Annotated in this window: 107 protein-coding genes, 2 tRNA genes and 2 pseudogenes (2 of these 111 running past the window's edge); 57 read left to right on the forward strand and 54 right to left on the reverse strand. The window is 67.6% G+C overall.

Annotated elements, in window-relative coordinates; all coding sequences use genetic code 11:
- Positions 1-22: the end of a 2-amino-4-hydroxy-6-hydroxymethyldihydropteridine diphosphokinase gene (gene folK, locus B9A95_RS16770; protein ID WP_084048346.1), read on the forward strand. It extends 470 nt beyond the left edge of the window; 22 of the gene's 492 nt are visible here — the last part of the coding sequence; the start codon falls outside the window, past its left edge; the stop codon is at positions 20-22.
- Between the two features lie 85 nt (positions 23-107).
- Positions 108-602 carry a hypothetical protein gene (locus tag B9A95_RS16775; protein ID WP_084048347.1) on the forward strand — a complete coding sequence of 165 codons (495 nt, stop codon included), beginning with the start codon at positions 108-110 and terminating at the stop codon, positions 600-602.
- Between the two features lie 61 nt (positions 603-663).
- Here the strand turns inward: B9A95_RS16775 and B9A95_RS16780 are convergent, their stop codons facing one another.
- Both B9A95_RS16780 and pnp read right to left on the reverse strand, forming a co-directional pair.
- Positions 664-978: a hypothetical protein gene (locus B9A95_RS16780; protein WP_084048348.1), complete on the reverse strand. Its 315-nt coding sequence runs from the start codon at positions 976-978 to the stop codon at positions 664-666.
- A gap of 104 nt (positions 979-1,082) precedes the next feature.
- Positions 1,083-3,239, reverse strand: coding sequence for a polyribonucleotide nucleotidyltransferase (gene pnp, locus B9A95_RS16785; protein ID WP_084050783.1), 2,157 nt, complete (start codon positions 3,237-3,239; stop codon positions 1,083-1,085).
- A 148-nt stretch (positions 3,240-3,387) separates the two neighbouring features.
- Between pnp and B9A95_RS16790 the strand changes: the two genes are divergently transcribed.
- Together B9A95_RS16790 and B9A95_RS16800 are read left to right on the forward strand one after the other, a co-directional pair.
- Positions 3,388-3,666 carry a hypothetical protein gene (locus B9A95_RS16790; RefSeq protein WP_084048349.1) on the forward strand — a complete coding sequence of 93 codons (279 nt, stop codon included), beginning with the start codon at positions 3,388-3,390 and terminating at the stop codon, positions 3,664-3,666.
- Between the two features lie 658 nt (positions 3,667-4,324).
- Positions 4,325-4,732 carry a hypothetical protein gene (locus tag B9A95_RS16800; RefSeq protein ID WP_084048351.1) on the forward strand — a complete coding sequence of 136 codons (408 nt, stop codon included), beginning with the start codon at positions 4,325-4,327 and terminating at the stop codon, positions 4,730-4,732.
- A 159-nt stretch (positions 4,733-4,891) separates the two neighbouring features.
- On the opposite strand, the gene B9A95_RS16805 is transcribed toward B9A95_RS16800, so the two are convergent.
- The gene (locus B9A95_RS16805) at positions 4,892-5,863 is read right to left on the reverse strand and encodes an iron-siderophore ABC transporter substrate-binding protein (RefSeq protein ID WP_084048352.1); all 972 of its coding nucleotides are present in this window, start codon (positions 5,861-5,863) and stop codon (positions 4,892-4,894) included.
- Between the two features lie 40 nt (positions 5,864-5,903).
- Positions 5,904-6,638 (reverse strand): hypothetical protein, encoded by a 735-nt coding sequence (locus B9A95_RS16810; RefSeq protein ID WP_084048353.1) that lies wholly within the window; start codon positions 6,636-6,638, stop codon positions 5,904-5,906.
- Positions 6,639-7,180: 542 nt separating this feature from the next.
- Between B9A95_RS16810 and B9A95_RS16815 the strand changes: the two genes are divergently transcribed.
- Genes B9A95_RS16815 through B9A95_RS16830 form a run of 4 tightly spaced genes read left to right on the forward strand, consistent with a single transcriptional unit; the run spans position 7,181 to position 12,296 of the window.
- Positions 7,181-9,259, forward strand: coding sequence for a molybdopterin oxidoreductase family protein (locus tag B9A95_RS16815; protein ID WP_084048354.1), 2,079 nt, complete (start codon positions 7,181-7,183; stop codon positions 9,257-9,259).
- 60 nt (positions 9,260-9,319) lie between these two features.
- The gene (locus B9A95_RS16820) at positions 9,320-10,423 is read left to right on the forward strand and encodes an acyltransferase (RefSeq protein WP_084048355.1); all 1,104 of its coding nucleotides are present in this window, start codon (positions 9,320-9,322) and stop codon (positions 10,421-10,423) included.
- Between the two features lie 47 nt (positions 10,424-10,470).
- Entirely contained in the window at positions 10,471-11,523 is a 1,053-nt protein-coding gene (locus B9A95_RS16825) for an alpha/beta hydrolase family protein (protein ID WP_084048356.1), read from the forward strand.
- Between the two features lie 26 nt (positions 11,524-11,549).
- Positions 11,550-12,296 carry an SDR family oxidoreductase gene (locus B9A95_RS16830; RefSeq protein WP_084048357.1) on the forward strand — a complete coding sequence of 249 codons (747 nt, stop codon included), beginning with the start codon at positions 11,550-11,552 and terminating at the stop codon, positions 12,294-12,296.
- Between the two features lie 62 nt (positions 12,297-12,358).
- On the opposite strand, the gene B9A95_RS16835 is transcribed toward B9A95_RS16830, so the two are convergent.
- The 4 genes from B9A95_RS16835 to ruvB all read right to left on the reverse strand — a co-directional run bounded on the left by B9A95_RS16835 (position 12,359) and on the right by ruvB (position 15,501).
- A complete protein-coding gene (locus tag B9A95_RS16835; RefSeq protein ID WP_084048358.1) occupies positions 12,359-12,805 on the reverse strand; it encodes a hypothetical protein in 447 nt (148 codons plus the stop codon).
- 82 nt (positions 12,806-12,887) lie between these two features.
- On the reverse strand, positions 12,888-13,256 hold the full coding sequence (locus tag B9A95_RS16840; RefSeq protein ID WP_084048359.1) for a transposase: 369 nt from the start codon (positions 13,254-13,256) through the stop codon (positions 12,888-12,890).
- Positions 13,253-13,609, reverse strand: a complete 357-nt coding sequence (locus B9A95_RS16845; RefSeq protein ID WP_170928680.1) for an ArsC/Spx/MgsR family protein — start codon at positions 13,607-13,609, stop codon at positions 13,253-13,255. Before B9A95_RS16845 ends, B9A95_RS16840 begins: the two co-directional genes overlap by 4 nt.
- An 896-nt stretch (positions 13,610-14,505) precedes the next feature.
- On the reverse strand, positions 14,506-15,501 hold the full coding sequence (gene ruvB, locus B9A95_RS16850; protein ID WP_084048360.1) for a Holliday junction branch migration DNA helicase RuvB: 996 nt from the start codon (positions 15,499-15,501) through the stop codon (positions 14,506-14,508).
- A gap of 826 nt (positions 15,502-16,327) precedes the next feature.
- Here ruvB and B9A95_RS32405 point away from each other — a divergent pair.
- Positions 16,328-16,546 carry a VOC family protein gene (locus tag B9A95_RS32405; RefSeq protein WP_139806837.1) on the forward strand — a complete coding sequence of 73 codons (219 nt, stop codon included), beginning with the start codon at positions 16,328-16,330 and terminating at the stop codon, positions 16,544-16,546.
- 178 nt (positions 16,547-16,724) lie between these two features.
- Here the strand turns inward: B9A95_RS32405 and B9A95_RS16860 are convergent, their stop codons facing one another.
- The 6 genes from B9A95_RS16860 to B9A95_RS16885 form a co-directional block, all read right to left on the reverse strand.
- On the reverse strand, positions 16,725-17,381 hold the full coding sequence (locus B9A95_RS16860; protein ID WP_084048362.1) for an SCO family protein: 657 nt from the start codon (positions 17,379-17,381) through the stop codon (positions 16,725-16,727).
- A 152-nt stretch (positions 17,382-17,533) separates the two neighbouring features.
- Positions 17,534-19,990: a cbb3-type cytochrome c oxidase subunit I gene (locus B9A95_RS16865; protein ID WP_084048363.1), complete on the reverse strand. Its 2,457-nt coding sequence runs from the start codon at positions 19,988-19,990 to the stop codon at positions 17,534-17,536.
- Complete coding sequence (gene coxB, locus B9A95_RS16870) at positions 19,987-21,261, reverse strand: cytochrome c oxidase subunit II (protein ID WP_425429954.1); 1,275 nt, start codon at positions 21,259-21,261, stop codon at positions 19,987-19,989. The genes B9A95_RS16865 and coxB overlap by 4 nt, the downstream gene beginning before the upstream one ends.
- A gap of 257 nt (positions 21,262-21,518) precedes the next feature.
- Positions 21,519-22,451 carry a heme o synthase gene (locus B9A95_RS16875; protein ID WP_170928681.1) on the reverse strand — a complete coding sequence of 311 codons (933 nt, stop codon included), beginning with the start codon at positions 22,449-22,451 and terminating at the stop codon, positions 21,519-21,521.
- A complete protein-coding gene (locus B9A95_RS16880; RefSeq protein ID WP_425429955.1) occupies positions 22,448-23,419 on the reverse strand; it encodes a COX15/CtaA family protein in 972 nt (323 codons plus the stop codon). The genes B9A95_RS16875 and B9A95_RS16880 overlap by 4 nt, the downstream gene beginning before the upstream one ends.
- A 70-nt stretch (positions 23,420-23,489) precedes the next feature.
- Complete coding sequence (locus tag B9A95_RS16885) at positions 23,490-24,221, reverse strand: YqjF family protein (RefSeq protein WP_084048365.1); 732 nt, start codon at positions 24,219-24,221, stop codon at positions 23,490-23,492.
- 65 nt (positions 24,222-24,286) lie between these two features.
- On the opposite strand from B9A95_RS16885, the gene B9A95_RS16890 reads away from it, so the two are divergent.
- The 3 genes from B9A95_RS16890 to B9A95_RS16900 all read left to right on the forward strand — a co-directional run bounded on the left by B9A95_RS16890 (position 24,287) and on the right by B9A95_RS16900 (position 26,853).
- Positions 24,287-24,766 (forward strand): DUF420 domain-containing protein, encoded by a 480-nt coding sequence (locus B9A95_RS16890; RefSeq protein WP_084050787.1) that lies wholly within the window; start codon positions 24,287-24,289, stop codon positions 24,764-24,766.
- Between the two features lie 76 nt (positions 24,767-24,842).
- Positions 24,843-25,664, forward strand: a complete 822-nt coding sequence (gene panB / locus B9A95_RS16895) for a 3-methyl-2-oxobutanoate hydroxymethyltransferase (RefSeq protein ID WP_084048366.1) — start codon at positions 24,843-24,845, stop codon at positions 25,662-25,664.
- Between the two features lie 142 nt (positions 25,665-25,806).
- The gene (locus tag B9A95_RS16900; RefSeq protein WP_084048367.1) at positions 25,807-26,853 is read left to right on the forward strand and encodes a GGDEF domain-containing protein; all 1,047 of its coding nucleotides are present in this window, start codon (positions 25,807-25,809) and stop codon (positions 26,851-26,853) included.
- A 225-nt stretch (positions 26,854-27,078) separates the two neighbouring features.
- Here the strand turns inward: B9A95_RS16900 and B9A95_RS16910 are convergent, their stop codons facing one another.
- The 5 genes from B9A95_RS16910 to B9A95_RS16930 all read right to left on the reverse strand — a co-directional run bounded on the left by B9A95_RS16910 (position 27,079) and on the right by B9A95_RS16930 (position 30,959).
- Positions 27,079-28,530, reverse strand: a complete 1,452-nt coding sequence (locus tag B9A95_RS16910; protein WP_084048369.1) for a sigma 54-interacting transcriptional regulator — start codon at positions 28,528-28,530, stop codon at positions 27,079-27,081.
- Between the two features lie 258 nt (positions 28,531-28,788).
- Positions 28,789-29,280: a hypothetical protein gene (locus tag B9A95_RS16915; protein WP_084048370.1), complete on the reverse strand. Its 492-nt coding sequence runs from the start codon at positions 29,278-29,280 to the stop codon at positions 28,789-28,791.
- A 20-nt stretch (positions 29,281-29,300) separates the two neighbouring features.
- Positions 29,301-29,807 carry a hypothetical protein gene (locus B9A95_RS16920; protein ID WP_084048371.1) on the reverse strand — a complete coding sequence of 169 codons (507 nt, stop codon included), beginning with the start codon at positions 29,805-29,807 and terminating at the stop codon, positions 29,301-29,303.
- Between the two features lie 70 nt (positions 29,808-29,877).
- Entirely contained in the window at positions 29,878-30,288 is a 411-nt protein-coding gene (locus B9A95_RS16925) for a VOC family protein (protein ID WP_084048372.1), read from the reverse strand.
- The gene (locus B9A95_RS16930; RefSeq protein WP_139806839.1) at positions 30,285-30,959 is read right to left on the reverse strand and encodes a VOC family protein; all 675 of its coding nucleotides are present in this window, start codon (positions 30,957-30,959) and stop codon (positions 30,285-30,287) included. Before B9A95_RS16930 ends, B9A95_RS16925 begins: the two co-directional genes overlap by 4 nt.
- Positions 30,960-31,100: 141 nt before the next feature.
- Between B9A95_RS16930 and soxR the strand changes: the two genes are divergently transcribed.
- Positions 31,101-31,565, forward strand: coding sequence for a redox-sensitive transcriptional activator SoxR (soxR, locus tag B9A95_RS16935; RefSeq protein WP_084048373.1), 465 nt, complete (start codon positions 31,101-31,103; stop codon positions 31,563-31,565).
- 239 nt (positions 31,566-31,804) lie between these two features.
- Positions 31,805-31,939 (forward strand): hypothetical protein, encoded by a 135-nt coding sequence (locus B9A95_RS36340; RefSeq protein ID WP_281255877.1) that lies wholly within the window; start codon positions 31,805-31,807, stop codon positions 31,937-31,939.
- 157 nt (positions 31,940-32,096) lie between these two features.
- Here the strand turns inward: B9A95_RS36340 and B9A95_RS16940 are convergent, their stop codons facing one another.
- Both B9A95_RS16940 and B9A95_RS16945 read right to left on the reverse strand, forming a co-directional pair.
- Positions 32,097-32,390 (reverse strand): hypothetical protein, encoded by a 294-nt coding sequence (locus tag B9A95_RS16940; protein ID WP_084048374.1) that lies wholly within the window; start codon positions 32,388-32,390, stop codon positions 32,097-32,099.
- Positions 32,391-32,514: 124 nt separating this feature from the next.
- Positions 32,515-33,009, reverse strand: coding sequence for a MarR family winged helix-turn-helix transcriptional regulator (locus B9A95_RS16945; RefSeq protein WP_084048375.1), 495 nt, complete (start codon positions 33,007-33,009; stop codon positions 32,515-32,517).
- Positions 33,010-33,063: 54 nt separating this feature from the next.
- Here B9A95_RS16945 and B9A95_RS16950 point away from each other — a divergent pair, with 54 nt between their 5' ends.
- The 6 genes from B9A95_RS16950 to B9A95_RS16975 all read left to right on the forward strand — a co-directional run bounded on the left by B9A95_RS16950 (position 33,064) and on the right by B9A95_RS16975 (position 38,448).
- Complete coding sequence (locus B9A95_RS16950) at positions 33,064-33,969, forward strand: EamA family transporter (protein ID WP_084048376.1); 906 nt, start codon at positions 33,064-33,066, stop codon at positions 33,967-33,969.
- Positions 33,970-33,979: 10 nt separating this feature from the next.
- Positions 33,980-35,410 (forward strand): Asp-tRNA(Asn)/Glu-tRNA(Gln) amidotransferase subunit GatB, encoded by a 1,431-nt coding sequence (gene gatB, locus B9A95_RS16955; RefSeq protein WP_084048377.1) that lies wholly within the window; start codon positions 33,980-33,982, stop codon positions 35,408-35,410.
- Positions 35,411-35,495: 85 nt separating this feature from the next.
- A complete protein-coding gene (locus tag B9A95_RS16960) occupies positions 35,496-36,137 on the forward strand; it encodes a hypothetical protein (RefSeq protein WP_084048378.1) in 642 nt (213 codons plus the stop codon).
- A gap of 69 nt (positions 36,138-36,206) precedes the next feature.
- Complete coding sequence (locus tag B9A95_RS16965) at positions 36,207-37,169, forward strand: carbohydrate kinase family protein (RefSeq protein WP_084048379.1); 963 nt, start codon at positions 36,207-36,209, stop codon at positions 37,167-37,169.
- Positions 37,166-38,197: an endolytic transglycosylase MltG gene (gene mltG, locus B9A95_RS16970; protein ID WP_084048380.1), complete on the forward strand. Its 1,032-nt coding sequence runs from the start codon at positions 37,166-37,168 to the stop codon at positions 38,195-38,197. The genes B9A95_RS16965 and mltG overlap by 4 nt, the downstream gene beginning before the upstream one ends.
- Positions 38,198-38,256: 59 nt before the next feature.
- The gene (locus tag B9A95_RS16975; protein WP_084050788.1) at positions 38,257-38,448 is read left to right on the forward strand and encodes a hypothetical protein; all 192 of its coding nucleotides are present in this window, start codon (positions 38,257-38,259) and stop codon (positions 38,446-38,448) included.
- 111 nt (positions 38,449-38,559) lie between these two features.
- On the opposite strand, the gene B9A95_RS16980 is transcribed toward B9A95_RS16975, so the two are convergent.
- From B9A95_RS16980 to ruvX, 11 genes are all read right to left on the reverse strand, one after another.
- A complete protein-coding gene (locus tag B9A95_RS16980) occupies positions 38,560-38,937 on the reverse strand; it encodes a 2Fe-2S iron-sulfur cluster-binding protein (RefSeq protein ID WP_084050789.1) in 378 nt (125 codons plus the stop codon).
- A 28-nt stretch (positions 38,938-38,965) separates the two neighbouring features.
- The gene (locus B9A95_RS16985) at positions 38,966-39,826 is read right to left on the reverse strand and encodes an alpha/beta fold hydrolase (protein WP_084048381.1); all 861 of its coding nucleotides are present in this window, start codon (positions 39,824-39,826) and stop codon (positions 38,966-38,968) included.
- Entirely contained in the window at positions 39,823-41,499 is a 1,677-nt protein-coding gene (locus B9A95_RS16990) for an adenine deaminase (protein ID WP_084048382.1), read from the reverse strand. The genes B9A95_RS16985 and B9A95_RS16990 overlap by 4 nt, the downstream gene beginning before the upstream one ends.
- 80 nt (positions 41,500-41,579) lie before the next feature.
- Positions 41,580-42,653: a M36 family metallopeptidase gene (locus tag B9A95_RS16995; protein ID WP_084048383.1), complete on the reverse strand. Its 1,074-nt coding sequence runs from the start codon at positions 42,651-42,653 to the stop codon at positions 41,580-41,582.
- 161 nt (positions 42,654-42,814) lie between these two features.
- On the reverse strand, positions 42,815-43,606 hold the full coding sequence (locus B9A95_RS17000; protein WP_084048384.1) for a hypothetical protein: 792 nt from the start codon (positions 43,604-43,606) through the stop codon (positions 42,815-42,817).
- A gap of 416 nt (positions 43,607-44,022) precedes the next feature.
- Positions 44,023-44,259 (reverse strand): hypothetical protein, encoded by a 237-nt coding sequence (locus tag B9A95_RS17005; RefSeq protein WP_139806840.1) that lies wholly within the window; start codon positions 44,257-44,259, stop codon positions 44,023-44,025.
- Positions 44,260-44,447: 188 nt separating this feature from the next.
- The gene (locus B9A95_RS17010; protein ID WP_084048386.1) at positions 44,448-45,536 is read right to left on the reverse strand and encodes a peptidase C39 family protein; all 1,089 of its coding nucleotides are present in this window, start codon (positions 45,534-45,536) and stop codon (positions 44,448-44,450) included.
- A 55-nt stretch (positions 45,537-45,591) separates the two neighbouring features.
- Positions 45,592-46,602, reverse strand: a complete 1,011-nt coding sequence (locus B9A95_RS17015) for an alpha/beta hydrolase (protein ID WP_084048387.1) — start codon at positions 46,600-46,602, stop codon at positions 45,592-45,594.
- Positions 46,603-46,642: 40 nt separating this feature from the next.
- Positions 46,643-48,316 carry a long-chain fatty acid--CoA ligase gene (locus B9A95_RS17020; RefSeq protein WP_084048388.1) on the reverse strand — a complete coding sequence of 558 codons (1,674 nt, stop codon included), beginning with the start codon at positions 48,314-48,316 and terminating at the stop codon, positions 46,643-46,645.
- 175 nt (positions 48,317-48,491) lie between these two features.
- Positions 48,492-51,611, reverse strand: coding sequence for a hypothetical protein (locus tag B9A95_RS33850; protein ID WP_170928682.1), 3,120 nt, complete (start codon positions 51,609-51,611; stop codon positions 48,492-48,494).
- Between the two features lie 433 nt (positions 51,612-52,044).
- Positions 52,045-52,449, reverse strand: a complete 405-nt coding sequence (gene ruvX, locus B9A95_RS17030) for a Holliday junction resolvase RuvX (RefSeq protein ID WP_084048390.1) — start codon at positions 52,447-52,449, stop codon at positions 52,045-52,047.
- A 53-nt stretch (positions 52,450-52,502) separates the two neighbouring features.
- On the opposite strand from ruvX, the gene B9A95_RS17035 reads away from it, so the two are divergent.
- Positions 52,503-53,324, forward strand: coding sequence for an enoyl-CoA hydratase-related protein (locus tag B9A95_RS17035; RefSeq protein ID WP_084048391.1), 822 nt, complete (start codon positions 52,503-52,505; stop codon positions 53,322-53,324).
- 14 nt (positions 53,325-53,338) lie between these two features.
- Here B9A95_RS17035 and ilvA read toward each other — a convergent pair whose 3' ends face one another.
- The gene (gene ilvA / locus B9A95_RS17040; protein WP_084048392.1) at positions 53,339-54,889 is read right to left on the reverse strand and encodes a threonine ammonia-lyase, biosynthetic; all 1,551 of its coding nucleotides are present in this window, start codon (positions 54,887-54,889) and stop codon (positions 53,339-53,341) included.
- A 177-nt stretch (positions 54,890-55,066) separates the two neighbouring features.
- A complete protein-coding gene (locus B9A95_RS17045) occupies positions 55,067-56,218 on the reverse strand; it encodes an FAD-dependent oxidoreductase (RefSeq protein WP_245808346.1) in 1,152 nt (383 codons plus the stop codon).
- 80 nt (positions 56,219-56,298) lie between these two features.
- On the opposite strand from B9A95_RS17045, the gene B9A95_RS17050 reads away from it, so the two are divergent.
- The 3 genes from B9A95_RS17050 to B9A95_RS17060 are packed head-to-tail and all read left to right on the forward strand — an operon-like array spanning position 56,299 to position 61,543.
- Positions 56,299-57,552: a SpoIID/LytB domain-containing protein gene (locus B9A95_RS17050; RefSeq protein WP_084048394.1), complete on the forward strand. Its 1,254-nt coding sequence runs from the start codon at positions 56,299-56,301 to the stop codon at positions 57,550-57,552.
- Positions 57,542-60,385, forward strand: coding sequence for an LPS-assembly protein LptD (locus tag B9A95_RS17055; RefSeq protein WP_139806842.1), 2,844 nt, complete (start codon positions 57,542-57,544; stop codon positions 60,383-60,385). The genes B9A95_RS17050 and B9A95_RS17055 overlap by 11 nt, the downstream gene beginning before the upstream one ends.
- A gap of 36 nt (positions 60,386-60,421) precedes the next feature.
- Complete coding sequence (locus B9A95_RS17060; protein ID WP_245808347.1) at positions 60,422-61,543, forward strand: hypothetical protein; 1,122 nt, start codon at positions 60,422-60,424, stop codon at positions 61,541-61,543.
- A 6-nt stretch (positions 61,544-61,549) separates the two neighbouring features.
- Here B9A95_RS17060 and B9A95_RS17065 read toward each other — a convergent pair whose 3' ends face one another.
- The gene (locus B9A95_RS17065) at positions 61,550-62,566 is read right to left on the reverse strand and encodes a serine hydrolase domain-containing protein (protein ID WP_084048396.1); all 1,017 of its coding nucleotides are present in this window, start codon (positions 62,564-62,566) and stop codon (positions 61,550-61,552) included.
- An 85-nt stretch (positions 62,567-62,651) separates the two neighbouring features.
- Between B9A95_RS17065 and B9A95_RS17070 the strand changes: the two genes are divergently transcribed.
- Complete coding sequence (locus B9A95_RS17070; protein ID WP_084048397.1) at positions 62,652-64,733, forward strand: S9 family peptidase; 2,082 nt, start codon at positions 62,652-62,654, stop codon at positions 64,731-64,733.
- 105 nt (positions 64,734-64,838) lie between these two features.
- Here the strand turns inward: B9A95_RS17070 and B9A95_RS17075 are convergent, their stop codons facing one another.
- The 3 genes and pseudogenes from B9A95_RS17075 to B9A95_RS36595 form a co-directional block, all read right to left on the reverse strand.
- Positions 64,839-65,357, reverse strand: a complete 519-nt coding sequence (locus B9A95_RS17075; RefSeq protein ID WP_084048398.1) for a GNAT family N-acetyltransferase — start codon at positions 65,355-65,357, stop codon at positions 64,839-64,841.
- Positions 65,358-65,360: 3 nt separating this feature from the next.
- Positions 65,361-65,927: a helix-turn-helix domain-containing protein gene (locus B9A95_RS17080; RefSeq protein ID WP_084048399.1), complete on the reverse strand. Its 567-nt coding sequence runs from the start codon at positions 65,925-65,927 to the stop codon at positions 65,361-65,363.
- A gap of 4 nt (positions 65,928-65,931) precedes the next feature.
- Positions 65,932-66,932 (reverse strand): annotated as a pseudogene (locus B9A95_RS36595) (asparaginase).
- A 57-nt stretch (positions 66,933-66,989) separates the two neighbouring features.
- Here B9A95_RS36595 and B9A95_RS17090 point away from each other — a divergent pair.
- From B9A95_RS17090 to B9A95_RS17100, 3 genes are all read left to right on the forward strand, one after another.
- A tRNA-Asp gene (locus B9A95_RS17090) sits at positions 66,990-67,065 on the forward strand.
- A gap of 233 nt (positions 67,066-67,298) precedes the next feature.
- Positions 67,299-69,209 carry a biosynthetic arginine decarboxylase gene (speA, locus tag B9A95_RS17095; protein WP_084048400.1) on the forward strand — a complete coding sequence of 637 codons (1,911 nt, stop codon included), beginning with the start codon at positions 67,299-67,301 and terminating at the stop codon, positions 69,207-69,209.
- A gap of 19 nt (positions 69,210-69,228) precedes the next feature.
- A complete protein-coding gene (locus tag B9A95_RS17100) occupies positions 69,229-69,936 on the forward strand; it encodes an alpha/beta hydrolase family protein (RefSeq protein WP_084048401.1) in 708 nt (235 codons plus the stop codon).
- Here the strand turns inward: B9A95_RS17100 and B9A95_RS17105 are convergent.
- Entirely contained in the window at positions 69,905-71,068 is a 1,164-nt protein-coding gene (locus tag B9A95_RS17105; RefSeq protein WP_084048402.1) for an AI-2E family transporter, read from the reverse strand. The genes B9A95_RS17100 and B9A95_RS17105 overlap by 32 nt on opposite strands.
- Before the next feature lie 58 nt (positions 71,069-71,126).
- Between B9A95_RS17105 and B9A95_RS17110 the strand changes: the two genes are divergently transcribed.
- The 6 genes from B9A95_RS17110 (at position 71,127) to B9A95_RS17130 (ending at position 77,829) form a co-directional block, all read left to right on the forward strand.
- Entirely contained in the window at positions 71,127-72,359 is a 1,233-nt protein-coding gene (locus tag B9A95_RS17110) for a class I SAM-dependent RNA methyltransferase (protein ID WP_084048403.1), read from the forward strand.
- A 284-nt stretch (positions 72,360-72,643) separates the two neighbouring features.
- Complete coding sequence (locus B9A95_RS33855) at positions 72,644-72,787, forward strand: hypothetical protein (RefSeq protein WP_170928683.1); 144 nt, start codon at positions 72,644-72,646, stop codon at positions 72,785-72,787.
- A 157-nt stretch (positions 72,788-72,944) separates the two neighbouring features.
- Positions 72,945-74,213 carry an NAD(P)/FAD-dependent oxidoreductase gene (locus B9A95_RS17115; RefSeq protein ID WP_084048404.1) on the forward strand — a complete coding sequence of 423 codons (1,269 nt, stop codon included), beginning with the start codon at positions 72,945-72,947 and terminating at the stop codon, positions 74,211-74,213.
- Between the two features lie 4 nt (positions 74,214-74,217).
- Positions 74,218-74,844 (forward strand): VOC family protein, encoded by a 627-nt coding sequence (locus B9A95_RS17120; RefSeq protein ID WP_084048405.1) that lies wholly within the window; start codon positions 74,218-74,220, stop codon positions 74,842-74,844.
- Between the two features lie 940 nt (positions 74,845-75,784).
- Positions 75,785-77,305, forward strand: coding sequence for a S10 family peptidase (locus tag B9A95_RS17125; protein WP_084050791.1), 1,521 nt, complete (start codon positions 75,785-75,787; stop codon positions 77,303-77,305).
- Positions 77,306-77,490: 185 nt separating this feature from the next.
- On the forward strand, positions 77,491-77,829 hold the full coding sequence (locus tag B9A95_RS17130; RefSeq protein WP_084048406.1) for a hypothetical protein: 339 nt from the start codon (positions 77,491-77,493) through the stop codon (positions 77,827-77,829).
- 105 nt (positions 77,830-77,934) lie between these two features.
- Here the strand turns inward: B9A95_RS17130 and B9A95_RS17135 are convergent, their stop codons facing one another.
- The gene (locus B9A95_RS17135; RefSeq protein ID WP_084048407.1) at positions 77,935-79,899 is read right to left on the reverse strand and encodes a DNA topoisomerase subunit B; all 1,965 of its coding nucleotides are present in this window, start codon (positions 79,897-79,899) and stop codon (positions 77,935-77,937) included.
- 237 nt (positions 79,900-80,136) lie between these two features.
- Between B9A95_RS17135 and B9A95_RS17140 the strand changes: the two genes are divergently transcribed.
- From B9A95_RS17140 to kynU, 4 genes are all read left to right on the forward strand, one after another.
- On the forward strand, positions 80,137-82,137 hold the full coding sequence (locus tag B9A95_RS17140) for a vWA domain-containing protein (protein ID WP_084048408.1): 2,001 nt from the start codon (positions 80,137-80,139) through the stop codon (positions 82,135-82,137).
- 59 nt (positions 82,138-82,196) lie between these two features.
- On the forward strand, positions 82,197-82,679 hold the full coding sequence (locus B9A95_RS17145) for a hypothetical protein (protein ID WP_084048409.1): 483 nt from the start codon (positions 82,197-82,199) through the stop codon (positions 82,677-82,679).
- Between the two features lie 69 nt (positions 82,680-82,748).
- Positions 82,749-83,390, forward strand: coding sequence for a cyclase family protein (locus B9A95_RS17150; protein WP_084050792.1), 642 nt, complete (start codon positions 82,749-82,751; stop codon positions 83,388-83,390).
- An 8-nt stretch (positions 83,391-83,398) separates the two neighbouring features.
- Positions 83,399-84,583, forward strand: coding sequence for a kynureninase (gene kynU, locus B9A95_RS17155; protein ID WP_245808350.1), 1,185 nt, complete (start codon positions 83,399-83,401; stop codon positions 84,581-84,583).
- A gap of 515 nt (positions 84,584-85,098) precedes the next feature.
- Here kynU and B9A95_RS17160 read toward each other — a convergent pair.
- Together B9A95_RS17160 and B9A95_RS17165 are read right to left on the reverse strand one after the other, a co-directional pair.
- A complete protein-coding gene (locus tag B9A95_RS17160; RefSeq protein WP_084048411.1) occupies positions 85,099-85,563 on the reverse strand; it encodes an acyl-CoA thioesterase in 465 nt (154 codons plus the stop codon).
- Complete coding sequence (locus tag B9A95_RS17165) at positions 85,560-85,901, reverse strand: 4a-hydroxytetrahydrobiopterin dehydratase (protein WP_084050793.1); 342 nt, start codon at positions 85,899-85,901, stop codon at positions 85,560-85,562. The genes B9A95_RS17160 and B9A95_RS17165 overlap by 4 nt, the downstream gene beginning before the upstream one ends.
- A gap of 128 nt (positions 85,902-86,029) precedes the next feature.
- On the opposite strand from B9A95_RS17165, the gene B9A95_RS17170 reads away from it, so the two are divergent.
- Positions 86,030-87,070 (forward strand): Ig-like domain-containing protein, encoded by a 1,041-nt coding sequence (locus B9A95_RS17170; protein WP_084048412.1) that lies wholly within the window; start codon positions 86,030-86,032, stop codon positions 87,068-87,070.
- 84 nt (positions 87,071-87,154) lie between these two features.
- Here the strand turns inward: B9A95_RS17170 and B9A95_RS17175 are convergent, their stop codons facing one another.
- Entirely contained in the window at positions 87,155-87,463 is a 309-nt protein-coding gene (locus B9A95_RS17175; RefSeq protein WP_139806844.1) for a hypothetical protein, read from the reverse strand.
- Positions 87,464-87,663: 200 nt separating this feature from the next.
- Between B9A95_RS17175 and B9A95_RS17180 the strand changes: the two genes are divergently transcribed.
- Positions 87,664-88,740, forward strand: a complete 1,077-nt coding sequence (locus B9A95_RS17180) for a TIGR02452 family protein (RefSeq protein WP_170928684.1) — start codon at positions 87,664-87,666, stop codon at positions 88,738-88,740.
- 467 nt (positions 88,741-89,207) lie between these two features.
- Here the strand turns inward: B9A95_RS17180 and B9A95_RS17185 are convergent, their stop codons facing one another.
- A complete protein-coding gene (locus B9A95_RS17185) occupies positions 89,208-89,453 on the reverse strand; it encodes a hypothetical protein (protein WP_084048415.1) in 246 nt (81 codons plus the stop codon).
- A gap of 88 nt (positions 89,454-89,541) precedes the next feature.
- On the opposite strand from B9A95_RS17185, the gene B9A95_RS17190 reads away from it, so the two are divergent.
- The gene (locus tag B9A95_RS17190; RefSeq protein WP_084048416.1) at positions 89,542-90,051 is read left to right on the forward strand and encodes a hypothetical protein; all 510 of its coding nucleotides are present in this window, start codon (positions 89,542-89,544) and stop codon (positions 90,049-90,051) included.
- A 197-nt stretch (positions 90,052-90,248) separates the two neighbouring features.
- On the opposite strand, the gene B9A95_RS17195 is transcribed toward B9A95_RS17190, so the two are convergent.
- Positions 90,249-90,707 (reverse strand): GNAT family N-acetyltransferase, encoded by a 459-nt coding sequence (locus B9A95_RS17195; RefSeq protein ID WP_139806846.1) that lies wholly within the window; start codon positions 90,705-90,707, stop codon positions 90,249-90,251.
- A 277-nt stretch (positions 90,708-90,984) separates the two neighbouring features.
- Between B9A95_RS17195 and B9A95_RS35525 the strand changes: the two genes are divergently transcribed.
- The 9 genes from B9A95_RS35525 (at position 90,985) to mutL (ending at position 101,769) form a co-directional block, all read left to right on the forward strand.
- The gene (locus B9A95_RS35525; protein WP_245808351.1) at positions 90,985-91,428 is read left to right on the forward strand and encodes a hypothetical protein; all 444 of its coding nucleotides are present in this window, start codon (positions 90,985-90,987) and stop codon (positions 91,426-91,428) included.
- A gap of 2 nt (positions 91,429-91,430) precedes the next feature.
- Positions 91,431-92,369, forward strand: a complete 939-nt coding sequence (locus tag B9A95_RS17200; RefSeq protein WP_245808352.1) for an RNA-guided endonuclease InsQ/TnpB family protein — start codon at positions 91,431-91,433, stop codon at positions 92,367-92,369.
- 306 nt (positions 92,370-92,675) lie between these two features.
- Complete coding sequence (locus B9A95_RS17205) at positions 92,676-92,933, forward strand: hypothetical protein (protein WP_084048418.1); 258 nt, start codon at positions 92,676-92,678, stop codon at positions 92,931-92,933.
- Entirely contained in the window at positions 92,924-93,241 is a 318-nt protein-coding gene (locus B9A95_RS17210; protein ID WP_084048419.1) for a hypothetical protein, read from the forward strand. Before B9A95_RS17205 ends, B9A95_RS17210 begins: the two co-directional genes overlap by 10 nt.
- 1,117 nt (positions 93,242-94,358) lie before the next feature.
- On the forward strand, positions 94,359-94,820 hold the full coding sequence (locus B9A95_RS17215) for a hypothetical protein (protein ID WP_084048420.1): 462 nt from the start codon (positions 94,359-94,361) through the stop codon (positions 94,818-94,820).
- A gap of 262 nt (positions 94,821-95,082) precedes the next feature.
- Positions 95,083-95,727, forward strand: coding sequence for a glycoside hydrolase family 19 protein (locus B9A95_RS17220; RefSeq protein ID WP_170928685.1), 645 nt, complete (start codon positions 95,083-95,085; stop codon positions 95,725-95,727).
- A gap of 123 nt (positions 95,728-95,850) precedes the next feature.
- Positions 95,851-96,171 (forward strand): hypothetical protein, encoded by a 321-nt coding sequence (locus B9A95_RS17225; protein WP_084048421.1) that lies wholly within the window; start codon positions 95,851-95,853, stop codon positions 96,169-96,171.
- A 1,400-nt stretch (positions 96,172-97,571) separates the two neighbouring features.
- Positions 97,572-100,049, forward strand: coding sequence for a DNA mismatch repair protein MutS (mutS, locus tag B9A95_RS17230; protein WP_084048422.1), 2,478 nt, complete (start codon positions 97,572-97,574; stop codon positions 100,047-100,049).
- Between the two features lie 73 nt (positions 100,050-100,122).
- Positions 100,123-101,769, forward strand: a complete 1,647-nt coding sequence (gene mutL, locus B9A95_RS17235; RefSeq protein ID WP_084048423.1) for a DNA mismatch repair endonuclease MutL — start codon at positions 100,123-100,125, stop codon at positions 101,767-101,769.
- A 568-nt stretch (positions 101,770-102,337) separates the two neighbouring features.
- Here the strand turns inward: mutL and B9A95_RS37215 are convergent.
- Positions 102,338-102,463 (reverse strand): annotated as a pseudogene (locus tag B9A95_RS37215) (winged helix-turn-helix transcriptional regulator); the annotation flags it as partial.
- Between the two features lie 366 nt (positions 102,464-102,829).
- Here B9A95_RS37215 and B9A95_RS17240 point away from each other — a divergent pair.
- On the forward strand, positions 102,830-103,066 hold the full coding sequence (locus B9A95_RS17240; RefSeq protein WP_084048424.1) for a YybH family protein: 237 nt from the start codon (positions 102,830-102,832) through the stop codon (positions 103,064-103,066).
- A 445-nt stretch (positions 103,067-103,511) separates the two neighbouring features.
- Here the strand turns inward: B9A95_RS17240 and B9A95_RS17245 are convergent, their stop codons facing one another.
- Both B9A95_RS17245 and B9A95_RS17250 read right to left on the reverse strand, forming a co-directional pair.
- A complete protein-coding gene (locus tag B9A95_RS17245) occupies positions 103,512-103,715 on the reverse strand; it encodes a hypothetical protein (RefSeq protein WP_084048425.1) in 204 nt (67 codons plus the stop codon).
- A gap of 173 nt (positions 103,716-103,888) precedes the next feature.
- The gene (locus B9A95_RS17250) at positions 103,889-104,098 is read right to left on the reverse strand and encodes a hypothetical protein (protein ID WP_084048426.1); all 210 of its coding nucleotides are present in this window, start codon (positions 104,096-104,098) and stop codon (positions 103,889-103,891) included.
- A 221-nt stretch (positions 104,099-104,319) separates the two neighbouring features.
- Between B9A95_RS17250 and gltX the strand changes: the two genes are divergently transcribed.
- Positions 104,320-105,759 (forward strand): glutamate--tRNA ligase, encoded by a 1,440-nt coding sequence (gltX, locus tag B9A95_RS17255; RefSeq protein WP_084050795.1) that lies wholly within the window; start codon positions 104,320-104,322, stop codon positions 105,757-105,759.
- 825 nt (positions 105,760-106,584) lie between these two features.
- On the opposite strand, the gene B9A95_RS32420 is transcribed toward gltX, so the two are convergent.
- Positions 106,585-106,992 (reverse strand): hypothetical protein, encoded by a 408-nt coding sequence (locus B9A95_RS32420; RefSeq protein ID WP_139806848.1) that lies wholly within the window; start codon positions 106,990-106,992, stop codon positions 106,585-106,587.
- 99 nt (positions 106,993-107,091) lie between these two features.
- Between B9A95_RS32420 and B9A95_RS17265 the strand changes: the two genes are divergently transcribed.
- A complete protein-coding gene (locus B9A95_RS17265) occupies positions 107,092-107,511 on the forward strand; it encodes a cobalamin B12-binding domain-containing protein (protein WP_084048428.1) in 420 nt (139 codons plus the stop codon).
- 16 nt (positions 107,512-107,527) lie between these two features.
- Positions 107,528-108,685: an MFS transporter gene (locus B9A95_RS17270; protein ID WP_245808353.1), complete on the forward strand. Its 1,158-nt coding sequence runs from the start codon at positions 107,528-107,530 to the stop codon at positions 108,683-108,685.
- 51 nt (positions 108,686-108,736) lie between these two features.
- Here the strand turns inward: B9A95_RS17270 and B9A95_RS17275 are convergent.
- Positions 108,737-108,826, reverse strand: a tRNA-Ser gene (locus B9A95_RS17275).
- 431 nt (positions 108,827-109,257) lie between these two features.
- Here B9A95_RS17275 and B9A95_RS33860 point away from each other — a divergent pair.
- From B9A95_RS33860 to B9A95_RS17285, 3 genes are all read left to right on the forward strand, one after another.
- Positions 109,258-109,401 (forward strand): hypothetical protein, encoded by a 144-nt coding sequence (locus B9A95_RS33860; RefSeq protein WP_170928686.1) that lies wholly within the window; start codon positions 109,258-109,260, stop codon positions 109,399-109,401.
- 341 nt (positions 109,402-109,742) lie between these two features.
- Positions 109,743-111,005, forward strand: coding sequence for a hydroxyacid-oxoacid transhydrogenase (locus B9A95_RS17280; RefSeq protein ID WP_084048429.1), 1,263 nt, complete (start codon positions 109,743-109,745; stop codon positions 111,003-111,005).
- Positions 111,002-111,445: an acyl-CoA thioesterase gene (locus B9A95_RS17285; RefSeq protein ID WP_245808354.1), complete on the forward strand. Its 444-nt coding sequence runs from the start codon at positions 111,002-111,004 to the stop codon at positions 111,443-111,445. Before B9A95_RS17280 ends, B9A95_RS17285 begins: the two co-directional genes overlap by 4 nt.
- Positions 111,446-111,502: 57 nt before the next feature.
- Here the strand turns inward: B9A95_RS17285 and B9A95_RS17290 are convergent, their stop codons facing one another.
- The 4 genes in view from B9A95_RS17290 to B9A95_RS17305 are tightly spaced (at most 43 nt apart) and all read right to left on the reverse strand, a layout consistent with a single transcriptional unit that may run on beyond the window.
- Positions 111,503-111,988, reverse strand: coding sequence for a DUF4442 domain-containing protein (locus tag B9A95_RS17290; RefSeq protein ID WP_084048430.1), 486 nt, complete (start codon positions 111,986-111,988; stop codon positions 111,503-111,505).
- 43 nt (positions 111,989-112,031) lie between these two features.
- On the reverse strand, positions 112,032-112,595 hold the full coding sequence (locus B9A95_RS17295) for a DUF402 domain-containing protein (RefSeq protein ID WP_084048431.1): 564 nt from the start codon (positions 112,593-112,595) through the stop codon (positions 112,032-112,034).
- On the reverse strand, positions 112,592-113,164 hold the full coding sequence (purN, locus tag B9A95_RS17300; RefSeq protein ID WP_084048432.1) for a phosphoribosylglycinamide formyltransferase: 573 nt from the start codon (positions 113,162-113,164) through the stop codon (positions 112,592-112,594). Before purN ends, B9A95_RS17295 begins: the two co-directional genes overlap by 4 nt.
- Before the next feature lie 40 nt (positions 113,165-113,204).
- Positions 113,205-113,273: the final stretch of a dipeptidase gene (locus tag B9A95_RS17305; protein WP_084048433.1), read on the reverse strand. 1,311 nt of this gene lie beyond the right edge of the window; only the last 69 of its 1,380 coding nucleotides appear in the window; its start codon lies beyond the right edge, outside the window; the stop codon is at positions 113,205-113,207.

Below are 113,273 nucleotides of genomic sequence, written 5' to 3' on the forward strand. Positions count from 1 at the left end.
GTGCAAGTCCTCGGACTGGTAGGTGCCAGTCTGATGGGGTCCAGGCCATGGGTGTCCGTGCGATGAAGACACGTCTGCGGCTCCGGTCACGCTATCCTGGGGGCGATATGAGCGAGTTGACTTCCTCCAAACGGCACGGCGGAGCGGGCCGCACGCTGCTGTGGCTGGCCATCCTGCTGAGCCTGCTGCTGCTCGGCTTCGTGACGGCCCTGAGTATCCGGGCCAACCCCTACGTGAGCAATGTTCAGCAGGGGGGCATCAGCAAATTCAAATTTATCGAGGAATGCAAGGACCAGCTCAGCGAGGCGGGCAAACTGCCGGTCAATCTGGGTGGGCAGTCCACCACCTTGGAGCAGGTGCTCGCGCAGAGCCGGCCCCTGAAAGCTGGCGAGCATATCCTCGCCGAGCTGAACGCCGAACCCCGCGAGGTGGTCCGCGCAGCGCAGGTCGCCCAGACCGGAGGCTGGGCCATGACCACGCCCGTGCTGCTGTCGGTGGAAGGTCCGCAGGGCAGCACGCCCCTCGGCCAGCTTGGGCTGCAGTGCGCACACGAGAAGGACAGCGGCAAGACCGTCGCCAGCATCCTGCCACCAAGCCAGTAAGCCGGAAAGCGACCTGGGCCGCCGCCTTCGCGCGAAGGCGGCGGCCCTGTTGTTGGCCGCCCTACAGCACCGCTTCCAGCCCGCTCAGGCACTCCTGGGCGATGGCGCGGGCGAGCGGATCACGGGTGGAGCGGGCGTAGCTGACGCCGAGGTGCAGGTGCTCCTGCCCGGCCTGACTGCCCACGAGCACGAGCGTCTGGTAGTAGGCGAGGTGGGTGTGCGCGAGCAGCACGTCTCGGGTGCGCTCGGGGGGCAGGGCGCGGAGGATGCCCAGCGCTTCCTCATAGGCCTCGGTGGCCCGGTCCTGATCGCCCTCCACGGCCCACTCGCGCCCCAGTTGTAGGCTGCGGGCGGCGGTGAGGTAAGCGGGACGCATGGGAGGATTGTAGCGTGGGCGGGACTCGCCCCTGCGAACGCTGCAGAAGTTCAGAGTGGGGAGGAGGGGCCACCCCACTCTGGGTGGCCCCTCCGTTTAAAAGATCAGTCCCGGCGCGGCGGACGCGGTCCCCGGTCCCCACCTCCCGGGCGCGCTCCTCGCGGCTCGCGGGGGGCAATCTTGCCTTCGAGTTCCGGGCGGATCAGGTCGATCTTGCCTCGGTCGTCCACATTCACGATCTTGACGCGCAACCTGTCGCCCACGTTCAGCACGTCTTCCACCGCATTGATGCGCTCCTCGCTCATCTGTGAGATGTGCAGCATGCCGTCCTGGCCGGGGTAGAGGTTGATAAAGGCTCCGAAGGGTGCAGTCTTGACCACCGTGCCCTCGTATTCCTCACCCACCTTGGCGGTCTTGGTCAGGCCCTCGATACGGGTGCGCACCGCTTCGGCGGCCTGGCCGTCGGCGCTGAAGATCCGGACGCTGCCGTCCTCCTCGATGGTCACCTGCGCGCCCATCGCTTCGAGCTCGCGGATCTGCTTGCCACCCGGCCCGATCACCTTGCCGATCAGCTCGGGGTTGATCTTCAGGGACACGATGCGGGGCGCGGTGGGCGAGAGCTCACTGCGGGGAGCGGGCAGCACTTCGGCCATCTTGCCGAGGATATGCAGCCGGGCCTCGCGGGCCTGGGCCAGGGCCTCGCGCATCACAGCGGGGGTGATGCCGCCCACCTTGATGTCCATCTGGAGGGCCGTGACACCCTCGGCGGTGCCGCAGACTTTGAAATCCATGTCGCCCAGCGCGTCTTCCAAGCCCAGAATGTCGGTCAGGATGCGGTAACGCTCGCCCTCCATCACCAGGCCCATCGCCACGCCCGCCACAGGGGCCTTGAGCGGCACACCTGCGTCCATCAGGGCCAGGGTTCCGGCGCACACGGTTGCCATGCTGCTCGAACCGTTGGATTCCAGCACCTCGCCGACCACGCGCAGCACGTAGGGAAACTCCTCAAAGGAGGGGAGCACCGCGCGGATGGCCCGCTTGGCGAGGTGGCCGTGGCCCACCTCGCGGCGGGACTGGCCGCCCATGCGCTTGACCTCGCCCGTGGAATACGGCGGGAAATTGTAGTGCAGCAGGAACTTGTCGTTGTCCTCGTTGGTCAGGTCGTCCACCAGCAGTTCGTCGCGCTCGGTGCCGAGCGTCGCTACGCCCAGTACCTGCGTCTCGCCGCGCGTGAAGATCGCGCTGCCGTGCGCGCGGGGCAGTGGCCGGGCCTCGATCCAGATGGGGCGCACGGTTTTGGAATTGCGACCGTCGGCGCGCAGGTCGTCTTCCAGAATCAGGCGGCGCAGTTCCTGCTTTTCCACCTTGCCGAAAGCGGCCTTCAGGGCGGCGGTGTGCTCGGCGTCCGCGTCCAGCACGCGGGCAGCGATCAGTCGGTCGCGCAGGGCCTTGAGGTTCGCGCTGCGCTCCTTTTTCTTCACCGTCAGCAGGGCGTCGCGCAGGCCTGCCGCTTTGGCCGCCTCAGTCAACTCGGGCACGAGGTCCGTGCTGAGGTCGCCATCGGCCAGGAAGTTGAACTTCTCCTGGCCCAGTTCAGCGCGCATCTGCTCGATCAGGCCCAGGACGCCCTGCATCTCCCGGTGGGCGAACTCGATGGCCCCCACGAGCGTTTCTTCGGAGACGGTCTGCGCCCCCGCTTCCACCATCAGCACGGCGTCGCGCGTGCCCGCCACCACGAGGTCGAACGCGGAGCGGGTCAGTTGCTCGGCGGTGGGGTTGATGACGTACTCGCCGTCCACCTGGCCCACACGCACGCAGGCGGTGGGGCCACCCCAGGGAATGTCGCTGATGCTGAGCGCCGCCGATGCTCCAATGGGGCCGAGCACGTCCGGCGCGTTTTGCTGATCTGCGCTCAGCACCGTGATGATGACCTGCGTTTCGTGGCGGTAGCCCTTGGGAAACAGGGGCCGAATCTGGCGGTCGGTGATGCGGGCGGACAGGATGGCGCGCTCGCCAGGGCGTCCTTCCCGGCGGTGGAACGAGCCGGGAATCTTACCCACCGCATAGTGCCGTTCTTCGAACTCGACGGTCAGGGGCAAAAAGTCCAGCGTGCTCTTGTCGTCCCTCGCCTGGGCAGTCACAAGCAGCATGGTGTCGCCGTAGCGCAGGGTAACGCTGCCGCTGACGAGCTTTGCCAGGCGGCCCGTCTCGATGCTCAGCTCGCGTCCGCCGAGCACCGTGGTGTAAGTCTTGGCAATCATGAGCATGAGTCTATCCCGCCGCACAGAGGGCAAAAGAGCGGCGAGACGCGAAGCAGCGGCCAAAGGCGGACGTGACGCCGCGCCCGGGGGTCTACAGCGGTGGAGGGGACTGGAAAACGCGCCTCTGACGGCGAGTCCTGATGGGCCCTTGATCGCCGTGACGCGCTCGCCCGCTGGGCAACCCTACGGGCCCTACGGCACCCGGGTCGAGGTGAGGAAGACGGCCACAGAATGGGGGGGCCTGCCCTCCCGGGTTCAGCCCGCCAACGGCGACGGCGAAACCATGCTGTTGGGGCCCGGCGGCCAGACCCTGTGGAGCGCCCACGCGGGAACTGCCCGCCACGAGGCGCGCAGCGGAACGCTGATCGGGATGGCGGTGGGAAGCTGCCGGAGCCGAGATCGGCGTCGTGGCCTTTGCGCCGCCTGACCGCTTCTACGCCCCCGCCTCCGTCAATGACGCCACCCTGGACCTGATGCCCCTGGACGCGGAAACCGGGGGCCGGCGCGTCACGCCCTATCCGCCCACCCCAGCGGAGCGCCAAACGGCCAGCGGCCCAGGCACCTCCCAGCCACCTCGTACGCCGAAACCCCCGCCATGAGGGCGGGGTGGACTGACCCCATTCGGGGCCATGACCGCCCTGGCCTTCGCCTCGCCGTAGCAACTCGTGAGCGCGGCGCAGGACGGCGAGGTGAAGGCGTGCGTCGTGGCAGGTCAGGTCGGGTACGCCTGGGGCCGGAGCAGAGCGCACTGTGCCTCCCGCGGGAGGCGGCGGATGCTCCCCGCCACCGAAGAGGGGCTGGTGCTGTTCGGCCCGTGTGGCGGCCAGCGCAGACGCTGTTCGGGCCTCAGGGCACGCCGACAGACGTGTGGGCGACGGCAGACGGACGCCCCGTCTGGACAATCTCGCGGGAAGGCACCCTCACGCGGCTTTTCCCGCCGCCTCTGCCCTGAACGCCGCTGTGCACGCCAAGAAGGAACGCGAGCGGGAAAGGGCGCGTACCGGGAGCAGGAAAGACGTACCGGGCGGAGGGGATCTGCCGCTGGGGGTGCGGGTGGGAGAGGCACAGGCCCCGGGCCTGAGCCCGTGGGGGCGGGGCCGGACAGCCGCACCTGGGCCTGGGTGTTCCTCGCGCCGGGCCCGCCGGCCACCATCGTCTTGCCTTTCCTGGCGGGAACCCTGCTCGGCTTCGGCACCCTGGTCCGGGCGCGGCGCCTTCACTTCCTGCTGATGCTGGCCCTTGAGGGCGTGGCTTCGCTGCCACACCAGGGGCGGTGGTATGTGGGCCGCCGCGGCGCTCTACCGCTGCCTGAGGGTGATGGGCTTTATGCGCCGGCTGGGAACGCGCCAAGCGGAGGGCCAAGAAGTCTGCCGGGACGCGGGCCCCGTTGCCCGAACGGGGTACGCGCTCGCCGGAGTCCAACCGGCCCCGGTGTGGGCTTCGCGCTGGTGCTGGGAGCCGCCCTCCTGCACGCCCGGAACAGCGCGTTCTGACTGCTGGCGGTCAACCACTTTCTGCGCGTCTGCCCAGTGCCGTTGCGTTTGCCCAGTGCCGTTGCGTCTGCCCATCCCGTGGAGCTGCTGCACCGAAACGGGAACGGCTCACCGGCCGCATGGAGCCTTTTGCCCCGAGTGCTGCAACTGTGAGGGCGCCTACTTCACTTTCTCCAGGATCAGCCGCGTCAGGTCATTGCTGTTGCGGATAGACACCAGCGGACCGGAATACGGGCTGAAGTCCTCGGGCACGTACAGCACGCTCTGGGCCTTCAGGCGCTGGCCCACAGGCGTCTTCAGGAAGGCGTCCGCGCCGTTGTAGGGTGCGCCGGGGGGAAACAGCACCACCAGGGTTTTCGCGTCCAGGCCCAGCAGCGCCTCGTCGCTGACCTGCGCGCCCACGCCGAGGCTCAGCTTGCTGGGCTGAATGCCGTCTCTAAAGCCCACCGCTCGGAGGTCCGGGATCAGGCGGGTGCTGGAGTAGACCCAGTTGCTGCCGCCCGTGAAGGGTGCCAGCACCACGACCTTGGAATATCTGCGAAAGGCGCCCGCCGCCTGCAACTTGCGCGCATTGGCCCGGTTGGTGTCGGCCACCTGTTTGATCAGTTGCTCGGCCTGCACCTGCTTGCCGAACACACGCGCCAGATCCCGCAGTCCCCGCTGCCAGAAGCCCGGGCCGCCCTCCTTGTACCCGACCGTAGGCGCGATGCGGCTGAGCTTGTCGTAGTTCTGGTTGCCGTCCCAGGTCAGGCGAACGATCAGGTCCGGCTTCAGTGCCAGCAACGTTTCGAAGTTGGGCGCGGTCCAGCTGCCCACATAAGCCGGGCCGTTCAACTTGCCCCGCTTGTAGAAGCCCGAGTTCAGCACGTCCGCCTTGACTTTGCCGCCGCTGAGGTCCCCCGGATTGAGATACGTGCTGCCCAGCCCGACCACCCGCTCGCCCAGGCCCAGGGCGAACAGCCAGCCCAGCGCTTCCTCGTCCATCGCCACAATGCGCTGCGGATTCTTGCGGATGGTGGCCGTGCCCTCGTCGTGCTTGAGCGTGAGCGCAGGAGCGGCGGACGGTTGCTGGGCCTCGACGGGGAGCGAGGTGGTCAGGAGCAGGGCAGTCAGGGCGAGAGTTTTTGGCATCAAGGTTCCTCGGCTGCAATTGTTGATTATTCCAATTATATTAGTCAAGTTTAGAGGGCGCCTCCGCAAGGACGGACAGGAAGGGGTGGGGCAGGCCTTCAGGTGGCTGTGGACGGGCCGAGGGGAGGCGCCTTTTCACGTTCCGCGGCTTGCGGCCCGCTCCAGATGCGCGCGCAGCGAAGCAGATCGAACCTGTTCCGACGATCGGCCCGGCGTGCCCCACGAGCAGGAAGGCCAGCGGCAGCTCCAGGGTGGTCATCACGGGGAGCCAGAAGGCGGCTCCAAGTCCCCGCAGAGGAGGAAGTACCCGCAGAGGAGGACAGGCAGGCACCGGAGTTGCCGCCACCACGTCCACACCGCTCCGAACAGCAGGCCCAGACCCTGCGCGAAGGGCGCAAACACCATACAGTCTGCTCGGGAGCCCGCGCAGGCTGGTGGCGGTAAAGGTGAGGAACACGCCCTGGGCAGTGATCACGTTGTCCAGTTCCCACGCGAGGCTCGCGCCGCCCAGCGCCCGGATGGGGTAGAGGCTGCCGCGCTGAAACTGGGCGGGTTGAGCTGTCCGTGCCGTCAGGGCGAAGTCACGGCTGGGTTCGCGCCGGGCTCCCAGCAGGTGGCTCCAGCCGCGCGCCGGAAGCAGCCCCTCCCACACGCTGCCGCCCTCCAGGTCCGTGGTGTCCAGCTCCTTGACCGCGACGCGAAACACCGAGAGGTTGCCGCTGCTCTCGGAAAGGGGAAAGCGGAAACGCCGCTCGCCGCGCCACCGCCGCGCCACAGTAAAGTCCAGCGCCGCATACGTGCGTGAGCGGTCCAGGCGAATGGAAACCTCGCTCTGAAGGGGTAGCCTGCCGGGGAAACACCCCCTGCCGCCCGTTGCGCCGGAAACGCTCCACCAGCCGCGTCACGTTCTCGCCCGTGGGATCGGTGAGGTGCGGCGCGAGGACCTGAACGCCCTCCAAACGCACTTGCCGCAGCAGTTCGGGGGGCAAGGTCAGGGCGCGGGTCGAGGTCTTTTCGGAGAGGTAGACGGCGGTGGGGGTCTGCTGCGCGGTGGGTGCCCAGCCCAGCGCGAGGATGGCCAGAAACACCGCCCAGCCGTGCCACCGCTCCAGCAAGTTTCGCAGGGAGTCCAGCTCCGTCTGCACCGGACGTACGTCCCGGAACCGTTCACCTTCTCATTGTGACTCCTGACGTTATATATGTGTAACATACTCATATTGCTCAGAGGAGGCATCCTCCAGCTGGTGAAGGCTGGACCTCCGCCGCATGTGCGTGCCGGACCTCTTTTGCCGCCAGGGAGGGGCATAGACTCGGAGCATGACCGCCACTCCCACCCGCGACGTGCTCCTCACCTGTCCCCTCGACTGCCCGGACGCCTGCCGCCTGCGCGTGACGCTGGGCCAGGGCGAGGACGGACGCGAGCGGGCCTTAAAGCTGACGGGCGACGCCTCGCATCCCTACACCAAGGGCTTCGCGTGCGTGAAGACGGTCCACTACCCGGCGCGGCAGCACCACCCGGACCGGCCCGTGTACCCACTGCGCCGCGTCGGCGAGAAGACGGACCCCGAGCCCCGCTTCGAGCGTGTGACCTGGGACGAGGCGCTGGACGATATCGCTGTCCGGCTGCGGAAGTTGCTGGACACGAGGGGGCCTTCGTCAATCCTGCGCTACAACTACGCGGGCACAATGGGGCTGATGGAGGGCTCGCACGCCCACGCCCTGTGGCGGGCGCTGGGCACTCCCGAACTGGACGAGACGATCTGCGCGACGGCGGGGACGGCGGCATGGTCTCTGGGCTACGGCGCGCGTTATGCGGTGGACCCGCTGGACGTCCCGCATGCGCGGCTGATCGTGCTGTGGGGCATCAATTCGCTGAGCACCCACAGTCACCTGACGCCCCAGATAACGGCCGCCCGCAAAAATGGGGCGCGCGTCATCCACATCGATCCCTACCGCAACCGCACCTCGGGCTATGCGGACACCCACCTCAAACTGAAGCCGGGAACCGACGCAGCCCTGGCCCTGGGCGTGATGCACGGGCTGTTTGCCCACGGCTGGACCGATGAGGCGTACATCGCGGAGGCGACGGTTGGGGCCGAGGAGGTGCGCGAGGCGGCGCGCGAGTGGACGCCCGAGCGGACGGCGGAAGTGACCGGACTGACGGTGGAGGAGGTGCGGGACCTCGCCCACGCCATCGGCACCACCCGCCCCACCTACATCCGCGTGGGTTACGGGATGACCCGGCACGAGAACGGCGGCACCAACCTCCGCGCCGTGACCTTGATTCCGGCCCTCACGGGCGACTGGCGGCACCGGGGCGGCGGCGTGGTCCTCAGCACGAGCGGGGCGTTCGGGCTCAACCGCTCTCGGGTGGGGGGCGCGCACCTCGTCCAGCCGGAAACGCCGCACATCAACATGAACGAGCTGGCGAACGCCCTGACTCCAGAGGCCGGACTGGGCGCGCTCGTCGTGTACAACACCAATCCCGCCGTTGTCGCTCCCGATTCCCAGCGGGTCCGGGCCGGAATGCAGCGCGAGGACCTGCTGCTGGTGGTGCTGGAACAGGCCATGACCGAGACGGCGCGGCTGGCCGACTACGTGCTGCCTGCCACCACCTTTATGGAGCACCCGGACGTGTACACGAGTTACGGCCACCACTGGCTGGGCTACAACCGCGCCGAACTGGAAGCGCCCGGTGAGGCGCGGCCCAACACCTGGGTGTTTCAGCAGCTGGCCCGCCGCCTGGGCGTGACCGAGCCGAGCGTGTATTGGACGGCAGACGAACTGCTGACGGAGGTGCTGAGCAGCGGCCACCCTCACCTGCGGGGCGTCACCCCCGAGCGACTGAAGGCTGAGGGCACGGTGCGCCTGAGCCTTCCCGAGGCCTTCTTGCCCTACGCGAACGGGGCGGACACCCCCAGCGGCAAGGTGCAACTCTCGCCCGCGCCCCTTTACCGGGCGGTGGAGGCCGTGGTCAACGCCGACTACCCCCTGCGCCTGCTGACGCCGCCCGCCCACCACTTCCTGAACAGCACCTATGGGAATCTGGAGAACCTCAACCGGGCCGAGGGCGAGGAGCCGCACGTCCTCGTCCACCCCGAGGACGCCGAGGCGTATGGCTTCGGTGACGGCGAATATGTCCGTATCGTCAGCGAGGTGGGCCAGGCCGTGCGCCGGGTCAAGGTGACGGAAGCGGCGCAGCCCGGCGTCGCCGTGGTGGAGGGGACGTGGTGGGGCCTGTCCGCGCCCGATGGGACGAGCATCAATGCCGTGACGGCCCAGACGCTGACCGATCTGGGCGGTGGGAGTACGTTTCACAACACGCGGGTACGGCTGGAGCGGGTGGAGAGTGGGGAGGCGGTACGGAAAGCCGGGGAGTTGCTTCAGGTGCGCTGATTCCAGTCAGGGGCAAATCGTCGCCCACTGCTCAGGGCCCTTGCCTATACTGGCCTGCCCATGACTGCCCCCTCTGTCGCTGCTGCCCCCCCTGCCTCTCCGGCCACGCCGGGGAGCGGTGGAGCACGCCTGGCGGCCATCGACGTGTTCCGGGGGGTCGCCATCCTGGCGGTGGTGCTGCACCACCTCACCGGTATGGCGCTGGGATTCACGCAGCAGGGATCCACGCTCCGCCTTGCGCTGGCGGTCCTCAACCGGAGTCTGCATTTCGTGGTTCCGGCGTTCGTGTTTATCACCGCACTGGTGCTGACGCGCTCAGCCATGCGGCGGCTGGACCTGAAAACGTACTATGTGGCCCGCGTCCGCACGGCGCTCTTGCCGTACGTCCTCTGGACGGTGCTGTACGTCCTTTTCCGGGTGGCCACCCACCTCGACCCCGCCTCCATCCTTGCCGACCCAGCGCGGTGGCTGTTTTGGTTGCAGTACGGCAAGGGCTATTACCACCTGTATTTCCTCTTGATCGTCTTGCAGTTTTACCTCGTGCTGCCGTTGCTGCTGCCCCTGTGGCGGCGGCGCTGGCCCTTTGTGGCGGTGCTGGCGACCGCGCTGGTCGGGCAGCTCCTGGTGTATCACCTCAACCACGTGGGCGTCCTGCACTTCCGTTTCCCCGGCACGATGGCGCTGTGGTACCTGCCCTCCATCACCCTGGGCATGTACTTCGGCGCAAACGAGGGGGCTTTCGGGGCGCTGTGGGCGCGGTGGCGCTGGGCCATCGTGGCGGTGACGCTGCTCGCACTTGCGTGGTACGTGCCCGTCTCCGTGGAACTCCTGGAGGGCCGGGCCGTGAGCAGCCTGACCTACAGTGCGGCCAACTGGACGTACACGGCAGCGGCGGTGCTGGCCCTGTTCGGGCTGTCGCAGGGGTTGGCCGCGGTGCAGGCGCGGTGGAGAGGGGCGCTGGTGTACCTGGGCACGGTCAGCCTGCAGATCTTCCTGATCCACCCCGGAGTCCTGCGAATCCTGAAGCACTTCGGGTTTCCCGGGCACACGGGACCCTTCCTCGCCGTGGTGGTGCTGTACGGCCTGGTGGCGCTGGCTGTGCCCCTCGTGATCGCGCGGGTGCTGGAGGGCCGCGCCCTGTCGCGCTGGCTGTTTGGGCGCTGAGGGTATCGTCAGCCGGGGGGCAGACACCTCTGCTACGCTCGGCCCCGATGAAGCCCGCCCTGTTCCCGCCTCTCCTGCTGACCGCACTGCTGGCCGCCGGGTCCCCAGCTTCGGCCCAGGACGTGCCCCCTGCCCCTGCGCCGCCCTCTTCGGTCCAGCCTTCACCGACGTCCCCGCCGCAGGACGCAGCGCCGCAACCCCCGGCCACGCCTGCCATACCGGCAAGCCCCCAGGACGCGCCCACCGCCCCGCCCCTTCTGCCCGAACTGCCCGAGGCCCTTCGCTTCGCGCACCCGCTGGGCGAAGCCTTCCTGTTCCTCCCCGCTGCCTGCGCGCCGTCTTGCTCGTTGGTGGTGGTGTCGCACTCCCGGGGCATGACCGCCGACCTCAGCCTGACCCGGCCCCATCTGCGCGCCATCTATGCCCGGCTGCTGGGGGCCGGATTTGCCGTGCTTGTGAGCAACGACGCGGGACCGACGACGTGGGGCGCACCGCAGGCCCTGACCTACCTGGCCGAAATGCGGGCGCGGGCCATCCAGAGCTTTGCGTTTAGCGGGCGGACCTACAACTTCGGGTATTCGATGGGTGGGCTGCCCGCGCTGCTCACGGCCTACCTGCCCGTATATCCTGTTTCGGGCGTGATGCTGCTGGACGCGGAAGTCAACCTCACTGACGTATGGACTGGTCCCAACGCCACCTTTCGGGCGGATATGAGCGCGGCCTACGACCTGCCCTCCGGCGCGCCCCTGCCGCGTGCCCGCGACCCCTACAACGACTTCGCCACCCCCGAGGCCGCGCGGCTCCCCATTCTGGTGGTGGGCAGTGCGGAGGACCGCGTGGTCCCCTTCGCCCGCAACGGTGAGGCGCTGTTCGCCCGCACCACCTCGCCCCAGAGCCGTATCGTCCGCCTGACCGGCCCCCACCTCGGTGGCACACACTTCGGCCCGGCCCTGGTCGACGAGATGCTGGCTTTCCTGGCAGGGCTGGAACCTGCCAGGAAAGCCGTGCCCGAAACGCCCGCTGCCCCAGTCACACCCGGTCCGTCGCCGGCCGCGCCTGGGCCTGCCACGCCTGGGCCGCCCGGTGAAGAGGGCAGGTGAAGCGGAGCCCGCGCTTAAGCTGAAGCGTGACGAACGCGATATTGATTACCGGGGGCAGCCGGGGGATCGGGGCAGCCACCGCCCGCCTCGCCGCGCAGCGGGGCTACCGGGTGGCCGTGAACTACCGGCAAGGCGCGCGCGCTGCTGAAGCGCTGGTGCGCGAGATCGAGAAACTGGGCGGCCAGGCGCTCGCCGTGCAGGCCGATGTGGGGCAAGGGACGGACGTGGAGCGGATGTTCGACGGGGTTGCGTCCGCCCTCGGTCCCCTCACGGCGCTGGTGAACAATGCGGGCACGCTGGAAATGCAGTCCCGCGTGGACGGGCTGGATGCGGCGCGGCTTGGGCGTATCCTGACCACCAACGTCGTCGGCAGCTTCCTGTGCGCGGGGGCGGCGGTGCGCCAAATGTCCACGCGGTACGGCGGAAGGGGCGGCGTGATCGTCAACGTCTCCTCCCGCGCCGCCGTGCTGGGCTCTGCGGGCGAGTACGTGGACTACGCGGCGTCGAAAGCCGCGGTGGATACCCTCACTGTGGGCCTGGCCCGCGAGGTGGCGGCCGAGGGCATCCGCGTCTGCGGGGTACGCCCTGGACTCATTGAGACGGAGATCCACGCGCTGGGTGGAGAACCCGGCAGGGTGGCCCGCCTCGCGTCCGGGGTGCCGCTGGGCCGGGGCGGTCAGGCAGAGGAGGTGGCCCGCGCGATCCTGTGGCTGATCTCGGATGAGGCGAGCTACGTGACCGGCACGCTGCTGGACGTGAGTGGGGGGCGCTGACCCGCCCCTTTCGGCACGCTCGCTGCAAGCGCGGTGTGAGCGACTGTCTGGAAAGGGAAAAATCAGGCGGGGACTGCGTTCTGCTGGGCAAAAGCAGCGAGTCTGCGAAGCATACGGCGGATGAAGGAGAGCAGGATGAAGGCCTCGGTGGTCTCGGGGAGGAGGCCATAGGCTCGGTAGAGCCTTCGGTTAAACGACAACCAGGCGAAGGCGGCGCTCCACCACCGAGCGCTCCCCGATGACGGCACAACCGCGGTGATCCCGAAACGTTTTGATCTGGTCCTCGCCCAGCTCTTGGCATCGGGGCGCTGAACGATTTCGACGCTGTATCCGGGTGTGGTCTTGACCCATCCTTCCCACTTGCCCTGATCTCCACCACCGGCAAAGAGGTGGCGTTTCATCGGGGCCTGTTTGCGCCGCAACTCCTGCAGAAGTTGCTCGCTCCCCTGCCGACCGGTGATGTTCGCGGGGAGGACCTTGCCCCCGAGGAGGAGCCCAAGGGTGTCCACGATCAGCTGGTGCTCTCGTCCGTTGACCTTCTTGCCCCCGTCCTATCCTCGGGGGCCCCTTTTTGCGAGGTCTTGACGCTCCTCAAATCCACAACCCCTGCACCCGGTGCGCCATTTCTTCACGTACCCGGGCTTGGAGGCCATCAACGGTGCCCTCCCACAAGCCGCTCTTTTTCCATGGTCGCAAGTCGTCATCCACCGCCTTCCAATGGGGAAAATCAGCGGGCAACAAGCGCCAGGACACCCCACCTCGTTTGACCGAGAAGACTGTATCCACGGTGTCGCGGCGATAAAGATGAGCAGGTCGCCCACCGGTTTTGGCGCAGGAGCGTGGAGTTCGAGAATCAATCGCGCGCCTTCCCGGGTGTCCGCCGAGGACGTTCGCGCACACCTGAAAAAGAGGAGGGTTGATCAAAATCCCCGCAACCACGCTTTTCAGGCAGTCTCTCATTCCTCGAGCATTCGTGCCCACCCTTCTTTGTCCTCACCCACCGTCAGCACCTTGCCCCCGCGCACAAGCGGCAGGCGCAGCAGCTCCGGCGTCTCGATGACGCGGGCGATAATGCCCTCTTCCGTGGTCCGCAGGTAGGCGAGGTTGGAGCGCTCATACGCCTTGCCCTCCAGGTCCAGCAGGGCATTCAGCCCGAATTTCTGCATGAAGCGGGCCAGTTCCCCCTTGGCGATGGGCTTCACGCCCAGGTCCACGAAATGCACCTTGACCCGCCGCTCCTTGAAGAACCTCTCGGCGGCGCGGGTGGCCGCACTCTTCTTGAGGCCGAACATCTGGACTTGGGGAGCGGTCATTGGGGGAGTCTAGCCGCTGCTCGCCGTGACGGCATGCCCGGCTGGCCTGCCCCCTGCACCCGGCGGGGAAGGCCAGGTAACGCGGAGCAGAGGGACCGTACAGGGCGGGGGAGAACACCGCGAAGCCCGCTGTAGTCGTGGGCTTGTCGGGGCGCGTTCCACGCCACGTTCACGCTCTCGCCCGCCTCGTTTCCGAACTCGGCGCCAAGCAGGTGATGCATCCCACCGATCTTGGTCAGAAAGGCGCCCCCGAACCCGACATGAACGTGGTTGGCTGGGGAGAGCAGGCGCAGCGGTTGCGCCAGACCGCCCAGTCCACCTCTTCGTCGTCCGCTCCAGCAACAGGGAAGCGTCGATGCCTCCGCTGATGGGCCGGGGAGAGGCATCGACGTAGGGACCGGTGGCCTCTCCCGATACGCTGGGCAGAAGTCCGCCCAGCGCCCTGTCCGCATCACTGACCCAGAACGTGCCGTGAAGTAAAGTCAATCTCATACGGTTTCCGGATCATCCCCTCGGCTCCCCTCCGCTTCGGTGGTTCCACGCCTGTCCGTCGCCGTTTTTCCTGCTCGCTCCGCTCGGGTTGGCCCGTGATTTCACCGTGGATGAACCCGAATCCTTAGCGGAGGCCCTGATGTCGTGGGGTTCACCCGCCAGCACGCAGGGCCAGGTGCCCTCGGTACGGGCATTTCACACCAGGCCCAGTGCTTCCCAGCTCTGCCCGTCCTGGGAGCGCCAGAGTTCGGTTCCGGCGGTGCCCGTGGGGTAACGCCAGCGGTCTCGCCTGTGGCCCGGGGAAGGAGGGTGCGTTGCGCACGCGCCTGTCCTGACCCTGGGCCTGAGAAGAGGGCCCCGCCGCATCCACTGTGTGGAAGGTCCCGCTTGGCAGGGATGCAGCTTCAGTTGGCGTAGAGGCCCAGATCCTCGTCCCGTCCGCCCACGGGCAGGCCCAGGTGGTCATAGGCGTGCGCGGTGGCGACGCGGCCCCGGGGAGTACGCTTGATAAAGCCGAGCTGGATAAGGTAGGGCTCGTACACGTCTTCCAGGGTCAGGGCGTCCTCGCTGATGGCGGTGGCGAGGGTATCTACGCCCACGGGGCCGCCCGCAAAGCGGTGGATCAAGGTTTCGAGGTACTTCTTGTCGCGGTCGTCCAGCCCCGCAGAGTCCAGACCCAGCTTGTCCAGGGCGCTTTGGGCGCGCGGGAGCCCGATGGTCTTCTCGCCCGCCACCTCGGCGTAGTCGCGTACGCGCCGCAGCAGCCGCTTGGCAATACGCATGGTGCCGCGGGAACGTGCGCCGATTTCCAGCGCCGAGTCGTCGGTCAGGCCGAAGCCCAGCAGCCGGGCGTCGCGCATCAGGTTGATGCCGATTTCCTCTGGCGTGTAGTACTCCAGGTGTTCGATGATGCCGAAGCGGCTCCGCATGGGCGCGGTGATCAGCCCGGGCCGCGTCGTCGCACCCACCAGCGTAAAGCGCGGCAGCGGCAGCTCGATGGTCCGCGCCGCCGGGCCCTGGCCGAGCACGATGTCGAGCTTGAAATCCTCCATCGCGGGGTAGAGGTGTTCTTCGGCCACACGCCCCAGCCGGTGAATCTCGTCGATAAACAGCACGTCGCCTTCCTCCAGGCTGTTGGTGAGGATGGCGGCCAGGTCCCCCGGCTTCTCGATGGCCGGGCCGGAGGTCACGCGGATATTGACGCCGAGTTCGTGGGCGATGATGTGCGCCAGGGTGGTTTTGCCCAGGCCGGGCGGACCGAACAGCAGCGTGTGGTCCAGCGCCTCACCGCGGCCCCGGGCGGCCTGGAGGTACACGGTCAGTTTTTCTTTGAGCCGCTCCTGCCCCACGTACTCGCTCAGCGTCTTGGGGCGAAGGGCCGCGTCAAGCGGTTCCGTCATACCTCCATATTACGCTATTTCCGAAAAAGAGGAGGAGGGTATGTGCAAATCTGGATTCTAAGTGATCAGGAAGTGGAAAGTCGGCCACTGCTTTTGCTGTTGACAGAAAGAAAGGAAGTGCGGCTCAAGATGGATAACCTGTGCGCCCTTGCCTCCTCCTCGCTCGAGGAACGCCATGACCCCCTGATGTCCGGCCCCGTGGGCACGCCCTGCTTGGCCGATCTCACCGCGCCGGGTCCCGGGTCCGCGCGCCCCCCCTTCTGTGAATTGGTCCTCAGCTGGCGGTTCGGGCGCCAGGGACCCCCAAACGGGGAATGCACCCCCGTGTACCCATCAGGACTCGGGTTGATCCGTGACGCAGTCACGGGCCAACCCGAGCGGAGCGAGCAGGAAAAACGGCGACGGACAGGCGTGGAATTACCGAAGCGGAGGGGGTGATGCGGAAGCGGTATCAGGTCCTGATGCGGTGGCGGCTGTGGTTCCGCCCGTGGGGAGGGGGCGCGCGCGGTGCGTCTACTTTGCCCGCGACGGCGTGCACGCCGGGCGACTCCGTAAACAGGGCGGCGAGTTCCCGGTGCCGCCCGCGGAGGTGGGCGACACCGGCCCGTTGCTGATGGCGAAAGACCCCACGGGCGCGGCCTCCGGGTTGTGGCAGGCGGGGAAGCACAAGCGCCTGAGCTTCCGTGGCGCTCCGGGCACCGCACCCTCGCCTGGACCCAGGTTCACACGAGGGAGACCGGGCGCGACTTTTTCACGGCCCTGCTCCGCAGCACGTCCCGGCTGGTCCCCGCGGTGGGCCACCACGACCTGTTCCAGGGCGGGCGTCATGCGAATGACGGACAGCTGGCCGGCCGGTGCCCCGGCACCGCAAAAGGTCTATTTTCTCGTCGAGAACACGGACCATGCGGTGGAAGCGGCCCAAGCCAGCAGTGGAGAAGTGCCCTCGCCCGGGCGCGATTTGCCCTACGGACGCTTGGCGGTGCTGCAAGACCCCAAGCGGAGTCGTCTTCGCCGTGATCGAGCGGTTGCAGGCTCAGCGCACTGAGGAGAAGGGCGCCGCGCGCCGAAGGGCACCCCTCACGGCGCCCTTCTCCTCAGTGCGCATTTCGCTCGCCGGGCTCGGTCAAAAAGGAGTCCGCACTTTGACCACTGCTCCAGGACGGGCAACAAGGGGATGGGGGAAGCGTAGAGCTCGCGCTTCCCGCCCCTCCTTCGCCGCGTCCTCAGCGTCCGTACAGTCGGATCAGTCCTGGCAGGTCCCGCTCCAGCTCGCCCGCAATCACTTCCTGGTTGCCGTACACCCGCACGAAGCGTCCCCGGGGGTCCACCACCCTCACCTCGTCGCCGTGGATTCGGGCGGCGACGCTCGCCCCACCGGGCCGGATATCGGTGGTGCTTCCGGCATGGCCCGCGTGGTTCCCCTCAAGCTGCGGAGCCACGTTTGCCACAAACATGGCCTCGGCCGCGCGGTCGATGGTGCCCGCTTCGCCCGTCAGCCCCGTGAAGGCGGGATCAAAGCGGCCCAGGTAGTCGCGCAGTACGGCCGGGCGGTCATACTGCGGGTCCACGGAGATCAGCTGCACCTGCATGCGCTCCCGCTGCCCCGGCTTGAGGTCCGCGTAGATGTTCTTCAGTGCCGCCAGCGTCGCCGGGCACACGTCGGGGCAGCGCACGAAGCCGAAAAACACCAGCCGCATTCTGCCCGCAGAATCGCTGAGAACCCTGGCCTGCCCCCGCTCGTCCACCAACTTGAGGGGCGGCAGCGTCACGGGCGTGTCCAGCACCGTGCCGCCAACAGGGGTGGGAAAAGCGCTGCGGGAAACGAGCAGTCCTCCCAGAACCGCCGCCAGGACCAGGAGCGCCGCCGTGAGCCACTTCATGTCTGGAAGCTAGGGCGGGGGCGGGGGGCAGGGTGTCCCAGGGGCGTTGGCAGTCACCAGTGCCCGGTCGCCGGGAAAGGACAAAAGCGAGGTGGGAACGTGTCGCAGCGTTCCCACCTCTCCGAATGGTTTTTATCCTGCTGGCAACTTCCCTACCACGCGTAAAAGATCGCCACGATAAACAGCCACACCACGTCCACCAGGTGCCAGTACAGGCTGGCGGGAGCCAGGGAGCCGTGGTTGTACTTGTCCATCTTTCCAGTCAGGGCCTGGTAGTAGGGCAGGGCCACGCCAGTGCCGCCGATCAGGATGTGCAGCCCGTGCAGACCGACGATCGTGAAGAAGCACGACTGCCACAGGTTCTGCCGCCAGTCGTTCTCATGGCCGAACAGCGAGAACTCGTAGACCTGGAACAGCATAAACACTGCCCCCAGCAGCAGCGTCAGGAACAGGCCCAGGCGGAAGTAGCTGTAGCGGCCGTGGTGGTGGTCCTGCTCGGCCTTGTGGATCACGAAGGACGAACTGACCAGGATCAGGGTGTTCAGCGCCGCGAGCCAGATGTTGGGGCGCAGCGCAGGCGGCTCGGCGTGGCCGCTGATGCGCAGGTACACATACCCGGCGATCAGCACGCCGAACAGGCTGATTTCACTGAGGATGAACCAGGCCATACCCATAAAACCGTTGTCGTACTTGGTCAGGTGGTGGTGTTCCACCGGCACGGCATACTCGCGGGTGCCCGCCCACTTGAACAGCGAGTACAGGAAGAAGGGAATGCTGGCGTACAGCACCACCGTGGCGAGCTTGAAGCCGAAGGGGGCGTCGCCGAAGGCGTGCAGGCCGTCGGTGGGGTTGTAGTTGGTAAACCATCCAAAGCTCAGGCCGTAGCCCATGAACAGCAGCGACAGCGCCGTCAGGAAGGGCCAGATGGAATCCACGGGCAGGTGAATGCTCTTGGGGTCCACTGGGGTCAGCGTCTCACCGTTCTGCTCCCAGTCGTACAGCGGGCGTTCGGTGGGGAAGGAGCGGGGGAAGTCGTGGGCGAAGTTGTAGGCGGCGGGCGGCGAGGCGGCCGTCCACTCCAGGGTGAAGCCGCCCCAGGGGTTGGGTCCGGCGGTGATGGGGCGCTGCATGCTCTGGAGCATGTTCCAGATCATCACGATGCCGCCCGCCAGCAGGGTCAGCGCGCCCAGGGTGGAGGCCAGGTTCAGCTCATTCCACGCGAAGTTGCCGGCGGGGTAGGTGTAGTAGCGCCGGGGCATGCCCAGAAGGCCCAGGATGTACTGCGGCAGGAAGGTCAGCCATGAGCCGACCATAAACAGCCAGAAATGTGCCAGCCCGAGCCGCTCGTTCAGGAAGCGGCCCGTCATCTTGGGCCACCAGTAGTACAGGCCGCCCATCGCCAGGAACGCGGTGCCGAACATCATCACGTTGTGGAAGTGCGCCACCACGTAGTACGACATCGTGACTTGGTAGTCGAAGGGAATCATGCCCAGCGAGACGCCCGTGATCCCACCGATCAGGAAGTTGAAGATGAAACCCACCAGCCAGTACGTCGGCGACTTCATGATGATGCGCCCGCCCCACAGCGTACCGATCAGGTTGAAAATCTTGACGCCGGTGGGCACCGCCACGATCAGGGTGGCCACCGCGAAGGCGATCTGCCACGACTCGGGCAGGCCCACGGAGAACATGTGGTGCGCCCACACCAGCAGGCTAACCAGCACGATGCCCAGCAGCGAGTACACCATCACGCGGTAGCCGAACAGCGGCTTGCGGGCCATGGTGGAGGCGATCTCCGCGCCGATGCCGAGGTAGGGCAGCAGCATCACGTACACGGCGGGGTGCGAGTAGAACCAGAAAAACTGCTGCATCAGGATGGGCGTGCCGCCGATCCCGGGATTGAACATGCTCAGCCCCAGCTTGATTTCCAGGAACGTGACGAGCGCGGCGGCGGTCAGGCCGCCCAGCGACACGAGCTGCAAGAGGCTGGTCGCGAAGATGGACCAGGTGAAGATCGGCATCTTCCACAGGCTCATGCCGGGCGTGCGCAGGTTGATCACCGTGGCGGCGAAGTTCGCGCTGCCCAGCAGGGACCCGATTCCGTTGAGGATCAGCGCCACCATCAGCACCGACACGCCCGTCTGGTTGGCGTCCACCGACAGCGGGTAGTAGAAGGTCCAGCCCACGCCTGGCGCGCCACCGTTAAAGAGGCCCGTGATCACCAGCACCAGGCTGAACACGAACAGCCACACCGCAAAGGTGTTCACGCGCGGCAGGGCCACGTCGCGCACCCCGAGTTGCAGCGGCAGGAAGAAGTTCCCAAAGCCGAAGAGCCCGATGGGAATCAGGAAGAAAAAGATCATCAGCGCGGCGTGCAGGGTCAAGACCTGGTTGTAATCGTTGCCCACCAGCAGCGTCTGGTTCGGAAAGGCCAGTTGCAGGCGAATGGCCACGGCCATCAGGCCGCCGATGCCGAAGGCCAGGATGGACGTGATGATGTAGAGCAGCCCGATCTTCTTGTGATCGGTGGTCATCATGTAGTCCTTGATGACCTCCCAGGCGCCCCGCCTCGCGGGGGCCACGTGCTGCGGAGCGTGTTGAACCGTCACGGGTTGGTTCCTCCTTGGCCGCCGTTCGGCGTGGCCTGATTGCCCTGACCGCCCGGGGTGCCTTCCGCCCCGATCACCGGAACGTCACGCCAGTAGTCGGCCTCTTCGGGCAGGCGCAGGCTGCGCAGGTACGCGGCGATGTCGCCGATTTCGGCGTCGCTCAGGCGGCTGGCCTTGAGGGTCTTGCCCTTCTCGACGTAGGTGCTGCCGTCGTAGGGCGGCATCAGGGCTCCAGGCTTGACCGCCATCGGGTTCTTGATCCAGGGGATCAGCATCTCGCGGGCCTGCTCGCCTTCCCACATGCCTGCACCCAGGGTGTGGCGGGTGCCGAAAAAGCTCAGATCCGGTCCGGCGGCCCCGTTGGCGGGAGTGCCCTGCACGCGGTGGCAGGACGCGCAAGCCAGTACGGCGGAGTCGGCTTGCCCCGCCACGCCCGGCTTGCCCTGCATAAACAGGGTGTAGCCGCGCGCCTCGGCGCTGCCCCCGGCTGGCGTCGGCGCGCGGTACGCCTGGGCCGCCTTCACGAAGGTGGTGTAGCGGTCCTGGGGCAGCGCCACCACCTTGAAGCGCATGTTGGCGTGGCTGGCACCGCACAGCACCGAGCAGTTGCCCTGGTACACGCCCGGGCGCTCGGTGTCGACCTGCCAGGTCTTCTGAGAACCGGGGGTGGCGAAGCGCTGGCCGCCCAGGTTGGGGGCCCAGAAGCCGTGAATCACGTCGCCGCCCGTCATGGTCAGCGCGATCTGCCGCCCCACGGGGATGATCAGCTCGTTGCCGTTGCTGACGTTGCCGCCCGCCGCTGCCGCCGCGTCGGGATAGGCGAAGTTCCACCAGAACTGCTTGCCCAGTACGTCCACCCGTACGGCGTCACGCGGCGTGGGGTTGATGCGCGCCAGCGTCCGAACGGTCAGCACGCTCAGCAGGAGCACGATCAGGACGGGCACCGCCACGAGGAGGGTTTCCAGGCGGTTGTTGCCGTGGAACTGTGCGGGCGGCGCGTCGTGCTTGTCTTCGCGGAAGCGCTGCACCGTATAAAACAGTGCGAACGACACCCCGAAGAAGATGATGATCGAGAGGGCGATGGCCGGAATGCTCATCCAGAAGACTTCTTTGTTCGACTGGGAACTCATATCTCCCAGAAACAGGAAGCGCTCGCTGGACGAGCAGCCCGACATGAGCGTGGCGGCCAGCCCCAGCAACCCGGCGAGCGCGGCACGTCGCGTTCGGCTCCGGGGTGGGCCGCTTCTGCGGCGGCTATGGTTGGTGTTCAACTTCACTCCTTTCCTCGCCCCCCAGTCTAAAGCGTCCCTCCCGCGTTGTGCGCCTCCGCAGGGAAACGCGCCTGCACGCGACTTTCGGTGTGCCGGGGAGTGAGGACGTGTGCCGGGGAATTGACCGGTGGGTCAGGCGTGAGGCCATGAGATCAGATGGAGAGGCAGGCAAGTGTCCTGAAGGGGGCCGTGCGAAAGGAGAAGAGGGCGGCCCCCACCGGCTTCGCCCTCCTCCACATCCGCGCGCTGCGGCCCGTTTACCCGATCAGCACCCGGTCTACCGCACCCGCCACAAACAGCAGGGCGAGGTAGAGCATGGAATACAGGTACAGCGGCACGGCCACCCGGCGCTCAACCGCATTGCCGTCCATCACGAAGCGGTACAGCTTCCACGAACGCTGCAGCAGGATCGCCCCCAGGCCCGCCGCTGCCAGGAGGTAGATCAGGCCCACCTCGCCAAGGGTGACCGGCATCAGCGTCAGCACCACCGTGTAGATCGCATACAGGCCGATCTGCATGACGGTGAGCTTGTCGCCGTGGACCACAGGCAGCATGGGAATGCCCACCTCGCGGTATTCCTCCTTGATCATCAGGGCGAGGGCCCAGAAGTGCACCGGCGTCCAGAAGAAGATGATGGCAAAGAGAAACCACGCGAACAGGTTGAGGTCCCCCGTCACGGCGGCCCAGCCCACCAGCGGCGGGAAGCACCCGGCGGCTCCGCCCAGCACGATGTTGTGCCAGGTGTAGCGTTTGAGCCAGCGGGTATACACCACGACGTAGGTGAGGAACCCCGCCAGGCTCATCCACGCGCTGAGGGGGGTGGCCCAGATCCACAGCATCGCAAAGGAGAGGAGTTGCAGCGCTCCCCCGAAGACCGCTGCGTCGCGCGTGTTGATCAGCCCGCTGCTTGTGGGGCGCGCCGCCGTACGCTTCATCTTGAGGTCGATGTCGCGGTCGATGATCATGTTGAACACGCCCGCCGAGCCCGCCGACATGTATCCGGCAAGCGACACGACGATGAGCAGCCACGTTCCCGGCCAGCCGCGCGCCGCCATCACCATCGCCGTGAGGGTGGTCCACAGCAGCAGGCTGATCACCTTGGGCTTGGTCAGGGCGAGGTAATCGCGCCAGGTCGCCCGAAGGGGCCGGGTGGAGGCCGCAGGAGCCGGTGTCATGCGGTCCACGGTCATGCCGCCGCCTCTGCGCGGCCCGTCAGGAACACCCGCCGCAGGGCCGTCAGCGCCTCATAGCTCAGTCGCACGGTCACGAGCCACATGATGCACCCCAGCAGCAGGTGAGTGACTTGCATCCATCCCGGGGCCTTGAGCCCCACATTGATTACGCCCGCCAGCACCTGCAGCCCGATGCTGACCATAAGCAGCGTGCCCCAGCGGTTCACCTCGGGCGAGGGGCGCAACCGCCTCAGGGCCCCGGCCATCCACACCAGGTACGCGCTGGCGAGTATGGCGAGCATGGGGTGAATGACACGCAGGTTCTCGATCAGGGTGGCCGTGGTCCCAAAATCGCGCTTCACCGTGTCGATGGGCGTGCCGGGCGCGGGCACGAACAGCAGATCACCCAGTGCGGTGACCGCCCCCGCCATGCTGAGCAGCAGGGTCAGACCCAGACCAGCGCCGATCAGTCCCAGCGTCCGGCCCTGGTTCCGCAGCCGCAGCACCGGGCGGCCCGAGGCCCACAGCGCGGTCAGCAGCAGCGAGCCGAGCAGCAGAAAGGTGTTGACGAGGTGAACGCCCTGCACAAAGCCCCGCGCCGGGTTGGTGGATTTGGCCGTCAGCCCCAGCAGCACCTGCGCGCCGCCCACCAGCCCCTCGGCGAGGATGAGGACGAAGGTGAGGACGGTGCCCAGACGGGCCGCATGACCCTTCGGGGTGGTCAGAAAGGCAAGCGCGATCAGCCCCAGCGCCAGCATCCCGCTCGCCCCGCTCGTCAGGCGGTGGCTGAATTCAATGACGGTGTGCAGGGCCGGGCTCTGCGGCACCACCACGCCGTTGCACAGCGGCCAGTGATCGCCGCATCCTGCGCCCGCACCCGTGATGCGCACCACCGCACCCCACAGGATCACGAGCACGTTGTAGGCCAGCGCCGCCCAGGCCAGGCGCGGGAGCCACACGCCTGCACGGGAGCGCGGCATTGTCATTGCGCTGCTCATCTTTGACCGTCCTTCCGCCAGGCCGCTCCTTGAGGGCCGCCCTTTACGTGCCCGCATTCTAAAGCGGCGGGGAGGCTGAAAATTGTCCCCCGGGTCGGGGAAGGCGCACCGTCTGCGGCATCCACGCCCGCACCGCCACCCCCACCGAGGCGTGGACGAGGGGCGACCCTTCCAGCGGCAGGCCGAACGGCTCGCCCAGCGAACACTGGTCCACATGACCCAGGGCGTCGCGGAGCGGCCAGGGAACGTGGGCCACCGCTCCCCGCGTCAGGCGTCCCGAGGGCGTGAGCGCGTAGAGGAAGTAGCGCTCGGTCAACCAGTGTTCCAGGCTGTCCACCGCCGCTTTGAAGGCAGGTCCCACTGGGCGGAAAGTCCCCGCGAACTGTGCCTGTGCCTCCCCACGGTGGATGCGGACGCTGCGGTCATGGATCCAGCCGCCTTCCTCCCGGCGCTCGATGTCGGCGTTGAAGTAGGGGAGGTGGAGTACCGCCCGCGCGGCCCGCACTGCCGAGGGGCTGCCAGCGTCCAGGCTGAAAAACCACACGCCGGGCACGCCGTCCGCGGCGACGTAGGTGCGCAGATTCAACTCCAGAAACGGGGGCGAAGCGGGAATGCCGCGCAGCCGCGCGTTCGCCATACGGAAGGGGACCACCCCCAGCCACGCCTCGCCCCGGTACAGGTCCACTTCCAGCCCAGGGGGCAGGTGCGCCGCTACCCGGGCCGGGTCCACCCGCCAGTGAAAGAAGGCCAGGTCCCGCCACGCCATCGCTGCCACCCACGGAGACTGCATACGGCCCAGTGTGCGTCATGGGTGGGTGGACACTCGCCCCGGCCCCCGCCGCCTACACTGCCCGTGTGGCCGCCATCATCAACCAGTGGGCAGTGATTACCATCGTGCTGAGCGGCATCGCTCTGAGTATCGGCGTCGTCTTGATCCGCCGGGGCAACCGCGAGGCGCATATGCGCGCCATGATCGTCGCCAGCGCCCTCGCCACCCTCTTTCTCGTGCTGTACCTTACCCGCCTGGGGCTGGGTTACGAGAAGAAATACGTGGGTCCGGACGGGTGGCGCGGCGCGTACTTCGCCCTGTTGATCAGCCACATTCTCCTCGCTGCCGCCAACCTGCCCCTGGCCCTCGGGGCCCTGTGGAACGCCTGGAAGGGCCTGAAGTCCGCCGGAAACCTCGGCAACATCGCCGCGCCCCCTGCCCGCACCTATTTCGACCGCCACCGCGCCTGGGTCCGCTGGACCGTGCCCGTCTGGCTCTATGTGGCCGTGACAGGCTGGATCATCTACCTGGTGCTGGGGCGGTACGGCGAGGTTGTGAAGGGCTAGCTTTTGGCCGTTGTCCGTTGGCCGTTGGGATGCGAAAGGCCAACGGACAACGGCCAAAAGCTGATACCTTCTCCCCATGAAACGTACCGTCCCCGAGCTTCTGCACGCTGCCGAACCGCTCGTGATGGTCACGGCCTACGACTATCCGGGCGGACGGCACGCCGAGGGCGCGGGGGTGGACCTCATCCTGGTGGGTGACAGCCTGGGCAACGTGGTGCTGGGCTACGACTCCACCGCGCCCGTCACGCTGGGCGACATGATCCACCACGCGCGGGCGGTGCGGCGGGGCGCGCCCGGGACCTTCCTTGTGGTGGACCTGCCCTTCGGGACCTACCACACAGGCACACACGACGCGATGAAGGCCGCTGTCCGGGTCATTCAGGAGACGGGCGCGGACGCCGTGAAAATGGAGGGGGCCACGCCGGAGGTCCTGGAAGTGGTGTCGGTGCTGACCCGCAACGGCATTCCCGTGATGGGCCACGTGGGCCTGATGCCCCAGACCGCCACCGCCCAGGGTGGCCTGAAGGTGCAGGGCAAGGACGAGGAGAGCGCGCGGCGCACGGCGGACGGGGCCGTGGCCCTGGAAGGCGCCGGGGCCTTCGCCGTGGTTCTGGAGGCCATCCCAGCGCGGCTGGCGCGGCTCATCACCGAGCGGCTGACCGTGCCCACCATCGGCATCGGTGCCGGGGTGCATTGCCGGGGCCAGGTGCTCGTGTACCACGATCTGCTGGGCCTGTATGAGGGCGAGGAAAAGAAGCTCGCCCGGCGTTACGCCGAACTGGGACGCGAGGCGCGGGGAGCCATCGCTGCCTACGCGGCGGAGGTGCGGGCCCGTGAGTTTCCCACCCGGGAGCAGAGCTTCGTGATGAAAGACGACGTGCTGGGCAAGTTGTACTGAAGGGCACCGACGCGAAGGGAAAATGGGGAGCCGGGAAGGGCCCCGGTGGGGGTATTGTCCAAACAACATGGAGGGGAGTCGCCGCCGCATTGCATCGTACAGAGGCATTTGAAAAGGGCGGGGGTGATATGACGTTTCGGATATGCTCTCCGGCCCGTTTGATCCTGACGATCTGCCCGGTACGCTCACCCGGTTGTATTTCCGAGTGAGTGTACCGCTGGTGGCCCTCGTGACGGCCGCGAGCATGTACGCCGCCTCGGGAGAACTCAACCCGGTGGCCGTGGCCTTTCTGGGGTTGCTGCTGCTGACCGCCACGGCCCACGCAGCGGTGCCGCGCGCTTGGGACTGGCCGCTCCGCCTGACCTTCGCGGGCCTCCTCATCGTGTTCGCCGTCATTCTGGCGCTGTTTCGCGAAGCGCTGGGGGTCACGGCGCATGCCGTTCCGCAGGGCATCAACATCGTGCTGCTGCTCACGCCCCTGACAGTGGTGGTCTGGAGCATGCTGTTTGCCGACCATCCCAGGGTGGGGTTCGTCCTGAGCCTGTCGCTCGCCCTGGCGGTGGCGGTGCTGGTCGAGCGCTGGAGTGCTGTCAGTCCGGCCCTGCTGGGCTCAGGCACGGCCCCCCTGCTGCTGGCGGTGTGCCTGATTGCCCAGCTGTTCGGTTCGGCGGTGATGGGACTGCAGCGCCGCGTGCAGCTCGGCGAGCGGCAGGTGCGCCTCGATCCTCTCACCGGCCTGCTGAACCGCCGAGCGTTTGAGGAAGTCCTGTCGGCTCCCGGGCCCCACGGCGTGCTCGCGGTGGTGGACGTCGACCACTTCAAGCAGGTCAACGATCAGCACGGCCATGAGGTCGGAGACCGGGTGCTGCGGGTCGTCGCCGACGTCTTGCAGCAGACGGTGGACGGTGCGGGGGAAGTCTACCGCTGGGGCGGCGAGGAGTTCGTGGTATGGCTGCCCGGCTCATCGATCGTGGCGGCGAGCAGCCTCTTTGAAGGGGTGCGCCGCGAGGTCGCCGGGCGCGCGCGCGTCGGCCGGCGCAACGTTACCATCAGCATCGGCCTCAGCGAGTCGGGGGCCGATCAGCCCCCGCAGCATGCCTTTCCCCGCGCCGACACCGCCCTGCGCGCCGCCAAGACCGGAGGCCGCGATCAGATCCGGGCGGCCTCCGCCTCCTGGCCGTCGGCTTAGGCGGGGGACCAAGCCAGGTACTTTTGGCACAACAGGAAAAGTGCCCCAGACAGACGGGGTCTGGGGCGCTGCCAACAGGTTGCAGACCGTTTGGCGCATGGAGGAGAAGGGCGCGGGGCGCGGGGCGTGGAAGGGTACCCCTCACGGCTCCCCATTCTCCTTCATGCGCATTAAAGTTCGCTTGCCGGGCTCGGTCAAAAAGAAGTCCGCACCTGGACAACTGCTCTAGTTCCAGCGTCCGCCCCGCTCACGGCGCACCTCGGGCTCGGGGGCCGCGTAGGTCTCCTCAGCGCGGCTGAGTTTCTTGCGGCCGTACAGCCCTTCGAGCACGAACTCTGCGGCAGCGGCACGCACAGCGTCGTCGCTGCTGTCCGCCACCTCGACGGCCAGATCGGTCAGGCCGGGCACGTCGCGCGTGGACTGCACCGCGGCCCTCGCGTCTCCCCCCTGGGGGAAGCGGAACACGTTGCCGTTCTCGAACCACTTTTCCAGACCCCTCGTGTCCATGCTCGCGTAGCGGCGGGCATACACGGCCCCAGCCGCCTTGCGGATCACGTCCCGCGCCACCACGTCCGCGCCCTTGAGTTCGCCCTCGTACTCCAGTTCCAGCTTCCCCGTGATTGCGGGCAGGCCGGAATAGACGTCACTGACGCGCACCACGGCGGCGTCACCCGAAACCAGGCTGCGGCGCTCCGCGTTGGCGGAGGCCAGTTCCATCAGCGAGATGGGCAGGCGCTGCGACACGCCGCTGAGCTTGTCCACCCGGCCGTCCTCGCGGGCCTGGAAGGCGATCTCCTCGATCAGCTCGGCGATAAACTCGGGCACCACCACGTGCTCGGCGCGTTCGGCCTCCGCTGCGGTGATGTCCATGCCCAGGCGCACGTCACTGGGGTAGTGGGTGCGGATCTCACTGCCAATCCGGTCCTTGAGAGGCGTAACGATCTTGCCGCGTGCGGTGTAGTCCTCGGGGTTCGCCGAAAAGACCAGCATCACGTCGAGTTCGAGGCGAATGGGGTAACCCTTGATCTGTACGTCCCCTTCCTGAAGGATGTTGAACAGCGCCACCTGCACTTTGGGCGCGAGGTCCGCGAGTTCGTTCACGGCGAAGATGCCCCGGTTGGCGCGCGGCAGCAGGCCGAAGTGCATGGAGCGGGTGTCGCCCAGCGAGGTGCCCAGTCGGGCGGCCTTGATGGGGTCCACGTCGCCGATCAGGTCCGCCACCGTCACATCGGGCGTGGCGAGCTTTTCCACGTAGCGGTCATTTCTCGGCAGCCAGCGAATAGGCAGTTCCAGCCCGTGCGCTTCGAGCAGGTGACGGCCCTCCGCTCCGATGGGGTTGAGGGGATCGTCGGGCATGTCCACGCCGTCGATCACGGGCACCGCGTCGTCGAGCAGTCCCGTGATCGCGCGCAGGATGCGGCTCTTGGCCTGCCCGCGCAACCCCAGCAGAATGAAGTTCTGCCGCGCCAGCAGAGCGTTGACCAACTGTGGGATCACGGTTTCGTCGTAGCCCACCACGCCGGGAAACAGTTGCTCGCCGCTGCGGAGCTTGCGGGTGAGGTTGGCGCGCACCTCGTCCTGTACGTTCCGCAGGTGCCCGTCGAAGGGCGCGCGGCCCGCGTAGTCCGGTGTCTGGAGGAGTTCTCCCAGCGTTCTCGCTTTCCCTGTGGCAGTCATATGCGGGGAAAGTAGCACGGGCCCTGGCGGGGGAATGTGCGGGTTGCTGGAGAAAACAGCCAGTTGTGGGCGGCCAGCGGCGAGCAACTTCCGGGGTGTCTGGGGAGGGTGACGGCCGCGCCCGCGCCTTTACGCCCCGTTTGGGATGGGGAGCAGGCGAAGGGAGAGATCCACGCACAGAGGTTTCGTTCTTCTCCTCTATGAGGTCCGGGCCGCATCCCTGCGGCCCGGACCTCAAACGTTTCACCGCGGGTGGGATCAGGAGTGCGGCTCGTCCGCCCCCGACGCCTGCTCGTCTTCCAGCGCCTTGTACGCGCATACGGCGGCGAGGGCGGCGAGTTCCAGCGGCACGCCGCCCAGGTCAAGATGCACGTCCTTGCCCTCCACCACTCCGCCGATGCGGCCTTTCAGCGTGTCGCCGCGCCGGTGCAGGTCCACGTCCTTGCCGTCCAAGTGACCGGAAAAGCGGCCCTGCACGTGGTCTCCACGAACAGAGAGGTGAACGTCGTCCCCCTCGATGTGACCTCCTAGGCGGACATGCACCTCGTCCGGCGTCACGTCTCCATCGGCACCGAATCCGGCGAAGCGGCCTCCGATCCGGCCGTCCACGTCGCCCCCGTGCAGGGTCAGGTGGATGTCCTTGCCCTGAAGGCGGCCACCGATCCGGCCGCGCAACTCTGTGCCGTTCCATTCGGCGTGCAGATCGTAGCCCTGGGTCAGGCCGCCGATCCGTCCGTGAAGTTCGCCCATGTCCCCCTCCTCGCCTCAGCTCAGGGACGGGGCAGCTTGGCGCCCAGGGCCTGCCGGATCAGCGTGTTCAGGGACGTGCTGATGGCGTTCGCGGACTCGTTGAGGTTCTCGAAGACGCGGGTGTCTTGCAGCGAGGTCAGGAGCACCTGGGTCCGCAGGTCCGTCTTGTAGGCGTTGCCGCCCAGCGTGGCCGCCTGGGTAACGCGCGCGTTCGGGAGGGCGACGTGCAGCATGGTGGTCAGGATGTTGCCGTCACCGACGCGAATATGGACGCCCTGCACCTGCGTGACCAGCCTGCAGCTCTTGGGATCCACCTGCTGCAGGTTCATGGACTGCGCCACCTGCACCACCGCGTTCGCCGCGTAGGTGGTCGCCACCTGATCGGGTCGGCCCGCGCTCCAGTAGTTGACGATGGGCGTCACGCACAGGCCCTGCAGGCTGGGGGCGCTGTAGGCGGGAACGTTTCGCTGCGCGCTGGCCAGACCGGGCACCGACAGCATCAGCGCGAAGAGGACGTTTCGTTTCATGCCAGGAGCCTAACCCGCTTCCTCCGCCCCGCGTCTTTACCGTCGCTGGAGAGTTGCGACGCTCGGGCGCTCAGGAAGCCCCGTTTTGCCACGTCCGCCAGCACAGCACCAGGCGGTAGCCGTCCGGGTCCTGTACGGTCAATCCCCAGGTGTCCCAGTACCCATTGAAGGCGGGCACCCGCCGGCCTCCATGGGCTTCCAGCCGCTCCAGCAGCGAAGGTGGGGGCGCGGGCTCACCCAGGTACAGCACCAGCAGGTCGTCGGGCGTCGGGGCGGGCACGAGGGGCACGGGGTGCCGCGTGAGCTCCAGGTGCCACCCCGCCCCTGGTAGGCCCAGCATGAGCAGCGAGGCTTCCTCCCCCATACCGGCGTGCCGGTACAGCACCTTCAACCCCGCACCCTGGACATAAAACTGTTCGGCCGCCGAAAGGTCCAGGCTGGGCCGCGCGATGCGGATGTGGGTGGACGGGGTGAGGTTCATGCCCGGACCTCCTTTGAAGCGCGCGCAAGACGGTGGTGATGGGGGCCACCGGAGAAGGTGACCCGGAAGGGCGCGGGCACGGCGGGCCGCCCGACCGGAAACCATCCGCGTCCCTCGGGGACCACGATGAACATGCCTTCGTGGCTGCCCACCGCTGTGAAAGTCTCGCTTTGCCCGTTGAAGGGAAACAGGCCGAAGCGCGAGGCGAGGTCACGTACGGCGGCGTTCACGTCCGGAACCACCAAGCCGAACTCGCTGAGGTGCCGGACCTCCTGGGGTCCAAAGGGACCTGGTACGGCGGGCAGAGGGAGGAGATGGTGCCGCGCGGCGAATTCCAGAATGTTGCCGTCCGGGTCCTCGAAATAGAGATTGGTGGTGTTCCAGCGCTCGCCCGGTAGAAAGCGCTTTTCGCCCGTCTTGTCGTGCAGCAGGCGAACGCGGGGGGAGAGCCAAGCCTGCGCCTCATCCACCTGCCCCGGGGGAATGTCCCAGGCCAGGTGCGAGAAGCCGGAAGCGGTGGCGTCCTCCACCAAGCTCAGCAGGGAACTGCCGGTGCGGAAGGTGACCTGCCCCGAGGTCTGTGCCTCCACCGGGAAGCCGAGGGTATGGGCATAGAAATCGCGCTGGGCAGCGAGGTCGCGGGTGTACAGGGTCAGGGCGTGCAGGTGCATGCGTGGCCTCCTGGGGGAGAGCGGGCGGGCCTTGATGAGGGCTGGGAGCAGGGGGTACGAACGGTGGGCATGGGTAAACCTCCTGTGGTACGGTGAAGTGTAGAACCTCAAGTTTTGTTGAGGTCAATCCCCCCTGCCCCCATGACGCGAACTTTCCCCGACGTTTCCGCCCTCTGGACCCCCGGCCAGCTCTCGCGCCGCAGCGGGCTGGCGGTGTCGGCCCTGCACTTCTATGAGCGGGAGGGGCTGATTCGCAGCGAGCGCACCGGGGGCAACCAGCGCCGCTACCCCCGGGATACGCTGCGGCGATTGGCCTTTATCCGTGCGGCCCAGCGCGTCGGCGTGCCGCTGGCGCAGATTCGCGCAGCGCTGAACACCCTGCCCGGCGGGCAGACGCCCACGGCAGCGGACTGGGCGCAGCTCTCCGAGCGCTGGCAGGCCGAGCTGGACGAACGGATCGCCGTACTGACCCGGCTGCGCTCGGACCTGAGCGGCTGCATCCGCTGCGGCTGCCTGTCGCTGGAGCGCTGCCAGTTGTTCAATCCGGGAGACGCTTTCGGGGCCGCGCATGGGGAAGGCAGTACCTTGCTGGAGGAGGCGCGTTGAACGTTCGCCCCATTACCGCTGCTGACGCTTGTGCCGTCGCCCGCCACCGTTCCCCCGAAGGGGGCTGACGCGGGTGAGCGGCCTCCCTTCCCTGCCTGGCTCACAGGTGAGCCGGAACGTGGCCTGTACCCGAGCTTTCTCGCCGTCACGCGTGGGGAGCGGCGATCGCCAGAGCCGGGCCAACCCTGCTGGAGTGGTGCCCGGGGCGGGGAGACCCCAGCCGTGGCGGAGGGCGGGTGGTGAACGTCTGGACCCACCGGGACTGGCGGCAGGGGCTGGCGCGCGAACCGGGCACGTTCTGCCTGAGGGCGGCGCAGGAACGCGGCCGGTTCGCGCGTCTGGGCAGCGCGGAATTCGGCCGCTCCCCTCTATGAACCGCTGCGCTTCACCGCTGGCCGCACCGAGATGCCCCGCGCCCCGGCGCTGACGGGCTTCGCTCTGCGTCTTTCGGGTGATCCGAGCCGCCGATGGTCACGAAGTTCCTGGAATGGAAGGCGAAAAACAGCCGTTTCTGCCCACCAGCCGCGTACTTCAGCGTGGCGCCGGTGTTGTGGGTGCCCGGGGTGCTGCTCTTGCTGAGCGCGGTGACGTTGGAGTTGGACCCATCCGCCGAGCGCCCACCCCCGGAGGTCCCCCGGGCATGAAGGTGTCGTCACCGTCACTGCCAAAGGCCGCGTTGCCGTCCACCGAGATGGACGCGTAGGTGCCGCTGAGCTTGAGGTCAGCGGGCGCGGGCTTCAGGGTCTCCTGCACCTCGAGGGTGTCGGCGCTGCCGCTGCCCCACTTGATCAGGCAGTTCTTGCCTGGTTTCGTCCCCAGCCCCACTCCTGCGGCTCCAACCCGCGCAACAGCTTGCCGTAAAAAGCTGTTCGGGGCCGAGGAGGAACCGTCTAAACGGTTCCTCCTCTCAAAAACAGCGCGGCAGGGGAGGTGTGGACACGCGCTGGTCTTACCCCTCCGCCCCCCGGATCAGCCGTAGCAGCAGCGTTTCCAGTTGCCGCACCTCCGCCTCATTCAGCACAGCCAGCAGCGCCCGTTCATGCGCGAGATGGGTGGGCAGGTGTTCGCGCACGAGGGCCCGCCCTGCGTCCGTGAGGGCGATCCGCCACGAGCGGCGGTCTTCGGGGTCCAGTGTGCGGGTGACCCACCCACGCGCTTCCAGCCGGTCCACCCGTCCCGTCACGCTGGCGGGCGACACGGCCAGCAGGTTCGCCAATTCGCTGGCGGGCAACCCATCCGGCCCGGCCGAGCGGTGCAGCGTGAACAGCACGTCGCGGCTGCTGTGATTCAGACCCACCGGCAGGGCGGTGGCTTCCACCGCGTCGCCCAGTACCCCCGCCGCCCGCTGCAGGGTGATAAAGGTCAGCATGGGCGAGGGGTCTAGAGCGGGCTCGGTTCGCTGCCAGTCGGCGCGGATCCGTTCGAGAAGGGTGGGGGTATCCATCTTGGAAGGCCAGTATAAAAGGCGGTAGAAGTTTTACGGGTGTATATTTTATATATGAAGCATTTCTTCTCCAGGATCCATCCCCTCACGCTCGCGGCCCTGGCCCCGGTCACCTGGGGAACGACGTATACCGTAACCGCCCGGTTACCGGAGCTGGGGCCACTCACGCTGGCAACGGTGCGGGCGCTCCTGGCGGGAATGGTGCTGCTCCTGCTGGTGCGCCGCCTGCCCTCCGGGGTGTGGTGGTGGAAAAGCCTGGTGCTGGGAGCACTGAATTTTGGGCTGTTCTTCGCAACGCTGTTCGTCTCTGCGCAGAAGTTGCCGGGTGCCGTCGCGCCGACGCTGGGGGCTGTGCAGCCCCTCCTCGTGATTGCCCTTTCACTGTGGTGGCTGGGCGAGCGGTCCAGCGGATACACGTTCGGGCGAGCGCTGCTTGGACTGGCGGGGGTGGCCCTGCTCGTGCTGGGCCCTGTGGTGGCGCTGGACCGGGTGGGGCTGATCGCCGGATTCCTGAGCGTGGTGTCCACGGCGGCGGGTTACGTACTCGCCAAGAAGTGGGGTGCGCCGCCGAGCGCCTCGCTGCTCGCGGTGACGGCGTGGCAACTGACGGCGGGAGGACTGCTCCTGCTGCCCGTTGCCGGGCTGATCGAGGGACCGCTTCCCACGCTGAGCGGCGCCCAGTACGCGCTCCTCGCCTATATGGTCCTGATCGCCACCGCGCTCGCCTACGCCCTGTGGTTCCGGGGCATCGCCTCCGCCTCACCTGTTCGGGCGTCGCTGCTCTCCCGGCTCAGCCCGGCCACCGCCATCCTGATCGACGTGACGCTCGGCCGGACCCTCAGTGTGGTGCAGTGGGGTGGTCTGCTGCTGATCGCCCTGAGCTTTCTGCCTGAGCGTCTGCGTGCGCCCATTGCACCTGTCCTGACGGCGGAACCGGAGGGCACCGCCTGCCCGCGCTAGACTCGGCCTCATGTACAGGGCCGTCATCGGGCTGGAAGTCCACCTGCAACTGAAAACGCGCTCCAAGCTGTTCAGCGCGTGCCCGGCGGAGTATCACGGCGCGGAGCCGAACACCTTCACCGATCCCCTTACCCTGGGCCTGCCCGGCACCCTGCCCACCCTCAACCGCGAGGCGGTGGACCTGGCCCTGATGTTCGGCCTGGCGCTGAATTGCGACGTGTCGGGCTTTACCCAGTTTCACCGCAAGAACTACTTCTACCCCGACGCGCCCAAGAACTTTCAGCTCTCGCAGTATGACCGCCCCATCGCGCGGGACGGCTTTCTGGACGTGACCGTGCCGGGCGGTGAGACAAGCCGCGTCCGAATCAAGCGCGCCCACCTTGAGGACGACGCGGGCAAGCTGCTGCACCCCACCTACGCGCCCTACAGCCTGCTGGACCTCAACCGCGCCGGATCGGCCCTGATCGAGATGGTCACCGAGGCCGATATCACCGGGGCAGAGCAGGCCCGCGCCTTTCTAGAGGCGGTGCAGGCCATCGCGCAGTCGCTCGGCGTCAGCGACGCCACGCCGGAAGAAGGCAAGATGCGCTGTGACGTGAACCTCAGCCTGCACAAGCCCGGCGAGCCGTGGGGCACGAAGGTGGAGGTCAAGAACCTCAACTCCTTCCGCTCAGTGGCCCGCGCCATCGAGTTCGAGACGGCCCGGCAGACGCGCGTGCTGGACGCTGGAGGCAAAATTACCCAGGACACCCTGGGCTGGGACGAGGGCGGCCAGAAGGCCTTCGTTATGCGCACCAAAGAGGGCGAGGCCGACTACCGCTACTTCCCCGAGCCGGACCTGCCCCCCCTGAACATCACGCCCGAGTGGGTGGAGCGCATTCGTTCGCAGATGCCCGAGCTGCCCGTGCAGAAGCGGGCGCGTTACGAGGCGGCGGGCGTGCGGGCGGGAGACGCCGAGACGCTGAGCCTGAACGTGCCCCTCTCGCGCTTCTACGACGAGGCGCTATCCACCTCGCCCACTCCCGACGCCCAGAAGCTTGCCAACTGGCTGCTGACCGACGTGGCAGGCTTCCTCGCCGCCCGCGAGCAGAGCGTCCGCGACGCCGCGCTGCAACCCGGTCACCTCGCCTCCCTCGTGCGCCTCATTGACGCGGGCACGATCAGCGGCAAGATTGCCAAAGACCTGCTGCCCGACGTGATGGAGGGCCAGGACCCGGCCCGGTTGGTCCAGGAACGCGGCCTGAACGTGGTGACCGACACGGGCGCGATCGACGCCGCGATCGACGCCGCCATGGCCGCCGACCCCGCCACGGTGGAAAAGGTGCGCGCTGGAAACGCCAAGGCCATGAACGCCCTGTTCGGTCCGGTGATGAGGGCGATGGGCGGCAAGGCCAAGCCCGAAGTCGTGCGCGAACGGCTGCAGGCGAAGCTGGGGCTATGAGGAGGGGTCTCCAGGGACCAGCCGCGAGTTGCCAGCGGCACCACGCCTTTTCTGGCGGCTTGCGGCTGGCCGCTGGAGACCCCAGATGACCCCTGCCTCCTGGCGCTCGGCCGCCCTCGCTGCGCTTTGGGTGCAGGTGCTCACCGTGTTTGGGGCCGCCGCCTACGCGCTGATCTCGGAAAACTTTTCGGCGTTTGCCTGGCTCAACGCGGTGGAAGCGTTCCTGGCGGGCGTGCTCCTCGTGTGGTGGACGCTGCTCCTGGGGCGCCTGACCGCCGGGCAGGCCACGCCGCCGGGGGACGGCACGCTGCGCTCGCTGCAACTCGCCTTTCCGTGGCTGACCTCGTTCCGGCTGGTGCTGTGGTTTCTGACCCTGCTCGCGGTGCTGAACGGTGCGGGCGAGACGGCGAACGCCGTGGCCCTCACCGCCCTGCTGACGGTCTGGCCCGCCGCGGTACTCGCTGGGAATGCGGTGTACGGCACCCTGGTCCGCCTCACCCCCAGTCCGGCGGACGCTGCGGGTCACCGCCGCCTCGCCGACTGGCTCAACCTCGCGGCAGCCCTCAGCCTGGCGATGGCCGTCTTTAACGTGGTGCCAATTCCCGGCTTCAGCAGCAGCGTGACCCTCTCTGATCAGCTCGTGTACGGCCTCGGCGGCGCGGTGGACGTGGTGGCGACGCTGCTGGCGATGCAGGCGGTGCAGAGCGCTCCCGGTGCACGCGGCTGAGCCCAGCCCGCCGGCAATCGTCACCCCATGCCCATTCCTGCGCCCGGGGCGGTATGCTGCGAGGCGCGCATGACTGACCGCCTCCCCCTCGTGTCTCTGGGTGACCTCGCCTGGGACGTGCTTGCCAAGCCCGATACCATGCTGCTTCCCGGCGGAGACACCACAGGGCGGCTGGAACTCTCGGGGGGCGGGTCTGCCGCCAACCTCGCCGTGTGGGCCCGCCGCGCGGAGCACCCCGCCACCTTCGTGGGCAAGATCGGCCGCGACCGCTTCGGCGAACTCGCCACCGCCGAACTGCAGGCTGAAGGCGTGCGGGCTGAGCTGATCCTCAGCGCCGAGCACCCTACCGGCGTGATCCTGGCCCTGATTGACCGCCGGGGCCAGCGCGCCATGCTGACCGGCCAGGGCGCAGACTGGGAACTGCTGCCCCAGGACTTGCCTGTGGGGGTCCTCCAAGGTGCGCAGCACCTGCACCTCACCGCCTGGAGCCTCTTCCGCGATCCGCCGCGCGGGGCGGCGCTTGAGGCGGCCCGACTTGCCAAGGCGGCGGGAGCCACGCTCAGCCTCGATCCGGGGAGCTTTCAGATGATCCAGCAGATGGGCCGCGAGAACTTCCTGCAGATTGTGGACGCCGTGCCCTTTGACGTGATCTTTCCCAACGACGACGAGGCCCGCGCCATGAGCGGTGAGAACGACCCCGCGCGGGCCCTGGACTGGCTGCGGGAGCGCTACCCCCACGCCCTCGTGGTGCTGAAGATGGATGAGGAGGGCGCGTTGCTGGAAGGCCCGGGGCAACCCCGCACCCACGTCCCCGCCACCGATGACCGCCTGACCGACGCGACGGGCGCAGGCGACGCCTTTGGAGGCGCGTTCCTGGCCGGATGGCTCAGCCACGGCGACGCGGTGAGGGCCGCCCGCCTCGCCGTGCAGGTGGGGGGCTGGGTGGTGGCCCGCTTCGGTGCGCGGCCTCCCGCTGACGCCGAATTGCAGGCCCGGCTCGCCGCTTACGCCGTCACGGAGGTGGGCGCATGACGCGGCTTCAGGGCCGGGGCACGCCCCTGTGGGCCAAGTTGCTGCTGGGGCTTGTGGTCCTTCTTCTCCTCGTGGCGGCGGGCATCTACCTCTTCCTGCGTGGCCTGACCGAGCCCGCTGGGGGCCCGACCTACACGCTGGAGGTCAAGCCCGGTGACAGCCTCTCTAGGGTAGCGCAGACGTTGGAGGCGCGCCGGATCGTAAAAAATGCCGATGCCCTGCGGTACGTCATGAAGCAGAACGGCACGGCGGGCAGCCTGAAGGAAGGGCAGTACGACTTCAACGGCAAGATGAACCTGTATCAGGTGGCCGACACGCTTGCGGGTCCGGCCCGCGTGCCCTCCATCACGGTGACGGTGCCCGAAGGGCGCCGCATCAAGGACATACCCGCCATCTTCGAGAAGGCCGGATTTGACCGCGCTGCCATTAAATCGGCGCTCAACGACGCTTCTCTCAGCCGCCACGCGGGCGGCCAGCAGAAGAACCTCGAAGGCTTCGTGTTTCCCTCCACCTACGAGTTCCGGGTCAAGGAAAACCCCAGGGACGCGGTGAAAAAGATGGTGGACCGCATGGAGCAGGAGTTTACCGCCCCCAACGTGGCGAAGGCCAAGGCCCTGGGTCTGGGTGTGCGCGATTGGGTGATTCTGGGCAGCATGGTGCAGGCCGAGGCGGCCAGCAACGCCGACATGCCGGTGATCGCAGGCGTGTTTCTCAACCGCCTACGCGACGGCATTCCGCTGGGCAGCGACCCCACCGTCGCCTACGGGCTGGGAAAGGACCTGCCGGAGCTCGACCGCAGCGCGGGGGACTTTAAAAAGGACACGCCGTATTCCACCTACACCCGTCAGGGCCTCCCCGCCGGGCCGATCAACAACCCTGGCGAGGCGGCCCTGATGAGCGTGCTCAATGCCAGGCGCAAGCTCTCTGACGGCCGCGACGCCCTGTACTTCCTGCACGCGGGCGACGGCAAAATCTACGTCAACCACACGTATGACGAGCACCTACGGGACGACGCGCAGCACCGCTGAGGCAGGAAGCCCGGGGGACGAGGAAGATGCAGACCTTCCTCGTCCTCTACACTTTTGTTATGCCTTCCCGAGCCTTCTTGGAGCGCCGCAACGCCCTGTGGCGGCAACTGCGGGAGATGCCCCCAGGCACCCCGAAGTTCGAAGGAGCCCTCGCCGAACTCTGCGCCCTGATTGGCTGGAACCGGGCGCAGGTGCTGTCGGGCCTGGGGCTGACCAGGGCGGACGTCCCCGAGGGGGAACGGGAGCCTTAGCGCATTTGTCCGAATGGCGCCGGAAGTGGAAGGGCACCCCTCACGGCTCCCCATGCTCCCCCACGCGCATTCAAGTCCGGTCAAAAAGAAGTCCGCACTTGGATACCTGCGCTAGTCCACCGTCTCGCGGGGCATCCATTCGGGCTCGGGCTGGATTTCCTCGGCGGGGGTCTTGCCCGCTTCGAGGCCGCTGGAGCGCACCGTTTGCAGGGGCGTGAGGCCCATCTCGCCCCTGCAAACGATCTGGCAAGAGAGGCGAACTTGGCCCAGCAGTTCCTTTTCCGCCAGCTTGTCGTGCTCGGCCAGGGACATGGTGCTGGGTTCACCCGCCGTGAACTGAACGCGGCAGGTGGTGCAGCGCGCCACCCCGCCGCAGCGGTGCAAGATGTCCACCCCGCCGCGCTCCAGCGCGAGGACCAGCCGCTCGCCCTCCTGCGCCTGAAGCGTGCCGTACCCTTCCACCGTGATCTGGACTGAATTCAGTGTCATGTCCCCGAGCATGACACGCCAGGCCCGCTCAGGAGGACAGGAACTCGCTTATAAGGTTGTTTACCCGTAGCGGCTCATCGCGCATGACCCAGTGGCTCGCCCGGGGAAAGCGCACCACCCGCACGTCCGGCACCCAGCGTTCCAGCCCGTCGGCGAGTTCGGGCAGCAGTGCCCCATCTTGGTCACCCCACAGCACCAGGGTGGGCACGCGGACCTGAAGGGCGGCGTCGCTCGCGCTCGCCGCACCTGCCGAGCGGCCCAGCGCCCGGTAATAGCTGATCATCGCGGTGGCCGCGCCCGGCTGGTCCCACGCCTGCCGGTACAGCTCGCGGTCTTGCGGGGTGTAGGCGTCCGGCTGGCTCCCCCGCAGCGCCCACTCTCCGAAGCGGTGCAAGAAGCGCTCTGGCAGCCACGGCAGTTGAAAGAAGAAGATGTACCACGAACGCCGCCACTGGGCGGGCTTGCGAAACCCTTCCCGGCTGGCTCCCGGATGCGGCGCGTTCAGGATTGCGAGTCTGTCCACCACCTCCGGCTGCCGAATTGCCAGTGCCCACGCGATGATGCCGCCCCAGTCGTGCCCCACCACATTCGCCCGTTCGTACCCCAGGGCCTGGATCAGCCCGGAGACGTCTCGCTGCAACGTGTCTATCCGGTAGGCCCCCACGCCCGGCGGCTTCTCGCTGAGGTTGTAGCCCCGCAGGTCCGGCACAATCACGCGGAAGCCCGCCCGTGCCAGCGGCCCGATCTGCCGCTCCCAGGCCCGCCAGAACTCGGGAAAGCCGTGCAGCAATACGGTGGGTGGACCGTCCTCGGGTCCGGCGGCGACGTAGTGCAGCCGAATGCCGTTGGTGAGGATGTGGTGGTGCTTGAGGCCCTGGTCTGCGTTCATACCGTTTCCTCCCTGCCCAGCAGCTGCCAGGCCCGCACGTCCAGCAGGCCGTGGGGCGTGAGTTTGAGGGCCGGAATCACGCTCAGGCCCAGGAAGCTAAGGGTGGTGACCGGATAGGGCAGGGTGCAGCCGAGAGAACGGCAGGCCGCCGTGACCTCCGCGAGCCGCGCCGCAGCCTCACCCGGAGGCAGGTCACTCATCAGCCCGGCAAAGGGGAGGGGAAGGCTGGCGCGCACCTCGCCGCCCGACACCACGACGGCTCCGCCGCCCAGGGCTTCCAGCGCCCGGCCCGCTGCCCGAACGTCGGCGTCTGTGCCGCCCAGGACGGCGACGTGGTGGGCATCGTGCAGCACGCTGACCGCAAGCGCTCCCCCCGTCATGCCGGTACCCGAGGTCCAGCACGCCGAATGCTCGCCGCGTCCGTAGCGGTCCGCCACCACCAGGCGCGCATTGCCGCTGCCGAGTGGCCCGGCCGCCGTCGTGATCTGCTGCGGATGAACGGCGATCACGGGCCAGTGGGCGGGGACGTCGAAGCCCGCCGCGTCCCAGCCCGCGCCCAGGTTCACGCCGCCACCGGGCAGGGGAGGCGTCACCCCGCCTGCCCGCGCCTCCGTGCCGCCCACGAACGTCTCCAGTACCTCGAAGCCCTCCAGATCACGCAGCAGCACGAAGTCGGCGTGGTATCCGGGGGCCACCAGCCCCAGGGCATGCAGGCCCCAGTATTCGGCGGGGTTGCAGGTGACCAGGGCCAGCGCGTCCGCCGGGTGCAGGCCGCCCGCCACACAGACGCGCATCAGCCGGTCCAGATGCCCCAGCGAAAGCAGTTCGTCCACGCTCACATCGTCGCTGACCAGCATGGCGCGGCGCGGGCGTTCGCGCAGCACGGGCAGCAGCGCCTCCAGATTGCGCGCCGCCGAGCCCTCGCGCACCATCAGCCACAACCCGGCGCGCAGGCGTTCCCGGGCTTCCTCGGGTGTCGTGGCCTCGTGGTCTGAGTGCAGGCCCGCAGCGGCGTAGGCCTGCAGGTCCGCGCCTGTCACTCCCGCCGCGTGTCCGTCCATGCGGCCCCCCCGCCCAGCCTCCAGCACGTCCCAGACAGCCGCGTCTCCGCCCAGAACTCCCGGGTAGTTCATCATCTCGGCCAGGCCCAGCACGCCGGGCAGGCGCAGGGCCCGGGCGACGTCTTGCGCCTGCATCTGCGCGCCGCCGCGCTCAAAGGGACTGGCGGGCACGCAGGAAGGGACCGAGGCGTAAACGCGCAGCCCGGAAGACCGCCCGGCCTCCAGCATCCAGCGCAGGCCCTCGCTTCCCAGCACGTTGACCACCTCGTGCGGCTCGGCCACCACCGCTGTTGTGCCGCGCGGCAAGACCGCCGCCGCGAAGCGTGCGGGCGTGAGTAGGCTGGACTCGATATGGACGTGGGCGTCGATCAATCCCGGGGCGAGGAACGCGCCGCGCGCCTCCACCGTGCGCGCAGCCACGTGTTCTGTCCCCGTGCCCACCAGGGCGGCCACCCGTCCCCCAGACACGAGTACGTCGGCCCCAAAGACCTCGCGCGTTGCGGGCTGCACCACCTGCGCGCCCCGTATCCGCAGGTCCGCCGCCTCAAGCCCGCGCGCCACCCGCACCAGCCTCTGCCGCACCGTTTGCTCTGTCTCGCCCGCCTGGACCATGCAGCAGTGTAGTGCAGGTCAAAATGGAGCAAGGCAAACGGGGCGGAGAACCCGCTCCGCCCCGTTCACGTCCGCTCCAGTTACTTCAAGATGCCGCGTGCCACGAAGACCTGCCGCACCGTGCCTGCCGCCGAGGTGCCCAGCATGTTCCTCGCTGTGTCCACCGTGGCTTGCGCCGCCGCCGCGAAGGAGGTGTCCGGCGCGAAGCGGAACTGCGCGTTGATGATGACGCGGTCCGCGTTGCGCTCGCCCAGCGCCGTGCGGATGTTCAGCAGCGCCCCCGACCAGATTTCCCCGTCGGCGTGGACCTCGCCGCGCACGTCTTCCGGGTAGTGCTTGTCCGTATCCAGGCGGCGCAGGCAGTGGGGCGTGGTCGTCGTGTAGCTCACGCTGTCCCAGTCGGCCACGCAGGCGAGCGGGGTGCGAATCGCCACCCCCTCGCGCCGGGCCACCGCCTGGCCAACGATCACGGCGAGGTAATCCCCAAACGCTTCGCCGATGCTGCCCGCCTCCAGGCTGCTTCCGAAACCGGGCACCTGCGCCGCGTGAACCGCGTGGCCGTACTCGTGGACGATCACCTCGCCGTCCTCGGCGTCGTCCACCCCGCCCTTGCCCAGGCGGATCTCGTCTTGCTTGTCCGTCTGGAACGAGTTGTCCTGGCCCCACTGGCTGACCCGGATGGCCTGCTGGTGGCGGTTGACGGCCGGAAGCTCGTTGCCGAAGCCCAGCGACTGCAAATAGAGTTGCGCTTCCGTGATCCAGAAGTACGCCATCACCTGCTCAAACTGGTCCTGTGAGCGGTCGAAGTTGAAGGCGGTGCCGTAAGCGGGCGTGCCCGTTTCGCTGACCACCACCGCCCAGTCGCCGCGCAGGTAACCGCTGCCGTCCAGATTGCGCAGGGTCACACCTTTGTAGGCGCTCGTGGGCACGGCGCTGGCAGCGTCCTTGCCATCGCTCAGCGACTGCTCCCCTGTGCTCTGCACCGGATTGGGCACGAATACGCGGGCGGCAGCGGTACTGCTGCCGGTGGCGGGTTTGCCCGCGCTCTGCGCGCCGAGGGCCGGGGACTGCGACGCGGAGGCGGAGGGCTGCTCGCCGCAACCGGCGAGGAGCAGGGCAGACAGCAGGGCGGCCAGGCCCAGATTCTTGTTCATAAGTTTACCTCGTGACCCTCAGAATACTGCACCGAGGAGCGGCCGGACGATGATGCAGTTGTTCCCCCGAGCAGAGCGAGAAGGCAAAAGTGGCTGGGGGCAGAGGTGAGGCGTTTCCAGGCGCATTTCCCCGGAAGGGCGCAACTGGAGCCCCCAACCACTTACCGCTCGCCCGACTTGCGGAAGGTGGCGAGCAGCGGTCCACGTTCCGTTAGTGCCCGCGCGAAGGCCTGGGCGTCGTTGAGGGGCGGGGCCGTTTTGCCGGGCAGCGCCCGCTTGCCTCCCAGTGTGCCGCCGAAGCGCCGAGCGCGGAACATGCCCGGATGCTCCTCGAACACGGCGGTCACGCCTTCCGGCAGGGCTGCGAGGTGGGCGGCGAAAGCCTGCTCCTGCGCCAACTCGGCGTGGACCGCGCCCTCGCCCAGTTCCACGAGCAGCCGGTCGATCAGGGCGAAGACGCGGGCGGCGTAGGCGTCCACCTCCTCACGGCGGGGCAGGTAACCCCGGTGAATCACCCGGTTGCGGAAGTCCACGCCCAGCGCCTTTGGGGTCAGGAAGTCCGGCTCACGCCCCTCGCGCAGCAGGTAGGCGAGCGCCATCATGCCCATCTGGCGCTCGGACTGGCTGGACACGTGCCGCCAGGTGCCTTCCCAGGCCTTCAGCGCCGCCCCGAACCCGCCTTCCGTTCCCGCCTGCCGCTCCAGGGCGTAGGCCCGCACATAGAACTCGAAGAATCGCTCCAGTGAGGCAGCAAAGCTCGCCACCGCCTCCCGCGCGTAGCCGTCCATCAGCGCGCGGGTGCCCAGGTCAAACAGGACCTCGAACTTGTGCTTGCGGACAAACACGCAAAAGCGTGACCCACACTGGGAGCAGCTCAGGTCGTGGACGGCGCTGTCTGTGAATTCCACCCGCACTTCGCGGTGACAGGCCGGGCAGGCGGTGGGAAAGTCCATGAGGGGGAGTGTAGGCGGCGCTGAGAGCAACTGGAACGCGTTACTGCACCTTGCGTGCGCTGGACCTCCTGCCTGTAAGGCGTCTTCGGCGTGGAGATGACGCTTCCCCGGGGATTGCGCTCGGTCTGCAAGAAGAGGGTCATCTTCTTGCGGGCGCTGCCGTAGGCAAAGGGTGTCATGGCCGTGCCGGAAGCCGAACGGCTGGGGAATGACGTGGCGCTGCAAGGCGACGCAGGAGGCGCTGTTCCTGTTCACCGCGGTGAGCGTGCTTTTTCCTGCGTTTGAAGCCAATTCTTCAAAGGTAAAACCGCGCCGCTCGGAGAGCCAGAAGAACTGCTTTTCAAGGCGCTGGGCCACGTTTCGAACTGTGCAGCGGTTCTGCCCGTATATGTGTGGGGAGCACCCCCTGGCCCGAATCAGGAAGGTGTGCTGCGCGCCTCTGCCGCCAGAGGCGCCTGGGAGGAGGAGGAGGGGCGCCCGTCTGCTGCGCCCAGGCGCGCCCCACGGAGCGCGTGGCCGTCGTGTTGACCGCAAGAGCGGGCGGCGACGGCCGTGAAGATCAGCACCAGCGCGGCGCCCCCCATGTCTTCGCGCGTGTGTCCAAGTGCGGACTTCTTTTTGACCGGGCCCGGCGAGCGAACCTGAATGCGCATGGGGAGAATGGGAAGCCGTGAGGGGTGCCCTTCCACGCGCGGCGCCATTCGGACAAACGCTCCAGGAACGTAAAGGAAGGGCCTGATTCTCAAGAACACTGTAGGTGTCTGCCTTTACCCAGGAAACGGACCGGGTGGGGGCGGGGTGGCAAACCACCCCAGATGGGTGGTGGAGTGGCGGACAGTTCTCAGGGCAGCCGGGCCCCCTGCGGCGCGATCACGTAACTGAGGCCTCCACTGTGGGTTAGCCACTGCCGCTCGAAGGCCAGCCGGGTGTAGGTGCGGCGAACGGCCGCGTCGGTGGGAGCGGCGGGATCGTTGAGCACCGGGTTGCCCTCAGTATCGAAACCCACCAGCACCATCAGGTGTCCCTCGCTCACCGGCAGGGGCACGCCGGGCAACTCGCCTTTTTTCCAACCCAGGCTGACGGCCAGGGGAAAGCCCGCCGCCGTGTACCTCTCCGCTTCCGCCAGGCTGGGCAGCCGGGTGACAAATGCACGCAGCCCGAACGAGGCCGCGTACGCCGTATTGAACGGCCAGTTCCCCGTGCCCTCATAGGCGCGGTCGAAGGTCCCCTGGGCCGCCTGCGGAACCGTGACCTTCACGCCGTGGTGCGCCAGGATCATGGAGACGCTCGTGGGGCTGCACCACACCTCCCCGCCCCCCGGATAGAGCATTTGCGAACGCAGCGGCACATTCATCACCTTGCCCCAGTTCAGCGGATTCCCCGGCTGCCCCAGCCCGGCGGCCCGCGCCGCCCGTTCCGCCGTATTTAGGGCGAGCAGCCGCAGCTCCGTGCCCGCACCCCGAAGGGTCACGCGGTACTGGTATGTTTTCATTTTCTGGCCGAGCCTCAGCGTGTCGGTCAGCACCTGCCCCGAAGCGTCCCGCTGCCCGTTGAGGCTGGTCCGCCCCTCTCCACTGCGCCACGTCCCGAACGAGAACCAGCGGCTCCACCCGCCATGCTGACCCTCCCGGACCCGCACCTCCACGCCCACGCTGCCCGCTCCCGGCGTCACCGCGTTCCACGACGGCACCAGCTCGTCGAAGGCTGGCGCGGTCAAGGGCAAGCTGGTCAGCGTCCCTGCCGAGCGTTCCGGGCTCAACCGGAGCGTATCGCCCCGGAGTTCCACTCCCTGCCGCGCAGCTCCGGCCCAGTCTTCGGCACGTTCGTGAATCAGGGTGGACGAGTGGGGGTAGGTCATCGTGAGGGCCTCCGCGCCTCCCTGCAGGGACGGCCCCAGCAGGGAAAGCGCCGTGAGCAGTGCAGCGCGCATGGGTGTGACTATGCCGCGTGACCGCCGCAGGCGGGTGAGACGGGCGGCGGGTGCGTCACTGACCCTGCATGTACAGAAAAGCTTCCGGCAGCGCTTCCCGCCACGTGACCCAGTTGTGGCCGCTGGCATATTCGCGGTACTGGTGGGCCACGCCCAGATTGGCCAGGGAGGCGGCCATCCGGCGGTTGGGGGCGGTCAGCCATTCGAGGACTCCCGTGTCCAGGCTGACGCGCAGGTGCCGGGGTGGGGCCACCTCCAGCTGCTCCCGCAGCCACTCGCCCGCCGTGGTCGTGTCGATGGTGCCCTCCGCGTCCACCGCGCCAGGCCGGGCGATGAAGGCTCCGCTGTGGCTTACCACCCGCTGAAACAGCTCAGGGTGCCGGCTCCCGAGGTACAGCGAGATCAGGCCGCCCAGCGACGCGCCCCACAGGCCCCGTTCGCTCACGGCCGCGTGTTCGCCCTCGACGCGCGGAAAGACTTCCCGCTGCAGGAAGTCCAGGTAACGGCCATTGAGGTAGTATTCGTGGCTGCGGTCCCCCGGTTCCACGAAGACGAGCACCGCGCCAGATGCGAGCCCAGCCTCCACCGCCCGGTCCATGACCTCGCCAAGTTTGCCCGTCCGGTAAAAGGCCACGCCGTCTTGCACGTAATACACCGGGGTGGGCCGCGTTACGTCGTGCCCGTGCGGGGTATATACGACCGCGCGGCGGGTGCCCGGAAAAACCGTGCCTTCCCACGTCAGGCGGTGTGCGGCGCCTTTACGCGTGGCATCGGGCTGCGTCCAGAGGCCATGGTGGGCGTAGCGGCCCACCTCCACCGCGCGGGGATAGGGCCACCAGGGGTTGAGGGACTTTTGCGCGTTGTCGGGATCGGCGAAGGCCGTGCCCGAGGCGTCCAGCCATGCGTACTCCACCCAGGCCCCCCGCGGCAGGGTCAGGGTCAGCGGCTGACCGGGCTGTACCGGCAGGGGCGGACGCTTGCGCCAGTCGGTAAAGTCCCCCACAAGCGCTGCCGCGCCAGGTGGAGGAGAGAAGGTGACCTGCTGTCCCTGAACCGTAACGGCCATGCCGCGAATTCTACGGGGAACGCAGGCCAGGCGGGGGACTTCAGCCCTGCTGTCCCGCCCCCTTCAAATAGCCGCGGTACTGCTCGCGCAACTCGCGTTTCAGAAATTTGCCGGTCGCACCGATGGGCAGGCCTTCCGCCAACACCGTCGCGTCAGGCAGCCACCAGCGGGCGAACTTGGGCGTCAGAAAGGCGACGATCTCCTCATGGGTGACCTGCTGCCCGGGGCGGGGCACCACCACGGCGAGGGGCCGCTCGTCCCACTTGGGGTCGTCCATGGCGATCACCGCGCACTGGGCCACAGCGGGATGCGCCATGATCGCGTTTTCCAGATCCACCGAGCTGATCCACTCCCCGCCCGACTTGATCAGGTCCTTGGCCCGGTCCTGGATGTGCATAAAGCCTTGCGCGTCCAGCGTGGCGATGTCGCCGGTGTCGAACCACAACTCGCCGTCCAGGGTCAGGAAGTTTCCCGCACCCTCGCCCTGAAAGTAACTGTCGGCGATCCAGGGCCCGCGAATGATGAGGCGGCCCATGGTGTGGCCGTCATGCGGTAAAGGCTCGCCTTGCTCGGACAGCAGGCCGAGCTGTACGAGGGGCACGGGCCGGCCCTGCTTGGCGCGTAGCCCATAGCCCTCGTCGCTCGCCTCGTCTACCCCGGGTGGGACCAGGCTGGCCGTGCCCAGGGGGTGGGTTTCCGTCATGCCCCAGGCGTGGGCCAGTTTCAGGCCGTGCCGTTCCTGAAATGCGCGGATCAGGCTTTCTGGCGCGGCGCTGCCACCGACAATCAGGCGCTCCAGACCCTGCAGGCCATAGGGGTGCCCCTCGCCCTTCGCGCGGTCGAGTTCAGCGAGCAGGCCCATCCAGATCGTGGGCACTCCAGCCGTGATGGTCACGCCCTCGTCCTGCATCAGTTGCGCCAGCGTCGGTCCGTCGCTGAACATCCCGGCGTACACCTGCTTCGCCCCGTACATCGCGCAGGTGTACGGCAGCCCCCAGGCGTTGACGTGGAACATCGGCACGACGGGAAGCACCGCGTCGTGCTCGCCCACGTTCAGGGCGTCCTTGGGTGCGCTCGCCAGCGAATGGAGGACGGTGCTGCGGTGGGTGTACACCACACCCTTGGGGTTGCCGGTCGTGCCACTCGTGTAGCACATGCACGCCGCGTCCGTTTCCGCCAACTCTGGAACGTGGGTGAGAGGCTGCTGGGCGCTCACCCAGCTGTCGTAGTCCTGCGTGCCTGACAGGGGCTGGGGAGTGGGGCCCAATACAAACACGTGCTCGATGCCTGGACAGGCCGCGCGGATGGCGGGAAGCATCGGGGCAAAAACATTCTCGACCAGCAGTACGCGGTCCCCCGCGTGGTTCAGAATCCAGGCGACCTGATCGGCGTGGAGGCGAATGTTCACCGTGTGCAGTACGAAGCCTGCGCTGGGAATGCCCAGGTACGCTTCCAGGTGACGAAAGGAATTGACCGCCAGGGTGGCCACCCGGTCGCCGGGCTGAAGTCCCAGCGCCTGCAGGCCCCCACCGAGCCGCAGGGCCCGGTCGGCTACAGCTCCGTAAGAGGTGCTGTGCTTTATGGACGTGGCTTGGCCAGCTTCGTTTCGTGGCCCCGGCAGCAAACTGACCACTTCGCGGTCACGGTAGAGGGTGCGGGCCCGCTCGAGGATCATGGGGATGGTCAGGGGAACGTCCATCATGTTGCCTTGCATCGTCTGGCCTCCGGAAGAGATGGAAGAGGGGCCACCGGGGTGGTGGAATGGGATGGTCCCCCGGGTGTTGTTCGGTTGTGGTGCGGCCAGTGTACCGTCCCCTCCACAGACGTGCATGCCGAAACTGGAGACATCAAAAAAGGCCCCCCGGAGGGAGCCTTTTGAGTGGGAGGGCTTACTGGATGTTGAGGGTGAACGCGTCGCTGTAGAACACGTCCACGCCACTGCTCAGGCGGACGCGGAAGGTCCGGTACTTGGGCGCGGCGGGAACGCTGTAGCTCACGCGCAGGGTGCTGGTGCCCGCGGCAACATTGGCGGGGGTCCAGGTGGTCAGCGCGTCCAGATCGACGAAGTTCACGCCGTCGACCGAGCCCTGGAGGTGGTAGCCAGCGCCGGCGGCTTTGGCGATCAGGTCCTGCTTGCTGCCGAAGGCGAAGTCCAGGTTCACCACGTCGCCGGCGGCAAAGGTCGCAGCGAGCGTAGAGGCGGCCGTCGTGTTACGCACCGAGTAGGAGGACTCAAAGTCGGCGGTGTAGCTGTACATGCCGAAGGTATCGGTGACGATGCTGTAGATGCCGGAGACGCCGTGCTCCAGGTTCTTGTAGTTCGCCGTCATGCGGTAGAAGTTCGAGGAGGTCTGGGTAGGAACGATGTTCAGCAGGGGGGTGGCCGTATCGGCACCGCTCTGGAGGAAGGTCTCGTCCGTGATGCCGACCCACTGCAGCTGACGCTCGTTGGCGAGGCGCTGGCCCTGACGGCGGATCGAGGGATCGAGCGTCATGGCGGCGTAGTTGATGGTGGCGTTCGTCGTGCCGTCGGGGAACTGGCCGGTCAGGTAGGCGACGATCTGGTCCCAGCTGGTGTTGCTGATCTTGCGGTAGAAGTTGACTTCATCAATCTGCGACCCGCTGCCCGCACGCGTGGTGGTGTTGGGGAGGGCGACATCGGCCGTGAACAGGCCCTGGGCACTGCCAGTGAGGTCGATAAAGTTGTCGTCTCCGTTGAAGCGGTGCAGAATCGCCTGGACGGGCTGCGTGTAGTTGGGGGTGGCCTCGTACTGATAGACGTCCCACTTGCCGAAGGTCGGGAGGTGCGCAGAGTTGACCTGGGCGGTGGGCTTGACCTGAACCGTCCGGGTACCGATGCTGGCGTTGCCGGCGCAGTCGACGGCCAGCTGCTGGAGGTGCACGTTACCCGTGGTGTCGTTGGGGGCCAGGGCGCGCCACAGGGCGTTGTTGCCCTTGGCGAACTCTACGGGTCCGCCGACGTAGCCGTTGGTCCGGGTGCGCGAGGGGTCGGTGAAGTCGTTCCACATCAGCACCGTGCGGGAGGGGTCGATGCCCGCACCCGTTTCGGTGAGCTGCGTGTTGGCGCGCACCTGCGTGCCGCTCGCAACGAGTTCGCCGGGCGCAGGGCTGACGAAGTTGACGGCGGGATCGGTGTTGTCGATGGTGACCTGCTGCAGGTCCTTGGGGTCGACCGTGTTGCCCAGCAGGTCGGCCACGCGGGCGTTGACCTGGTAGCGGCCGTCGGCGATCAGGTTGGAGTCGTACTCGCCGCCCACACCGTTGATGGTGCTGACGATCCCGTTGAGACCCACGACGCCGGTCAGGGGCACCGCGATGGCGTCCAGGCTGACGGAGTTGTTGACGCTGCTGCCTTCGCTGGCAGCGACGAAGCCCACGCCACCGTCCGAGGCGGTCTGGCTGAAAGCAAACCAGTCGCTGATGTACTGCTGGGGATCGCAGGAGGCGAAGGGCAGAGCGCTCGTGTCGCGCAGGCCAGCGCCCACGCGGGGAGCGACGTTGTCGAACGAGATCTTCTGGAAGTAGGTGCTGTCAACTTCGTTGCCGAGCTGGTCGGTGATCACGGCGTAGATGTAGTACGTCGCGCCTTCGGCTTCCTTCTCGGCGACGCTGTCGTAGCTCACTTGGTACTTGCCGTTGGCGCCGGCGTCTTCAGCCACGCGGGTCTTGGTGGCGTTGGCCTTGATCGCGGCGACGCGGTTCAGGGAGTTGGGGAGCGCCGGGATCTTGCTGTTGTTGGTAGCGGGAACGTAGTAGTACGTCACGCGGTCAATGCCGGAGGGCAGCGGGCCTTCGCGGTCGCGCAGGTCCGTGTTGCTCAGGTAGTTGATGACGGTGCCACGCGCGAAGTTCAGGTCCTTCACGCCGCGCAGGTCGGCAATGAAGCGGTCGTTGGTGCCACCGGCGCTGTCCAGCTCGGGGTCAGCGGGCTGGGGCGCGGTGTTGTCCACGATGAAGGGGAAGGACGAGGTCTGGACGGGCTGGCCCGCGAGGTAGGTGCGGGTCACGAGGTAGCGCACCAGGCCCTGATCACCGTTGAGCACGTTGCTGTCGAACTGCACGGCGTTCGCCTTGGGCGCGCCGTCGTACAGGTAGAAGCGGGCCGGGCCGTTGCTGGTGTTGGACACGAACAGCTCGACGCGGGTGGCGGTGCTGGGGCCGACATCGATGCCCACGGTGCCGCGCACGTAGTACACGGGGGTGATGCCCGTCGCGTCGATCTGCTGGGGGATGATGCGCCACGCGCCGTTGGCGAAGGCGGGGTCAGCGTAGTTGACCGAGCCGTTGTTCACGGCCGTGATCTGCTGGCCGGGGTTAAAGCCAGGCGTGATGTTCACGGTGCTGCCGCCGGTGGCGGGAACCGTCACAACGACGTTGCTGGACACAGTTTTGCCGTTGGAGTCCGTGCCGGAAACCGTGATGGTGGCCGGGCCAGCCGTCAGCGGGAGCACGCAGAAGCCGCCGGTGCTGCCCACGGTGGCGTTGACGGCCGCGCCGCCGTTCACCGAGCAGGTGATGTTGGTCAGCGCGCCCGTGGTGTTGAACTTCACCAGGGTGTTGCCCGCAGCGGGGGCGTCACCGTTGGCGGGGCTGGTGATGGCGATGGTGGCCCCCGTGTTGCCGGGGTTGGGGTTGGGGTTGGTGACAACCGCCGTGTAGGCGAAGGACAGCGTGGGGGTCAGGTTGGTGCTGCTGATGGTGGTGCTCTGCGCGCTGGGGGTGGTAAAGCCGGTCTGCGCGACGGGGCTCAGGGTCACGGTGCCCGTGTTGGACACGGGGAGCTTCTGGCCGTTGGTGAGGGTCTGGCGGGTGGTGGTGCCGTTCACCGTCACGTCGAACTGGGCGGACGAGACGCCGGACAGATTGACCGTCACGGAGCAGGTGTTCGCCGTGGCGCAAGCGTCAGCAGCAGGAGTGGAGCCGCCACCGCTACAGGCGGCGAGCGTCAGCACACCGGTCAGGGCCAGCAAAGCAAGGTTTCTATTCATACTTCCTCCGAGGGAACCGAATCCCCATCCGCCGCGCGTCTGCCCCAGGGGCGGGTCTGAGAGAGGGGAGTCAGGAGCCAGTTGCCGAGTTTCCTGTTCCTGCTTGACCCCATCTGTTCGCCCAGCACATAGGTTCCACGTTAAGCCAGGATGTGAATCCTTAGCCGAGTATATGGACCGCTCCGGGGGGTGTCAACAAACTTTGCGCGTCATAGACGGCAGGCCGCACTCATTAAGCGTCAGAAAGACGTCAGGTCCCAACCCCCTTTTTACCCTGTCAGAACCTACCGGCACGATTTGCTTTGCAGGCGCGGAAAAATTTGCGTTTTTCTCTTCTTCTCATCTTCCTGATGTGCAGGAGGACTTTTCAAGCCTAAAGGTCCTATGAATCCCCCCTCAGTTTCTCATGTGGTCACGCCCTGGTCTCCTGCGCTCATTCGGAGGGGCTGCCTGCGCGCAGCAGGTAGAGCTCCAGAATCTGCACGGCGGCGGCCTCGTCCTCGTCGGCTGTCCCGAGGGCCCGGGCCCGCCTGGTGGTAAAGCGCTCGTCCTGGTACAGCACGCGGTAGCCCTTCTGCTGGAGGGTCTGGCCAAAGGCACGTACCCGGTCGGCGCTGGGACTGTGCGCCCCGTCCGTCCGCAGGGGCAGGCCGAGGAGCAGCAGTTCGGCCCCCGTTTCCTCGACTTTCAGGCGCACGGCCTTGAGGTCCAGGGGCAGGCGCTTCCGGTCGACGCTGCCGCGTCCGAAAGCCAGCCGCCCGGCGTTGACGGCGAACCCGATGCGAGATTTGCTTACGTCCAGGGCGAGGATGGTGGGGAGGGCAGCCGCGTCGGTCATCGTCTCTGAGTGTAGGGGAGGGTGGGACCGGGCTCCCACGCTACGCTGCAGCTATGACTTCAGAACCCGTGATTCTCGTGGGAACCCACGCGGGCGTCCGCACCCTGACCCTCAACCGCCCGGACAAACTCAACGCCGCCAACGACGCCCTGCTGCTCACGCTGACCGACGAACTGCGGGCGGCAGAGGGCGAACCGGGCGTGCGTGTGGTGGTCATCACCGGCGCGGGGCGCGGCTTTTGTGCCGGGCAGGACCTGGCCGACGTGTCGGGCCGGGACATGACCTTCACCGAGCACCTGAACCACACCTATAACCCGCTGATCCGGACCCTTCGGGGGTTGGGCAAACCCGTAATCACCGCTGTCAACGGGGTGGCCGCTGGCGCGGGAGCCAGTTTGGCCCTGGCCGGGGACATCCGGCTGTGGACGCAGTCCGCACGGCTCATTGAGGTGTTTTCCAACATCGCCCTGGTGCCTGACTCGGGGAGCACGTGGTTTTTGCCGCGCCTGGTCGGGTATCACCGTGCCTTTGAGCTGATGGCGCTCGCCGAGCGGGTGGACGCCGAGCAGGGGCGGGCACTGGGCTTGTGCGAACACGTTTACCCCGACGAGACGTTCCGCGAGGACGTGCAGGCCTATGCCGAGCGCCTGGCCGCTCGCCCCGCCCACGCGCTGAAGCTCACCAAGCAGGCCCTGAACGCGGCCCTGACCGGCACGCTCGGGGAGGCCCTGGACCGTGAGGCCGAGCTGCAACAACTCGCTGGGGACCACTGGGAGCACGAGGAGGGTGTCACGGCCTTTAAAGTGAAGCGCGTCCCGCAGTTTATGAGGGAGCCGTCCGCTTCCGGCGATCAGCCGTCAGCGCGAGAAAGGTGATCAGCGGCGGAACACTACGTTAAAAACAACTGATACGCCGGGTTCCCGCTCATGTCGGTGGCCGGGTAGCCCAGGCGGGCGAGGAAATCCTGGAAGTCGGCCTCGTCCGCCTGCGGCACTTGCAGGCCGGCCAGGACACGGCCGTGGGCGCTGCCGTGGTTGCGGTAGTGAAAGAGGCTGATGTTCCAGCGCCCGTGCAGGTGGGTCAGGAATTCGAGCAGTGCGCCGGGACGCTCGGGAAAGGTAAAGGCGTAGACGCGCTCGCCCACAGCCTCGGGCGCGCGGCCCCCCACCATGTGCCGCACGTGGACCTTGGCGAGTTCGTCTCCCGTCAGGTCCGTTACGCGGTAGCCCCGCTCGGTCAGGGCCTGCACCAGTTCCGCCCGTTCGCCCCGACGTCCGAGCTGCACGCCCACGAAGATGTGGGCCTCGGCGCGGGGGGCGTAGCGGTAGTTGAACTCGGTGACGGCGCGCGGACCGATCACATCGATAAAGGCGCGGAAGGCCCCAGGGTGCTCGGGGATGGTGACGGCCAGGATGGCTTCGCGCTCCTCGCCGATCTCGGCGCGCTCGGCCACGTGGCGCAGGCGGTCGAAGTTCATGTTCGCGCCGCAGGTCAGGGCCACCAGCGTCTCGCCCGTGAGGGCACGTTCAGCGGCGTAGCGCTTGAGGCCCGCCACCGCCAGGGCCCCGGCCGGTTCCATCACTGCGCGGGTGTCGTCGAACACGTCCTTGATCGCCGCGCACACCTCGTCGGTGCCCACCCGCACCCAGTCGTCCACGTAGCGCCGCGTCAGGTCGAAGGTGTAGGCCCCCACCTGCTTGACGGCCACCCCGTCCACGAAGATGCCCACGGTATCCAGCCGCACCCGCTCGCCCGCCTGCAGGCTCTGGTACATCGCGTCGCTGTCGTCGGGCTCCACGCCCACGATCCGCACATCGGGCCGCAGCGCCTTGAGGACCCCGGCCACCCCGGCAATCAGTCCCCCGCCGCCCACCGGCACAAACACGGTGTAGGCCCCGGACGTGTCGAGCTGACGCAGCAGTTCCAGCGCCACCGTGCCCTGGCCGGCCAGCACGAGGGGATCGTCGTAAGGGTGGACAAAGGTCAGGCCGCGCTCACGTTGTATCCCGTAAGCGTGTGCCTCGGCGTCGCTGAAGGAGTCTCCGAACAGCACCACCTCGGCTCCCCGGCGGCGGCAGGCCTGCACCTTGATCTCGGGCGTGGTGGCGGGCATCACGATCACGGCCCGCATGCCGAGCTGCTCAGCGGCGAAGGCCACCCCCTGCGCGTGGTTGCCCGCCGACGCGCAAATCACGCCCCTGGCCGCCTCTTCGGCCGTCAGCTGCGCCATCTTGTTGTAGGCCCCGCGCAGCTTGAAGGAGAAGATGGGCTGCTGGTCTTCCCGCTTGAGCCACACGGCGTTGCCCGTGCGGGCGCTGAGACCGGGCGCAGCGCTGAGGGGGGTCTCCACGGCGGCCCCGTAGACCTTGCTGGTCAGGGCGAGGCGCAGCACGTCCCCTGCGTCCAGCGTTCCGGGCCTGTAGTCCTGTGTCTGGGTCATAAAGGGTTCCCCTCTGAACAAGAAAAAGCCCCCGCCACGGTTCGGCGGGGGCAAACGTGCAGCGCGCAGGCTGGAAGCGTTACTCCCGGTACCTGCCAGTAATTCGCGCTGCGTTCATGACCAGCAGCATAGGGCGAAGGGGAGAGGGGAAGCCGGGCGCGAGGTAGACAAGGGGGATCATCCTTCCCAGGGCCGCTCCTCCACGCCCGCGACCTTCGCCGCGAGGTCGTAGGCCACGGCCAGCCCCAGCGTGTCGGCGTGGGGACCGCCGAGCAGGAGGTGGAGCCCGGGGGCCACCTCCTCGTGCCGGGGCGGTGCGGTGGGGTCCCCGTCCGGCAGGGCCAGCCACGCGCCGGGAATATCCGCCAGGCTGCGGCCCACTTCCAGCGCTTCCGTGCCGAGGGGTGGCAGGACCCCCATCCGCTCCACCAGGTCTTCGAGCGTCTCACGGCGAATGCCCACCGGAACGCCGGTCAGGCGGCCGCCGATCGGCGTGTAGCCATGCGGATCGCGGTGGTGAATGGGGGGAATCAACGTGAAGCCGCCGTGCTGCGGGCGCAGGGTCAGGCCATCCACGCGCAGGACCGGGGTGGCCTCACCCGAGGGCGTGTTGAGCCTGGGCGCCTGACGGTAGGCCCGGCCGTGGCCGGTGTGCAGGCCCAGACCGTGCTCCGCGCCGGGAGGACCATCTGCGCCCATCGCCACGATCACCACTCCGGCGAGGACCTCGCGGCTCTCGTGGGTCACGACCTCATGGGTGTTGGTCACTGTCAGTCGGTCCAGCCGCACGCCGCCCGGCGTGAGGTGCGCGTGCGTGTTGAGCAGCAGGTCCGCGCCCGCCCGCACCGCCCTCTGCCCGCAGGCAAGGGCCACGGCTCCAGGGCGGTAGGTGGCCGCGCCTTCGTCCACCTGCGCGAAAGGCAGGGCTTCCGGGTCCACCAGGTGGGCCAGCTCCGGAAAGCGGGGCAGGAGGGAGGGGGTAGGCACGGCCCCCGCCGCTTCCCGGGTCAGCAATTCGAGCAGGGGGCGCGCCTGCCAGGACACGTCACCAAACTCGCGTTCTGTCTGGGCGCGGGTCCAGGCGGCCTCCGCTCGGCGTTCTGGGGAAACGTTCAGCGCCGTCCACACGCCCGGGGCAAGGACCGTCGCGCCTTCCTCGTTGGGCAGGCCGCCGCGCTCGACGAGCAGGAGGCGCAACTCCGGCGCGAGGCGGCGCAGGAAAAAGGCACACGCCGCGCCCATCCGTCCCGCGCCCAGCACCACCGCGCCGTACCCGCGTTCGGAAAACGGCTGCCCCACGTGTGCCCAGACCCGGCCTGCTGCCCCCATGGGTCTCATGATGCCGCCTGCCGCGCCAGAATGCGCTCTCACGGGGGGTGCATGAACCTCCCTTTATACTCTCGGGGCACATGCGGTCACTCCTGCTTACGCTGGCACTCTCCGGGACGGTGGTGTCCGGGACCCTCTCGACGGCCGGGGCGCTCAGCGTCCGGGTGCTTGTCGCGAGTGGCCCCGAGCTGACAATCCGCCTACCCGCGCCCCAGGCGCCGGCCTCCCCGGCACCGCTGCTGCCCTCCCCGCCCGTCACCCCAACGGCGCCCACCCCTGAAAACGTCTGGACGGTGGGGGTTCGCGGAGGCACCCTCACCCTCAACGGCCAGGATGCGGGCAGCACGAGCCTGTACCTGCCGCCTGCACCGGGAAGCACCGTGACGCTGGCGGGGAAGCTCTACCGGGGCGGCGTGCTGCTGCGCGTGGAAAAGGGTGGGGTCCAGGCGATCAACGTGGTGGACGTTGAGGACTACCTGCGCGGCGTGGTGGCCGCCGAGATGCCCGCCTCGTGGCCCACCGAGGCGCTGCAGGCACAGGCGGTGATCGCGCGGACCTACGTGGCCGCCCGCATCAACCCGGCCCTGCCCTACGACACCTGCGCCACCGAGAGCTGCCAGATGTACGGCGGCGTGGCGGCGGAAAAGGCCGGCTCCGACGCGGCGGTGCGGGCCACAGCGGGACAGGTGGTGGCCTACGGCGGCAAGCCTGCCAGCACGTACTTTTCCAGCGATTCCGGCGGCTACACGGCGTCGAGCGCGGAGGTCTGGGGCCGGGACCTGCCCTACCTGCACGCCAAGGTCGACCCTTACTCGGCAGGCGGACCCCGGTCGCGCTGGCGGCTGGAGCTGGGGGCCGCGCAGGTGACCGACGCCGCCAGCCGTGCCGGAGTGCGGGTGGGCACCCTACGCGACGTGCGCGTTACCCGCGCCAGCGAGTCGGGCCGCGTGCAGGAGGTGACGGTCACGGGCGAGAAGGGAAGCGCACGCCTGAGCGGCGCGGACGCGAGCGGTTTCGTTCGGGCCCTGGGAGCCGCGAGCAGCCGCGCGAGCCTGAGCGGCCCCGTGGGCCCGAACACCCCGCTGGTCGTCGAGGGTTACGGCTCCGGGCACGGGGTGGGCCTGTCGCAGTACGGTGCGCTGGGGCTCGCACGCCAGGGCCAGGGGCACCTGAACATCCTGGGCTTCTACTACCCCGGCACCACGCTGGGGGTGCTGGCCGGAGCTGCGGGCCCGGTGGGGGCGCAACTCGCGCAGGCCGGTCCGCTGCCCCAGCCCTTTGCTCCGCCGCCCAGGACGCTCGCCCTGATTCAGACGGGCGCGAATGTCCAGTAAAGCGGTGGGCCGACGCTTCGGGCGGGGTCAGCGGACCGGTGGGTTGAAGCGCGGCACCCTCGCCGCCGTCACCTCGCTGGCCGGACTGCTGGGTCTGGGCGACGCTGGGGCACGCACGGTCAAGATCGTGCAGGCGCAGACGCTCGAACTGCGGCGGGTCGACGGTCAGGAACTGGTGATCATCACCGGCGACGCGAAGGGACCGGTGGAGTTGCGCGTGGACGACGACGTGGTGCGGGCCCGCCGCGTCGAGTACAACCGCACCACCCGCACCCTGACGCTGGTGGGGGCCGCCACCTACCACACGGCCAAGGACAACCAAGACCTCCGTGGCGAGAACCTCGTTGTGGACCTCGCGGGCGAGCAGCTGACCGGCGAGGACGTGCTGATCAGCGACGCAGACATCGAGATTCGCGGCGGTGAGATTGAGCGCGTGCCGGGGCAACTGCGGGCCACGAACGGCTACTTTACGCCCTGCGCCAAGTGCGGGCGCAATCCGAACGATTACGCCTTTCGTGCCGAACGCCTGATCGTGTATCCGGGCGACCGGCTGGTGGCGTACCGGGCGCAGCTGCTGCTCGCCGACGTGCCGGTGCTGTACCTGCCAGTGATCGTGCTGCCCCTGGGGGACCCCGAGCGGCAGCCCCGGCTCGTGGCGGGCAACGACAGCGTGGACGGCCGCACCATCGAGGCGGACCTGCCCTTTTCCATTGGGGCAAGCACGTTGGGCACCACCCTGATCCGCTACTACCAGAACCGCTCGCCCATCCTGGGCCTGGGGGTGGCGTTGCGCTCGTACAGCCCGCTGCCCTACGTGGACCGGGTGAACCTGTATACGCTCGCGAACCCCAAGCCTTTCCTGACCGGCGGCACGCCGCAGACCGGCTACGACGTGGACCTGGATTTCTCGGTGCGGGGGCGCGTGCCGGTACAGCTGGCGGTCAAGGACCTGGACTACAGCCTGAACGTGGTGCGGCGCGACATCGGTAGGCGTGAGGATGATCCCGAGCGTGGGGTAACGCGGGTGGACTTTGGCGCGAAGGTGGAGTATTCGCGCTTTTCTGCGGAATTCAACTACGTGGACCGCTACGGCCCCGAGCCCACAGAAGGGCTGAGTACGCCCCTCAAGCACCCCGAGGTCGTGCTGGACCCCAAGCTGTACACGCGGGGCAACTTCAGCGCGGACTTCAAGGTGACGGCGGGACGTTACACGGCGGGGGTCAACACGCTCTCGCGCCGTGCCCTCGAGCAGGCGAACGGCGGAGCGAACATCACAGCGACGCGGCTCGAGGAAACCCACACCCTGAGCTACAGCGCCCAGCCTTGGAAAAACGCCGCGTTCAGCGTTCGCAACGCCTTTACCGGGCGCTACTACAGCACGGGGGCGCGAACGGTGCAGCTGGAAGTCGGCACTGAGCTGGTCCAGCGGTTTAACGACGCGAATACCGTGACCGTGCGCTACGGGTATATCCGCAACGAGGGGAACAGCCCCTTCTATTTCGACCGGGTGACGAAGCGCTTCAGCGCGCCGCTGAGCCTTGACGTCTCCACCGTACCGGTCAAGGACGTGACGTTCAGCGTCTCGGCCTCCCGCGACTTTTTCCAGCCCTGGAACAAGCAAACCGCCACGGGCTTCCGCCTGAACGTGAGCCGCACGCCCGTCAACCTGTCGTCGGCCCTCTCGTACGACTTTTTCGAAAAGGAGCTGGAAAGCGCGGACTTCAGCCTCACGCTGGGCGACAGCGGAGCGCGGGGCACGCCCTTGACGCCCGCGCCGACCCGTGACGGCAAGCCCGCCGCCCCCGCGCCCTTCCGCGCCAAATGGCCCGCGCCGAACCTGACGCTGACGACGAACGGAAGTTATAGCCGCACGACCGGCTACGGGCCGTTCACGGTGCGGGCCACCGTCACGGGGGACAACCGGGCGAACAACTTCAGCGTCTCGGTGACCCGCGATCCCAACACCCATGAGTTCAGCAGCGTGAGCGCCGACTTCACGGGTGTGGGACGCCAGGACACCGTGCTCAACGCCCTGTCCTTCCGGGGGCAGGAGACGCTGAGCCTCCCTTCCTCCGCCGGCCTCACGCCGCCGCGCCTGAGTGGCAGCTACAGCGTTAGCTGGCGCGGGGCGTATACCCTGTCTACCTCGCACGACCTCGCCCTCGCGCAGTCCGACACCGCGAAATACAGCGGCACGGTCAGCTTCAGCGTGGGCTCGCTGGCGGGCCAGGCGACGAACTGGCAGCTGACCTACGGTGGGCCCTACGACCTGCGCCGGGCGGGTTTTACCCAGCCGGCCCTCACCGGCAGCCTCAACGCCACCCGGCCCGGGGAGAGCCTGGCGCTGAGCGCCACGGTCAATACACCGGGGCTGGACCAGCAGCGCACCGAAGTCGTGCGGGCAGATCTGAATGCCAACTGGCAGTTCGGCGTGCGGGTGGCCCTGTCTGGCCGGGCCTCGTACTATCGCCAGCGCAGCGGCACCTTCCCCAACGACCTGGCGACCGATACCCTCATTCTGGATCCGCTGCGGGTGGGCATCGCCATCGGAAATGGACCCCGCCCCGGCGCGTACCTGACCGGCAGCCTGCGCCAGACCTTCACCTGGAAGGACGGCGAGCGGGTGGACCCCAAGCCGCTCGCCCCCGTGATTGGCCTGACCATCGACCGCTGCTGCTGGGCCGCCCAGGCGGAGATCGACCTCAGCCTGGGGCGCTACCGCCTGGGCGTGAGCCTGCCGGGCAGCAAGAGTTACCCCCTGTTCGAATACGGCACAGGCGGCCTGAACGTGCCCCTGCTGCCCGACGCCATCAACCCCGGCGCGACGCGCTAAGGGCCCGCTCCCCCTTCTTCCCGGAGGCCACCCACCTTGACCCGCTCCTTCCCGCTGCTCCTGTCCGCCCTGCTGCTGACCGCCTGTACCGGTACGGAAGACGCCACGCCGTCCCTGCGCCTCGCGGTGCTGACGAGCGGCGGCGCGACCGTTCGTACCGTCACGCTGGACGGCAGCGACGGCTCAACCTCGCCTGAAGGCACGCCGGTGACCGTAACGGGGGGTGTGGACCTCGACACCCTGCCCGTGGGCAACCGGCTGGCCCTCACGCTGAGCACCGGCATCGAGAGCCGCAGTGCTGGCCTCTCGGACGTGCAGGCCTTCGCGCCGCCCTTCGGCGCGGAAGGGTTTACCTCGCCCTGCCTGAAGGCCACCGTGCTCAACGCCCAGCGTGACCGGCTGCTGACCCTCAGCCAGTGCGACACGCCCGGGACGACGAACGGGCCGCAGCAACTCGCGCTGTACCGCACGTCCGGTACCCTGGTGTGGCGGGCCGCGCTGCCGACCCCCTTTCTGGTGACTGGCCCCGACGTACCGCCCGTCCGAATCGCCCTGGTCCGGGAAAACGGGGTGGACGTGGGCGTGGTGTCCCGGCCCGCCCTTGGAGGCGGCAGCGAGGTGATGCGCGCGGCCGCCACCACGACCGGAGCCGAGCGCGCCGACGTGAGCACGCCGTTCCCCACCGTGAATATCCGTGACCTTGCCCCGGCACTGGGGGGCAGCGCGGTCTACGCGGCCACGGATACGGGCGTGCAGCCGCTGACCAGCGTGGGTGTCCCCAACCCGCAAGCGGCCCTGAGCGCCTTCGGCAGCGAGCGGGTGGACCGGCTGTGGACCTCGGTGGGCAGCGGCGTCGGCGGTGGGTTGATCGCCGCGTGGCGGGATGCGGGGAGCGGCGTCTCCTCGTCCCTGCGCCTGTGGGACGTGGCAGACACGGCGCGGACGGCGGCGGCGAACGTGGGCCTGATCTCGGACCTGCGCGACGTGACGTTCGCGCCCGATGGAAGGCTCTACGCCTTGACGCGCACCAGCCTGACGAGCTACGACACCCTCCTGGGCCTGCGCCAGGGCAATTGGCAGCTGACGTCAGTCCTGTCCAATCTGAACGAAGCCCAGGCGGTGGCGTGGGTGGTGCCCCCGGTAGAACCGGCACGCTGAGCCCTCCTACCTTCCGGCGTTCAGCACCCCCAACGCGGCCCCCACCACCGCGCCGCGCCGTCCCATAAGCGGCACGCCCCCGCGCACCAGCAGCGTGAACACCGCGCCGTCTGCCGGACGAAAGCCCAGGGCCGTACGTGTTCCGCGCGCCACGCCATCGTGCCACCAGATGTCACCAGTGATAAACCAGCCCGGGGCAACGCCCATGACGTGGGCGGGCAGACCCGGTGGGCGCCGCACGTCCCGCCAGTGTTCGCCTGCCCGGCCGTCGAGGTGCGCCGCTCCGAACGCGAGGAGGTCCGCTGCTGCGCCGAAGAGCCCTCCGGCCCCGGCGAGCGGCCCGAAGCCCGTGACGCCTGCGCCCAGCAGCGTGGTCGTGGGCGTGACGAGCCGCCCCGCGTCCGGCGAGAGGGTCACGCTGCCCAGACCCACCGGTCCGGTCACGTACCGGGCGAGCGCCCGCCCGTAGCCCGCCGCGCTCGGCTCCTCGCCCGCCGCGCAGGCCAGGGCGAGGGCCAGTACGCCCGCGCCCAGATTGGAGTAGGTAAAGCGCCCCGCCGCCCGCGAGGAGGCCCAGCGCCGGGCACTCGCGATGGCGTCGCGCGCGCTCATGCCGCCGTAGGGGTCTTGAAACCGGGTCAGGGTGGTCAGGGCGGCCCGCGCCGGGTGGGCGGGCAACCCCGCCGTATGCGTGGCCAGCGCCCGGGGCGTGATGAAGGGGGGAAGGCCCCGAAACGCTCCGCCCAGGGAAGCGAGGGGAAGGTCCCAGTCCAGCGCTCCTGCCCGCACCAGGGCCGACGCGAGGGCCGAAGTGAAGGGCTTGCTCACGCTCGCGAGCTCGAACACGCCGCCTTCCGGCACACCGCACAGGCCCCGCACGACCTCCTGCCCAGCCCGCCGCGCTCCCAGCACTCCGCCCCGCCGCAGCGCGCCGCGCAGCCACGGCAGGGCTTCGGGCGCCTCATGGCCCAGCACCGCCTCGGCCCCAGACAGGGCCGCCCGCACAGGGTCACGGCGAAACATGGACGCAGGCTAGAGCATCGGGCCGCGTCCTGGTCCGGGGCATCCTCGCCCCGCGCCCCGTTTCCCGGCTGCTACGCTCAGGTTCATGACCTCCACCCCGCCCCAAGCGCCCAAAAAGCCCCTTATCCATACGCTGCACGGCGAATCGAGGCCCGACAGCTACCACTGGCTGAAGACGCAGGGCAAAACGGACGCCGAGGTGCTGGACTATCTGAACGCAGAAAACGCGTACCTTGACGCCCTCATGGCTCCCCTGCGGGACACGCAGCGCGCCATCTACGCAGAGCTGCTCTCGCACGTGCAGGAGCGCGACGATCAGCCTCCGGTCCACGAGGGCGACTGGCTGTACTTCACCCGCACCGAGGAGGGTCAGGCCCACCCCATCTTCCTGCGCCGCCCGCTGGCCGGGGGTGAGGAACAGGTGCTGCTGGACCTCAACGCCCTGAAGGAGCGCGAGGGCCACGCCAACGTCTGGGTCTACAACACCTGCCCGAGCCCGGATGGCCGCCGCTGGGCCTACCTGCTCGATACCACGGGCCAGGAGGTCTTCGAACTGCGGGTGCTGAATACGGCGACGGGCGAGCTCGCCGAGGCGGCGCTGACGGGCGTGGGTGGCTGGACGCTGGCGTGGAGCGCTGACGGCTCTCACCTCTACTACTCGCGCGACGACGCCACGCAGCGCTCGTACCAGCTGTGGAGGCATGGCCTGGGCCAGCTCCAGGACGCGGACGAGTTGCTGTATGGAGAGGACGACGCCACCTTCCGCATCGGGGCCGGGCTCGCCGAGAACGGCGAAACCCTGCTCCTCGCCTCCCAGGCGGGCATCACCTCCGAGTGGTTTGCCCTGGATGCCCGGGACAACGGGGCCCGTCCAGGGGTCATCGTGCCCCGCGAGCGCGGCGTGGAGTACCGCGCGGCGGACGGCGGGGACCACTGGCTCATCCTGACGAACCAGGGGGAAGCGGCGGAATTTCGCCTCGTCCGCCTGCCCAAACGGGAAGGCCTGAGCTGGGCGGACGCGCAGGACGTGCTGTCCCACGACCCGGAGCGTTACCTGACGGGCATGCACCTCTTCCGCTCGCACCTGCTTGTCGCCGGGCGGGAGGACGGTTTTACGCAACTGTGGGTGCTGCCCCGGACCCCTGAAGGCTACGGCCCTGCCCGCCGCGTGGCGTTTGCCGAGGAGGGCTACACCGTCCGCATCGGTTCCAACCGTGTCTTCGACACCACCACCGCCCGCATTCTGTACACCAGCCTGACCCGCCCCACCGAACACCTCGATCTGGACCTGAATACGCTGCAAACGGCGCTGGTGAAGGCCACGCCCGTTCCCAACTACGATCCAGCCCAGTACGTGGCCGAGCAGGTCTGGGCCACAGCGCCGGACGGCGAGCAGATTCCGGTAAGCCTGGTCCGTCACCGCGGCACCGCCCTGCCGGCGCCCACCCTGCTGTACGGTTACGGCGCCTACGGCTTCTCGATGGACCCGGCCTTTACCGTCAGCCGCCTGCCCCTGCTCGACCGGGGCTGGGTCTGGGCCATCGCCCACATCCGGGGTGGCAGCGAACGGGGTCGGCGCTGGTACGACGCGGGCAAGCTGGGGCAGAAGATGAACACCTTCACCGACTTCATCGCGGCCGGCGAGCATCTGAAGGCCAGTGGTGTGGCGGGTGACCTCGTGGCAATGGGCCGCAGCGCGGGTGGCCTGCTGATGGGCGCGGCGATCAACCTCCGCCCGGACCTCTTCCGCGCCGCTTTTGTGGGCGTGCCCTTCGTGGACGTGCTCTCCACGATGCTCGACGCTTCCATTCCCCTGACCACCAATGAGTACGACGAGTGGGGCAACCCGAACGGGCCCGACGCCTACGCCGCCATGCGGCAGTACAGCCCCTACGACAACCTCAAGGCGAGCGTGTATCCACACCTGTTCGTCTCCACGGGCCTCAACGATCCCCGCGTCGCCTACTGGGAACCTGCCAAGTACGTCGCCCGGTTGCGCGACCTGCGTGCACCCGGCAGCGGCCAACTGGTCCTCAAAACCAATATGGGCGCGGGCCACGGCGGCAGCAGCGGCCGCTACGACGCCCTGAACGAGGCCGCTGAGGAGTACGCCTTCGCGCTCGCCGCCGTCTCGGGTGAACTCAACGGTGGGGAAGAGGAGCAGTAAAAAAGCCGTCCCTCGCGCGGTGATGGAAATCGGGCGGGATACGCGGGAGCCCGACTTGCGCAGGCGAGACGCGGAAGATTCTCAAGTTCCGCGTCCCGCTCTGGCTCACCCGGTACGCTTCCAGTAGATCAGCGTCCCCGTCAGACCACCGTGCGGCTTGAGGGCAAAGTCGGGAATCTCGCCCGTAAGTTGAAATCCCAGCTGTTCATACAGGCCGGCTGCACCGCCATCCGTCGCCGTATCCAGCACCAGCAGGGTGCGGCCATGCTGAACGGCGAGGGCTTCCGCCGCGCGCAGCAGGGCCGAGGCAATTCCCCGTCCCCGCCAAGCTGCTTTGGTCATCATCTTGGCAATCTCGGCGCGATGGGGCTGGTTGGGCGGAAGGTTCAGGAGCAGGGTGACGGTGCCCACCAGGGTTTCACCGTCCCAGGCCCCCAGGACGATCCGCTCGCCACGTTCCGCTGCGTTGAGGGCAGAGCGCCAGAACGCGCCGGCCTCCTCTGGCGCAAGGGGATGCATAAAGCCCACCGAGCCGCCCCCGGCCACGGTTTCAACCAGCAGGTCTCGCAGGGCTTCGAGGACGTGCGGGGCGGCCGTCAGCGGACGAATTTCGGTCGCTGCCATGGCTTACCTCCGCGCCAGCATCACGAGGTAGCTGCAGGGCGCGCCGCTCTCGTTGGCAAACGTGACTTCGGTGGGGGGGCCGAAGCCCAGGGCGTCGCCCGGCTGAAGCACTTCGCGCCGTCCGCCTTCCACGAGCGCCAGTTCTCCCCTTTGCACCCGCACCACCTGCCGGATATGCGCGTAGGAGGAGGCGGGCATCACCACCCGCGCTCCGGCGGGCAACTCCACCTCCACCACCTCCACCGGATGGTCCGGGCACGCAAAGACCTGCTTGCGGACGTAGCCCGTTTCCGGGTCACGCCACAGCGGCTGATCAGCGGCGCGCGCGAGGCGCTCGCCCCCATCCTCGGCCCGCAGGAGCAACCCCGCCAGCGTCAGGTCGAACGCTCCCGCCAGCCGCACCAGCGTGACGGCGGTGGGGCTCATCTCCCCGCGTTCGATTTTGCTCACGCTCGCCTTCGAGACGCCCGAACGTGCCGCGAGTTCGGCCTGGGACCAGCCCCTCGCCTCCCGTTCCAGCAGGAGGCGAAGGGCCAGCCGACGTCCTGTGTTGTCTACTATTGTGTCCATGCGACTACTTTAGTGGGCAAGAGGAGACCCGCCTGGCAAGCCGTCTATTCAGCGTAGGGGCAGGTGGACCTCCACCGTTCCCACCGCTCTTCCCGCCCAGTTGTGCAGCTTTTGGGGAGCCAGGGCCCGCAGTTCCGGCGTGGCCTCCCATCCGAGGGCTTCCAGCAGGGCCAGCGTGACGTGGGGCCGCGCTCGCCGCCATCTTCCACCTTGAGGGCAATCCCGAGGGGGCCGTGTGGACTGCCCCGCCAGGCCAGGCCGTAGAACGCCTCCGCCCCGCCGCGAGGCCAGGCACCAGTGGCATCAGCGCTGTATCCAGCCGCCTCTGCCCGGCGATGCGGAAGGGGTGCGCGGTTATGGCAGCGGAGATCCGCTCCAGGGCCGGCGCCAGTTCGCCCTGTGGTGCGGAGATCCGCGCGAACAGCCGGGCAGAGGCGTGCGAGGGCGGGAACGCTGCACCCATCGGTGCCTTCGTGACCCTGCTGCAGCGGCACCCCGCCCAGTTCAGCGTGGAGTTCGCGGATGCGGATTTGCAGGGGGTGGGCACGCTCCGGGTATCCCTCGCGTGGCCAACCGTTCAGGACGCAGGCCAGCAGCATTCCCGCATGTTTGCCCGAGCAGTTGTGGTGCAGCGGCGTGGGCGCCTCGCCCCGCCGAAGCAGCTCCGCCGCCGTCTCGGAGTCGAAGGGCGGGTGTGCGCCGCATTGCAAATCGGTCAAGGCGCTGCCCGAGCGGGCCAGCAGCCGCCACCGCCTGCTGCTCGGGCGTGCCCGCATGACCCGTGCAGGCGGCGGCGAGTTCGTCGCCCGGCAGGTCCGGCGAGGCCAGCGCGAGGGGCAGCGCCTGAAAGGGCTTGGAGCTGGGGCGCGGAAAGGTCACGAGGTCTGGGTCACCGCAAGAGGCGATGAGCTGCCCGGAGGCGTTCACCACCGCCGCGTGAATTCGGTGGACGCTCTCGGCCAGACCGCCCCGCCGAAAGAGCACGTGCGCCTCGTCTGAAGGCATGGCCCAGGCGAGCGCGGCTTGACTTCTGACGCCCCGGCCTTTAACCTCTTGTCCGCTGGTCCGGTAGTGTAGCGGTTAGCATAACTGCCTGTCACGCAGTAGGTCGCGGGTTCAAATCCCGTCCGGACCGCCAGAAGAAGAGAGCGGAGCCACATTCAAGGCTCCGCTCTCTTCGTGTTGGAGCCGTGGGCTTTTGACCCCGGGTCTTGAGCAAAAGCCAAGGGCCCAATTGCCACCCGCGCCCTCACTTCCCTCAGCTGCGTGCCGTATCATGCGCCCCGGTTTCGCACGGCGTCCGCCCAGTGCCCCAGGGCACTCCGAACCCCGCGCACGGCGAGCCTACCTTACCCACGGAGGACGCCTACCTTGACGACTTCAGTTTCCTTTTCCACCGCCGACGCTGCCGAGCTCTACCAGGTACCCAACTGGAGCGGCGGGTGGTTTCGCGTCTCCGACAAAGGTCAGATGGAAGTCACGCCGACGCCGGGGTTGCACGCGCCGCTGCGGTCCATCATTGACGACATTCTGGAGCGCGGCGAGAGCCTCCCCGTTATCCTGCGCTTTCCCCAGGTGGTGGCGGGGCGCGTCAAGCAACTGAACGAGGCGTTTGGCAAGGCCATCACCGAGTACGGCTATACGGGGCACTACCAGGGCGTGTTTCCCATCAAGGTCAACCAGCGCCGCATGGTGGTGGAATCGGTGGCTGCCGCCGGATACGAGTACGCGCACGGGCTGGAGGCGGGCAGCAAGGCCGAACTCGCCCTGTGCCTTGCGCAGCGGATGCACCCCGACGCCCTGCTGTGCTGCAACGGCTTCAAGGACGACGGTTTTATCAAGCTCGCGCTGTGGGGCCGCTCCCTGGGCAAGAACGTGGTTATCACGCTGGAGAAGTACGGAGAACTGGACCGGGTCCTCAAGCAGGCCCGCGCCCTGGGCGTCAAGCCCGCGCTCGGCGTGCGCTTCAAACTGCACGCACGCGGCTCGGGGCAGTGGGAGGAATCGGGCGGGGACCAGGCCAAGTTCGGCCTGAACGCCTACGAGATGCTGCGGGTGGTGGAGCGCCTCAAGGAAGAGGACATGCTCGACAGCCTCGTGATGCTGCACACCCACATCGGCTCGCAGATCACCGATATCCGCCGGGTCAAGGTGGCGGTGCGCGAGGCCACCCAGACCTACGCGGGATTGATCGCGGCGGGCGCGCAGCTCAAGTACCTCAATGTGGGCGGCGGCCTGGGCGTGGACTACGACGGCTCCAAGACCACCTTCTACGCGTCGATGAACTACACCCTGGGCGAGTACGCCGCCGACGTGGTGTACACCGTGCAGGAAACCTGCAAGGCGCGTGGAGTGCCCGAGCCCACCATCATTTCCGAATCCGGCCGCGCCCTGACCGCCCATCACGCGGTCCTCGTCATGCCGGTGGTGGATGTGACTGGACCGACGCGCAACCTCGATACCCTGGCGGCGCCGAGTGAGGACAGCCACCAGATCGTGAAGGACCTCGCGGATATCCTGGGCAACCTCAGCGCCCGCAACTACCGCGAGATGTACAACGACGCGGTGGGCGACAAGCAGACGCTGCACAACCTCTTTGACCTCGGGTACGTGACCTTGGATGACAGGGCCCGTGGCGAGGCGCTGTTCAACGCCATCTTGCGCAAGATCGCCAAGCTCATTCAGGGCGAGAAGTACGTGCCTGACGAACTCGAAGACCTGCAAAAGGTGCTGGCCGATCAGTACATCTGCAACTTCTCCCTGTTCCAGAGCCTGCCCGACAACTGGGCGATTCAGGCGCTGTTCCCGATTGTGCCGCTGGACCGCTTAAACGAGCGCCCCACCCGCCAGGGCACGCTGGTGGACATCACCTGCGACAGTGACGGCAAGATTGAGAAATTCATCGACCTGCGCGATGTCAAGGCCACCCTCCCCCTGCACGAGCCGGGAACCAAGCCCTACTACCTGGGCATCTTCCTGATGGGCGCGTATCAGGACGTACTGGGCAGCGCCCACAACCTGTTCGGCAAGGTCAACGAGGCCCACGTGACCATCCGTCCCGGGGGCCGCTACCACGTGGACCTGTTCGTGCGCGGGCAAAAGGCGCGGCGCATGATCGAATCCATGGGCTACGAGGAACCCATGCTGCGCGACTCCATCGAGGACCAGGCCGACGCGGCGCTGGAGGCGGGCACCCTGACCCCCGAGCAGGAAACGGAACTGCTCGAAGACTACGGTGAGGAGCTGCTGGGCTACACGTACCTGGAGTACGAGGAGGGCTAAGGGGAAGGGAGAAAAGGGCGTGGAAGTTCCAGGGTTGACCCTGCCACTGCTGGCCGACGCTGCGCCCCTCACGCTGCATCTGCCGGACGTGGCGTTGGGCGGCTACGGTTGGTGGCATTCCAAACCTGCCCCAGCTGCATTGCTGCTTCACGGTTGGGGGCAAGACGCCTCTGCGATGGCGCTGCCTGCCCAGGCGTTCCGGGCGGCAGGGTGGCACGCCGTCAGCCTGTCCATGCGCGGCTGGCGAGGATCATCGGGCTGCGACGACTATGGGCGAAGTGGCGTCCGGGACACCTGCCGGGCGCTCACGTGGCTGGCAGGGCAGCAGGGGGTCACAGACGTGTTGCTCCTGGGATTCAGTATGGGCGGCCTGATGGCCCTGCTGACGGCCTCGGTCCCGTCACCCGCGCGGGCGGTGGTGGCCGTGAGCGCGCCCACAGAGCTGCGCCGCGTCTACCAGACGACTTCCTTCGGAGGACTGCGCCGCTACTACGACGCGGTGCTCACGCCGGAGCAGTGGGTGGAGGGCTCGCCGCTTCACCATGCCCACAGGTTGACGGTTCCCGCCCTCGTCGTGGTGGGTCTGGAGGACCGCGTCTGTCCGCCTCAAGAGGGCCGGAGCTACGCCTCTGCGGCCCAGGCCCGCCTGCTGGAGGTGCCGGGGATGGCCCACCAGCCTTCGCCTTCAGCGTGGTTCAGGATTGTGGAGGCTTCTCTGATGCTGTAGGTGGTCCCTTCGGGTCCGCTTCCCGCCTGCCCACCTCACCCATCCACCGCTGCCCCTGATATGTGCGGCTGGTCAGCCAGTACTGTTGGCCCCAGCGTTGCAGCAGCAGGGCGATGGGCACGGCGAGCAGCGCACCGAGTGCGCCCGCGAGCCCCAGACCCACCAGCACCGCCACGAGCAGGGTGGCCGGATTGATCTTGGTGCTGCGGCCCATCACCACCGGGCCCAGGACGTTGCCGCCGATCTGGTTGAGCAGGAAGTACAGTCCAGCCACCAGGCCCAGCGTGGTGCTGCCCTGCGGAATGGCCTGCAGCAGCGGCGGCACGGTGGCGAGCACCATGCCCACGAAGGGCACCAGGTACAGCACCGCCGTGAGCAGGCCCAGCGCCAGCGCGTTGGGCACGTGCAGCGCCAGCAGGCCCAGCGCGGCGAGAATGCCCACGCCCACACTGACCAGCAGTTGCCCCCGGATAAAGCCGCCGAACGACACGCTGACGTCGCGTGAGAGCCGCTTCAGGGTAGGCTGCCAGTCGCGGGGAAAGACACCCAGCAGCCCGCGCCCCACCCGCTCGTAGTCCACGGCGAAGTACAGCGCCAGCGTCAACACGAAGCCCAGCTGCCCCAGCCATCCCAGGATTTTGCCCAGGAGGGAGGGCCCAGAGGACAGCACCTGGTCGAGCACGGGCCCCGCGTTCTTGGACAGGTCTTCGAGTTTGGTGTGCAGGAACTCGGCCAGGCGGTGCTGCAACTCGTTCGTGCCGCCGGTCCGGGGCTTTTGCAGGGCGTGGTCCAGCACCTCGGTCAGGCGGTCCGCGAGCACCGGCAGCCCGTACACGAAGCTCACCACCTGCGTCGCCAGCTGCCAGAACAGCAGCGCCAGCACGCCCACCAGCGTCAACGTGAGCAGCAGCACGCCCCAGCCCCGCCGCAGTCCCCGGCGTTCCAGGCCTTCCAGAACCGGATTGGCGAGGTAGGCCAGCGCGTACGCTGCCCCCACCATGCCCAGCACGCTCCCCAGTCGCCGCGCGAGCAGCGCCCCCAGCACCAGCAGCAGCAGGTACACGGGCAACCGGACCTGCGGTCTGCTCCACCAGGCTTCGAGCAGTTGCGGCACCGTCCGGGGTCTATTCACGTCGCCCTGACTCTAATACCAAATGCTCCCGCCCCACTCACGCTACCCTAAGCGGCGTATGTCTGACCCCCTGATCACGCTGGAAATCGAAAAACTTGTCGCCGGAGGACTGGGGCTGTCCCGGGACGGGTCCGGCGTGGTGCTCGTGCGCGGCGCGCTGCCCGGCGAGCGGGTGGTGGCCCGGGTGCGCGCGGGACGGGGGGTGCGTCAGGGCCTGACCCAGGAGGTGCTGCACCCCAGCCCGGACCGGGTGGACGCCCCGGACCTGCCCACCGCTGACCTCGCCCACGCCGCGTATCCCGCGCAGCTGGCCTACAAGCGCGGCTTCGTGGAAGAGGCCCTGACGCGCATCGCCAAGCTGCGCGCCCCGGTGGCCGAGACGGTGCCCAGCCCCCATGAGTGGCACTACCGCAACGCGGCGCAGTACCTCGTGACGCCCGGAGGTCTGGCCTACCGCGAGCGACGGGGGCACGGTCCCCTCGTCGTGGGGGAGGACCCCCTCGTGATGGAGGCGATCCGCACCCTGGTGGACCGGTTGGACCCGGAGCAGCTGGACCCCGCCACCGAGGTGGCCTTTCGCGCCAGCCGACTGACGGGCGAGGTGGTGGCAGCGGTGATCGGGGCTGGAGAACCGAAAGTCTTTCTGCGGGCCTCCGATCACCTGATGGACGCGGGCGTGGTGGGCGTGAGCCTCGCGCAACCCTCGGGCAAACGTTTCGGGGCGGGCGTGCGGCTCATTGCGGGCGAGTCCGAGATTCAGGAGCAGTTCGGGCGGGTGCAGGTGGGTGTGAGCGCCACTGGCTTCGCGCAGGTTAACCCGGAGGCGGCGGGGTTGGCGTACATCCGTGCAGCGGAACTGGCGGGCTCGGGGATGCACGCTGTGGACCTGTACGGCGGCTCGGGAGCCATCGGGCGGCACCTCGCGCCGAACTTCACCCGCGTCACCGTACTTGATTCTTCCCCCGAAGCGTTGTCGCGGGGCCGGCAGGCGGTGGCGGTCAGCGGCGAGCGCAACGTGAGCTACAGGCAGGGCGACGCTGCCCGCTTCAGCGAACTGGGCACCGACGTGATCGTGGTGGACCCGCCCCGAGCCGGCCTCGAACAGGAAGCCCGCGATCACATCCACGCCAGCACGGCGGACCGCCTCGTGTACGTCAGCTGTGACCCCGCCACCTGGGCGCGGGACGTGGGTGACCTGACCCGGCGCGGCTGGCGGCTGGGAGCGGTCCTGCCGCACGACTTCTACCCGCAGACCAGCCACGTCGAAGTGGTGAGCGTGCTGGACCGCTGAGGCCGGGCCTGCGGGCGCCAGTTCAGCTGACGGTGTTGCGCGGCAGGGGACCCGGGGCAGATCAGGCATGTTCCTGATCTGCCCCGGGTGCGGCGAGGAAGCTTTCCACCGTACCGTCTGCAGGGCCCGGCCATGCTGAGGCGGTCTGTTCCGCCTGTGGATTCGTCCACCCCCTCCGCTTCCGGCCTCTCTCTGCCCGTGGTCATTGCGGCCCACCGGAGAACGGGGACACCGCTTGCCGGAGCAGTCTCACGCGCGCCGCGCCCAATGGAAACCGGAGCCCGGTGACCACGGCCCTCTTCACGGGCGTGATGCCCACTGCTCTGGAGGCGCCGCCCCTCGCCCGCCATTTCGGCGGGGTATGTGTCCTGGTGCTGGACAGTCCCGACGATGTGCTGGAGCGGCGGCTCCTTTCCCGTCCCGCCTGACGCGCCTCCGGCGACGCAGCTTTCATCCGTGCACTGCAGCGCTGAACGGGCCCCTGCAACGCGCGGGGCGCGCACATTACCCATCTGGACATGTCCGCGTTGCCCCGGCAAGAGGTGGCCCCCCGTGTGCGGCGGTGGGCCCTGCTACCCTTCCCCCATGCTGGACATTCTGGTGGTGGGTTCGGGACTCGCAGGCCTGACGGCGGCGCGCGTGCTGACGCGGGCGGGGCGGCGGGTGCGGGTGCTGGAGGCGGCGGAGCACGTCGGTGGGCGCGTCACGTCGCGCGTGGTGGACGGCTTCACGCTGGATGCGGGGTACCAGGTGCTGTTCCCGGCCTATCCGGCGCTGCGCCGCAACGTGGACCTGGACGCGCTGGACCTCGTGCCCATTCCCTCAGGGGCAGCCGTTCGTTCTGGGTTCAACGTGGAGGTGCTGGGCGATCCCCTGCATGATCCGGGCAGCCTGCTGGGCACGTTGACCTCCCGTACGCTGGGTGTGGGCGACAAACTGCGCCTCGCGCGGCTGGTGGCCCGGCTGAAATTGCCCGCACCCCACACGCTGCTGCACGGTCCCGACGAGACCACCGAGAACTACCTGCGGCGCCAGGGCTTCAGCACCCGCGCCGTCGACAGCTTCTTCCGGCCCTTTTTCGGCGGCGTGTTCCTGCGGCGGGACCTGCACACCAGCGCGCGGCTGTTTCGCTACTACCTCCGAATGCTGGTGGACGGCGGCGCAGCCCTGCCCCGGGGTGGGGTGGGGGAGGTGACGGCCCAGCTTGCGGGGGGAACGGACGTGACCACCGGCATCCGTGTGACCCGCCTCGTGCCTCAGGAGGGGGGCGGGGCGGTCACCGCCGTTACCACGGCGGGCGAGATCGAGGCCCGGGGCGTGATCGTCGCCACCGATCCCGACGCGGCGGGGCAACTGACTGGCGAGGCCCTCTCGCGGGGCAGCCTGGGCAGCACATACCTGTATTACGCTTCCTCCCACCCGCTGGACACGCAGCCACGCCTGCTGCTCCGTCCCAGTGCAGGACTGATCAACAATGCCCAGTGGATCAGCAACGTTATTCCAGAACGCGCGCCGGAAGGTCAGCATCTCCTCGCCGTGTCGGTGCTGGAGCTGCCGGGCGAGGACGACGCTGCGCTGGACGCCGCCGTGCGCGCCGAGTTGTCGGGGTGGTATGGGGACGGCGTGCGGAACCTACGGACGCTGGCTGTGGAGCGCATTGCCCACGCCCAGTTTCTGCAGCCGCCCGAGTTCTCCACCACCCTGGCTGGACACGCCACCGGGCTGCCCAGCGTGCTGATCGCCTCGGAGGTCACGTCCATGAGCAGCGTGCAGGGCGCAATGGAAAGCGGTGAGAAGGCCGCGGCCATCCTGCTCGGGGACCTCGCGGGCATGAGCCGTCCCCGGGGAGCGTGACGCCGTGAACGCCAGCGCCCTCGATCACCTCGTCATCGCTGCCCGCACGCTGGAGGAGGGCCGCACGTGGCTCGAAGGCCGCCTCGGCGTGCCCCTCCAGCGTGGGGGCGAGCACAGGACCTTCGGCACCCACAACGCCCTGCTCTCGCTGGGGCCAGGCGCCTACCTGGAGGTCATCGCCATCAACTCCAGCACGCCTGCACCGCAGCGGCCCCGCTGGTTCGGGCTGGACACGCCGGAGATGCGTAGACGGCTGGAAGGCGGCCCAGCGCTGACGCACTGGGTGGCGCGCCTCTCCACCCTGGCGGGGTTGGACCTCGCCCCCTTTGGGGAGGCGCTAGACCTTACACGGGATGAGAACCGCTGGACGCTGACGGTGCCCGTAGACGGCTCGCTGCCGGTGGAGGGCGTGCAGCCCAGCCTGATCGTCTGGCACACGCCGCCCCCGCCCACGCGCTTGCCGGACGCTGGGGTGCGCCTCGTCCGCCTGACCCTGGGTACCCCCGAACCGGACGCGCTGCGCGGTCTGCTGGACCGCCTGAATATCAAGGGCGAGGTGGAGGTGGAGGAGGGTCCCCACCCCGAACTCTCGGCCCTGCTGGAAACGCCGGGGGGGTTGGTGACGCTCTGACGGGACGCCTGGCTTCTGGCCGGTGTGTACCGCGGTGTACGTCACCCTCGCGCCCCGCGTTACCCCTCCGGCCTCCCACCGCGCTGGGGCGGGGTCGGTGGACCCGGAGGCAGCGTGGCCCACGCTTGTGCCCAAGCTGCTTCTCGGCCTGGTCCTCGCAGGCGCGGTGCTCTCCGACGTGCGGGGGCCATTGCCGCTCGCATCGGCGCTTCTGGGGGCAGGTTGGATGACTGCAAAGCGCCGTCCCTGCCACGGCCCGCTCCACGTCACCCCGCTGGAACGCCGCGTGGCCGGCTCGCCCGCTTCTTGCCCTGCTCCCTCAACGCCAGCCTCGCGCACGACGCCCTGCTGTGGCGGCGAGAGCGCAGGTGTTCTCCGCCTACCTGAGAACGGGCCGTACGGCGTAGATCTGGCTGCACGTCTTTTCTGAGATTCCGCTGCGCCCGGGCGTTCACGCTGCCCTTGCTCCGCATGGCGATGCGGCCTGGGCCGCGTTGCTCACGGGAGCGGCCGTGCTGTTTACCCTGCGGCTGCTGGCATTGGCCCGCCGCCCTGTGCACTTTCCGGTGTACGGGACGCAAGGGCGGCTGTTTCTGAATCTCGGTCTGATACGCTTTCCGGATCATCTGTTCGGTCTCCGCTGCGGCGCAGCGTTGCACGTGCGCTCGGGTTGGCCCGTGACTTCATTACGGATGAACCGGAATCCACACGATGTGGTCCGGCAGCGTTTTCCTGGCAAGCCTGGTGGGAAGCCGCCACTGAGGTCACCCGCCTCGCCCCTCTGACTCCGCCCAATTTCACGCTGTCGTTTTGGGATGTGGTGACCCTGCGCGGTCCATCTGGCCTGAGTCGGCAGGGCCAGCGCTTCTCGCTGTTCGTGGACAATTCTGCGGCCCTGCGAAAGTGCCTGGCCGGGTCTGCGTGTCACGATAGAACGCAGATGCCCGAACACGACGAGAAGTCAGTCGGTCCCAACGTGGACCTTCAGGTGAGGCTGCCGGGAAACGACAGGCGGGAGGACGACAGGCCCCGCGACGCGGTGGCTGTGACCCACCACCGCATCAAGGTGAAGGGGCAGGAACTCGCCTACACGGTCACGGCGGGCACGCTGGTGCTGTCGGAAGAAGCCCAGGCCAAAGAGGGCCAGTCCGAGGGCCTCAAGCCCCGCGCCCAGGTCTTTTTCGTCGCCTACGCCCTGAACGGTGTGGAAGATTCCCACGCCCGCCCCGTCACCTTCTCCTTCAACGGGGGTCCCGGCAGCAGCTCGGTGTGGCTGCACCTCGGCCTGCTCGGCCCCCGCCGCGCCGTGATGGGCGACGCGGGCGCCTTGACTGGACCGCCCTATGACCTCACCGACAATGAATTCACGCTCCTGACCCACTCGGACCTGGTGTTTATCGATCCCGTGAGCACCGGCTACTCGCGGACAGTGGAGGGTGAGAAACCTGGCGACTTTCACGGATTCGGCAAGGACATCGAGTCGGTGGGCGACTTTATCCGGCTGTGGACCAGCCGGGCTGGGCGCTGGCTCAGCCCCAAGTTCCTGATCGGCGAGAGCTACGGCACGACGCGCGCGGCGGGGCTCAGCGGTTTCTTGCAGGAGCGGCACGGCATGTTTTTGAACGGCATCATGCTGGTCAGTTCCATCCTCGACTTCTCCACGGTGGACTTCACGCCCGGCCATGACCTGCCCTATATCGTCCACCTGCCCACCGCCGCCGCGACGGCCTGGTATCACGGCAAGCGGGGCAAGGAACGCACGCTCCCCGAGGTCCTGCAGGAGGCCGAAGCCTTTGCCGACGGAGACTATGCGCGTGCCCTGCACCTCGGTGCTCGCCTGCCGGAGGAGGAGCGGCAGGGGGTGGCCGAGCGGTACGCGGCGATGACCGGGCTGGATGTGCGTTTCGTTCTCCGCAACGATCTGCGGGTCACGCTCGCGCGGTTCTGCAAGGAACTGCTGCGTGACGAGGGCCGCATGGTGGGTCGCCTCGACAGCCGTTTTACGGGCATAGACCGCGACTCGGGCGGCGAGCATCCCGAGTATGACCCCAGCATGAGCGCCATTCGCGGGCCGTACACGGCGGCCATGAACCATTACGTGCGCGCAGAACTGGGCTTCGCGTCAGATCTGCCCTATGAGATCCTGACCTCACGCGTCCGGCCCTGGAGTTACAAGGAATTCGAGAACAAGCACGTGCGCGTGTCGGGTACCCTGCGCAAGGCCATGCACGAGAACCCGCACCTGAAGATTTTTGTGGCGTCGGGCTACTACGACTTCGCCACGCCGTATCACGCCACCCGGCACACGCTGGACCACCTTCAGCTTGACCCCAGCCTGCGCGGCAACCTGCGCGAAGGCTTTTACGAGGCCGGGCACATGATGTATGTGGACCGGCCCAGCCTGGAGGCGCAGGCGGCGGACCTGCGCGAGTTTGTGACGTGGGCGGCGGGGCGGGAGTAAAGTTCTGCGCCAGATGACGGATGTGCAGCCCAGTTCCGTTCATGACAATGGGCCAGGATTGCTGAGCTGACAGGGTTCCAGCCGCGGACCGTGCGCGCGCCGGTGCTGCTGCACGGCAGGCACCGGCGCGACTTCGTGAAGGTCTGGCGGCAGGCCAGGCGGGACAGTCTGGCGATGAGGAAAAGATGCAGTCGGTGGAGAACTTGTTGCTGCGCGTCCCCTCCTTCGCGCGCAACTGCCCGACGGGGATGTGCGGACATCTCGGGTCGGGCGGCCCCCCCCATCCTCAAGCCGCCGAAGTTCCGGCCCTGGAGGAACTCCAAGCCCAGGTGGACATTTACCTGGAGGCGCTGGCGCGGGGTTTTGTCCGATGTGCAGGACAGCGGGGCGGAGCCCAAAATCTACGCGTCCGGCAGGCACGACTGGATCGGCGCGATGCTGAAACACGCCGTGATGCGTCCTCCATTCGCCACGAATTTCAGTTGCGCGAACTCCGGGAAGCGCAGGAGGTCGCACCGGTTTAGGGCAGTTGTCAAAAAGAAGTCCTCACTCTGACACACGCTCTAAAGCGCCCTCAACGAAAAACCCGCCCCAATTCCGGGACGGGCCTTTTCTCTACTTGACGGGCTTTACACGCTGATCTCGGCAAAGCGGGCGTTTTCCTGAATAAACAGCTTGCGCGGCGCGACTTCGCTGCCCATCAGGTTCTCAAAGACCTCGTTCGCCACGATCAGGTCTTCCACCTGCACGCGCTTCAGCGCCCGCGTCTCGGGGTTCATGGTGGTGTCCCACAGCTGGTCGGCGTTCATCTCGCCCAGTCCCTTGAAGCGCTGAATCTCGTACTTCTTGCCTTCCTTGTTCGCTCGGGCCACGTGCATCTTGAGTTCTTCTTCGGTATACAGGTACGTGCCCTTCTTCTCGCGGCCCACCATGATGCGGTACAGGGGCGGCTGCGCGATGTAGAGGTATCCGGCCTCCACGACGGGACGCATGTAGCGGTAGAAGAACGTCAGCAGCAGCGTGGCGATGTGCCCACCGTCCATGTCCGCGTCGGTCATGATGATGACCTTGTGGTAACGGAGGTTGGAGAGGTCGAAGTGCATCCGGTCCCCGGTTCCCTCCACACCCGCGCCGATGGCCCCGATCAGGGCGCGAATCTCGGCATTCTTGAGTATCTTGTTCAGCTCGGACTTCTCGACGTTCAGGATCTTGCCCCGCAGGGGCAAGATGGCCTGGAAACGGCGCTCACGGCCACCCTTGGCGCTGCCCCCTGCCGAGATCCCCTCCACGATAAACAGCTCGGACTCGGCTGGGTCCTGCGAGGAGCAGTCGGCCAGTTTACCGGGCAGGTCATCGTTTTCCAGCGGGTTGGAGCGGCGGACGATATCGCGGGCCTTGCGGGCGGCTTCGCGGGCACGGGCAGCCTCAGCGGCCTTTTCCACGATGGTCTTGCCGATCTTGGGGTTCTCTTCGAGGAATTCGGCGAACTTCTCGCCCACAATGGCGTTCACAGCCGTCTGGGCCTCGCTGTTGAGCAGCTTGACCTTCGCCTGCGACTCGAACTGGGGCTCGCCGAGCTTGACCGACACCACGCAGTAGATGCCTTCGAGCAGGTCGTCGCCGCTGGGCACCGGGTTACCGGACTTGATCATGTTCTTGTCGCGCGCGTACTTGTTCAGGATGCGCGTGTAGGCGGTCTTGAAGCCGGTCAGCGGCGTGCCACCGTCGCGGGTGCGGATCATGTTGGCGTAGGTCAGGATGTTGTCGCTGGCGTAGGTGTTGGCGTGGATAAACGCCACCTCCACCTCCACGTCGCTGTGCGAGCCGCGCATCACGATGGGCTGGTCGTACAGCAGCTTGGTGGCGTCGGTGATCAGCGCGCGCGCGAAGTTGGCGATGCCGCCCTCCTCGTGAAACACTTCCTCACGCACTTCGCCTGCGTGCAGCTCGGTCCGCTCGTCACGCACGACGATTTTCAGGCCCGTCAGATACGCCAGTTCGCGCAGGCGGCCCCGGATGCGGTCGTAGTTGAAGAGGTTCTCGAACTCGTTGAACACACCCGGATCGGGGTGGAAGGAGACCCTCGTGGACCAGCGCACGTCGGCAGGCGTGTCGCCAAGCACTTCCAGCGGCGTGGTCACCTCGCCTTTCTCGAAGCGGATGTGGTGCAGCTGACCGCCCTTGTTCACCGTGACGTCGAGATAGGAGGACAGCGCGTTCACCACGCTGGAGCCGACGCCGTGCAGGCCGCCGGACACCTTGTACGCGCCGCCGCCGAACTTGCCGCCCGCGTGAAGCTCGGTGAAAATCACCTCAATGGCAGGGCGGTTCTCACTTTTCATCATGTCGACGGGAATGCCGCGCCCGTTGTCGGTCACGGTGGCCGAGCCGTCGGCGTGCATAATCACGTGAACCTCGTCGGCAAAGCCGCCCAGGCCCTCGTCAATGGCGTTGTCGATAATTTCGGTAAGCAGCTGGTGGTAGCCGTCAATGCCGGTGCCGCCCTGCACATACATGCCGGGGCGTTTGCGAACCGCTTCCAGTCCCTTGAGGATCGAGATGGAGCTGGCGTCGTATTCATGGGTCTGGGTCATGGTCCTCCTGCTGGGCCCCAGGTGGGGCATTCGCTTTGCATGATTTCGGAAAAATGGGCGCTACGAGCGCCTCCGAAGGTCCTTTTAGTATACAGGAGAAGATGAAACGGGTCAAATAAATTACGCCTATGGCGTAATCCCGGGGGAAGACTTGGCTCGGCTGGATGGAGCGGTTTGGAGCCAGGAGCGCACCACCCCTTCACGGCCTCTTATCTGGGCGGGCACAATGGGAGCCGAATGCGCCGCGCCGCCCTGCTCCTCCCCGCCCTCTTGACTCTGGGCTCCAGCGTCCACGCCGGAGCGCCGGTTCAGGTGGGCCGGACGGTCCCCACGGTGGTGCTTGAGCGGTTGCCGCCCCGGCCCGCCTACCCGGCGGTCGCCGCCGGGTGTGCCCTGCCCCCGGGACCGCTGCCCACCCGCACCCGCGCGGTCTTTGTGCTGGACACCAGCGGCTCCATGCGGGGTGTCGGCGGGCACCCGAACATCTTCGGGCGGGTGCGGGAGGCGGTGGACCGCTACGTCCACTCCGCGAAGCCGGACCGGGTGGACCTGGTCACCTTCGATACGGGTCCACGCGCCGCGCGGCACTACGTCTTTCCGGAGGACGCTGCCCGCTGGCGTGCGGAACTGGGTGGCCTGCGCGCCGACGGGCAGAACACCTACCTCTACCGCAGCGTGGAGGGGGCGCTGGCGCCCCTGGACGGAGCGGGAGAGTACATCACCACGGTCTTTGTCCTGACCGACGGGATTGACAACGATCCGGAGGCGCGCTACACGGCCCGCCGGGCGCTGGCGGCCTTTCGGGCCCGTGGTGGGCTGGACACCCTGCACTACGTGGCGCTGGGGGCCGCGATTCCTCGCGCTGCCCAGACCGCGCTGCGGGGGAGCGGCTACGCAGCGGGCATGACGCTGCCCGCCGGCGAGGCGCCCGATCTGGCCGCGCTGGCGACGACGTGGCCGGTGACGGAGGTGACCGCCGGGCGCTCCGTTCGGGTGCCGCTGCCTGACGGCACGCCAGTCACGCTAACGGTGCGGGGAAGGGGTGTTCGGCTGGTGGGTGCGAAGGTGGAGGGTGGCGCGGTGCGGCTGGCGGGAGGCGCGGACCTGCCTGCTGGGACCCCCGCCCTGCTGTGCGCTCCGCCGGGGGCGCCCGGAGGACTTCCCCGCCGGGTGCCCCTGGCCCTGAAGCTGGGCCGTCCCCCCGCGCTCGTCTGGCTCAACCCGGGAGCGGACCGGACCCTCGCACCCGGCGAGAGCGTGACCCTGCGCTACCGGCTGCCCGCCGCCACGCCTCCCGTGACGCTGGCCCTGCCGCCCGGCGTGCAGGGCCAGGTGCTGCGCCTGCCCGGTGGCCGCGAGCTCGCCGTCCGCTTCGCGAACAGTGGTCTGGGCCAGGGGCAGCGTGTCCAGCCCAGCCTGACCTTTCCCCACGCCTCTCCGTTGCTGCTGCCAGCGGTGGAGGGGCCGGGGGCGGCCACCGGGGCGGGGACCGACGCTCCAGGCGCACTTCTCGGCAAGATCGCTCTGGTACCGGCCCTGATCGCCGGAGGACTGCTGAGCCTCGCACTGGGGGCCTGGGCGCTGCTGTCGCGCCGCCGTACCCGGCGGGAGGCGGAGACGCAGCCTCCGGCCACCCTGCCCACCGTGGAGGGCCTGACCTACAGCGAGGACCGTACGCTGGCGGTGGTGGGGGCGGGCGGTCTGGAGACGGCGGTGGACTTTCCCCTGGGCGGCCCCTTCGATCTGGGGCAGCAGGCGCGCGTGCCGCACCTCAGCGGCCTGCGGCTGCAGCAGGGCCGGGACGGCCTGCGCGTGCTGAAAATGCCTGAGGACCTGGAGGTCAGCCTGGGCACCCGGTTGCTAACGGAGGGCGACGTAATCCGCCCCGGCAGCCTGTTGGGCGTGGCCGTCGCCCGCCCAGCCCGCGCTCCGCACCCGCCGCTGGGCTCGCTCGTCGGCCTGGGACTGCCGCTGCGCCTGCGCGCCGATGGCGTGACCCTGCACATGACCGGTCCCTACGGCGAACACGCGCTGACCCTGCGCCCCGGTATCACAGACCTGGGAGGGGCGTTTGGGGCCTCGGCGCTGCACGGCCTCCAGGTCACGCCCAGCGGTCCACACGTCCTGCTCGCCAGCCTGCCGGACGGCCTGACCCTGCGCCGCACCACCGACGCGGCGGAGCTGCGCCCGGGGACCTACCTCCCGCCCGAAGCGTGGCTGGAGCTGGGCGAGGGTTGAGGACGGAGGACAGGCGTATCTGACGCCTGTCCCCGCTTCCCCGCGTTACGCTGGCCTCCATGGAGCTTCTCCGCCTCATTCACGGCTACCAGTTCGGCAGCGGCCTGGCCTTCTTGTTTCCCACGCCCTACGCGCTGTCCACGCTGGTGCTGCTGGTCTGGAGCCTGGGTCCGGCCATCAAGGGCGAGGTGCGCTTCGGCTTTCTGGTGTGGCTGCGGCTGACCTGGGCGCTCACGCTGATTCCCGCCGTCACGGGCCTCATTCTGGCGGTGGGGGGTGAAAAAGTGCCCAGCGCGACGAACGTGGGCGGCGGCCTCAGCAAGTACGGCCTGCCCGTGGACCCCAGCCGCGACTGGGAACACTGGATGTATTCGGCGCTGTGCCTGCTGACCCTGTACATCACCGAGGTGCTCGTCAAGGGCCGCCTGGTTCCCCACCGCCCAGGCCTGCGCTTTTTGCCCGTTGCCACGCTGTTTCTGTACGGTTGCGCGTATATGATCGGGCGCGTGGCGGTGTTTCCGGGAAGTACGCCGGGAACTTGAAGGAGCCTTCAGCCCTCGGCAGGCCGGGTTTGCTGACGGCCGAAAGCTGACCGCTCTATGCTTCTGCCCATGATCGACATTTCCAGGGCCCTGACGCCCGGACATCCCAACTGGCCGGGAGACCTGGCCTTTCGGGTGGAGCCGGGGATGCGAATCGCGGCGGGCGACAGCGTGAATACGGGTGAACTCCGCACCAGCACCCACACCGGCACCCATGTGGACGCGCCGTGGCACTACGACGACGCGGGCGCGCGGCTGGGCGAGGTGGGGCTGGACCCGTACGTGGGCCGCTGCCGGGTGCTGACGGTGCAGGCCGAGGACGGTCTGGTTTCGGCGAGGGCGCTGGACGATCTGCCCGGAGCTCTGCCCGCCCGCCTGCTGTTGCACACCGGTCAGCCCGCGCGCTGGGCCACCTTTCCGGAAGACTTCGCCGCCCTGCACCCGGACCTCGTGCGCGAACTGGCGCGGCGTGGAGTGCAGCTCATTGGAACCGACAGCCCCAGCGTGGACCCACTGACGAGCAAGACGCTCGGCGCTCACCACGCTTGCCGGGAGGCGGGAGTGCTGATTCTGGAGGGTCTGAACCTCAGCGCTGTACCAGACGGCGAGTACGATCTCGTCTGCTTGCCCTTGCCCTTGACTGATGTAGACGGTGCGCCTGCCCGCGCGGTCCTGTTTCCAGCGGGTACCCTGCCTGGAGCGGACGCATGAGGCGAGACATGTTTGCCATCCCTCCCGGCATCTACATGGACGGCAACAGCCTCGGCCTGATGCCGCACGCCGCGCGTGAGGCGGTACTGCGCCGCCTGGACGACTGGCAGCGCGACGCGGTGGGCGGCTGGGACGCCTGGTTCAACCTCGCCGAAAGCCTCTCGCCCTCCATGGCGCGGCTGGTGGGGGCCCGTCCCCACGAGGTCATCGCCACCGGGAGCATCACGGCCAACCTCCACGCGCTGCTCGCCACGCTTTACCGCCCGGAAGGCCCGTCTTCTGAGAAAGGGCGGCGTCACCTCGTCGCCACCTCGCTCGATTTCCCCTCCGACGTGTACGCCCTTCAGAGTTGGGCGGAGCGTGAGGGAGCCGAGGTGCGCCTCATTCCCAGTCGTGATGGACATACCCTGCACGCGGATGACATTCTGACCGCCCTCGCGGACGACGTGGCCGTGGCCGTGCTGCCCACCGTGCTGTACCGCAGCGGTCAGCTGTTGGACGTGGAGGGCCTCACCCGCGCCGCCCACGAGCGGGGTGTGCTGATCGGCTGGGACGCCGCCCACAGCGTCGGCAGCGTGCCCCACGCCCTGCACGACGCGGGCGCAGACTTCGCCGTGTGGTGCCACTACAAATACGTGAATGCGGGTCCCGGCGCGCCGGGTGGCCTCTTCCTGCACGAGCGGCACCACGGCCAGGCACCGGGGTTGCGCGGCTGGTGGGGCCACGCCAAGGACACCCAGTTCGAGATGGCGCACCACTTCCGGCCAGCGGCAGGGGCAGGGGCGTACCAGCTTGGCACGCCGCCCATCCTCGCGCTGGCGGGGCTGGAGGGGGCGCTGGCCGTCTTCGATTCGGTCACGATGGAGGAGGTGCGGGCCCGCAGCCTGGAACTGACCTCGCGCCTGATGGCGCTGGCGGAGGCGCACCTGCCCGAGATGCAGGTGGTCACGCCCCACGATCCCGCCTGCCGTGGCGGGCACGTGGCCCTCGCGCACCCGGAGGCGCAGGCCCTCAGCGTGGCGCTCCGCGCACGCGGCATCGTTCCCGATTTCCGCCAGCCTGACATCCTGCGCCTCGCGCCCGTCGCGCTGTACAACACCGAGGCCGAGGTAGAGGAGACGGTGGGCGCGCTGCGCGAACTGCTCCGCACGGGAGCACACCGGGAGGTGGGAGCGGCGGGACTGGTGACGTAGGGGAGAGCGGGCGCGGCGCTGGGGCATGGACGGAACGCTGCTCGGCTTCGCCGTGTTCTCCCTGCTGCTGACGGTGACGCCGGGCGGGAGCGGGTACGGCCCTCCGCGCGCACCCCACTGGTGAGAGGCCGTCCGGCGGGCTTCAGGGCGCTGCTGGGGGTGCCCTGCGGGCTGCTGTTTCGCGCGGCCCTGAGGGCCCTGGGCCTCAGCGGTATCCTCACCCGCAACGCCGCCGGTACGAGGGGGTAAAGCGCGCGGGCGCGGCGTCCCTGCTGTATCTGGGCGGGCGTGCCCTGCTGAAAGCGCGTCATACGGCCTGGGCTTCCCACGAGGTGGCCGCCCCGCGCCTGGGCTCTGCAGCGGCCCTCCTCTCCCTCACGGCGCTGCCCCTGTTCGTGCCTGCAGGCGAGGGGGAAGCCTCGCGAGCCCTGGAGCTGGCCCTGAGTCACTTCCCGTGGGCGTGGTGTGGCTGGGCACGCCGGTGCTGCTGATCGGCGCGTTGGCCCCGCGCCCCTTCAGAACCCGAATGCCTCTTGCACTTCCCTCGGCGCGCGCTTGGGCCGGCCCGTCACCGGGTCCACCCACACCCACTCGGTCTGGCATTCGGCCAGCCGCTCGCCGTCGCTGCTCTCCCCGGCGTCGCGGTCCAGCGTGTAGGCGCGGATGCTGCGCACGCCCACGCTGACGGTCAGGGCGGTGCGGACGCGGATACAGTCTCCCAACAGGGCGGGGCGGTGGTAGGTGATGATGTGCTGGCGGGCGACGGGCACGGCTCCTAGCTTCACGAGGGTGCCGGTACCCATGCCCTCGCGCAGGGCGTGGGCGCGGGCCACCTGCTCGCACCACGCCAGGTACACCTGGTTGTTGACGTGGTTGAGGTCGTCAAGGTCTGTGGCCTGAACGGTCACGACCATTTCGTGCTTGCGCCGCTCCGGCAGGCTGCTCCACAGCACGTCGGCATCGGGAATGGTGAGTTTCAAGCGTTGCCCGCTCCGTTTTGCTCGTCCCACAGCCGGTTCACGGCCTGCGCACCCTCAATGTCGCGCCCGGTCACGCCGCCCGCGTCGTGGGTAAAATAGTTCAGGCGTACCCGGCGGTAGTACAGGTGGATGTCGGGGTGGTGGCCCTGTTCCTCAGCCAGCGCCGCCACGCGCACAGCGAAGTCCACGCCCGCCTGGTAGGTCTCGAACTTGAAGTCGCGGTACAGCTTGCCGTCGTCGCCCCACCAGCCCTCGGGCTTGAGGTCATGCACGTCGCCGTCGGTCAGCTTGCGGTCCGGATCGTAGGCCATGCGGGGGTCATAGGGGTGGTAACTCATGCGGCCCATGCTACGGGACAAGCGCCTGGGCAAAGGGGAGGGTGGGACGGGGTGCAGCCGGGGATGTGAGGAGGATGACGGGGCCCGGGCTTGTCTCCTCACGGAGGTGGTCTTTAAGGTGAGGTGCGATGAAAAGGCTCCCCCTTCTGCTTGCTCCGGCCCTGCTTCTCGCCGCATGTAACGGTGATCCTGCTCCTGGCACGGGGGGAACCACGCCCGGAACCGGAGGTGACACCACCCCACCCACCGTCAGCTTGCAGGCCGCGCCGCAGGGCCTCACTGCCACGGGCAGCGTCACGCTGCAGGCCACTGTTGCCGACAACGTGGCGGTGTCGGGCGTCACCTTCTACCGAGGCAGCCTCAAGCTGGGCGAGGACTCCACCGCTCCCTACGGGTGGACCGACACAGTGGGAGCCGGAGAAAACGGCACCGTGACCTACCGCGCTGTGGCCCGCGACACAGCGGGCAACCAGGCCGAGGCGCAGGCGAGCGTCGCGGTGAATGTGGTTGTTTCGCAGCCAGCCGGTGTTCCGGTGAGCGGAGGGGTGCTGGAGGGTGATCTCAACGCCCAGACCCTCACCCTCGACACGCGGGCCTGGACAGGCGGCGCAGGGAATGTGGTGGCGGTGCTGGGCACCGTGGGTGGTCAGACCACTTCCGAACTCCTGCGGACGGCGCTGGGCGCAGACGGAAGCTTCAGCCTCACGCTGCCTCCCGCGCCGCCCACGGACCGGCTGACGCAGGCGTTTGGCGGAAACGCGGTGCTGCTGCCCGGGTGCAGCGGTCCCCTTACCGTCAGTGACCCGGCGGCCCGGAGCGCCACCCTCAGCCTCCAGGTCAGCGCCACCAAGTCGGGGACCATTCAGCCGCTGACCGTCAGCGTGAGCCGCAACGACCTCGGCGTGCCCGTGGGCCTGACGGCGGTGTCGGGCTCCTACGTGTACGTGGACCGCCCTGTGAACGTGACCGGCACCCAGAACTGTACAAACGCCGGGGGGCTTACCAGCGTAAATGTGAACTGGACGCTTGCCAGCGGCTGGAACAAGGTCAGCGCCACGTTGGCGGGCACCATTGCGGGCACTGGGCTCACGGGTACAGCCTCCCTGCGCAGTGGCAGCTTCCCGAACAACTGGGTGTATTCAACAGCTCCGGCAGTGCTGTCACCCTGAGCCTCCAGCCCTTCTCGCGCTGAGCGTGTCCCCAACTTCAGCCCGCCCCATCTGGCATGGGGGCGGGCTGTGCTCTCACGCCGGTCAGAAGTTGTGTTCGCCCGTCACGCCCCCGTCCTCGCTGTCCCCCATACCCTTCTCGCGCTGTTCCTCCTGTTCCGCGCGCGCGAGGGCCGGGTGGGCCGGTGCAGCGTCTCCCCCTTCCGCTCCGCCCCGCTCGGCGGTTATCAGGGTGCCGCCCGTGGTACGGCTCTCCTCGGCGGTAGCGGGCGGATCACCGGCAGCGGAAATCCCGTCCACGCTTCCGGCTCCGGTCGGTGTTCCGGCCGTCTCCGGCGTGTCCTGGGTGATGCCGTGCAGGCCGCCCGTCGCTGTCATTCCGTCTTCTGGCATGGCGACAGCGTAGACGGCCTCGGCGGGTCTGGACCAGGGTTGGGCTAGGGGGCCGCGTCTCCCTGCGCCCACACTTGCAATTCCTATTCCGTCCACAACAGAACGAGGTGCGCTGAGCATGGCGGGTGCCTGGAGCTGCCGCGCAACACGTCCGCAAGGGAACCGGATCCGGGGTCCTGCCTCCAATGCGGGAGCAGTGCGTGGCCCTGCGTGACGCCCATCCGGATTTCCTCTTGCTGTTTCAAAACAGCGAGACAGCGTTCAGAACAAAAACTGGATCCCCTGCCCAAGCGCCTACCCGGGATGGGCCGCTCTTGCAGTTCCGGAATGTGCTGAAATTGCAGGAGGCGCAGCGGCGCAAGCCGGCGGGTACGGGTCATCCTCGTCATTCCCGCGCCGCGGGCAGTTCCAGCTTCCTGCCCTGGAAGGAGCGGTATGACGCAAAGCAGCCGCACGCAACGTCAGAAACGCACACAAGATGTGCTGGCGCTCCTGGAAGCCGGGCAGTACACCCGAGGAGGGAAACCCTTTCTCTGGAACTGGACGCGCTGATCCGCAGCACGCGCGTCTTGCAGGGTGCTCCATCCATAGGGCGTGGTCCCGAACGGCCCTGGCCGAAGTTGTCGGTGATGGATGCGACGAGCTCGCAGGCAGTCCACCGGGCACCGTCAGGCACGCGAGTAACTGTCCTGAACTTTGCTTCCGGCACGCGCGTCGGCGGGGACTTCCTGACCGGCAGTCTCGCGCAGGAGGAGGACCTGTGCCGGACGTCGACGCTGTTCGCGTCGTTGTCGTGCGGTGCGGCACGGCCGTTTTATGAAGCGGGCCGTGCGGCGGACGCCATGGGGGCGCATGCAGCTCTGCTTTCCCCTGACGTTTTCTTCTTCCTGGATGACGGCGGTCAGCCGATCATTCCGAGGCGAGCGAACGTCATCAGTTGTGCCGCGCCGAACCTGCGGGAATTTCCGGGAGACCAGGGGCGGCAGCGTCAGGCGGGGGAGCTCATTCGCACCCGCACCCACCTGGTGTTGCGCGCCGCTGGGGAGCTTGAAACAGATCACCTGATTCTCGGCGCGTGGGGCTGTGGGGTGTTTGGCAATGACCCAGGTGTCGTTGCTCCGGCCATGCTCTTCGCTCTGCGCGAGCATCTGCATCGGCACGACAGCACTCTCTCAGAAGTCACGTTCGCTATTCCTGAGCCGCGGCCTGGTGGGCCGGACAACCTCACGACATTCCTCGAAGCGGTGTTAGAACATGGCGGCCGAGCTCGGGAGTGAACCCTGGAACGAGAAAGACTCTTTTGGGGCATGTGCCGAAAAGAGTTCCCCTTTTGACCGAGCCCGGCGAGCGAACTGGAATGGGCATGGGGGAGAATGGCGCCGGGAGGGTGACATACACGCGCGGCGCCATTCTGACAAATGCTCTAAACCCCCTGCACCCCACCTGGCCCACCCTTGGGCCCGTGCCTGAGCGCATCAACACCTCCCACGTCGGTACACCCTCACCCACCAACTTCCCCACCGCCTCCAGAGCCGCCCAGTTGTCCGGCAGGGTGATCACTGGAGGCGGTGCCATCTGTGCCTTCAGCGACTCGACCTGGCGATGTACCGATTGGTCGCCCCCGAGGAAGAAGACCTGCCCTTCCCGCGCAGTCAGCCCGACAGCGGCACGCAGCCAGCGCCTGAATGAAAGGGGGCGGGTGCAGGCCCGCCCCACAGGTGAATTTATGGTAATAGAACTGGTTCTAAAACAATATATAGATCAAAACAATGAGTGGCCCTATGAGTCCAAGAAAGGCACTCTTCCAAGTCTGCTTGCCTACCATTGCAAGGGAAATATCTATGCCGACACTCAGCCCAAAGCCAACGATGAGCAATATCAAAGCAAGTGTAGCAAAGCGAGGAACCAGGAAGTAAAGCATCAACCCACTCAATGACAAGACGTGACCCACGATGCGTGCAGGGGTCATGAACTGGTTAAACCCGGTCATCTTCCGAATGTACTGAGGGTGGCATGACTGCCGTAGCACAAACCCCTGTTGTTCAGCCCCTGGTCCCCGAGGAACGCAACGACCGGGCGTGGCGCCGCTTGAAGCCGTGATTGGGGACGGACTGCGCGTGTTCGGGAAGACCAGCGCGGCCCTGACGGAGATTTGGGACCGGCGCCTGTACCGCGCTACCTTTGAGACCTTCGGCGCCTCCCTCGAAGCCCGTTGGGGCTTCACCCGGCAGCGCGCCAGCCAACTGATCACGGGCGCGCGAGTCGCGGGAGCGGAAAAGCGCGGACCATTGCGGCGCTGGACCCTGAGCCGCAACAAGTTCATCCACGCGGCTGCCGGGAGCGAGAAGCCGACCACGAGCCAGATCAAGGCCGTGGCGGAAGCGGTGCAGCAGATCGGCGCTGCGGGTGTCGTGGAGCACCCGGCCTCCCGGGAACGGGTGCCATTCCAGGACCTGCCCGCAGGGCGATTATCCGCGGGAACGTCAGACACTGACGCGTATGAGCGGGTGCAGCGGCAGGAGGATCACATCGACGCGGGCCGGATGAACGGCAACGGCAGCGTAAAGGAGGGTGGACGGACTGGATGACCAGCCACGCCGCGCAGCTTCCCGGGGGGCAGTGCCTTCAGATCACCGCCATGCTTGATCCGAGCGGGAATGTGCGCGGCGCAGCGGGCATCGTGCAGTACGTGGAAGCGCCCGCGTTCGCGGTGGGGGACAGCGCACCCTCCGCCGAGGCGGCCGTCATGAACTTCGTGGAAGAGGTGCGAGGGGCCGCTGTGACGTCAATCCAAGCGGCGTACCAAAGCAATGTGGTCCTCTTGAAAACCAGCACGTTCGTAGAAGCTGCGGGCCCGCGTGTTGTACCAGGAGGTCTTCAGCATGATCTCCACGGCCCCTTTGTCCTTGGCCCATTGTTCGATGGACTGCATCAAAAACTGGCCGACACCCAGTCCTTCGGCGCGCTCACTCACCGCCAGATCCTTGATGAAAGCGCTGCGCGCCTTGGGATCCCAGTACAGCAGGGTGAAACCTACCGGCTGACCCTCAGGGTTTTGCGCGATCAACACAGCCGAGCCTTCTTCAGGCTCATGAATTGCGCCTGTAAACAGCCCTTCATACCCCGCTGTCATCTCGGCTTGATCTCGCCAAGCTGGGGCAGTGGCCGTAAGGCGGGGAGCCAGGCTGAGCATGAACGGCAGGTCATCGGGGGTGGCTTCGCGAAGAGTCAACTGAGTTATCACTCCCAGAGTCTATGGAGAGAGGGGTGACGTGGAGATGACGCACCCGCAGCCATGGCGTAGGCACGGGAGCACCCTGAAAGCAGTCGGGGCGTACCTCTCGCGCATCCCCGATGCGGCTGTCCGGGAGGCCACTCGGGCCCGCCTGGGAATGAACAGCACCAACGGTGAGGCTGTGTTTGATCCGAGCCCAGCCCCTCACAAATCGCGCAAAACCCACCCTCAACTCCAGCAATACGTCCACCTTTGACGGCAGGGTGGCCGCGACTTCAGTCGTGGGGTGAATGCCGTCTCGCCCGAAGGGCGACTGAAGCCGAAGCTCCTTGAATGTGTCCACTTGAGAGGACATCCTTTCTCTGAGGAGATCACGCTGACGGCCAAGCTCAAGTTGAACTGCACCCCGCAGCAGAAAGCTGCTCTGGATGCGTTCAGCTTGAGTTACCGCGACGCGCTGAACCACACCGCCAAAGTGGCTTATGAGATGGGTAAATCCTCCAATGCCTCAAAGATCCAGCAGGAGGTCGACACCCACCTGCGCGAACGTTTTGGGTTGAAGGCGCAGTCTGCTCGCTCGGTTCCCCGTCGGGTCGGAGCTTTCTTCAAGCAGCTCTTGACCAAGTTCAAAGACCACCAGAAAAAGCAGACGTTTCGTGTCGAAGCGGGTCTGAAGCCGAGGAGGTTTAAGGGCTTTGACGCGCCCCCAAGCACGTCTCCCGCTTCCTGACCATGTTCTACAAGAAGGACTACTCCTTCAAGAAGGGGCAGCAGGTCAGTGTGGACACCCTGGACAAGCGCATTGTGATCCCCCACGAGGGCTACGCCAAGCATCTGGAATACATCCAGAACGGCGCGGAAATCGGGTCGGGGACGCTGTGGTACGACAAGCGTAAAAAGCAGTATTCGCTGCTGGTTGCCTTGACGATCACGGTCCCTGATCCGCAGCCCACCGATCACAAGCGGGTGATCGGGGTGGATGTCGGTCAGCGGTATCACGCCGTCGCCACCGACACCCGCAGCAACGCCGCTTTCTTCTCCGGCAAGGCGGCCCGGCAGAAGAAGGACCACTTCGCCCGCCTCCGTAAGAAGTTGCAGCGTCAAGGCATCCGGAGCGCCACACGGCGTCTTATCGCCCTTTCGGGACGGGAAAGACGGTTCATCGCTGCCCACAACCACAAGCTCGCCAATGACATTCTCGCCCGCTTCCCCCAGGCCCTGATCGGGTTGGAGGATTTGCGGAAGATCTGTGAACGCACCGAGGGGCGTCGCAACAAGGACGCCTCCAAGAAGTCGCGTAAGAACAAGCGCCGCCGCAGTCAGTGGAGCTTTGCCGAACTGCAAGCCTTCATTGACGACAAGGCCCCGCTGGCGATCAAGGTGGACGCCAACTACACGTCTCAGGCGTGTACGTCCTGCGGTCACACCTCGAAGGCCAACAGGCCGAACGCGGGGTTGATGTTCAGGTGTGAGAGTTGCGGATACGAGGTTCATTCGGACCTGCTTGGCGGGAGAAATATCGCGTTAAGAACGTTGGTCGTCCGGCAGGACTGGGCGGCTACGGGGTGCTTATCAACCACCCCTGATGTGTCGTGCAGCGAAGTCAAAGCGGCTCGCCTTTCGAGGTACGCCGAACTGCGGTGGAGCACAGACACAAACCCGTCACTTTAGTGATAGGTCGTTGATTTGAGTCTGGGTGTGCAGTCGGTTCCCTGACCTTTGCGCTGCCCTATTAACAACACCCCGCTTCGGTGGGGTCTTTCATTGTCCCCAGGAGGTGAACAATGGCCGCCCCAAAACGGGACAACGCCCGCGCCCTGGTGGACGCCGCTCTCCTTGGGAACGCGTAAGCTTGCCAGCGTCACAGGATTGCGCTCAAGACGCTGCAGAACTGCCGCGAGCTGCTCGGCAGTGATGGCCCTTTTATGCCGACGAATTCAACCTCACCCTGACCGGCGTCATTCGCAAACAGGGGAGATGATCCGGGGACTGGAAGGCAGCGCCGCCGAGAACATCAGCGCGGTGACCGGCGCGATCAAGGCCCTGTCGGAGATCGCCATCACCCGGGATGTGCTGGCGACTGGAGGGGGGATCGGCGATGCTGGTGACACGCAGCGGCGCGTCGCCCGGACCCAACCGCGTAAACCAGTGGTTACCAGAGGGCAGACCACCCGGCGACGCTGGCTCCTCACCGCCCGCCTGAACCAACTCCTGGCGGCTGGTTCGTGCGGCTGATCCTCGCCGGACGTGGCTTCGGGAAAACCCGCACAGGGGCCAAGACGATCGCCCAGTTGGTGCGCGAGACACCCTGGGGCCGCCTCGCCCTGGTGGCGCAGACCTTCGCCGGCGCCCGCGACACGGTGGGAGGAGAGTCAGGGCTGCTCAGCGTGTTCGGCGAGAGCGGGCTGCGCGGCGGGTCAGTCGACACCAGCTGGAACCGAAGTTTCAGGGAGCTGTACCCGCGCAACGGCGCGAAGTTCAAGGGCTTCAGCAGCGAGAAGCCCCGAAGCCTACGGCCCGCAGCACCATGGCGCTTGGGGTGATGAGCCAGCCCTCTGGAACGATGCTGACCAGTGCACGGCAGGCGACACCACTTGGACGAACCTGCTGTTCGGCCTGCGCCTCGGCAAGAACCCCAGGGTGGTGCTGACCGGCACGCCCCGGCCAGTGCGCCCGGTGCGTGCGAAGAAGGATGCGTGGACGGTGCTGATCAGCGGCAGCACCAACGACAACCTGTTCGAGACGTTTAGAGCCTTTGTCCGAATGGCGCCGCGTGTGGAAAGGCACCCCTCACGGCGCCATTCTCCCCAACGTTCATTCAAGTTCGCTCGCTGGGCTCGGTCAAGAAGAGGTCCTCTTTTTGACAAAACTCTAAGCGTAGCGTCATCAGTCAGTACGAAGGCGCAAGACTCGGTAGGCAGGAGCTTGAGGGCGTCCTGCGGGAAGACACGCTCGGCGCACTGGACCTAAAAAATGGCCAACAGGGAAGGCGCGGCAGGTCATTGGGGTGGCCGCTGCAGTTCCGGTACCTGAGGAGCAGGCTCCGTTCGCCACGTTCGCCAATGCAGCGGCGGCAATGCCGGGCCAGGGGTTTACGCTGGTAGACGATGCCTCGGGGACCTTGGGACTGTACTGGACGTTCCTGAACGGCACCGTGAAGGAGTGGATGGCGACTGAGGCGGCCGGGAGGCGTGGCACCACAGAATCCTGGCCTCTGCCCTGGGTTTTGCTCGGGACCGCGCACGGGCGTGAGGGTATCTGGAAAACGGGCCTCACGCCAGACAACGGCACGTTGGGGTTCCTTATTTTCCCGCTTGCGCAGCAGCAGGCGGGCACGTTCCACTTCGACACGTGGGGCAGCAGTGAAGCGAACGACGATTTGAACACCGGCCTCCGGGCCGCGGATGGCACGCGGATTCAGACGATCCATAACAGTCAGCGCAGCGGCATAGATTCCGCGTGGGTGAGCAATGCGTTTGACGTGACGCCGACAGCCGCAGAGATCCGCGTCTGGTACACGAAGGACAGCGCTGGCATCGGTGGCGGGGATGCCTGTGATGTTGACCCGGCGAGCTTCGTGTTCACCCCCTCTGACCCCTGCACGTTCTGCCCCCACCGTCCCCGCGCGGGGGGTTCTTGCTGCCGGGAGAGAGGAGGGCCATGTCTGGAAAAAACCTCGCCCGCACCGTGCCGCCACTGCTGCTCGTCACCGCCACCGCCCTCTTCGGCGTTGTCGCGCAAATCGGCGTCACCCTCGCCCTCGCGCGCCGGAGGCAGTTCCTGGACTTCATCCTGCTGAGCCTCGTGTTTTCTGGCGGGTCCACCGTCCTGCTGAGCGAACTGGCGCGCAAGAAGCCCACGGTGGTGGCCACCATCGGGGCCATGCTCGGCGCGGTGCGGCCGCTGAGCACGCTGCGCGTGGATCTGAAGGCGGTGGCGGGCAAATACGGTAGCGAGATCAACCCGGCCGAACTGGAGGCGCTGCGGGCCAAGGCGGAAGCCAAAACGCAGGAACTTGGAACACTCTGGCAACAGCCCGTTATCGGCTCCCTTGTGCCGCTCACCTGGATACTGCCGGGTGGGCGATGCCCACGGTGTTGTGGAGCAGCCAGGCGTACATGACTGCGAGGGGCGCACGCTGGCCCGCCATGTACGCCTGGCTGTTCAAGACTTTCGGGGGACCTGCACCGCTGGGTACTTTCTGCTCAGCCTCCTGTGGCGCAGGCCTACCGCCGTCATGAAGTTTGATGTACAGCCGCAACATTGCTGGGGGCGTAGTAACGTTTGCCCTGTTCCTCGAAGCCGTGTGACGCATCAAGGAAGCCAAGAAGAAGCAGGTCTGGTCCTCCGTTGTGGCGGACGTGCCCTTTCTAAAGGAGGAGTCGTGATCACCCCTGACTTGTTGTGGGCTGTGCGGACTGACCTCGATGTCACCTCAGCGCAGACCACCGCACTCAAACTCGCCGCGGCGGCCCTGCGCTTTGACATCTCCTCTCGGCTGCGCGTGGCCCACTGGCTGGCCCAACTCGCCCATGAGTCGGGGTTCCGCCCAGTGGCCGAGAACCTGAACTACACCGCGCAACGACTCGCTGAGGTCTGGCCGTATCGGTACGCGGTAGACCCTCACGCTGCGCCGAAAGCGCCCAACACCTTGGCCCGGCGGCTTGCTGACGCGGGCCCAGCCGCCATCGCCAACAACTGCTACGCGGGGCGCAACGGGAACGGCCCCGAGGCCAGCGGCGACGGTTACCGCTTCCGGGGGCGGGGCTTGATTCAGACCACAGGGCGAGCCAATTACCGCAGGTCCGGGCGGGAGATCGGCTTTGACCTGGAGGGCCAGCCGGACCTGCTGCTGCAGTACGGGGTGGCCGCGCTCGATGCGGCAGCCTACTGGCGGCGACGCGGGCTCAACGAGGCGGCGGACCGGGATGATCTGAGCGCCGTCACGCGCGGGGTGAATGGGCGTCTGAACGGGCTACAGGAACGCGCCGTGTATCTGCAGCGGGCCAAGAAGGCCCTTGGAATCTAGGCCCGCCCGTCAACCGCGGGTTGACGCCACCAACCCGCACACTGGCCCTCGCCGAAGCGGGCGCTCGCCCTGACGGCTGCCCCGAGCCATACCAGCACGCCCGCCGCACAGCCTCAGGTAAACGTGCGGACCGACTGGACGACCACCCACCTGCCTGGTCTGACCGGCAAGGTGCTGGCCCTCGCCAATCCACCCTTTGCGTGGACTGAGGTGACGGACCTCATCGGCGGCACTGTGAAGGCCGCTCAGGACCTGAAGGGCCGCCTCGCAGGCAAGGACCGGAAGACGGTGGTGAAAGTGGGCGTGCGCCACCTGGGAACCGAGTACGCCCGGCCGCGCCTCGGCTTGTTCAATCTGCCGCTTGAACACTACTCCTGTTCACGTCTAAACCGACTTAAAGAAGAGTATCCAAATTTTATTCTTTTTGGACAAAGGTTCAACTGATAGTACAGGGTCCTGCTAAAATGTATATCCAGTCTATCTCCCTAAACTACCAATTGGAAGATTGGCGATCTCTAATTGCTACTCTGCCGTTGGCTTCTTTTTTTGTGGGTCAAAGTAGCTCGCTCCAACGGAATTCGCCATCCAAAGCCCTCATATATAAGTCGGAATTATTATCTATACTAGATTTATAATCCTGCAGAATTCTTGTGCTTCTGGCTTGGTGGATGGTTATTTTTGCCATAGTTCACCCGGATAGAAATCCTTCAATGTCGCTTACCTAAGACTGTTTCAATAAGAAGAGCCTGCTGGGAAAGGTGTGGACGAGGCGGAGTGTGATCCTGGGCTGGGCACTTGAGGCGAAGCACCTGCGGCTTCATTGGCCAGAGTTTTTCTCGGTGAGTGATGCGTCCAGCACCCATCGGGCAGCGCAACCGCATCTGAGACCGTGGCCTGCAGCATGAACACCCGAGTTGATTTGAGTAGCGCGGCGTCCGTTGTCATCTTCCTGGCGGCTGGCCTCGTTCTGGCCCAAGGCGTATGCAGCGGGCGGCGAAGTCTAGGTCTACCGGGCGCCCTGGGCGTCCTTGGGGCTGCGCTTCTGGCGGGAGGGCTGCTACTCCTATCGGTACAGACAGGTTTGGCCAGTCCAGTGGGCAGGGGAGCCGCAGCATTTGTGACCCCATTCATCCCCTATTTCCTGGCAGGTCGTTTGAATATGATTGGCAGTTTTCTCCCTGTATATGGGGCTGTGAATTGGATGGAAGTCATACGGAATGAGGCCCGGTCCAGTTAAGGGTCAGGCCAGGTCTGGGTTTCATCTGTGGGCCCTGCGGGTCGGTTTTAAGGTGCATCTTGCCTCCAGAACGCCGTTGTGAAGGGAAAACCTTGAGCGTCGGTTCTTTGTGATCTCGTTTGCAGCCGCTTGGGCACTGGGTGGGCCGCCTGCGCTTCAACGGCACCGGCAATCGCTGGGAAGCGTTGCTCGGCCTGCAGTGAGGGCTGCAAGGCAGGGCCTGCGTACATCGCCCGGCGTCTCCGGCTTCCACCCGTCGAGCCGAAGCTCCTGGGCCCGAGCCTCCACCACCTCAAACTCCACATCCGGGTATGCCTCGCCCATCATTGGCCCCAGTCCCTCTTGCGGGAAGGCCAGAAGCCTGCCTGCCTTCCCCGTCCGCAGCCGCGTGGTCTTTGGACCGTTCGGTACTGTGACAGGTGCGGGAGGAACAAAGCGGCTGAGGATTCTTTTGTTTGCGGCGTACCTGTAATGGGGGAGGGCCTATGGGCTGCAAGGTGTCCTATCGCGCCTTCCCACCCTCGAATCCCGCTATCTTTACGCTGTGCCCAGAACCCAAGTCCCCCAAAGCGTCCTGAAGGGTACGGGTCACGGCCCGCTGCCGCCGATGCTGGAGCAGTATGTCCGGCTGCGGGACGAGGTGGAGGAGATGCTTCCGAACACCCTCTTGCTGTTTCAATGTGGTGATTTTTACGAAACCTTCGGCGAAGACGCTGAGCGCGCCGCCCGCCTGCTGGGCATCGCCCTCACCCACAAGAGCAGCAAGGACTTCTCTACGCCCATGGCTGGAGTCCCCATCCGCACGCTGGACGCCAATGTGGAGCGCTTGCTCGCGGCAGGTGTGCGTGTGGCTGTGGCGGACCAGATTGAGGAAGCCGGCTCGGGCCTGGTGGACCGCAAGGTCACCCAACTGCTGACCCCCGGGACCGTGACCGAGGAGCGCCTGCTCACCGCCGACGAGAACTACCTCGGGGCGGTGGCGACGGGAGACGGCTACGCCCTCGCGCTGCTGGACGTGTCCACCGGTGAATTCCGGTGCGCTGCCTTTCACACCCGCACGTCCCTGTACGACGAACTGGCCCGTCACCGCGCCCGCGAGGTGCTGCTCGCCCCAGAACTCTCCGGCAACCCGGCCCTGCTGGCCGATTTCCAGTCGCGCTTTCCAGTGATGCTCTCGCCCGCCAATTTCGACCTGACGGCGGCGCGTGAGGAACTGACCAATACGCTGGGTGACGTGCCCGGCTCGCTGACGTCCACCGCGCTGGTCCGGGCATGCGGCGCTGTCCTGAGCTACGCGCGTCACACCCAGCAGGGCAAGCTGGAGATGGTGCGCCGGGTGGTACGTTTCGAGCCGGGGGCCCATATGCGGCTGCCCGAAGCGGCGGTACGGGCCCTGGAGGTCTTTCAGGCCCAGTCACCGCAGGGTGTGACGTTGATGGACGTGCTTTGCGAGACGCGGACGGCGGGCGGCCGACGCAGGCTCCGGGCTTGGCTGCGTGCTCCACTGCTCGACGAACTCAGCATTCGGGCCCGGCTGGATGCCGTCGAGACGCTCACGCGAACGGCCGATCTGCGCGGGGCCATTCGCGCCCTGCTGTACCGTGCGCACGATCTTGAGCGCCTGTCTGCCCGCGTCGCCACCCGCCGCGCCACCCCACGTGAGGTGGCGGCCCTGGCCCGCACGCTGGAACTCTTGCCCGAGGCCACCCGCCTGCTGGAGACCCACGATGGCCTGCTGGGCGGCATTCGTGGCCGCCTGGGGGCCCTACCCGACGTGGTGACCCTGGTCCGCGCCGCCCTGGTGGACGATCCGCCCATTCGCGCCGGCGAGGGCGGACTGATCCGCGACGGCTTTCACGGCGAACTTGATGGCCTGCGTTCTGAAGCCCTGGGTCACCGCGCCTGGCTGGCCGATCTGGAAACCACCGAGCGTGAGCGGACGGGCATCGGGAGCCTGAAGGTGGGCTTCAACAACGTCTTCGGCTATTACCTGGAGGTCACGGGGGCCCACCTGAGCAAGGTCCCCGCCGACTACCGCCAGATCGCCACGCTCAAGGACCGGGCCCGCTTTACCCGCCAGGATCTGCGTGAGCGTGAGCGTGAGATCGTGCGTCTGGAGACCGCGGCCCAGCGCCTCGAACTGGAGGTCTTTTCCGGGTTGCGTGATGGGCTGGCCGCCCACGCCGAAGCCTTGTCGGAGGCGGCCGGGGCGCTGGCGGAGCTGGACGTGCTGGCCGCCCTGGGCGAACTTGCGGTGAATTGCGGCTGGGTCCGCCCGCAGACCGTCACGGGAGACGCCCGGCTGGTGCAGGCCCGGCACCCCGTCGTGGAGCGGGCCACGGGTGGGCGCTTCGTGCCGAACGACGCCGAGCTCGCCGCTCACCGTCACCTGCTGCTCCTGACTGGGCCGAATATGGCGGGAAAGAGTACCTACCTCCGCACGGTGGCCCTCTGCGCGCTGCTGCATCAGGTGGGGTCCTTCGTGCCCGCCGATCACGCCGAGCTGCCCGTATACGACGCCATTCATACCCGCATCGGGGCCAGCGACGATCTGGCGGGTGGGCGGAGCACCTTTATGGTGGAAATGAGCGAACTGGCGGGCATCCTCCACGGCGTCACGCACCGCAGCCTCGTCATTCTGGACGAGGTGGGGCGCGGTACCTCCACCCTGGACGGCCTCGCCATTGCGCAGGCGGCGCTGGAACACCTGCACGGTACGCGGGCGCATACCCTGTTTGCCACCCACTATTTCGAACTGACGCGCCTGGAAGCCGAGTTCCCCGGCTTGATCAACCTCCACGTCGCCGCCGAGGAGGACGAAGCCGCAGGCGGCCTCACCTTCTACCACCAGGTCATTCCCGGTGCGGCGCGCCAGAGTTACGGCGTGGAGGTGGCCCGCCTCGCCGGACTGCCCGCCTCCGTAACAGCCCGCGCGGCCCAGCTCCTGACGGCGCTGAACGCCGGGGGCGACGACCGCAAGCTCACTCGCGAACTCGCCGCGCTGGACCTCGGGCGCTTGACGCCGCTTCAGGCGCTCGAGCTGCTGCACCGGTGGCAGCGTGAGGGACGAAAGGAGGAGGTCTGACCGCCTGAAGGTCTAACGGTCTGAAAGCGTGAAGCGTTTAGACCGTTAGACCGTTGACGGTCGGCCATCGCCCATGGCGATCCACCTCCTCCCCCCCCACGTCGCCCGCCTGATCGCGGCGGGTGAAGTCGTGTCGCGTCCGCTCGACGTGGTGCGCGAACTGGTGGAAAACGCGCTGGATGCGGGGGCCAGTCGCCTGGAGGTGGAGGTGGAGGGCGGCGGCCTGGGACTGATTCGCGTGCGGGACAACGGTTCGGGCATCGCGGCGGAGTCGGTGGCCCTCGCGCCCGTGCGGCACGCGACGAGCAAGCTCGAGCCGCATCCAGGGGCAGTTGAGCGCGTGACCACGCTGGGTTTCCGGGGTGAGGCGCTGTGGGCCGCCGCGCAGGCAGGTGAGCTGCACCTCGTCACCCGGCCTGCCGCGCAGGTGGGGGCGGCCGAAGTCGTGGCGGCGGGCGAGGACGTGCGGGTCCGGCGCACCTCCGCTCCGGCGGGCACCACTGTGGCTGTCCGGAACCTCTTTGCTCGGTTGCCCGCCCGGCTCCGCACGCAGGCGGCGCCCACCCTGGAGGTGCGCGACATCACCGCGCTCGTGGGCCGCTACGTGCTGCACCATCCGGAACTTCACTGGCGGCTGACCGTGGACGGCGAGACCCGCCTTGTCCATGCTCCTGCCGATCACCGGGGCGCAGTGGCCAGCGTGTACGGGCCGCTCAGCGCCAACCGGGTGTTGCGGGTGGAGGCCGAGGGCGTGCAGGGCGTTGTCTCCCGTCCGGAGTTGACCCGGGCGCGGCGGGACCGGATGCACTTCAGCGTGAATGGCCGCCCGGTCCTCGCGCCGTCCGAACTGGAAAAGGCCGTTATCGAGGGCTTTGCCGAATTGCTGCCCTCGGGTGTGGCCCCACTGTGCGTGTTGGACCTGAGCGTCGCGCCCGAGGACCACAACCCCAACGTTCACCCAGCCAAGCAGGTCGTCGCCCTTGCGGACCTACCGGGCGTCGCGGCGCGGGTGCGGAAAGCGGTGGCGCAGGCCCTCGCGGCCCATCCCCTCGCGCGGGTGGCCCCGGCCCTGATTGCCCCGCCCGAGGCGCAGACCACACCCAGGAGCGGGAGCTTCCCCACCCTCTCCCTCGTCGGCGTGTATCAGGAGCTGTACCTGCTCGCCCAGGGCGAGGGGGACCTGTGGATCGTGGACGCCCACGCTGCCCACGAGCGCGCTCTGTACGAGCGCCTGACCCGCGAACTCTCGGCCGCCCCACCCTTTGACCTGCCCGAACCCGAGTTGCTGCACCTGACGCCCGAACAACTGGCCCGCCTGCACGAGCGTGGCGCGGAGTTGCGCGCCTGGGGCCTCACCTTGGAGGATTTCGGCGCGGGGCTGGCGCGGCTGCGAACGGTTCCCGCCACGCTGGCGGCCCTCGCGGTGCCCCGGTTGCACGAGCAGATCGTGGAGGCGGCGCTCGGTGAGAGCTCTGATCCCCGGCGTGACGTGTTGGCCCGGCTGGCGTGTGCCCCGGCCCTAAAGGCCGGAATGCTGGACCTGGGAAGGGGAGGGGCCGTCCTCTCTGCCCTTTCCGCTTGCGATCAGCCCTGGTCCTGCCCGCACGGGCGGCCCACGGTGCTGCGCCTTTCAGAACGGGACCTCGCCCACGCCTTTGGCCGGCGGGGCGTGCGCGACGTGCCGCGCGGCCGAGACGAGGTGCGGGTGCGGGAAGGCTAGGTCTGGTCTGGGGCCTTCTGCCGATTCCGACTGTTGCGTTCATATGCCCGCGCTCTTCCCATGTGTGAACGCCATGCCCGCAACCGGTTTTGTTTCCACGCGCCCGCTGCGCCGTGGGCCAGTCCGCTCAGGTTGAATCGCTGGGTCAACGATTCAATTTGAAAGCCGGACAAAAGTCTACATACGCAGGGCCAGATCGGCGTTTTTTCGCCCTGTTACGACCTTCAAGCGGAACAGCCCCTGTAAGTTCGTGTCAGAGACGGTGAATTTTGCAGGCCCAGCCGGGCAGGTGTGCGTCGCCCGTTTACTGAAGGAACGGGTCTGCAACTGGAAAACACGCACCCATAAGGATTCCAGTTCATCTGTGATGGGATAACGGGTCAACCCAAGCGGAACGAGCAGGAAAAACGGTGACCCAGAAGCGTGGAACCACCGAAGCTGAGGGGAGGCAACGGATGATCCGGAAACTGTACCAGATGGCATTCCTCCGTTTAGAGGAATTTCCTCCGGCTTCCAATTCAAGTGGAACCTCTATCTTCCTTCGGCGGGGCGTGATGAACGGGCGGCATCAGCCCCACCGTAGCAGCGCTCCAGGCTCCGAGGTCGTCGAGAATCCTGCTGAGCCGTTGGCCGTGGGGGTCAGGGTATATTCCACCCGGGGAGGCACCTCCGGGTACATTGTCCGCTTCACGGCGCCGGACCGGACCGTTCCTGCGTGCGGAGGCGCTCGGTCAGCACCTTGGCCGTGCTTGGTACCGCGTCACGCGGGCTGCTCGCCTTCGGTATCCATTTGGAAAGGTCCTTTCGCTTTGGTGCGTTCTTCACGGGTCTCGCCCAGCAACGGTAGGGTCGACGCGGGCATTGCCCGTCCCATTGTCCACGCTCAGAAGGCAGGAACCATGAACGACACGGCGTGTACGGTATTCGCACCGCAGCGGATAAATCCGGCGTTTGCGCGCGCCTTTAACTCGCGCCGCGTTGAACATCTGCTGGCGCTGTACGGGCCCGAAGCCCAATCCGTGCGGCCAGACGGGCAGGTGGATCTGGGGATGGAGAGGCGTTGCGGGAGAACCTGCAGGGCCTGCAGGGCCTTGACGGTACGGTGACGGCGCGGAACATCCACGCGTTCGTCTCTGGAGACACCGCGCTGTTGCGGGCCCACTGGGAACTGACCACCACAGGGGCGGATGGTAAGCCGCTCCACCTGGAGGGCCACACCGCGGAGGTCGTGCAGCGTCAACCCGGGGGGCATTGGCTGTACGTCGTGGATCACCCCTTCGGCGCTGGTCCGCTGTAGGGCAGAGCGTCACCGGCGGCGCAGGTTTCTCGGCAACCCTGACCCCACTCCTCCCGTATGTAGACCTATGGAAAGCAAGCCGCAGGCGGCGCCCCCCCCCACATCCACCCCCGCCGTTTCCCCGGAATACGGCGTTCTGAGCCTACTTCTCCTGCCCATTGGCCTGTGGTGGCTGGGGCGCGCAGGCAAGAAGAAGGTCAGAGGCGAGTGAGTTCGCGCACCGCTTCCTGGGGGCAAAAGGGCACGTACAGAGGCCGCCAGCCAGGCAACGTCCCTTCCCACACCCGCTCCGTCATCTCGGACAGCGGAGACGCAGGACACCCCCGCGCGGCGAGGGCGGTGGCACCGGCTCTCTGCTGGGATCCCGCAAGCCTGGGGGCAGCTTTCACCCACGCCCCGGGCTGACCCACGCTGGCCAGCAGTTCACCGTCCGAGGCGCTCAGTGTCAGGCGTGCTTGGCCTCGGTCCAGAGCAGGGGCGCAAGCAGCTGCGGCAGCGTGCGCGAGAGCAGGGCCGTTACACGCGCCTCCTGATCCGCGCCGCTCGCCTTGACGTACACCGTTTCCCGGTCTGTCTCGGCCTGAAGTGCGGCCACCAGATCGAAGCTGGTAACGGTGGGGAGGTTCCCGGTGTCCGTTCGGCCCGTCACCCTGAGCGCCTTCCCCCAACACCTGCTCCGCCTCCTCTGGCCAGGCAGGGCGTTGCCACCTCCAAAGGTTGGGAATGGGGGTGGGACTTCGGCCTCTGCCCAGCGCAGCCCTTTGCGAACGTCCGTCCCGAGTGCCCGGAGATGCGGCGCCCATGCCAGGCGTCGTGCAGCGGTCAGGGCTGCAGGCCCCCACGCGAGCGGCGGCCTGCACGAGGCTCCCGCGTTGCTCCGGGGCCAGTGTCGGCCACCACCTTCTTCATCCGTCCCCCTGCTCCGGTGGCCTCGCTGGCGCGCACGAAGGCCAGCTCTCCCCGATACGTCTCGGTGAAGCCGCCCTCGCAAACGCTGCCCTGCCCCAACTGGCTGAGCAGCCTGACCGGCACTGGGCTCGCCCTGCTGGGGTCCAGGTCTGACGGGTTGGGAATGGCTGAATGCCGATGTAGACGGTAGGTGGCGCGGCAGTGGCAGGCGTGAATTGCGCGGACGCCACCCCGAACGGCAGAAGCAGGGCAGGCAGGAGGATCAGGCGGCTCATCCCCGCAGGCGAACGGCCCCCGCATCCCACCGCTGCCGCATGTGGCCGCGCCCCCGTATCCTGTGCTCCATGCCTGTCGTCACCCGCATCGCGCCCAGCCCCACTGGCGATCCCCACGTCGGGACCGCGTATATCGGCCTCTTCAACCACGCCCTTGCCCACCAGGCGCAGAGCAGGGGCGAGCAGGGCAAGTTCATCCTGCGCATTGAGGACACGGACCGCACCCGCTACGTGGAGAGCAGCGAAACGCGCATCTTCCAGATGATGCAGTGGCTGGGCCTGACCCCCGACGAGTCGCCGCTGCAAGGCGGCTCCAACGGCCCCTACCGTCAGAGCGAGAGATTTGACCTGTACGGTGAGTACGCCCGGCAACTCGTCTCATCCGGCCACGCCTATTACGCGTTCGAGACACCCGAGGAACTGACTGCCCTGCGTGAGGCAGCCCAGAAGGAAGGCCGCGTGATCGCCGTTCCGAGCCGCGGTCTGGACGCTGCTGAGGCACAGCGCCGGGTGGACGCAGGCGAGGCCGCCGTCATTCGCCTCAAGGTGCCCCGCGAGGGCGAGACAGTGGTGAACGATCTGCTCCGCAAGCCCATCGCTTTTCAGAACCGCGAGATCGACGACAAGGTGCTGCTCAAGGCCGACGGCTACCCCACCTACCACCTCGCAAATGTGGTCGACGACCGCCTGATGGGGGTAACGCACGTGGTCCGCGCCGAGGAATGGATCACCTCCACGCCCATCCACGTGCTGTTGTACCGCGCTTTCAGCTGGCCGGAGCCGGTGTTCGCCCACATGCCCCTCCTGCGCAACGCCGACAAATCCAAGATCAGCAAGCGCAAGAATCCCACCTCGGTGGAGTGGTATATGGAACAGGGCTACTTGCCGGAAGCGATGCTCAACTTCCTCGCCACCATGGGCTGGACCCACCCCGAGGGCCAGGAAATCTTCGGTCTCGACGAGTTCCAGCGCGTCTTCCGGCTGGAGGACGTGACCCTGGGTGGCCCCGTCTTCAGCCTCGATAAGCTCAAGTGGATGAACGGCAAGTACCTGCGCGAGGTGCTGGGCGAGGAGGAGGTCTCAAAGAGGCTCCACGCCTACCTGGCTGGGCAGAAGCGCGAGCTGCCCCTTGACGCGTACTTCCGCGCGGTGGTCCGCATGATGATTCCGCGCATGGACGTGTTCTCCGAATTTCTGGACAAGACGCCCTACTTCTGGTCCGAGGACTATCCCGTGAACGAGAAGGCGCAGAAGCTGGTCGAGGAAGGCCGCCCCTTCCTGGCGGAACTGGCCACCCGCCTCAAGAATCTGCCCTCGTTCGACCAAGTCGCGACGGACGCAGCCCTGCGTGCCTTTGCCGAGGAAAAGGGCCTCAAACCCGGCAAGGTGATGCAGCCCCTGCGCGCCGCCATCGCGGGGACCAGCGAGAGCCCCGGCATGTTTGAGATGCTCGAAGCCTTGGGGCGGGACCGTGTGGTGTCGCGCGTGGAGCGGGCAGCGCGGGGCTGAGGGCGCCAGGGGCAGAGGGCGTCACCGACGCATCGCTCTCGCTTCTCCCCGTTGACGCCTCGCCGCCCTGCGGCAGCTTCAGCACCTTGATCCGCCCACGCCCACTTTCGTCGACCATGGCCAGTTGGTCCAGTCCCAGGGCGAGGGTGGGCCAGCCGCGCTCACTGCCAAAGACGTTCCAGACGACCGGGTGGCGCTTTAGCGCATGTGTCAGAACGAGGACTTCTTTTTGACCGGGCCCGGCGGGCGAACTTGAATGGGCATGGGGAGAATGGTGCCGTGAGGGGTGCCCTTCCACGCACGGCGTCATTCGGACAAATGCTTTAGCCGTCCCAGGCGCTGCACGACGACCTGCCCGCTGTCGAAGGCCGCGTAGAGCGTGTTGTCCGGCTGGTCTTCAGGTCCGTGGCCTGCGTGCCGTGGAGGGCTGGACTTGGGCGAGCAGGAAGGCGGCGGCGGTGCGCCACCCGGCCACCCCGGTGGCCCCCTCGTTGGCCGCCACGAACTGACCGTCAGGGCTGAAGCTGGGGGATCGCCAGACTCCCGTTTGTTCGCCCGCTTCAGGTCTTGCACCCCCCGCCCTCCCCGTTCCACACCCGTACGGACCAGGACCCTGGTCCGTTCAGGCAATCTGGGGGCGGCGGCGAGACCTTGAGGCGGCGCGAGGGGGGTCCGGAGTCCACACCTTCACCGGACGCTTTCCGGTGGTGACGGCCACCAAGCCGCCATCCGGGCTGACGTGGAGACGCTGGAAGCGGACGGGAAGGGAACGCAGGAGCCGGCCACTGCGGGTGTCCCACCGGCGAAAGCCCGCTGTGTCCTGGGTCAGGAGAAACCGTCCCTCCGGGGTGAACTGCGGGTCAAAGGCGAACTCGGTGCCCTCTGGAGTCCCGCAAGACAGTCACTTTTCGGCCCCCCGTCACGTTCCACACGGCCACCTCGCAGCGTGGGAAATCCAGCTCCACCGCCACAACGCGGCCCCCGGGCGTGACCAGGGGGGCGCAGTTTGACGTTCTCGGAGAACTTCACGGCGTGTGCAGCGCCCTGGCTGAAAAAGACCGCCGCCGCACCGTCCGGGTCCACGGCGACGGTCTGCCGGGCATCCACGAAGAGGGCCGCCCAGGCATTCGGATGCCGCAGACTTTGCAACAGTGTGGCGGGCGCGGCCACCTGGGCAAAGGTTCGCAGAGTCGGCAAGACCGGCAGGAGCGCGCGTATGACGGTCCGGGTCACTTGTGGAGCTAAACAGCTGCTGAAAGCTGGGTGCTGACGGCTGAACGCGCCCTCACCGCGCTAACATGGCTCCAAACGCTCGTTAGGAGGACAGAAACTATGGAAGACCGCCGCATCAGGGTGCTGATCGCCAAACCCGGCATGGACGGCCACGACCGGGGCGCGAAGGTGGTGGCGCGGGCGCTGCGCGACGCGGGGATGGAAGTCGTGTATACGGGCCTGCGCCAGACTGCCGAGATGATCGTGAACGCCGCCATTCAGGAGGACGTGGACGCCATTGGCCTCAGCGTGCTGTCAGGCGCGCACATGCACTATTTCCGCGAGGTGGTGCGGCTGCTGCGCGAGCGGGACGCGGCGGACATCATCGTGTTTGGCGGCGGCATCATCCCCGATCAGGATCTGCCCAAGCTCGAAGAACTGGGCGTGGGCAAGGTCTTTACGCCCGGGGCCAGCACGGAGGACGCCGCCACGTACCTGAAAACCGCCGTTGCTGCGCGTTGGGCCGCCCAGGGTGCCTGAACCCGTTTCATTGGACGTGGGTCAGGCTTCGGCCGCCCTGCCCCTCGGCCGTCTCGCGCCGCTGTACGCCGCGCAGGCCCTCGCCACTGGAGCCACCACCGTCAGCACGGTCCTCGCCAGCCTGATCATGAGCAGTCTGGGCCGCGAGAGCCTCTCGGGGCTGCCCTCTACCCTCATCAGCACGTCAGCGGCGCTCTCGGCGGGCTTGTTTGGCGCGCTGATGCTGCGCTCGGGCCGTAAGCTGGGCCTGGGACTGGCCTTTACCCTGGGGGCGTGCGGTGCGGTGCTGGGCTTTCTGGGTGCGCGGGCGGCTGTGACGCCCCTCTTTCTCCTCGGCGCGTGCATGATGGGCGCGGCGCAGGGCGGCTACCAGCAGGCCCGCTACGCCGCCGCCGAAAGTGTGCCCGAGTCGCGTAGGGGCACGGCCCTGGGCGCCTTAATGCTGATGAGCGTGCTGGGCTCCTTCCTGATCACGGGCTTCTCGGGCGCGGTGGAGGGCCTGGGGACTCGCCTGGGAACGACGGCAGAGGTGGCCGGGTGGCTCGTTGGGGGCGGCCTGCTGGGTGTGGCCGCGCTGCTGATGGCGCTGTGGGTGCCCGTCATCCCAGTACAGGCGGGAGCGCGGGCTCGCCTTTCCGTCCGCGAGGCCTTCGCGCTGCCCGGCGTCCGCTCCACTGCGCTCGCGCTCGCTACCGCTCAGGGACTCATGGTCACGCTGATGAGCTTGACGCCTTTGCGGGCGCATCACCTGGGCATGGACCACGGGAGTGTGGCGGTGTTGATCTCGGGGCATATCGCGGGGATGTTCGGTTTCGGCTGGCTCACTGGGCCCCTCATTGACCGCCTGGGGTTGCGTGTGGGGTACGTGGGTGGCGCGGGACTGCTCGCCGCCGCTGCCCTGACCGCTCCGTTGTCGGGCGCGGCTCCGCTGGCGCTCAGCATGTTCCTGCTGGGTCTGGGGTGGAACCTCGCCTTCGTCACCGGCAGCAAGGCGATGGCGCGCACCCCCGCCGCTCAGGGCGTGACCGATGGACTGGGCTACGTCTCTGCGGGAGTTGGAACCCTGTTGGGCGGCGTGGTGATCGCCCACGTCGGTTTTCCCGCGCTGGCCCTCGCCTGCGCCGCGCTGGCGCTGCTCCCGCTGCTGAGCGCCTGGCGGGTGGCAAAGAGGTAGGAGCAAAGGCGAAGGGCCGCAGCATGATGTGCTGCGGCCCTTCGCCTTGTCTGGCGGAACGGGAGGGATTCGAACCCTCGATAGAGTTGCCCCTATACACGCTTTCCAGGCGTGCTCCTTCAACCACTCGGACACCGTTCCAGCGCAGAGCAGATTAGCGGACGAAGGCGGCCAGCGCAAGGGGCGGGGGCATCAGGGGGCCCTCAAAGGAAGTGGAGAGGGCCCGTTGGGGCGCTCCGCACTCAGAGATTCTGGCCACTGGGCTCGAAACAGTCTGGGGTCTATTTCTGGTCCGCTTGCACGCCCATTGTGCAAAAAGAGGACGCTTCCCTGCGCCGCGGGGCAGTATTTCACCACGAAGCTTTGAGGGTGTGGGGCAGGATTTCGGCGCTTCTTTATTTGGGCCGCAATGTGTTTGGGTGGCGCTTTTGGAAGGCCGAGCTTATCCGGGTGACGTCCTTTGGCCCATCTGCGCCTCCGCCAGCGGGCCGATGTACAGCGGGAGGGCAAAGGAGCATCGTGGGAACAACCGGAGGCGAGGACGCTGGGCCGGTGCAAAGGAGAAAATCACCGTGACCCACTACCAGAACGACCGCGCCCAAGACCTCCAGGCCGGGGCCCAGCACCGCCGCGAGGCCCGCGCCGCCCGTCAGGCCACCGCTGGAACCCTCCGCATGTCTCTCCTGACCTTCTGGCGTCAGGTCCGCGTCGGGTGAAAGTCCTGTGCACCACGGAGCAGCGCCCTTCCGGTTTAGAAGGGGCGCTGCACTTCATTCTGTTTGGGGTAGGGGAGGTTGGCAAGTATCAAGGCGGCCCAGACGGTCGCCTTGATGCTGATCAATACAGCGCGGTATGCGCTGGTGGTCAACTGTGTGCTGGACCCGGGAGGCAGAAAGAGCGGGACAGTCGGACAGGACGCCACTTCTCAATGCTCTGAGTTGTGCTGCGCACGCCCTTGAATCGCCCCACAGCCCCTTACCGGAAGGCGTGCTCGGTCCTGCCAACCTCGGCGAAATAGGGCAGACTGGGGCATCTTTCCAAGCAGAGGTGCTCGCTTTTGATACACGAAACGATCTTTACCGTGGAGGCCACGCCCTTCAAATTTGGCCCCGGTGCGGCGGCGGACGCCGGCTGGGAGTTGCAACGCCTCGGCGTGCGGCGGGCCTTCGTGGTCATGGACCCGCGCGTCGCCGAGCTGGGCCTCGCGGCCCGCGTGCTGGCGGCTATTCACGCGGTGGGCATCGAGACCGTGGTGTACAGCGCCGTGCGCGTTGAGCCGACGCTGGAATCGCTGCAGGACGCGGTAGAGGCGGCGCGGCGGGCGGGGGTGGACGGCTTTGTGGCCCTTGGCGGTGGCTCCACCATCGATACGGCCAAAGTCGCCAACCTCATTACCTCAGACGGCGGCGAGATCATGGCGTACGTGAATCCGCCTATCGGGGAGGGGCGCAAACCGGGAGGGACGCTGCGGCCCCTCCTCGCGCTGCCCACCACTTCCGGCTCGGGGTCCGAGGCCACCACCGTCGCCATCCTCGATTTGCCACATCTCGGCGTCAAAACGGGCATCTCGCACCGCTCACTGCGGCCCGCGCAGGCCATCGTGGACCCGGAGCTGAGCGCCACCGCTCCAGCATCCGTGACCGCCGCTGCTGGGCTGGACGTGGTGTGCCACGCCGCCGAGTCCTTTCTGGCCCGCCCGTACACCTCCCGTCCCCGGCCCACATCACCCCAGGAGCGCCCCCCGTACCAGGGCAGCAATCCGGTGGCGGACGTATGGGCGGCGCAGGCGCTGCGTTCCGGGGGACAGTTTCTTCGGCGGGCGGTGACGGACGCGCACGATCTGGAAGCCCGGGGCGCGATGATGCTCGCCGCCACGATGGCCGGCGTGGGCTTCGGTTCGGCGGGCGTTCACATTCCGCACGCCTGCGCGTATCCCATCGCCGGGTTGCGGCACGACTACCGCGCGCCGGGATACCCGGCGGAGCGCGCCTTCGTTCCCCACGGCCTGAGCGTGATTGTGACGGCTCCCGCCGCCTTCCGCTTCACCTACGACGCTGACCCGGCCCGGCACGAGGAAGCCGCCCGCCTGCTGACCGGGCGGGAGGAACGCGGGCGTGAGGCCCTGCCCACTGCCCTGCTCGCCCTGATGCGTGACGTGGGCGCGCCGCTGGGCCTGAGGGAACTCGGCTACGGCGCGCCGGACCTGCCCCGGCTGGTGGAGGGGGCGCTGAAGCAGCAGCGGCTTCTGGCCGTCGCGCCCCTGACGCCCAGTCCCGCGGATCTGGAACGCATTTTGCGCCAGTCGCTGGAGCCGGCGTGACCGGTCCACAAGCAAAAGGACGGGGCGTCCGCACGGACTACCGCCACCTCGCGCCCATCACCACGCGCTGGATGGACAACGACGTGTACGGGCACGTCAACAACGCCACGTACTATTCGTACTTCGACACAGCGGTCAACACGCACCTGATCCGCCAGGGCGCGCTGGGTCCCGCCCACGGCCCCGTCATCGGCCTCGTGGTGGAGTCGGGGTGCCGCTACGCCGCGCCCATCTCCTTTCCTGACGCGGTGACGGCGGGCTTGCGGGTAGGCCGGGTGGGGAGCAGCAGCGTGCGCTACGAGATCGGCCTCTTTCGCAACGGCGAATCCCAAGCTGCTGCGGAGGGTTTTTTCATTCACGTGTACGTGGACCGGGAAACGCGCCGCCCGGTGCCGCTGCCCCCGGAGTTGCGGCGGGTGGTGGAGGGGCTGCTGCAGTGAAACTGGGGGCAAAGGGCCGAAAGAGGCTGGCCCTTCGCCCTCAGCGCTCCGCTTCCCTCACCCCCTGCGCCGCAGATACCAGTGCGCCACCGCGCGCATCACTTCCTTGTCCTCGCCGTCGCGCACACTGACGTTCAGGACGAGGCGGGCCCGGCCCTGCGCCGCGTATTCGGCGTGAGCCGTGGGCAGGGCGGCTGTGCGCACCTCTGCGTGGGCCTTCAGATCGCCCTTGGCGCGGGCAACGTAGTGCGTCTCCAGCTTCTCGATGAGGGGCACGGCCTCCCCGAGCTGCGCGGCGAAGGCCCCGGCGAAGGCGGCTCCGCTCACCGCCTCGGCCAGCAGGAACTGCGCCCCGGCGTGGATGGTGCCGAGGTGGTTGCGAAAGGGCGCGGTGTCGGGGCAGATCCCTTCTGCCCAGCCCACGCCCACTTCAGTGATCTGCACACCTACAGTGGCGTTCATGGGAATGGCGTGCAAGGCGGACTTTACGGCCTCTGCGGCGGGAACGGGAAGGCCAGGGCGGGCGGTCTGGGGCTGGGTCATGGGAAAACCTCCGTACCTCTCGAACTGAGATTTTGAACTTGGTTCAAGTATACGGGTCTTCGAGGTAGCGCTTCAGCACGGAGAGAGGGGGATAGCTCCCGTCTCGCAGGGCCGCTTCCACCTTCCGCGCATGCGTCCAGGCCGCCTCCGCGAGAGGAGGGGAGGCGAGGCCCGCCTCCACCGCCTCTTCCAGCTCGTCGCCGTCGATGACCTGCGTGGCGTCCACCCGCCAGGGCTCAGCCTTCCCGGGGTGACCAATCACGTCGAGGTACAGGTCGTCGGTCCAGGGCAGGCCGTCCTCACCCACGCCCTCGCCGCCGTGGACGTCCACGTAGAACTGCCTGGGGTGTCCTGAGGCGTCGAGTTGCACGGTCATCGCGTCGCCCAGCACACCCTCGCCGCTTCCCGTGGGGTGGGCACGCACCCAGCGGAAGCCGCTGTCGAGGATACGCACCTGGCTGTTCGCCCCGGGAACCGGTACGTCCAGCGGGCGGATCACCGTATGGGCGGTGAAATCCACGATCACGAAGCCGGGAATGTGCGTGACGGCCTGGGTGTGGTCCGTGACGCGGGCCCAGCGCCGCAGGTCAAAGACCTTGCGCTTCACGCCAGTTCCCGCAAAGCCCGCAGCAGCAGCTCGCCCTCGGTGGCCTGTACACGGGCCTTGAGGGCGTCCAGCGTGTCACCGGGCAGCACCGGCACCCGCACCTGCGCGAGCACCGGCCCCTCGTCGATGCCCGCCGTGACGAGGTGCACGGTCGCGCCCGATTCCGTGTCGCCTGAGGCCAACACTGCCTCGTGCACCCGGTCCCCGTACATCCCGCGTCCACCATGGCGGGGCAGCAGGCTGGGGTGGACGTTGACCAGCCGGCCCGCGTAGGCGGACAGCACGCGCGGCCCCAGCGCCTTCATGTATCCGCTCAGCACCAGCGTGTCCGCGCCCGAGTCCCGCAAGAAGGAGGCGATGGCCGCGTCCAGCGCGTCCTCATCCGCGTATTTCGCTCCGCTGAGGTGCGCCGTCCTCAGCCCCGCCTCCCGGGCCCACGCGAGCGCCGGTGAACGGCTGTTGTTGCTCGCCAGGGCGACAGGGGTGGCATTCAGGCGTCCGTCGCGGCAGGTTTCAATCAGAAAACGCGCCGCGCTGCCCCCATGCGAGGCGAGAAAAGCGAGGTTCACGGTTGCTCCGCGCCGCCAGGAAAGGGGCTTGCCCCCACCATCACTTTCCCAGCTCCTGCAGCAGGTATGCGCTCGTCAGGATGCCGTTGTGGTAGTCCTCCACGGCGAA

This window comes from Deinococcus hopiensis KR-140, from assembly GCF_900176165.1.
GTDB lineage: Bacteria > Deinococcota > Deinococci > Deinococcales > Deinococcaceae > Deinococcus > Deinococcus hopiensis.

Bases quoted from the DNA above. Each gene is read 5' to 3' on its own strand.
- B9A95_RS16775 (WP_084048347.1), top strand. From the start codon at position 108: ATGAGCGAGTTGACTTCCTCCAAACGGCACGGCGGAGCGGGCCGCACG.
- B9A95_RS16780 (WP_084048348.1), bottom strand. From the start codon at position 978: ATGCGTCCCGCTTACCTCACCGCCGCCCGCAGCCTACAACTGGGGCGC.
- pnp (WP_084050783.1), bottom strand. From the start codon at position 3,239: ATGATTGCCAAGACTTACACCACGGTGCTCGGCGGACGCGAGCTGAGC.
- B9A95_RS16805 (WP_084048352.1), bottom strand. From the start codon at position 5,863: ATGCCAAAAACTCTCGCCCTGACTGCCCTGCTCCTGACCACCTCGCTC.
- B9A95_RS16815 (WP_084048354.1), top strand. From the start codon at position 7,181: ATGACCGCCACTCCCACCCGCGACGTGCTCCTCACCTGTCCCCTCGAC.
- B9A95_RS16820 (WP_084048355.1), top strand. From the start codon at position 9,320: ATGACTGCCCCCTCTGTCGCTGCTGCCCCCCCTGCCTCTCCGGCCACG.
- B9A95_RS16825 (WP_084048356.1), top strand. From the start codon at position 10,471: ATGAAGCCCGCCCTGTTCCCGCCTCTCCTGCTGACCGCACTGCTGGCC.
- B9A95_RS16840 (WP_084048359.1), bottom strand. From the start codon at position 13,256: ATGAGAGACTGCCTGAAAAGCGTGGTTGCGGGGATTTTGATCAACCCT.
- B9A95_RS16845 (WP_170928680.1), bottom strand. From the start codon at position 13,609: ATGACCGCTCCCCAAGTCCAGATGTTCGGCCTCAAGAAGAGTGCGGCC.
- ruvB (WP_084048360.1), bottom strand. From the start codon at position 15,501: ATGACGGAACCGCTTGACGCGGCCCTTCGCCCCAAGACGCTGAGCGAG.
- B9A95_RS32405 (WP_139806837.1), top strand. From the start codon at position 16,328: ATGCGAATGACGGACAGCTGGCCGGCCGGTGCCCCGGCACCGCAAAAG.
- B9A95_RS16860 (WP_084048362.1), bottom strand. From the start codon at position 17,381: ATGAAGTGGCTCACGGCGGCGCTCCTGGTCCTGGCGGCGGTTCTGGGA.
- B9A95_RS16875 (WP_170928681.1), bottom strand. From the start codon at position 22,451: ATGACCGTGGACCGCATGACACCGGCTCCTGCGGCCTCCACCCGGCCC.
- B9A95_RS16880 (WP_425429955.1), bottom strand. From the start codon at position 23,419: ATGACAATGCCGCGCTCCCGTGCAGGCGTGTGGCTCCCGCGCCTGGCC.
- B9A95_RS16885 (WP_084048365.1), bottom strand. From the start codon at position 24,221: ATGCAGTCTCCGTGGGTGGCAGCGATGGCGTGGCGGGACCTGGCCTTC.
- panB (WP_084048366.1), top strand. From the start codon at position 24,843: ATGAAACGTACCGTCCCCGAGCTTCTGCACGCTGCCGAACCGCTCGTG.
- B9A95_RS16900 (WP_084048367.1), top strand. From the start codon at position 25,807: ATGCTCTCCGGCCCGTTTGATCCTGACGATCTGCCCGGTACGCTCACC.
- B9A95_RS16910 (WP_084048369.1), bottom strand. From the start codon at position 28,530: ATGACTGCCACAGGGAAAGCGAGAACGCTGGGAGAACTCCTCCAGACA.
- B9A95_RS16915 (WP_084048370.1), bottom strand. From the start codon at position 29,280: ATGGGCGAACTTCACGGACGGATCGGCGGCCTGACCCAGGGCTACGAT.
- B9A95_RS16920 (WP_084048371.1), bottom strand. From the start codon at position 29,807: ATGAAACGAAACGTCCTCTTCGCGCTGATGCTGTCGGTGCCCGGTCTG.
- B9A95_RS16925 (WP_084048372.1), bottom strand. From the start codon at position 30,288: ATGAACCTCACCCCGTCCACCCACATCCGCATCGCGCGGCCCAGCCTG.
- B9A95_RS16930 (WP_139806839.1), bottom strand. From the start codon at position 30,959: ATGCACCTGCACGCCCTGACCCTGTACACCCGCGACCTCGCTGCCCAG.
- soxR (WP_084048373.1), top strand. From the start codon at position 31,101: ATGACGCGAACTTTCCCCGACGTTTCCGCCCTCTGGACCCCCGGCCAG.
- B9A95_RS16945 (WP_084048375.1), bottom strand. From the start codon at position 33,009: ATGGATACCCCCACCCTTCTCGAACGGATCCGCGCCGACTGGCAGCGA.
- B9A95_RS16950 (WP_084048376.1), top strand. From the start codon at position 33,064: ATGAAGCATTTCTTCTCCAGGATCCATCCCCTCACGCTCGCGGCCCTG.
- gatB (WP_084048377.1), top strand. From the start codon at position 33,980: ATGTACAGGGCCGTCATCGGGCTGGAAGTCCACCTGCAACTGAAAACG.
- B9A95_RS16960 (WP_084048378.1), top strand. From the start codon at position 35,496: ATGACCCCTGCCTCCTGGCGCTCGGCCGCCCTCGCTGCGCTTTGGGTG.
- B9A95_RS16965 (WP_084048379.1), top strand. From the start codon at position 36,207: ATGACTGACCGCCTCCCCCTCGTGTCTCTGGGTGACCTCGCCTGGGAC.
- mltG (WP_084048380.1), top strand. From the start codon at position 37,166: ATGACGCGGCTTCAGGGCCGGGGCACGCCCCTGTGGGCCAAGTTGCTG.
- B9A95_RS16975 (WP_084050788.1), top strand. From the start codon at position 38,257: ATGCCTTCCCGAGCCTTCTTGGAGCGCCGCAACGCCCTGTGGCGGCAA.
- B9A95_RS16980 (WP_084050789.1), bottom strand. From the start codon at position 38,937: ATGACACTGAATTCAGTCCAGATCACGGTGGAAGGGTACGGCACGCTT.
- B9A95_RS16985 (WP_084048381.1), bottom strand. From the start codon at position 39,826: ATGAACGCAGACCAGGGCCTCAAGCACCACCACATCCTCACCAACGGC.
- B9A95_RS16990 (WP_084048382.1), bottom strand. From the start codon at position 41,499: ATGGTCCAGGCGGGCGAGACAGAGCAAACGGTGCGGCAGAGGCTGGTG.
- B9A95_RS16995 (WP_084048383.1), bottom strand. From the start codon at position 42,653: ATGAACAAGAATCTGGGCCTGGCCGCCCTGCTGTCTGCCCTGCTCCTC.
- B9A95_RS17000 (WP_084048384.1), bottom strand. From the start codon at position 43,606: ATGGACTTTCCCACCGCCTGCCCGGCCTGTCACCGCGAAGTGCGGGTG.
- B9A95_RS17005 (WP_139806840.1), bottom strand. From the start codon at position 44,259: ATGCGCATTCAGGTTCGCTCGCCGGGCCCGGTCAAAAAGAAGTCCGCA.
- B9A95_RS17010 (WP_084048386.1), bottom strand. From the start codon at position 45,536: ATGCGCGCTGCACTGCTCACGGCGCTTTCCCTGCTGGGGCCGTCCCTG.
- B9A95_RS17015 (WP_084048387.1), bottom strand. From the start codon at position 46,602: ATGGCCGTTACGGTTCAGGGACAGCAGGTCACCTTCTCTCCTCCACCT.
- B9A95_RS17020 (WP_084048388.1), bottom strand. From the start codon at position 48,316: ATGCAAGGCAACATGATGGACGTTCCCCTGACCATCCCCATGATCCTC.
- B9A95_RS33850 (WP_170928682.1), bottom strand. From the start codon at position 51,611: ATGAATAGAAACCTTGCTTTGCTGGCCCTGACCGGTGTGCTGACGCTC.
- ruvX (WP_084048390.1), bottom strand. From the start codon at position 52,449: ATGACCGACGCGGCTGCCCTCCCCACCATCCTCGCCCTGGACGTAAGC.
- B9A95_RS17035 (WP_084048391.1), top strand. From the start codon at position 52,503: ATGACTTCAGAACCCGTGATTCTCGTGGGAACCCACGCGGGCGTCCGC.
- ilvA (WP_084048392.1), bottom strand. From the start codon at position 54,889: ATGACCCAGACACAGGACTACAGGCCCGGAACGCTGGACGCAGGGGAC.
- B9A95_RS17045 (WP_245808346.1), bottom strand. From the start codon at position 56,218: ATGGGGGCAGCAGGCCGGGTCTGGGCACACGTGGGGCAGCCGTTTTCC.
- B9A95_RS17050 (WP_084048394.1), top strand. From the start codon at position 56,299: ATGCGGTCACTCCTGCTTACGCTGGCACTCTCCGGGACGGTGGTGTCC.
- B9A95_RS17055 (WP_139806842.1), top strand. From the start codon at position 57,542: ATGTCCAGTAAAGCGGTGGGCCGACGCTTCGGGCGGGGTCAGCGGACC.
- B9A95_RS17065 (WP_084048396.1), bottom strand. From the start codon at position 62,566: ATGTTTCGCCGTGACCCTGTGCGGGCGGCCCTGTCTGGGGCCGAGGCG.
- B9A95_RS17070 (WP_084048397.1), top strand. From the start codon at position 62,652: ATGACCTCCACCCCGCCCCAAGCGCCCAAAAAGCCCCTTATCCATACG.
- B9A95_RS17075 (WP_084048398.1), bottom strand. From the start codon at position 65,357: ATGGCAGCGACCGAAATTCGTCCGCTGACGGCCGCCCCGCACGTCCTC.
- B9A95_RS17080 (WP_084048399.1), bottom strand. From the start codon at position 65,927: ATGGACACAATAGTAGACAACACAGGACGTCGGCTGGCCCTTCGCCTC.
- B9A95_RS17110 (WP_084048403.1), top strand. From the start codon at position 71,127: ATGTCTGACCCCCTGATCACGCTGGAAATCGAAAAACTTGTCGCCGGA.
- B9A95_RS17115 (WP_084048404.1), top strand. From the start codon at position 72,945: ATGCTGGACATTCTGGTGGTGGGTTCGGGACTCGCAGGCCTGACGGCG.
- B9A95_RS17125 (WP_084050791.1), top strand. From the start codon at position 75,785: ATGCCCGAACACGACGAGAAGTCAGTCGGTCCCAACGTGGACCTTCAG.
- B9A95_RS17130 (WP_084048406.1), top strand. From the start codon at position 77,491: ATGCAGTCGGTGGAGAACTTGTTGCTGCGCGTCCCCTCCTTCGCGCGC.
- B9A95_RS17135 (WP_084048407.1), bottom strand. From the start codon at position 79,899: ATGACCCAGACCCATGAATACGACGCCAGCTCCATCTCGATCCTCAAG.
- B9A95_RS17140 (WP_084048408.1), top strand. From the start codon at position 80,137: ATGCGCCGCGCCGCCCTGCTCCTCCCCGCCCTCTTGACTCTGGGCTCC.
- B9A95_RS17145 (WP_084048409.1), top strand. From the start codon at position 82,197: ATGGAGCTTCTCCGCCTCATTCACGGCTACCAGTTCGGCAGCGGCCTG.
- B9A95_RS17150 (WP_084050792.1), top strand. From the start codon at position 82,749: ATGATCGACATTTCCAGGGCCCTGACGCCCGGACATCCCAACTGGCCG.
- kynU (WP_245808350.1), top strand. From the start codon at position 83,399: ATGTTTGCCATCCCTCCCGGCATCTACATGGACGGCAACAGCCTCGGC.
- B9A95_RS17165 (WP_084050793.1), bottom strand. From the start codon at position 85,901: ATGAGTTACCACCCCTATGACCCCCGCATGGCCTACGATCCGGACCGC.
- B9A95_RS17170 (WP_084048412.1), top strand. From the start codon at position 86,030: ATGAAAAGGCTCCCCCTTCTGCTTGCTCCGGCCCTGCTTCTCGCCGCA.
- B9A95_RS17175 (WP_139806844.1), bottom strand. From the start codon at position 87,463: ATGCCAGAAGACGGAATGACAGCGACGGGCGGCCTGCACGGCATCACC.
- B9A95_RS17185 (WP_084048415.1), bottom strand. From the start codon at position 89,453: ATGACCGGGTTTAACCAGTTCATGACCCCTGCACGCATCGTGGGTCAC.
- B9A95_RS17200 (WP_245808352.1), top strand. From the start codon at position 91,431: ATGTTCTACAAGAAGGACTACTCCTTCAAGAAGGGGCAGCAGGTCAGT.
- B9A95_RS17205 (WP_084048418.1), top strand. From the start codon at position 92,676: ATGATCCGGGGACTGGAAGGCAGCGCCGCCGAGAACATCAGCGCGGTG.
- B9A95_RS17215 (WP_084048420.1), top strand. From the start codon at position 94,359: ATGTCTGGAAAAAACCTCGCCCGCACCGTGCCGCCACTGCTGCTCGTC.
- mutS (WP_084048422.1), top strand. From the start codon at position 97,572: ATGCTGGAGCAGTATGTCCGGCTGCGGGACGAGGTGGAGGAGATGCTT.
- mutL (WP_084048423.1), top strand. From the start codon at position 100,123: ATGGCGATCCACCTCCTCCCCCCCCACGTCGCCCGCCTGATCGCGGCG.
- gltX (WP_084050795.1), top strand. From the start codon at position 104,320: ATGCCTGTCGTCACCCGCATCGCGCCCAGCCCCACTGGCGATCCCCAC.
- B9A95_RS17265 (WP_084048428.1), top strand. From the start codon at position 107,092: ATGGAAGACCGCCGCATCAGGGTGCTGATCGCCAAACCCGGCATGGAC.
- B9A95_RS17290 (WP_084048430.1), bottom strand. From the start codon at position 111,988: ATGACCCAGCCCCAGACCGCCCGCCCTGGCCTTCCCGTTCCCGCCGCA.